Source organism: Hyphomonas sp. CY54-11-8, from assembly GCF_000682735.1.
Lineage (GTDB): Bacteria > Pseudomonadota > Alphaproteobacteria > Caulobacterales > Hyphomonadaceae > Hyphomonas.
The window spans coordinates 1-115,343 of record NZ_AWFD01000036.1 but is presented as its reverse complement, the minus strand read 5'-3'; the positions used below and the strand labels follow the sequence as shown (position 1 = coordinate 115,343).

At 58.2% G+C, this 115,343-nt stretch carries 101 protein-coding genes, 3 tRNA genes, 3 rRNA genes and 2 pseudogenes (1 of these 109 running past the window's edge); 42 read left to right on the top strand and 67 right to left on the bottom strand.

Going from position 1 to position 115,343, the window contains the following annotated elements; translation table 11 throughout:
- On the bottom strand, positions 1-19 hold the 5' end (the start) of the coding sequence (locus tag HY17_RS16590; RefSeq protein WP_034768697.1) for a TIGR04283 family arsenosugar biosynthesis glycosyltransferase. The gene continues 665 nt to the left of window position 1, outside the view; the window shows 19 of its 684 coding nt (coding positions 1-19); it begins with the start codon at positions 17-19; the stop codon falls past the left edge of the window.
- Positions 19-804, bottom strand: coding sequence for a uracil-DNA glycosylase family protein (locus HY17_RS16585; RefSeq protein ID WP_034768689.1), 786 nt, complete (start codon positions 802-804; stop codon positions 19-21). Before HY17_RS16585 ends, HY17_RS16590 begins: the two co-directional genes overlap by 1 nt.
- Before the next feature lie 93 nt (positions 805-897).
- Here HY17_RS16585 and HY17_RS16580 point away from each other — a divergent pair, with 93 nt between their 5' ends.
- The 5 genes from HY17_RS16580 (at position 898) to prfB (ending at position 9,350) form a co-directional block, all read left to right on the top strand.
- On the top strand, positions 898-2,580 hold the full coding sequence (locus HY17_RS16580; protein ID WP_034768687.1) for an electron transfer flavoprotein-ubiquinone oxidoreductase: 1,683 nt from the start codon (positions 898-900) through the stop codon (positions 2,578-2,580).
- A 93-nt stretch (positions 2,581-2,673) separates the two neighbouring features.
- On the top strand, positions 2,674-3,357 hold the full coding sequence (locus tag HY17_RS16575; RefSeq protein ID WP_051600237.1) for an aquaporin: 684 nt from the start codon (positions 2,674-2,676) through the stop codon (positions 3,355-3,357).
- Between the two features lie 116 nt (positions 3,358-3,473).
- Positions 3,474-5,411 (top strand): tetratricopeptide repeat protein, encoded by a 1,938-nt coding sequence (locus HY17_RS16570; protein WP_034768685.1) that lies wholly within the window; start codon positions 3,474-3,476, stop codon positions 5,409-5,411.
- A gap of 87 nt (positions 5,412-5,498) precedes the next feature.
- Positions 5,499-8,159 carry a penicillin-binding protein 1A gene (locus HY17_RS16565; protein ID WP_081813204.1) on the top strand — a complete coding sequence of 887 codons (2,661 nt, stop codon included), beginning with the start codon at positions 5,499-5,501 and terminating at the stop codon, positions 8,157-8,159.
- Positions 8,160-8,239: 80 nt separating this feature from the next.
- A protein-coding gene (prfB, locus tag HY17_RS16560; RefSeq protein ID WP_112072912.1) for a peptide chain release factor 2 occupies positions 8,240-9,350 on the top strand; the annotation gives its coding sequence in 2 pieces (ribosomal slippage) (positions 8,240-8,308 and positions 8,310-9,350; 1,110 coding nt in all).
- Between the two features lie 300 nt (positions 9,351-9,650).
- Here prfB and HY17_RS16555 read toward each other — a convergent pair.
- Complete coding sequence (locus HY17_RS16555; protein ID WP_139068870.1) at positions 9,651-9,935, bottom strand: hypothetical protein; 285 nt, start codon at positions 9,933-9,935, stop codon at positions 9,651-9,653.
- Positions 9,936-10,098: 163 nt separating this feature from the next.
- Here HY17_RS16555 and HY17_RS16550 point away from each other — a divergent pair, with 163 nt between their 5' ends.
- Positions 10,099-10,875: an outer membrane protein gene (locus HY17_RS16550; protein WP_034768679.1), complete on the top strand. Its 777-nt coding sequence runs from the start codon at positions 10,099-10,101 to the stop codon at positions 10,873-10,875.
- Positions 10,876-10,938: 63 nt separating this feature from the next.
- Here HY17_RS16550 and HY17_RS16545 read toward each other — a convergent pair whose 3' ends face one another.
- Positions 10,939-11,952, bottom strand: coding sequence for a DUF4231 domain-containing protein (locus HY17_RS16545; RefSeq protein ID WP_034768677.1), 1,014 nt, complete (start codon positions 11,950-11,952; stop codon positions 10,939-10,941).
- A 65-nt stretch (positions 11,953-12,017) separates the two neighbouring features.
- Positions 12,018-13,535 (bottom strand): SUMF1/EgtB/PvdO family nonheme iron enzyme, encoded by a 1,518-nt coding sequence (locus tag HY17_RS16540; protein ID WP_175354466.1) that lies wholly within the window; start codon positions 13,533-13,535, stop codon positions 12,018-12,020.
- 192 nt (positions 13,536-13,727) lie between these two features.
- Between HY17_RS16540 and HY17_RS16535 the strand changes: the two genes are divergently transcribed.
- On the top strand, positions 13,728-14,717 hold the full coding sequence (locus HY17_RS16535) for a zinc-dependent alcohol dehydrogenase family protein (RefSeq protein ID WP_034768675.1): 990 nt from the start codon (positions 13,728-13,730) through the stop codon (positions 14,715-14,717).
- A 59-nt stretch (positions 14,718-14,776) separates the two neighbouring features.
- Here HY17_RS16535 and HY17_RS16530 read toward each other — a convergent pair whose 3' ends face one another.
- Entirely contained in the window at positions 14,777-15,592 is an 816-nt protein-coding gene (locus HY17_RS16530) for a PhoH family protein (protein WP_034768672.1), read from the bottom strand.
- A gap of 253 nt (positions 15,593-15,845) precedes the next feature.
- Between HY17_RS16530 and HY17_RS16525 the strand changes: the two genes are divergently transcribed.
- The gene (locus HY17_RS16525) at positions 15,846-16,376 is read left to right on the top strand and encodes a gamma carbonic anhydrase family protein (protein WP_034768669.1); all 531 of its coding nucleotides are present in this window, start codon (positions 15,846-15,848) and stop codon (positions 16,374-16,376) included.
- Between the two features lie 30 nt (positions 16,377-16,406).
- Here HY17_RS16525 and HY17_RS16520 read toward each other — a convergent pair whose 3' ends face one another.
- A complete protein-coding gene (locus tag HY17_RS16520; RefSeq protein WP_034768667.1) occupies positions 16,407-17,018 on the bottom strand; it encodes a PilZ domain-containing protein in 612 nt (203 codons plus the stop codon).
- A gap of 130 nt (positions 17,019-17,148) precedes the next feature.
- Between HY17_RS16520 and HY17_RS16515 the strand changes: the two genes are divergently transcribed.
- Positions 17,149-18,789 (top strand): choline dehydrogenase, encoded by a 1,641-nt coding sequence (locus tag HY17_RS16515; protein WP_034768665.1) that lies wholly within the window; start codon positions 17,149-17,151, stop codon positions 18,787-18,789.
- A gap of 3 nt (positions 18,790-18,792) precedes the next feature.
- Here the strand turns inward: HY17_RS16515 and HY17_RS16510 are convergent, their stop codons facing one another.
- Positions 18,793-19,878 carry an alpha/beta fold hydrolase gene (locus tag HY17_RS16510; protein ID WP_139068869.1) on the bottom strand — a complete coding sequence of 362 codons (1,086 nt, stop codon included), beginning with the start codon at positions 19,876-19,878 and terminating at the stop codon, positions 18,793-18,795.
- Between the two features lie 251 nt (positions 19,879-20,129).
- On the opposite strand from HY17_RS16510, the gene HY17_RS16505 reads away from it, so the two are divergent.
- Positions 20,130-22,238 (top strand): phosphocholine-specific phospholipase C, encoded by a 2,109-nt coding sequence (locus tag HY17_RS16505; protein ID WP_034768663.1) that lies wholly within the window; start codon positions 20,130-20,132, stop codon positions 22,236-22,238.
- Here HY17_RS16505 and HY17_RS16500 read toward each other — a convergent pair.
- Entirely contained in the window at positions 22,235-22,786 is a 552-nt protein-coding gene (locus HY17_RS16500) for a PAS domain-containing protein (protein ID WP_034768661.1), read from the bottom strand. The two genes, HY17_RS16505 and HY17_RS16500, sit on opposite strands and share 4 nt — an antisense overlap.
- Before the next feature lie 532 nt (positions 22,787-23,318).
- Here HY17_RS16500 and HY17_RS16495 point away from each other — a divergent pair.
- The 10 genes from HY17_RS16495 (at position 23,319) to HY17_RS20600 (ending at position 33,822) form a co-directional block, all read left to right on the top strand.
- Positions 23,319-25,856 (top strand): TonB-dependent receptor, encoded by a 2,538-nt coding sequence (locus HY17_RS16495; protein ID WP_233348847.1) that lies wholly within the window; start codon positions 23,319-23,321, stop codon positions 25,854-25,856.
- A 196-nt stretch (positions 25,857-26,052) separates the two neighbouring features.
- A complete protein-coding gene (locus HY17_RS16490) occupies positions 26,053-26,694 on the top strand; it encodes a rhomboid family intramembrane serine protease (protein ID WP_034768660.1) in 642 nt (213 codons plus the stop codon).
- 78 nt (positions 26,695-26,772) lie between these two features.
- Positions 26,773-27,207, top strand: coding sequence for a CBS domain-containing protein (locus tag HY17_RS16485; RefSeq protein ID WP_034768659.1), 435 nt, complete (start codon positions 26,773-26,775; stop codon positions 27,205-27,207).
- A gap of 702 nt (positions 27,208-27,909) precedes the next feature.
- Positions 27,910-29,364, top strand: a 16S ribosomal RNA gene (locus tag HY17_RS16475).
- 226 nt (positions 29,365-29,590) lie between these two features.
- A tRNA-Ile gene (locus HY17_RS16470) sits at positions 29,591-29,667 on the top strand.
- Between the two features lie 57 nt (positions 29,668-29,724).
- Positions 29,725-29,800 (top strand) — tRNA-Ala (locus HY17_RS16465).
- Positions 29,801-30,063: 263 nt separating this feature from the next.
- Positions 30,064-32,833: ribosomal RNA gene (locus HY17_RS16460) — 23S ribosomal RNA — on the top strand.
- A 99-nt stretch (positions 32,834-32,932) separates the two neighbouring features.
- Positions 32,933-33,047: ribosomal RNA gene (gene rrf / locus HY17_RS16455) — 5S ribosomal RNA — on the top strand.
- The 16S, 23S and 5S rRNA genes sit together here with 3 tRNA genes alongside, the layout of an rRNA operon.
- Positions 33,048-33,198: 151 nt before the next feature.
- Positions 33,199-33,275 (top strand) — tRNA-Met (locus tag HY17_RS16450).
- Positions 33,276-33,489: 214 nt separating this feature from the next.
- Positions 33,490-33,822, top strand: a complete 333-nt coding sequence (locus HY17_RS20600; RefSeq protein ID WP_034768657.1) for a hypothetical protein — start codon at positions 33,490-33,492, stop codon at positions 33,820-33,822.
- Positions 33,823-33,825: 3 nt separating this feature from the next.
- Here the strand turns inward: HY17_RS20600 and HY17_RS20775 are convergent.
- From HY17_RS20775 to trbB, 12 genes and pseudogenes are all read right to left on the bottom strand, one after another.
- Positions 33,826-34,818: pseudogene (locus tag HY17_RS20775) on the bottom strand (recombinase family protein); the annotation flags it as partial.
- 194 nt (positions 34,819-35,012) lie between these two features.
- Positions 35,013-35,324: a DUF736 domain-containing protein gene (locus HY17_RS16435; protein ID WP_034768655.1), complete on the bottom strand. Its 312-nt coding sequence runs from the start codon at positions 35,322-35,324 to the stop codon at positions 35,013-35,015.
- Positions 35,325-35,326: 2 nt separating this feature from the next.
- Entirely contained in the window at positions 35,327-35,563 is a 237-nt protein-coding gene (locus HY17_RS16430) for a DUF2274 domain-containing protein (protein WP_034768653.1), read from the bottom strand.
- A complete protein-coding gene (locus HY17_RS16425; protein WP_034768649.1) occupies positions 35,563-36,819 on the bottom strand; it encodes a TrbI/VirB10 family protein in 1,257 nt (418 codons plus the stop codon). Before HY17_RS16425 ends, HY17_RS16430 begins: the two co-directional genes overlap by 1 nt.
- A complete protein-coding gene (gene trbG, locus HY17_RS16420) occupies positions 36,816-37,823 on the bottom strand; it encodes a P-type conjugative transfer protein TrbG (RefSeq protein WP_034768647.1) in 1,008 nt (335 codons plus the stop codon). Before trbG ends, HY17_RS16425 begins: the two co-directional genes overlap by 4 nt.
- Entirely contained in the window at positions 37,820-38,518 is a 699-nt protein-coding gene (trbF, locus tag HY17_RS16415; protein WP_034768645.1) for a conjugal transfer protein TrbF, read from the bottom strand. Before trbF ends, trbG begins: the two co-directional genes overlap by 4 nt.
- Before the next feature lie 5 nt (positions 38,519-38,523).
- Complete coding sequence (gene trbL / locus HY17_RS16410; RefSeq protein ID WP_034768643.1) at positions 38,524-39,843, bottom strand: P-type conjugative transfer protein TrbL; 1,320 nt, start codon at positions 39,841-39,843, stop codon at positions 38,524-38,526.
- A 6-nt stretch (positions 39,844-39,849) separates the two neighbouring features.
- Complete coding sequence (gene trbJ, locus HY17_RS16405) at positions 39,850-40,563, bottom strand: P-type conjugative transfer protein TrbJ (RefSeq protein WP_034768641.1); 714 nt, start codon at positions 40,561-40,563, stop codon at positions 39,850-39,852.
- A gap of 11 nt (positions 40,564-40,574) precedes the next feature.
- On the bottom strand, positions 40,575-43,013 hold the full coding sequence (gene trbE, locus HY17_RS16400) for a conjugal transfer protein TrbE (protein ID WP_034768639.1): 2,439 nt from the start codon (positions 43,011-43,013) through the stop codon (positions 40,575-40,577).
- The gene (locus HY17_RS16395; protein WP_034768637.1) at positions 43,007-43,261 is read right to left on the bottom strand and encodes a VirB3 family type IV secretion system protein; all 255 of its coding nucleotides are present in this window, start codon (positions 43,259-43,261) and stop codon (positions 43,007-43,009) included. The genes trbE and HY17_RS16395 overlap by 7 nt, the downstream gene beginning before the upstream one ends.
- On the bottom strand, positions 43,261-43,593 hold the full coding sequence (locus HY17_RS16390) for a TrbC/VirB2 family protein (protein WP_034768635.1): 333 nt from the start codon (positions 43,591-43,593) through the stop codon (positions 43,261-43,263). Before HY17_RS16390 ends, HY17_RS16395 begins: the two co-directional genes overlap by 1 nt.
- A 13-nt stretch (positions 43,594-43,606) precedes the next feature.
- A complete protein-coding gene (gene trbB / locus HY17_RS16385; protein WP_034768633.1) occupies positions 43,607-44,587 on the bottom strand; it encodes a P-type conjugative transfer ATPase TrbB in 981 nt (326 codons plus the stop codon).
- A gap of 201 nt (positions 44,588-44,788) precedes the next feature.
- Here trbB and HY17_RS16380 point away from each other — a divergent pair, with 201 nt between their 5' ends.
- Positions 44,789-45,055, top strand: coding sequence for a hypothetical protein (locus HY17_RS16380; protein ID WP_034768631.1), 267 nt, complete (start codon positions 44,789-44,791; stop codon positions 45,053-45,055).
- 4 nt (positions 45,056-45,059) lie between these two features.
- Here the strand turns inward: HY17_RS16380 and HY17_RS16375 are convergent, their stop codons facing one another.
- Both HY17_RS16375 and traG read right to left on the bottom strand, forming a co-directional pair.
- Entirely contained in the window at positions 45,060-45,437 is a 378-nt protein-coding gene (locus HY17_RS16375; protein WP_034768628.1) for a hypothetical protein, read from the bottom strand.
- A 3-nt stretch (positions 45,438-45,440) separates the two neighbouring features.
- Positions 45,441-47,363, bottom strand: a complete 1,923-nt coding sequence (gene traG, locus HY17_RS16370) for an IncP-type conjugal transfer protein TraG (protein WP_081813203.1) — start codon at positions 47,361-47,363, stop codon at positions 45,441-45,443.
- A 280-nt stretch (positions 47,364-47,643) separates the two neighbouring features.
- Here traG and HY17_RS16365 point away from each other — a divergent pair, with 280 nt between their 5' ends.
- Complete coding sequence (locus HY17_RS16365; RefSeq protein WP_051600234.1) at positions 47,644-49,410, top strand: SIR2 family protein; 1,767 nt, start codon at positions 47,644-47,646, stop codon at positions 49,408-49,410.
- Entirely contained in the window at positions 49,407-50,840 is a 1,434-nt protein-coding gene (locus tag HY17_RS16360; protein ID WP_197020303.1) for a hypothetical protein, read from the top strand. The genes HY17_RS16365 and HY17_RS16360 overlap by 4 nt, the downstream gene beginning before the upstream one ends.
- Positions 50,841-50,893: 53 nt before the next feature.
- Here HY17_RS16360 and HY17_RS16355 read toward each other — a convergent pair whose 3' ends face one another.
- From HY17_RS16355 to HY17_RS16340, 5 genes are all read right to left on the bottom strand, one after another.
- Positions 50,894-51,229, bottom strand: a complete 336-nt coding sequence (locus tag HY17_RS16355; RefSeq protein ID WP_034768626.1) for a hypothetical protein — start codon at positions 51,227-51,229, stop codon at positions 50,894-50,896.
- A 77-nt stretch (positions 51,230-51,306) separates the two neighbouring features.
- Positions 51,307-53,280, bottom strand: coding sequence for a DUF3363 domain-containing protein (locus HY17_RS16350; RefSeq protein WP_034768624.1), 1,974 nt, complete (start codon positions 53,278-53,280; stop codon positions 51,307-51,309).
- Entirely contained in the window at positions 53,241-53,933 is a 693-nt protein-coding gene (locus HY17_RS20055; RefSeq protein WP_197020302.1) for a S26 family signal peptidase, read from the bottom strand. The genes HY17_RS16350 and HY17_RS20055 overlap by 40 nt, the downstream gene beginning before the upstream one ends.
- Positions 53,923-54,177 (bottom strand): AlpA family transcriptional regulator, encoded by a 255-nt coding sequence (locus HY17_RS16345; RefSeq protein ID WP_051600233.1) that lies wholly within the window; start codon positions 54,175-54,177, stop codon positions 53,923-53,925. The genes HY17_RS20055 and HY17_RS16345 overlap by 11 nt, the downstream gene beginning before the upstream one ends.
- 239 nt (positions 54,178-54,416) lie before the next feature.
- Positions 54,417-54,740 carry a DUF736 domain-containing protein gene (locus HY17_RS16340; protein WP_027836414.1) on the bottom strand — a complete coding sequence of 108 codons (324 nt, stop codon included), beginning with the start codon at positions 54,738-54,740 and terminating at the stop codon, positions 54,417-54,419.
- 390 nt (positions 54,741-55,130) lie between these two features.
- Here HY17_RS16340 and HY17_RS16335 point away from each other — a divergent pair, with 390 nt between their 5' ends.
- On the top strand, positions 55,131-55,520 hold the full coding sequence (locus HY17_RS16335; RefSeq protein ID WP_034768621.1) for a VOC family protein: 390 nt from the start codon (positions 55,131-55,133) through the stop codon (positions 55,518-55,520).
- Between the two features lie 78 nt (positions 55,521-55,598).
- On the opposite strand, the gene HY17_RS16330 is transcribed toward HY17_RS16335, so the two are convergent.
- From HY17_RS16330 to HY17_RS16315, 4 genes are read right to left on the bottom strand one after another with little or no spacing between them, the layout of a single operon-like run.
- Positions 55,599-57,623 (bottom strand): ParB/RepB/Spo0J family partition protein, encoded by a 2,025-nt coding sequence (locus HY17_RS16330; RefSeq protein ID WP_051600232.1) that lies wholly within the window; start codon positions 57,621-57,623, stop codon positions 55,599-55,601.
- Positions 57,620-58,093 (bottom strand): hypothetical protein, encoded by a 474-nt coding sequence (locus HY17_RS16325; protein ID WP_034768619.1) that lies wholly within the window; start codon positions 58,091-58,093, stop codon positions 57,620-57,622. Before HY17_RS16325 ends, HY17_RS16330 begins: the two co-directional genes overlap by 4 nt.
- Entirely contained in the window at positions 58,090-58,284 is a 195-nt protein-coding gene (locus HY17_RS16320; RefSeq protein WP_034768617.1) for a hypothetical protein, read from the bottom strand. The genes HY17_RS16325 and HY17_RS16320 overlap by 4 nt, the downstream gene beginning before the upstream one ends.
- Positions 58,285-58,289: 5 nt before the next feature.
- On the bottom strand, positions 58,290-58,853 hold the full coding sequence (locus tag HY17_RS16315) for an antirestriction protein ArdA (RefSeq protein WP_051600231.1): 564 nt from the start codon (positions 58,851-58,853) through the stop codon (positions 58,290-58,292).
- Between the two features lie 287 nt (positions 58,854-59,140).
- Here HY17_RS16315 and HY17_RS16310 point away from each other — a divergent pair, with 287 nt between their 5' ends.
- A complete protein-coding gene (locus HY17_RS16310) occupies positions 59,141-59,572 on the top strand; it encodes a GNAT family acetyltransferase (protein WP_034768615.1) in 432 nt (143 codons plus the stop codon).
- A gap of 231 nt (positions 59,573-59,803) precedes the next feature.
- Here HY17_RS16310 and HY17_RS19690 read toward each other — a convergent pair whose 3' ends face one another.
- The 11 genes from HY17_RS19690 to HY17_RS16245 all read right to left on the bottom strand — a co-directional run bounded on the left by HY17_RS19690 (position 59,804) and on the right by HY17_RS16245 (position 69,294).
- Positions 59,804-60,628, bottom strand: a complete 825-nt coding sequence (locus HY17_RS19690) for a DUF2285 domain-containing protein (protein ID WP_051600230.1) — start codon at positions 60,626-60,628, stop codon at positions 59,804-59,806.
- A gap of 50 nt (positions 60,629-60,678) precedes the next feature.
- The gene (locus HY17_RS20050; protein ID WP_081813207.1) at positions 60,679-61,506 is read right to left on the bottom strand and encodes a DNA -binding domain-containing protein; all 828 of its coding nucleotides are present in this window, start codon (positions 61,504-61,506) and stop codon (positions 60,679-60,681) included.
- Between the two features lie 261 nt (positions 61,507-61,767).
- A complete protein-coding gene (locus tag HY17_RS16290) occupies positions 61,768-62,118 on the bottom strand; it encodes a hypothetical protein (protein ID WP_197020301.1) in 351 nt (116 codons plus the stop codon).
- Between the two features lie 23 nt (positions 62,119-62,141).
- Positions 62,142-63,301 (bottom strand): IS3 family transposase gene (locus HY17_RS20045; RefSeq protein ID WP_233348845.1). Its coding sequence is split into 2 segments (ribosomal slippage): positions 62,142-63,040 and positions 63,040-63,301, totalling 1,161 coding nucleotides; the frame shifts between segments, so codons are not numbered across the junction.
- Positions 63,302-63,370: 69 nt separating this feature from the next.
- Positions 63,371-63,817, bottom strand: a complete 447-nt coding sequence (locus HY17_RS16275) for an NAD(P)H-dependent oxidoreductase subunit E (protein ID WP_197020300.1) — start codon at positions 63,815-63,817, stop codon at positions 63,371-63,373.
- A 104-nt stretch (positions 63,818-63,921) separates the two neighbouring features.
- Complete coding sequence (locus HY17_RS20040; RefSeq protein ID WP_233348844.1) at positions 63,922-64,158, bottom strand: hypothetical protein; 237 nt, start codon at positions 64,156-64,158, stop codon at positions 63,922-63,924.
- Positions 64,159-64,237: 79 nt separating this feature from the next.
- Entirely contained in the window at positions 64,238-64,909 is a 672-nt protein-coding gene (locus HY17_RS16265) for an SDR family NAD(P)-dependent oxidoreductase (RefSeq protein ID WP_034768604.1), read from the bottom strand.
- A 54-nt stretch (positions 64,910-64,963) separates the two neighbouring features.
- Positions 64,964-66,136, bottom strand: a complete 1,173-nt coding sequence (locus tag HY17_RS16260) for a thiolase family protein (RefSeq protein ID WP_034768602.1) — start codon at positions 66,134-66,136, stop codon at positions 64,964-64,966.
- Entirely contained in the window at positions 66,133-67,041 is a 909-nt protein-coding gene (locus HY17_RS16255) for a 3-hydroxyacyl-CoA dehydrogenase (RefSeq protein ID WP_034768600.1), read from the bottom strand. Before HY17_RS16255 ends, HY17_RS16260 begins: the two co-directional genes overlap by 4 nt.
- Positions 67,042-67,090: 49 nt before the next feature.
- On the bottom strand, positions 67,091-67,861 hold the full coding sequence (locus HY17_RS16250) for an enoyl-CoA hydratase/isomerase family protein (protein ID WP_051600228.1): 771 nt from the start codon (positions 67,859-67,861) through the stop codon (positions 67,091-67,093).
- A gap of 128 nt (positions 67,862-67,989) precedes the next feature.
- A complete protein-coding gene (locus HY17_RS16245; protein ID WP_034768596.1) occupies positions 67,990-69,294 on the bottom strand; it encodes an amidohydrolase family protein in 1,305 nt (434 codons plus the stop codon).
- A 190-nt stretch (positions 69,295-69,484) separates the two neighbouring features.
- Between HY17_RS16245 and HY17_RS16240 the strand changes: the two genes are divergently transcribed.
- Together HY17_RS16240 and HY17_RS16235 are read left to right on the top strand one after the other, a co-directional pair.
- Positions 69,485-70,312, top strand: a complete 828-nt coding sequence (locus tag HY17_RS16240; protein ID WP_034768594.1) for an SDR family NAD(P)-dependent oxidoreductase — start codon at positions 69,485-69,487, stop codon at positions 70,310-70,312.
- An 88-nt stretch (positions 70,313-70,400) separates the two neighbouring features.
- Positions 70,401-71,762 (top strand): MFS transporter, encoded by a 1,362-nt coding sequence (locus tag HY17_RS16235; protein WP_197020299.1) that lies wholly within the window; start codon positions 70,401-70,403, stop codon positions 71,760-71,762.
- Here the strand turns inward: HY17_RS16235 and HY17_RS16230 are convergent.
- The 8 genes from HY17_RS16230 to HY17_RS16195 all read right to left on the bottom strand — a co-directional run bounded on the left by HY17_RS16230 (position 71,759) and on the right by HY17_RS16195 (position 80,658).
- Positions 71,759-72,748: an NADPH:quinone oxidoreductase family protein gene (locus HY17_RS16230; protein ID WP_034768593.1), complete on the bottom strand. Its 990-nt coding sequence runs from the start codon at positions 72,746-72,748 to the stop codon at positions 71,759-71,761. The two genes, HY17_RS16235 and HY17_RS16230, sit on opposite strands and share 4 nt — an antisense overlap.
- Positions 72,749-72,756: 8 nt before the next feature.
- Complete coding sequence (locus HY17_RS16225; protein WP_233348843.1) at positions 72,757-73,686, bottom strand: hypothetical protein; 930 nt, start codon at positions 73,684-73,686, stop codon at positions 72,757-72,759.
- Positions 73,687-73,920: 234 nt separating this feature from the next.
- Positions 73,921-74,277: a hypothetical protein gene (locus HY17_RS16220; RefSeq protein WP_034768591.1), complete on the bottom strand. Its 357-nt coding sequence runs from the start codon at positions 74,275-74,277 to the stop codon at positions 73,921-73,923.
- Between the two features lie 41 nt (positions 74,278-74,318).
- Positions 74,319-75,599: a cytochrome P450 gene (locus HY17_RS16215; RefSeq protein WP_034768590.1), complete on the bottom strand. Its 1,281-nt coding sequence runs from the start codon at positions 75,597-75,599 to the stop codon at positions 74,319-74,321.
- A gap of 28 nt (positions 75,600-75,627) precedes the next feature.
- Positions 75,628-77,208, bottom strand: coding sequence for an NAD(P)/FAD-dependent oxidoreductase (locus HY17_RS16210; protein ID WP_034768580.1), 1,581 nt, complete (start codon positions 77,206-77,208; stop codon positions 75,628-75,630).
- A 161-nt stretch (positions 77,209-77,369) separates the two neighbouring features.
- On the bottom strand, positions 77,370-78,065 hold the full coding sequence (locus HY17_RS16205) for a TetR/AcrR family transcriptional regulator (RefSeq protein WP_051600226.1): 696 nt from the start codon (positions 78,063-78,065) through the stop codon (positions 77,370-77,372).
- Positions 78,066-78,179: 114 nt separating this feature from the next.
- The gene (locus HY17_RS16200; protein ID WP_034768578.1) at positions 78,180-79,256 is read right to left on the bottom strand and encodes an amidohydrolase family protein; all 1,077 of its coding nucleotides are present in this window, start codon (positions 79,254-79,256) and stop codon (positions 78,180-78,182) included.
- 103 nt (positions 79,257-79,359) lie between these two features.
- Entirely contained in the window at positions 79,360-80,658 is a 1,299-nt protein-coding gene (locus tag HY17_RS16195; protein ID WP_197020298.1) for a cytochrome P450, read from the bottom strand.
- 269 nt (positions 80,659-80,927) lie between these two features.
- Here HY17_RS16195 and HY17_RS16190 point away from each other — a divergent pair, with 269 nt between their 5' ends.
- Positions 80,928-84,377, top strand: a complete 3,450-nt coding sequence (locus HY17_RS16190) for an indolepyruvate ferredoxin oxidoreductase family protein (protein ID WP_081813200.1) — start codon at positions 80,928-80,930, stop codon at positions 84,375-84,377.
- 25 nt (positions 84,378-84,402) lie between these two features.
- On the top strand, positions 84,403-85,245 hold the full coding sequence (locus HY17_RS16185) for a fumarylacetoacetate hydrolase family protein (protein WP_034768576.1): 843 nt from the start codon (positions 84,403-84,405) through the stop codon (positions 85,243-85,245).
- 12 nt (positions 85,246-85,257) lie between these two features.
- Here the strand turns inward: HY17_RS16185 and HY17_RS16180 are convergent, their stop codons facing one another.
- Positions 85,258-86,241 (bottom strand): lactoylglutathione lyase, encoded by a 984-nt coding sequence (locus HY17_RS16180; protein ID WP_034768837.1) that lies wholly within the window; start codon positions 86,239-86,241, stop codon positions 85,258-85,260.
- Between the two features lie 153 nt (positions 86,242-86,394).
- On the opposite strand from HY17_RS16180, the gene HY17_RS16175 reads away from it, so the two are divergent.
- The 3 genes from HY17_RS16175 to HY17_RS16165 all read left to right on the top strand — a co-directional run bounded on the left by HY17_RS16175 (position 86,395) and on the right by HY17_RS16165 (position 89,199).
- Entirely contained in the window at positions 86,395-86,937 is a 543-nt protein-coding gene (locus HY17_RS16175; RefSeq protein ID WP_051600224.1) for a carboxymuconolactone decarboxylase family protein, read from the top strand.
- Positions 86,938-87,031: 94 nt separating this feature from the next.
- Positions 87,032-88,129, top strand: coding sequence for a hypothetical protein (locus tag HY17_RS16170; protein ID WP_034768574.1), 1,098 nt, complete (start codon positions 87,032-87,034; stop codon positions 88,127-88,129).
- Between the two features lie 11 nt (positions 88,130-88,140).
- Positions 88,141-89,199 carry a phosphotransferase family protein gene (locus HY17_RS16165; RefSeq protein WP_034768572.1) on the top strand — a complete coding sequence of 353 codons (1,059 nt, stop codon included), beginning with the start codon at positions 88,141-88,143 and terminating at the stop codon, positions 89,197-89,199.
- A 93-nt stretch (positions 89,200-89,292) separates the two neighbouring features.
- Here the strand turns inward: HY17_RS16165 and HY17_RS16160 are convergent, their stop codons facing one another.
- Both HY17_RS16160 and HY17_RS16155 read right to left on the bottom strand, forming a co-directional pair.
- Positions 89,293-90,423, bottom strand: a complete 1,131-nt coding sequence (locus tag HY17_RS16160) for an acyl-CoA dehydrogenase family protein (RefSeq protein WP_034768570.1) — start codon at positions 90,421-90,423, stop codon at positions 89,293-89,295.
- Positions 90,424-90,469: 46 nt separating this feature from the next.
- Positions 90,470-91,243, bottom strand: coding sequence for a DUF2889 domain-containing protein (locus HY17_RS16155; RefSeq protein WP_155843652.1), 774 nt, complete (start codon positions 91,241-91,243; stop codon positions 90,470-90,472).
- Positions 91,244-91,327: 84 nt separating this feature from the next.
- Between HY17_RS16155 and HY17_RS16150 the strand changes: the two genes are divergently transcribed.
- Both HY17_RS16150 and HY17_RS16145 read left to right on the top strand, forming a co-directional pair.
- On the top strand, positions 91,328-92,947 hold the full coding sequence (locus tag HY17_RS16150) for an ATP-dependent acyl-CoA ligase (protein WP_034768566.1): 1,620 nt from the start codon (positions 91,328-91,330) through the stop codon (positions 92,945-92,947).
- A gap of 9 nt (positions 92,948-92,956) precedes the next feature.
- The gene (locus HY17_RS16145; RefSeq protein ID WP_034768564.1) at positions 92,957-94,207 is read left to right on the top strand and encodes an NAD(P)/FAD-dependent oxidoreductase; all 1,251 of its coding nucleotides are present in this window, start codon (positions 92,957-92,959) and stop codon (positions 94,205-94,207) included.
- A gap of 71 nt (positions 94,208-94,278) precedes the next feature.
- On the opposite strand, the gene HY17_RS16140 is transcribed toward HY17_RS16145, so the two are convergent.
- Positions 94,279-94,866 carry a 3-phenylpropionate/cinnamic acid dioxygenase subunit beta gene (locus tag HY17_RS16140; RefSeq protein WP_197020297.1) on the bottom strand — a complete coding sequence of 196 codons (588 nt, stop codon included), beginning with the start codon at positions 94,864-94,866 and terminating at the stop codon, positions 94,279-94,281.
- Positions 94,867-94,907: 41 nt separating this feature from the next.
- Entirely contained in the window at positions 94,908-96,329 is a 1,422-nt protein-coding gene (locus HY17_RS16135) for an aromatic ring-hydroxylating dioxygenase subunit alpha (protein WP_034768562.1), read from the bottom strand.
- Positions 96,330-96,463: 134 nt separating this feature from the next.
- Between HY17_RS16135 and HY17_RS16130 the strand changes: the two genes are divergently transcribed.
- From HY17_RS16130 to HY17_RS16115, 4 genes are read left to right on the top strand one after another with little or no spacing between them, the layout of a single operon-like run.
- A complete protein-coding gene (locus tag HY17_RS16130; RefSeq protein ID WP_034768560.1) occupies positions 96,464-96,679 on the top strand; it encodes a ferredoxin in 216 nt (71 codons plus the stop codon).
- 17 nt (positions 96,680-96,696) lie between these two features.
- Entirely contained in the window at positions 96,697-97,455 is a 759-nt protein-coding gene (locus HY17_RS16125) for an SDR family NAD(P)-dependent oxidoreductase (protein ID WP_034768558.1), read from the top strand.
- Between the two features lie 33 nt (positions 97,456-97,488).
- The gene (locus HY17_RS16120; protein WP_034768555.1) at positions 97,489-98,415 is read left to right on the top strand and encodes a VOC family protein; all 927 of its coding nucleotides are present in this window, start codon (positions 97,489-97,491) and stop codon (positions 98,413-98,415) included.
- A 29-nt stretch (positions 98,416-98,444) separates the two neighbouring features.
- Positions 98,445-99,245: an SDR family NAD(P)-dependent oxidoreductase gene (locus HY17_RS16115; RefSeq protein WP_034768554.1), complete on the top strand. Its 801-nt coding sequence runs from the start codon at positions 98,445-98,447 to the stop codon at positions 99,243-99,245.
- 27 nt (positions 99,246-99,272) lie between these two features.
- Here HY17_RS16115 and HY17_RS16110 read toward each other — a convergent pair whose 3' ends face one another.
- From HY17_RS16110 to HY17_RS16100, 3 genes are all read right to left on the bottom strand, one after another.
- On the bottom strand, positions 99,273-99,581 hold the full coding sequence (locus tag HY17_RS16110; protein ID WP_034768552.1) for a YciI family protein: 309 nt from the start codon (positions 99,579-99,581) through the stop codon (positions 99,273-99,275).
- A 4-nt stretch (positions 99,582-99,585) separates the two neighbouring features.
- Positions 99,586-100,434, bottom strand: a complete 849-nt coding sequence (locus HY17_RS16105; RefSeq protein WP_034768550.1) for an SDR family oxidoreductase — start codon at positions 100,432-100,434, stop codon at positions 99,586-99,588.
- Positions 100,435-100,599: 165 nt separating this feature from the next.
- Positions 100,600-101,187 (bottom strand): TetR/AcrR family transcriptional regulator, encoded by a 588-nt coding sequence (locus tag HY17_RS16100; protein ID WP_197020296.1) that lies wholly within the window; start codon positions 101,185-101,187, stop codon positions 100,600-100,602.
- Between the two features lie 201 nt (positions 101,188-101,388).
- On the opposite strand from HY17_RS16100, the gene HY17_RS16095 reads away from it, so the two are divergent.
- Complete coding sequence (locus tag HY17_RS16095) at positions 101,389-102,420, top strand: hypothetical protein (RefSeq protein WP_155843665.1); 1,032 nt, start codon at positions 101,389-101,391, stop codon at positions 102,418-102,420.
- A 322-nt stretch (positions 102,421-102,742) separates the two neighbouring features.
- Here HY17_RS16095 and HY17_RS16090 read toward each other — a convergent pair whose 3' ends face one another.
- The 5 genes from HY17_RS16090 to HY17_RS16070 all read right to left on the bottom strand — a co-directional run bounded on the left by HY17_RS16090 (position 102,743) and on the right by HY17_RS16070 (position 109,681).
- On the bottom strand, positions 102,743-103,612 hold the full coding sequence (locus tag HY17_RS16090) for an SDR family oxidoreductase (protein WP_051600223.1): 870 nt from the start codon (positions 103,610-103,612) through the stop codon (positions 102,743-102,745).
- A gap of 78 nt (positions 103,613-103,690) precedes the next feature.
- The gene (locus tag HY17_RS16085) at positions 103,691-105,961 is read right to left on the bottom strand and encodes a TonB-dependent receptor (protein ID WP_197020295.1); all 2,271 of its coding nucleotides are present in this window, start codon (positions 105,959-105,961) and stop codon (positions 103,691-103,693) included.
- A 155-nt stretch (positions 105,962-106,116) separates the two neighbouring features.
- Positions 106,117-107,364, bottom strand: a complete 1,248-nt coding sequence (locus HY17_RS16080; RefSeq protein WP_034768542.1) for an MFS transporter — start codon at positions 107,362-107,364, stop codon at positions 106,117-106,119.
- Between the two features lie 8 nt (positions 107,365-107,372).
- Positions 107,373-108,377: a fumarylacetoacetate hydrolase family protein gene (locus HY17_RS16075; RefSeq protein WP_034768540.1), complete on the bottom strand. Its 1,005-nt coding sequence runs from the start codon at positions 108,375-108,377 to the stop codon at positions 107,373-107,375.
- Positions 108,374-109,681, bottom strand: coding sequence for an MFS transporter (locus tag HY17_RS16070; protein ID WP_051600222.1), 1,308 nt, complete (start codon positions 109,679-109,681; stop codon positions 108,374-108,376). The genes HY17_RS16075 and HY17_RS16070 overlap by 4 nt, the downstream gene beginning before the upstream one ends.
- A 72-nt stretch (positions 109,682-109,753) precedes the next feature.
- On the opposite strand from HY17_RS16070, the pseudogene HY17_RS20770 reads away from it, so the two are divergent.
- The 3 genes and pseudogenes from HY17_RS20770 to HY17_RS16060 form a co-directional block, all read left to right on the top strand.
- A pseudogene (locus HY17_RS20770) lies at positions 109,754-109,948 on the top strand (zinc ribbon domain-containing protein); the annotation flags it as partial.
- Between the two features lie 15 nt (positions 109,949-109,963).
- Positions 109,964-110,218: a Zn-ribbon domain-containing OB-fold protein gene (locus HY17_RS20590; protein ID WP_304412374.1), complete on the top strand. Its 255-nt coding sequence runs from the start codon at positions 109,964-109,966 to the stop codon at positions 110,216-110,218.
- Complete coding sequence (locus tag HY17_RS16060; protein ID WP_034768536.1) at positions 110,215-111,411, top strand: thiolase family protein; 1,197 nt, start codon at positions 110,215-110,217, stop codon at positions 111,409-111,411. The genes HY17_RS20590 and HY17_RS16060 overlap by 4 nt, the downstream gene beginning before the upstream one ends.
- A 193-nt stretch (positions 111,412-111,604) precedes the next feature.
- Here HY17_RS16060 and HY17_RS16055 read toward each other — a convergent pair whose 3' ends face one another.
- From HY17_RS16055 to HY17_RS16045, 3 genes are all read right to left on the bottom strand, one after another.
- Positions 111,605-112,765: an acyl-CoA dehydrogenase family protein gene (locus HY17_RS16055; protein WP_034768534.1), complete on the bottom strand. Its 1,161-nt coding sequence runs from the start codon at positions 112,763-112,765 to the stop codon at positions 111,605-111,607.
- 157 nt (positions 112,766-112,922) lie between these two features.
- Positions 112,923-114,869, bottom strand: coding sequence for an acetyl/propionyl/methylcrotonyl-CoA carboxylase subunit alpha (locus HY17_RS16050; protein WP_051600221.1), 1,947 nt, complete (start codon positions 114,867-114,869; stop codon positions 112,923-112,925).
- 4 nt (positions 114,870-114,873) lie between these two features.
- Positions 114,874-115,343: carboxyl transferase domain-containing protein (locus tag HY17_RS16045; RefSeq protein WP_034768532.1), on the bottom strand; the 470-nt coding region annotated here is incomplete at its 5' end.

The following is a 115,343-nucleotide window of genomic DNA, read 5'->3' as shown; positions in this document are numbered from 1 at the left end:
TGGAAAGCGGAGCAGGCATCAGCCGCCCAGTTCCCCCAGGCGTTTTTCGACCAGCAGCAAATCCCGCCATGCGCGGGACTTTTCCTGCGGGCGGCGCAACAGGTAGGCCGGGTGCAGAAGCGGGATCAGCGGAACGGAAAAGCCGCCCGCTGTGGTGAACATATGCTCGGAGCCGCGCAGGCGCATGATGCCATCCTGCGTGTCCAGCAGCGCCTTGGCCGGAACACCGCCAGCCGCCACGATCAGCTTCGGCTTCGTCAGTTCTATCATCCGGTCCACAAAGGGCCGGCAGACATCCAGCTCTTCCTGGTCCGGGTTCCGGTTGCCGGGCGGGCGCCAGTAATTGACGTTGGTGATGAAGGCATTGGTCTCGCGGCTACGCTCTATGGCCGCCAGCATGCGGTCCAGCAGCTGCCCGGCCTTGCCCACGAAAGGCAGGCCACGCCGGTCCTCCTCCGCGCCCGGGCCTTCGCCGATGACCATCAGGCTCGCGCCGGGGGCGCCGTCGTAAACCACGGTGGAGTGCGCCGCAGCCTTCAGCGGGCTGCCTTCAAACGATTCGATGGCTGCCTTCAGGGCGTCCAGAGTGTCGCACCCTGCGGCCTGCGAGCGGGCCTCATCGACCCAGTTTGTCGGTTTGCGGCGGCGCGGGCGGACAGGCGCGGATTGCTGCGGTGCAGCAGAAACTACAGTGTCTGCGGCCTTCAGGAGCGCATCGACCCTCGCATGGTCCACCTCCACGCCCATCTCTTCCCACCAGTCGGTGAGGGCATCGATGGCAGTGATTGACGTAGGGGCGGGCATTCAGAAGCTCTGGACCTTCGCGGCAGACATTGTAAGTGCTTAAGTAATTGCAGATATGGGCGGCAACTCTAAGGCCGAAGCGAGGAGAAACCAATGGCGGATGACGCTATGGAACGGGAATCGATGGAGTTCGACCTGGTGATCGTGGGCGGCGGCCCGTCCGGTCTGTCAGCAGCCATCAGGTTCAAACAACTGGCCAATGAGGCAGGCGAAGACCTGTCCGTGGTCGTTCTGGAAAAAGGCGGCGAGATCGGTGCGCACATCCTGTCGGGTGTCGTGATGGATCCGGTCGGCCTCGACAAGCTGATCCCCGATTGGCGCACCCGCGACGACCGTCCGCTGAAAACGGAAGTGACGGCTGACAAATTCCTGTTCCTGGGTCCGGAAGGCGTGGCGGACATGTCCCTGCTGCCGATGCCGGGCTTCATGAAGAACCATGGCAACTTCACCGGTTCGCTGGCGAACGTGACCCGCTGGCTCGGCCAGGAAGCCGAGAATCTCGGCGTCGAAGTGTTCCCGGGCTTTGCCGCCTCTGAAGTTGTTTACGGCGAAGATGGCCGCGTGAAGGGCGTCGTCTCCGGCGTCATGGGCATCGCAGCCGATGGCAGCCACAAGGGCGACTACCAGCCGGGCATGGAACTGCTGGGCAAATATGTCCTGTTCGCCGAAGGTGCCCGCGGCTCGTTGACGAAAGAGCTGATCGCGAAGTTCAATCTCGATGAAGGCCGTGATCCGCAGAAATTCGGCATTGGCCTGAAAGAGCTCTGGTCCGTTCCGGAAGAAAAGTTCCAGGAAGGTTATGTCCAGCACACGATGGGCTGGCCGCTCGACAACTCCACCGGCGGCGGCAGCTTCCTCTATCACTTCCGCGACAATGGCGAGCCGTTCATCTCGGTCGGTTTCGTGGTTCACCTGAACTACGCTAATCCGTACATTTCGCCGTACCAGGAATTCCAGCGCTTCAAGCACCACCCGGCTGTGCTGCCGCATCTCGAAGGTGGCAAGCGCGTAGCCTATGGCGCGCGCGCGATCACTGAGGGTGGCTTCCAGTCCGTTCCGAAGCTGGCCTTCCCGGGCGGCGCGCTGATCGGTTGCGGCGCCGGCTTCGTCAACGTGCCGCGCATCAAGGGCAGCCACAACGCCATCCTGACCGGCATGATGGGCGCTGAAGCCGCCTTCGCTGCCATCAAGGACGGTCGTCAGGGCGACGTGCTGGAAAGCTATGAAGAGGCCTACACCCAGTCTTCGGTCTACAAGGAGCTGAAGGTTGTCCGGAACGTGAAGCCGCTCTGGTCGAAACTCGGCACCGCCATCGGCATCCCGATGGGCGGCATCGAAATGTGGATCTCCAGCCTGCTGGGCGGCTTCTCCTTCTTCGGTACGCTGAAGCACGGCAAGTCCGATGCAAAATCGCTGAAGCCGGCCAAGAACTTCAAGCCGATCGAGTATCCGAAGCCGGATGGCGTGATCAGCTTCGACAAGCTGACCAACGTCTCCTTCACCAACACCTATCATGAGGAAGACCAGCCGGTGCACTTGAAGGTCGCCGACATGGCCCTGCAGAAATCGTCTGAGCACGATGTCTTTGCAGGCCCGTCCGCCCGTTACTGCCCGGCCGGCGTGTATGAGTGGATCGAGGAAGGTGGCGAGCTGAAGTTCCAGATCAACTCGCAGAACTGCATCCACTGCAAGACCTGCGATATCAAGGATCCGAACCAGAACATAAACTGGACGGTTCCGGAGGGCGGCGGCGGCCCCGCATACCCGAACATGTGATTGGACCGTTACCTACGATCGTGTTGCAGCCCGTTCCTGACCAGGAGCGGGCTGTTCCGCTTTTGCACTCCGGATTGAGGATGGCAGGGGGCGATGATGGATGTGACCAGACGATTGCTGGCGGAGTTTCTGGGGTCGGCCTTGCTGGCAGGCGTGGTCATCGGTTCCGGTATTCTCGCCCTTGGGGTCAGCGCCGGGAATGATGGCGTCGCCCTGCTTGGCAACACGGCAGCGACGGCAGCGATCCTGTGGGTGCTTGTTGCCACGCTCGGCCCGGTTTCCGGCGCGCATTTCAATCCGGCCGTGACGCTGGCCTTTGCTGCCCGCCGGGAGATTTCTGCGTCGATGGCGCTGGTTTATGTTGTGGTTCAGGTGGGTGGCTGCGTCGCGGGCGGCCTGCTGGCACATGTCATGTTCGAGCTGCCGCTGATCCAGGTCGCGATGACCGACCGGTCCGGACCGGCCAAAATGTTGTCGGAAGGCGTGGCGACTTTCGCGCTTGTCTTCGCCATTTTCGGTGCGATCCGATACGCGCCAAAAGCGGTTCCGGCGGCGGTCGCGCTGGTGATCGCGGCCGGGTACTGGTGGACAGCGTCCACGAGTTTCGCCAATCCGGCGATCACGATCGCGCGATCCCTGTCAGACACGTTTGCCGGCGTCCGCCCAACTGACGTGCCGGGCTTCCTGATTGCGCAACTTGCCGGGGCGCTGCTGGCCACAAGTGCCTGCGCTGTCCTGTTCGTGCCGGGCACCGATGTCGCAAACCTGGCAGATTAAGCCCCTGTTTATGAACAAGGCAGCAAACCTGCCTTGTTCAACATGTGGCTGCCTTGCTCTTGCCGTACGGGGCTGCTTCACTTGATGTATCAGCTAGGCTGGAGACCGGAGAGCCCATGCGCCTCAAGAATTCTGTCGCGGCAAGTGCGCTTGTCCTGTCGCTTTCCCTGTCCGTATCGCTGGGGGCGTGCGCTGCCGCTCCAGCACCGGCATTGGTCGAGACCATGCCGGAAGATACCGCCATCGCCGAGACCTATGCCGTCCTGTCCGACGCTGCGCGCGCGACCTCGGTTCTGGACGAACGTGGCAAGCCGGTCGGGCCGGATGCCTATGCCGTTCCGTCCGATGCGGTGAAGGCCGGCGACATGGCCGCCTTCATCACGCTGACCCGCGAACTGGACATGGAAGACCGCGATGCCAGCCCGCTATTCGATGCCTTCATCGCGCTGGATGAGGCAGCGGCCGGCCGGATCGAAGAAGCCCGCCAGACACTGGCAGACGCGAGCGAACGGTCCGGTGAGACCGGCGAAACCAGTTTCTACATCTATCTCGATGCCTGGCTGCTCGCCATGGAAGGCAAGGCGGACGAGGCGATCAACCGTCACCGCGGCGCCGCCAGCGGCATGCCGGGCCTGACCGGAGACCTGTCGCTGGCCGCGATGCTGGATGCCCTTGGCCGGCCGGAACAGGCGCTTGCCGTCTATGAGTCGATGACGCCGTCGAAGATCGAGGCGCCCGAGCATGAGTTTGACCCCAAGGGGCTCCTCTATAGCCACATCCGCACGGTGGTTTCCCGCCATGCCCTGCTGCTGCAGCGGCTGGGCCGGATCGAAGAAGCAAAGGCCGTGTACCAGAAGCTGGCCGACGCCGAACCGGAGGAGGCGATCAGCTACGCCGCCGCGATGGACAGTCTGGAGACCGGCAAGAATCTGCGGAACCAGCCTCAGTCCGTGGCCGAGGCCTTCAGCCAGTCGCTGTCCGATGTCTCCCGCTCGCTTCAGGAACAACGTATCATTCGCCGCATCATGATGGGCGGCCGGGTTGACGGCTTCGATGACCAGCGGTCTGCCTTCGATCAGGTGGCGCTGTTGATTTCTCCGAAAAATGAAGACCTGCGCTCCGGCATCATCGACGAGATGTATGCCAGCGCCCTCTATGATGGCGTGGCTCATGTGGCCAACACAGCGCCAGAGGCGACCGCATCCCTTCAGATTGCGGCGGCGCAGGCGAAGCTCATGTCAGGGCAGGAGGATGCCGCCCGCGCAGCAATCGACCGGGCGCTCAGCCTCACGGATGACGATGACAAGCTCCCGACGCTCTATGGCGCGCTCCAGCTGCACTCGCGCATGAATGACGAGAAAGCGTCGCGGAAACTGATCGAGCAAGTGATCGCCATGTCGGACAATCCGGCGGAGAAGGCGGCAGCGCACGGTCTGGCGACGGACATCTTCAATCAGTTCGGCGACTCCCAGCAGGCTGTCGAACATGCCGAACAGGCCCGTGACCTCGACGATACGCACGATCGCCGCGTTGTGCTGGCCGATGCGCTTGGCCGGAACGGCCAGATCAAGGAGGCACTCGCTATCCTCCGGACCGAGCGCCTGTCCCGCCCGAACGATCCGTACATGCTGAACACGCTCGGCTATTTCCTGATCGAGCGGACGGACAAGCTGGAAGAAGGCTTCAAGGTGCTCAGCCGCGCCCGCGCCATGGCAGAGCGCGACCCCTATATCGCGGACTCGCTCGGTTGGGCCTACTTCAAGCTCGGCCATCTCAGCGAGGCCAAGCGCCTGATCGAACTCGCCCGCAAGGAGCTCGAGCCGCACCAGCATTGGGAGATCGAATCCCATCTCGGCGACATCTACTGGTACCTGGATAACAAGGAAGCGGCGGCAGAGGCCTGGCAGACGGCGCTGGACAATCGCCCGCCTGCCGCTGAGAAGGCCGCCTTGATAGACCGGCTGGAGAATGGGCTCAGTGAGCCGGAGCCGGAACGCAAGGCGCTTCCGGATGTGTCGCTGACAGACGGCGAAGTCGACCGGCAGGACATCTGACACCCGCCTCTTTAACGCGCCTGCGGCGCGCCTTACTATCGCCTGAAAAGGCTGCGATTCCGTCTGCAGACGGCAGGGAAAGTATTCATGACTGACGGCAGATACGAAAGCGTCGAAAATCGCTTCGGAATCAATGGGTTTTACCTGCCTGGACCACGCTGGATGTGGATCTGGATGCGGCGGCTGTTCGTGCTCGGCTTCGTTCTGGCCATTATCGGCATCATCGCGCTCTGGCTGTACTTCGCTGCGCTTGGCCGCACTGTGCCATCGATTGCCAAATTGAAACAATACGAGCCGCCGATCACCTCCCGGGTCCACGCTGGGGATGGGACACTGATTGCGGAATTTGCCGATCAGCACCGCGTTTTCGTGCCCTACGAGTCGATCCCCACCCACGTTGTCGAAGCGTTCGTGGCGGCCGAAGACAAGAACTATTTCCATCACAATGGCCTGGATTATGTCGGCATCCTTCGGGCCGGCATCAATTCGGTGAAGAACAAGATCACCGGCAAGGGCGGCCTGCAGGGCGGGTCGACGATCACCCAGCAGGTGGCCAAGAACATGCTGCTGACCCGGGACCAGAACCTGAAGCGCAAGGCAAAGGAAGCTATTGTCGCCCAGCGCATGGAAAAGGAATTCACCAAGGGACAGATCCTCGAACTGTACCTCAACGAAATCTATCTCGGCGGGCGGTCCTATGGTGTCGGTTCGGCGGCGCTGAACTATTTCAACAAATCCCTGCCAGAGCTGGACCTGTCCGAAGCGGCCGTGCTGGCATCGCTGGCCAAGGCGCCATCGGCAGTCAATCCGTATACAAACCCGAAACGCCTTCTGGCCCGCCGGAACTATGTGCTCGGACGTATGGTCGAAGATGGGTACATCACCCAGGAAGAAGCCGATGAGGCGAAGGCGAAGCCGCTCACCACAACGCGCCGCCTGAAGGGGCCGGAATATGTGGCCGCGACGTATTTCGTCCAGGAACTCCGCCGCGACCTGATCAAGTCCTATGGTGAGGAAACGCTGGAGCAGGGCGGCCTTTCGATCCGGTCCACGATCGATACGCATCTGCAGCTCGCCGCGCAGCAGGCGCTGCGCAATGGCCTGATCGCCTATGACCGCCGCCATGGCTGGCGCGGTCCGGTGACCACAATCGATCCCGGCGACGGCGCGCAGGAGGCGCTGAAGGAAGTGAAATTGCCGGGCGGCTATGGCACCTGGGAAGCGGCCATGGTGCAGAAGGTCTCCCGGTCTGGTGCAACACTTCTCCTCACCGATGGCGCGACCATCAAGCTGCCGACCGAAGAGGTTGAATGGGCCAACACGTACAAGCCACAGGGCGGCAAGGCCGGGCTTCAGGTCGGGCAGGTCGTGCTCGCAGAGCTGAAGCGGCAGGTCCTGAATGCCGACGAAACATTGGCGCCGCGATCCGAGGAAGCGGAGTACGATCCGGAAGGCAATGAGATCGACGAGGGCGAGATTGAGCCGATGCTGGTGCCGGTTGGCAATGCCACGCTGCGCCAGGTGCCGGAAGTCGATGGTGCACTGATCGCACTCGACCCGCACACCGGCCGGATCCTGGCCATGCAGGGCGGTTATTCCTTCTTCAAATCCAGCTACAATCGCGTCACCCAGTCCAAGCGCCAGCCGGGTTCGAGCTTCAAGGCGTTCGTCTACGCCGCCGCGCTCGAAAAAGGCTACACGCCGGCAACGCGGATGCTGGATGCGCCCTTTGTTTCCTTTGATGTGTCGACCGGCGATTACTGGCGCCCGTCCAACTATACTGAAGGCCGGTCCTACGGGATGGTCACGCTGCGTATCGCGCTTGAGAAATCGCTGAACCAGGTGACCGCGCGTGTGGCGCAGGATATCGGCATGGAAGCCGTCAGCGATCTGGCCGTCCGGATGGGCGTTTATGACGAGCTGCCGCCATATGCGGCCATGTCTCTCGGCGCGGGCGATGCTTATCTCATCGACATGGCGCGCGGTTATGCCGGGTTCGTCAATGGCGGCAAGAAGATCACGCCGACCCTGCTGGACCGGGTTCAGGACCGTCACGGCCGTACGCTGTTCCGTCATGACGAACGGGCTTGTGAAGGCTGCCAGTCTGAAGAGTGGGACGGCCAGGAGCCGCCGCAACTGGCCGAGGTCGGCGAGCAGGTGCTCGACCCGATTGTCGCTTACCAGATCACGCACATGCTGGAAGGTGTCGTCGAGCGCGGCACCGGCCGCCGGGCCCTTCGTGTCGGTAAGCCGCTGGCCGGCAAGACCGGGACCACCGATGATTATCGCGATGCCATCTTCATGGGCTTCTCGCCTGACCTTGTTGTCGGTGTGCGGGTTGGCTTCGATGACAACCGCACGCTTGGGGAAGGCGAGGCCGGCGGGTCTGTCGCTGCGCCGATCTTCACCGAGTTCATGGAGAAGGCGCTGGCTGACCAGGCCGCTATTCCGTTCCGCATTCCGCCCGGCGTGCGCCTGGTGAAGATCGATGCCCGCACCGGTGAGCTGCCAGGGCCGGACACAAGTGTCATCATTGATGAAGCCTTCCGTCCGGGTACGGAGCCGGGGCTTTCGGCCTTCAATGGCAGTGATGATTGCCTGTCGATTTCCGGTAGCTGCGGCACAGGCAGCAGCTCGGGCAGCGTGTCCGGTTTCGACCCTGAACGCGATGCCGGTGTCGTGCCGGAAGATGATCCGATGCAACCTCAGGAGCAGGTTGTCAGCGGGGATCTCGACGGCACTTACTGACCTTGACGCATTTTGACCCTGCGGGGCGGCTGCGCTATAGGCCCGCCTCGCAGATTTTATTCTTTCGAAAGGCCGAACACATGTCCGCAGAAATCAAGTCCCTGATTGACCAGATCCGCTCCTCGGCCGCTCTGCTACGGAGGCGTCTTTGACTGGGATACAGCCACAAAACGCCTCGATGAACTGACTGCCCTCTCCGAAAAGCCGGACTTCTGGGACGATCCGCAGGCCGCGCAGGCCATGATGCGAGAGCGCCAGAAACTGGCCGAAGGGATTGAAACCGTTCAGGCCCTCGAAAAAGAAGCCGAAGACGCCGGTGAGCTGCTGGAGCTCGCCGAAGGCGACGACGACATGGTTGCCGACCTTGAAGCTTCCCTGAAACGCGCCGCTGACCGGGCCGAGAAGGCGGAATTGGCCGCGCTTCTTTCCGGCGAGGCCGACGGCAATGATGCCTATATCCAGATCAATGCCGGTGAAGGCGGGACGGAGAGCCAGGACTGGGCCTCGATCCTGCGGCGCATGTATGTGCGCTGGGCCGAGAAGCACGGCATGAAGGTTGAGGAGATGGACGAGCGCGAAGGCGAAGAGGCGGGCATCAAATCCGCCACGCTGCAGATCAAGGGTGACAGCGCCTATGGCTGGCTGAAGTCGGAGCAGGGCGTTCACCGCCTCGTCCGCATTTCGCCGTTCGACAGCTCCGCGCGCCGGCACACCTCGTTTGCCTCGGTCACGGTCACGCCGGTGATTGACGACAATATCGAGATCGAGATCGACCCGTCCGATGTGCGCACCGACACTTATCGGGCCTCTGGCGCGGGCGGCCAGCACGTCAACCGGACCGACTCTGCCGTCCGCCTGACGCACGAGCCGACCGGCATCGTGGTCCAGTGCCAGAACGACCGGTCGCAGCACCGCAACCGTGACCAGGCGTGGCAGATGCTGCGCTCCCGCCTCTATGAGCTCGAACTGCAGAAACGCCGCGAAGTCGCCGATGCGAGCTATGCCGGCAAGACCGATATCGGCTTTGGCCACCAGATCCGCTCCTATGTCCTGCAGCCATATCAGATGGTGAAGGATCTCCGGACTGAGGTGGAAACCTCCGACACGCAAGGCGTGCTGGACGGCGACATCGACCGCTTTCTGTCCGCCTCACTCGCTGCTTCTGTGGCGAAGGATGAGGACGAGGCTTAGAGAGATCAGAAATCGATCCGGTGGATCGATTTCTCCGAGAAGGGATGGCTTGGCGTCCGGGCAGCACGCTTGCCCGGAAACGCCTAAGGCGCTTCGGCAAATTTCCTGGTTGAGGACAGGGTCAGCTCGTGTCGGGGGCCGGCCAGCGCTTCGATCAGCGGCGCGGCGAGTACGGGCCCGCGCGTTGGCACGATGATCGGCCCGTGCAGAAAGCCCGGCGTTTCGCCCGCCTGAGTGGGCACGAGAGAGAGAGAAGGTGTATTTCGACTTCGTCTCGCCTTCGGTATTCTTGAAATAGTCTTAGCCGGGGCGTGGTTTCTCCGGCGCGAGCTTCACCTGCAACGCCATCAGGAAGATCAGGCGGCGGAGCACAATACCGATCCGCTTCAGCTCAGCCAGACACCGCCGCTTCATCGTCTTCGAGATCGTGTCCGGCACATCGCGCAACCCGGCCCTGAAACCGGCCATCGCGATGGCGAGGCCGATCGTTTGCCAGGTAAGAGATAAGAAATCGGTGAGATCCGTCATGCCGGGAAGACTGGCACGGGTGCTGGTACCGGGGTTTGGGCGCTCTGTATACATCATATATGCCTTGAAAAAAGACGAAAATTTCGCTGACATGTCTGCGGATTGGGCTGGGCCTATGCCCGTTGATCACGTTCTTGTTATCGGTTCATCTGCGTTGCCAGGAAGCCCGTAGATTCATTACCGGTCAGGCAGGCCGGCCATCAAAAAAAGGGACCACGTTATGCGACTTGGAGTTATTGCCGCAGCATCAGTTATCGGTGCGCTTCTGGCAGCCCCGGGCCATGCACAGGGATTTTATGTGTCAGGTACGGTGGGTGCCGCCATGCAATCAGACAGTGACAATTCAGGCGCGACGAGCGTCGATTTCGTAACCGGCAATGGCGGCGCGCTGCCGGCTGGTACGCCGATCGCGTCCGGCACGCCGGTTGGCTGGAAAACCGAATTTGATAACGGCATGTCGTACTCGGCCGCCGCCGGGTACCAATATTCACCGGCATTCCGCGCAGAGGTTCAGCTCGCCATGTCAAAGGCCGATGTCGATACGCACAAGAGCGTGACACTCGGCGGCGGTTCCATCGATGCCCTCGACGCTGGCGCCCTCACAGGCTCCGCCGATACGCTGGGCGTGACAGTTGCCGATGTCGTGGCCGATGGGCGCGGTGACATCAAGACAACCGCCCTGTTCCTCAATGGCTATTACGATTTCGCCAATGAATCCGGCCTGACCCCTTATGTCGGCGCAGGCATCGGTTATGCGAAGACGGATGTGACCTTCAACCCGTCGGGCGTGGGCATCGTGGACGATGACGACAACGGATTTGCCTACCAGGTCATGGCAGGCGTAACCTACAGCTTCGATGCGCGCTGGGATGTATTCGGTCAGTACACTTACCGCTCAGTTGAGGACGGGAAATACAAGGTCGACCTGTTCCCGGCGAACCTCGAAGTCGAAAACAAATCGAACCTGATCGAAGTCGGCGTCCGCTACAGATTCTGATCAGCAGTTTACGAAATACCGCAGGCCTCCATCATCGGCAGGCCTGCGGCATCATTTTTGATATCAGAGCCGGTAGCTGATACGTTCCCCGGCGCGGCAGAAGGTATCGAGCTCCTGCAGGCAGAGCAGCTCCATATCACGTACGAGATCGAGCAAATTGGTTTCGTCCGCATGGCTCGCAATCTGTTCGATATCACGGACATATTGCTCAAAGCGCGTCTGTGACTGTTCCTCAATCGACGCATTGTCGAGAATGGATACTGTTGCGCCCGCAATGAACAGGGTGACGGCCAGGAAATCGAGCCAGCCGGATGTGGCGGATCCATCCAGTCCGGTGAACAATTTGGTCGACAGCGCAAAGAAGGCAAACGCTGCGGCGCTGAGATAGATCATGTCCTGAGAGGAGTAGAAGATGCGCCGTCGGTTCGCGAAATGGGTCAGCTCGCTCTGGGCGAACCGTTTCTGATACTGGATGCGCAACTCGCCGTAGGCTTCCTTGGTGATCCGGGCGAGGTCCGCATTTGCAGGCTTTTTCGGTGTTCGGGGCAGGGACACGGCTGCAGCGGGCTGGAAGGCACGAAACACCGAATCCCCGCCGTTCAGCTCGTTTTCGATACTGGCAACCTGCCGCGCGGCATACTGGTTCGACAGGATTTCGAGTTCGTTCGCGTCCTGCGCTATGTGACCAAGATGGTAGGCCTGGAATTTCGAACTTCTGAGCCGCTCGACGGCGTAGCGGTTGAGTAGCCACTTTTCCTTCTGGTGCGTCGTGATCAGGTAGATTTGCAGAACGATGCCGAGCCCGGCCAGCAGGGCAGCCAGGGCACTAGCCAACGGTTGTACCGGGTACGGAGGAATGATGATTGCGTCGGCTACCGTATAAATCGAGCTGAATGCGATCAGGACGATCGCCAGGCGTCCGAAACGATGGTAGCGCCGCTTGGCGCGGACGGCCGCTGCTTCATGCTTGTTGAACGCCTCGTCTATTGCCGGGATCTGGAACAGGGTCTGGACCGGAGCGAACACTTCGATCGTTGCGCTGGTGGGGAAGACATCGCGATTGGCTATCTGCATCATAAAATAAACTGTCCCGGAATATCACATGCACGCCCGGTGAGGCGTCGTCTGGCGAAATGTGGATGTCATTCGGCGGACAAGTCGCTGGTCACCACGCGGAAGCCAAAGACCTTATCGCGCACGTTGCGGTCAATCCGGGCCCGGTTTGCGGCCCGGTGGTCGTCCGGGTCGCGTCCCCATGCACCGCCCCGCAATACCCGACGTGCACAATCGCCGTCCCGTTGGGCCGAGCCATCTGTCGGTGCCGTCGTGTAGTTGTTGATGTAGCAGTCTTCGACCCATTCACGCGCATTTCCGAGCATGCCTTTCAGGCCGAACGGGTTTTCGGCCAGCGTGTCGACCGGGACAGGGGCCCGGGAAGGCGCGATGGCGGCATCGAAATAGTCGCCCCACCAATAGGCCGTCGTGGTTCCGCCGCGGGCGGCGTATTCCCATTCCGCTTCGGTCGGCAGCCGGTAGGCCCGGCCCGTCTTGCTGCTGAGCCAGCGGGCATAGGCATTGGCATCGGTCCAGGACACGCCGATGACGGGTTGCCGGCCCTTGCCATAGCCCCGGTCTGACGGCTCGAAGCCATTGCATCCGCCACCCTCGAGACAGGCATCCCACTCATCGAAGGTGATTTCGGTCTGCCCGATGGCGAAGGCGGGCAGCGCCACTTCGTGGAGCGGGTCTTCATTGCCGGTCCGTCCGGCTTCCGTGTCGGGTGAGCCCATCTGGAAGGTGCCGGCCGGAATGGGAATCATTGCGGGGCACGTGTCACAATCGGCAAAGGCTGCCAGCGGATCTTCGACCGGTTTTTCAACAGCGGGCGGCGGTTCCAGCTTCGGGCCCGACATCACCATAGCGGCCACGCCGCCTCCCAACGCCACGACAGCCAAGCCGATGCCGGCAGGGATAAGCCGGTTTGGCTTTGACGCAGGCGTCGGAGCAGGCTGGGGCGGTGAAACGGGCGGCTGTGCGTCCGGCGCGGGAGCTTGTCCCGCTGAGGGACTTGCAATCTTTGCCAATCCGGCGAGCCGGTTGCGGGCGAGGTCAACAAAATGACCATCGGGATACCGGTTGAGATAGGCCTCGTAGTCGGCGGGGTCATCGCTGTCCGCGATGGAGGTCCAGAACGTGTTCTCGATGGTTGCATCGCGCGGGGCGGCGGCTGTTTCGATTGCGGCCGGCGCGGCCTCTGCCTTTACCTCCTGGCGTTCCAGCGCCAAGCGAATGTCGGCAACGAAGCCCTTCCAGTGACTGTCTTCGCGGTCGCCATCCCAGCCGATGAGGTCAGCGCTCTGGGTCAGTTCGAACATGATCGGGCGTTCGGCATCCTGGATCATTGCGGGAATGACGGTCGAGGTACGTTCGCCCAATGTGGCTTCTGCCCGGACCCATTTTGATTTCACGGAAACTTCCGACCAGAGCACAATGACCACGCGGGCATCACGTAGCATGCCTTCTGTGACTTCGTCATAGGTCTGCCCAGCACGGAGGACCTTGTCCCACCAGACCGTAAAGCCTTCCTGCTCCAGCGCTTTTGCGATCTGTTGTGCCTTCGGCCTGTCCGCCCGGCTGTATGATAGGAAAATGTCTGCCACACTCATCCCCAGGGTGCTCTCTGACCGGCACCTCTCTTGCGGGAATGATTAAGCCGTATTTTTGGTAACCAAGCAATGCACTTGTAAATACGGGATTTTTCAATTGAAGGCGGAACAAGTTTTCTTGCGGCGGTGCTTGACGTGCAACATGACGACGACGGACGATGCAGCGGCAATGACGAGGAGCCTCTCATGCGTGCGATGGTGTTCGAGAAAGCCGGTGCGCCGCTCGTCCTGAAGGACGTGCCGGATCCCGTGCCGGGCGAAGGCGAGATCCGGATCAAGGTGACGGCTTGTGCTGTGTGCCGGACGGATTTGCATGTCGTCGATGGAGACCTGAAGAAGCCGAAACTGCCGCTGATTCCGGGACATGAAATCATCGGTGTCGTCGATGCGCTGGGGTCGGGCGCGGCGGGCTTTGCCGTGGGTGACCGGGTCGGCGTGGCGTGGCTCGGGCACACCTGCGGGCGTTGCGTCTATTGCCAGCGCGGGCAGGAAAATCTGTGCGAGGCGGCGGAGTTTACCGGCTACACCCGCGATGGCGGCTTTGCCGAGTATACATTGGCCGACGCGCATTACTGCTTTCCGATCCCGGCTGCCTATTCGGACGAGGCCGCCGCGCCATTGATGTGTGCGGGGCTGATCGGCTACCGCTCCTACCGCATGGCGGGAGAGGGCAGGCGGCTTGGCCTTTATGGCTTCGGCGCAGCAGCGCACATTATCGCGCAGGTGGCCGTACATCAGGGGCGGGAAGTCTTTGCCTTTACCAAGGCCGGCGACGAGAAAGGGCAGGATTTTGCCCGTTCGCTGGGCGCTGTCTGGGCCGGCAGCAGCGAGGAGACGCCGCCGGAGAGACTGGACGCGGCGATCATCTTCGCGCCGGTCGGGGCGCTGGTGCCCGCCGCGCTGAAAGCCGTGGACAAGGGCGGCGCGGTGATCTGCGCCGGTATCCATATGAGTGACATTCCCGCCTTTCCGTATGCGGACCTATGGGAGGAGCGGCGCATACAATCCGTCGCGAACCTCACAAGGCAGGACGGGGTGGAGTTCCTGAAGATCGCGCCGGACGCCATGGTGAAGACCTCGACCCATGCCTATCCGCTGGAGCAGGCGAACCAAGCCCTGGACGATCTGCGCGCCGGGCGCTTTGAAGGTGCAGCCGTGTTACGGATGAACCTTTAAAGAAAAAGCCCGCCGGAGGGCATTCCGGCGGGCTGATCAAGGGTGCGTTGGGCTTTGTTTCAGAGCACGCTGAGCATGTCGGCGACGAGCGGGTGGCGGACGACGTCCTGGCCTTCGAGTTTCACGACCGCAGCGCCTTCCAGCTTCTCCAGCCGCTCGGCTGCGTTGGCGAGGCCAGAGAATTCCGGCAACAGGTCTGACTGGGCCGGGTCGCCGGTGATCACCATGGTGGAGTGCCAGCCAAGGCGGGTGAGCAGCATTTTCAGCTGCGTGTAGGTGCAGTTCTGCGCTTCGTCGATGACGATGAAGGCGTTGTTGAGCGTGCGTCCCCGCATGAAACCGATCGGCGCGATCTCGATCACACCTTCGGCCAGCATGTGTTTCAGCTGTCCGGGCGAGAGCCGGTCGGACAGGGCGTCGTAGAGCGGGCGCAGGTAAGGCGCGAGCTTGTCTTCCATGGCGCCGGGCAGGAAGCCGATCTGCTCGCCCGCCTCGACCGCAGGACGCGACAGGATGATGCGCGAGACCTTGCCCTTCTGCAGCGCCTCGACCGCCTTGCAGATGGCGAGATAGGTCTTGCCCGTGCCCGCCGGGCCGAGGGCGGCGACGAGGGCGTATTCGTCCATCGCCTCCATCAGACGGGCCTGATTCTCGGAGCGGGGTTTGACGTTCTTCTGATAGCGCTGGGCCCGGTCGCCCTCAGGGGCTGTCGCGGCGCGCTTGTATTTCTGATCAGCATCGTCGGGATGCCAGGACCGACCTCCATCAATAGCCTGCAGCCGCGGACCCCTCACACGGCCGGTTTCTTCAAACCAGGCAGAGGTGTTCACTTCCGAAGCGGTTTTCATGCGCTTGGCTGCGTTGCGTTTTCCCATGGGAGGTCTCCTTGCTGCAGGGACTAAAAAAGCCGCTGGCAGGAATGCACAGCGGCTGGCTGGAAACTTGGGGGGAAGGGGAGGCAACACGCCCGATGGGCGGCAGGACCTCAACCCGGTATCTTCCGGGCGGCGGGGTATGACACAGTCTCAGGATGACCGTACTCCACGTCCGAATCTGTTGATGAATAGACACTACCAGAGTTATCAGGTGGTAAACATTAAATCCGCAAGCGAAATGAAGGGATGAGGCATGGCAATTTTCGAGATGGATGGAAATCGACCAGACCTGCCTGCAAACGGCAATTACTGGGTCGCCGAGACGGCCCAGGTGATGGGCAATGTCATCCTGAAGGAAAATGCGTCTGTCTGGTACGGCTCGGTGCTGCGCGGGGATAACGACCCGATCACGATCGGCGAGAATTCCAACATTCAGGACAGCTGCGTTCTGCACACGGATGTCGGCAAGCCGCTGACCATCGGCCGCGATGTGACCGTAGGCCATATGGTCATGCTGCACGGCTGCACGATCGGTGACGAGACTCTGATCGGTATCGGCTCGATCATCCTGAACGGCGCGAAGATCGGCAGGAACTGCATCATCGGGGCAAATTCCCTCATCCCGGAGGGCAAGGAAATTCCCGATAATTCACTCGTGATGGGCGCGCCGGGCAAAGTGGTGAAGCCGGTCTCCGAGCATCAGGTCCAGGTGATCAAGATGTCGGCAGTGCACTATGTCGAGAACTGGAAGCGCCACAAGACGGGCCTGAAACGGATCGACTGATCCAGGCATCCACAGCCCGGACCGGCCGGATCAGAGTGAATCGCGTTCGTCTTTCTGGAGGTAACGCACGGCAAAGCCGTCACGGCCCGTGCGGACGACTTCCGCCGGAATCGTGCCTGCACTGACAATCTCGCCAAGCTTCGGCATGGCGGCGCCCTTGCATTCGAAATTGGCACCGGTCAGCGATATGTCGAGCACGCGGCAATTTAGGATCTGGCCGCTGCGGCGCAGGACCTGTGCCGGCACATCGGCCGCATAACGTGGGGCTTCACGCTCTTCGGACAGGTTCAGCATGTCCTTGTTGAGCAGCCAGGTCAGGCGGTCGGCGATCTTCTCGCGCTTGTGCGAGGCGACATTGAACGACAGGGCAAAGCCCTCGCCAGTATGGCGCACAACGGTGGCGACCACGCGGCCAAGGTCATCGAAATAGCAGACAAGTTCGGCGCCAGGATCGGGCAGGGTCGAAGACTGGACCAGTGCGCCCGAGCAGGAGAGATTGATCGTCGAAAGCGATGCATCGTCACCAATATGAGTGAGGAATCGGCCCGGAAGCTGAATGTCCACACGCTTATGGCGGCGGCGATCGAAATATTCTTCTGGCGTTTCTGACGTCATCAGAGCCTGAGAAGTAGAGAAGGTCATCAATCACTCCTTGAGCTGACCCGTCCTTTCGGACTACTTCTCCCCACGCCCTTTACTTAGCACGCTTTCGTTCACAAAGTGTTGCATCAATCGTCGGAATTCAACCGGCGGACGAGGAAAACAGGATCCCATGGAACGCTATGATTACGTAATCGTTGGTGCAGGAAGCGCCGGATGTACCCTTGCCAACCGGCTGTCGGCTGACCCGGCGGTAAAGGTATGCCTGATTGAAGCGGGGAAGAAAGACAACTCGCTGATGGTGCGCATGCCGGCGGGGGTCGGGAGCCTGATCAAGCAGGAGAATGATTTCAACTGGGGGTTTTGGACCGAGCCGCAAAAACACATGAATGGGCGCAAGCTCTATTGGCCGCGCGGCCGGGGCTGGGGCGGCTCGTCCTCCATCAATGGCATGATCTATATCCGCGGCCACGCCGGTGATTATGACCAGTGGGGCCAGATGGGGCTGAAGGGCTGGGACTATGCGAGCGTCCTGCCCTACTTCAAGAAATCAGAGACCCTGGACAAGGGCGAGGACGCTTTCCATGGCGGCAGCGGCCCGCTGAACGTGTCGTCTTCGCCGATGTCCAGCCCGATCTATCGCGCTTTTATCAAGGCCGGGGAACAGGCGGGCTATGCCAGGACCGATGACTTCAATGGTGCCCAGCAGGAAGGGTTCGGCCCTTACCAGCGCACCATCCACAAGGGCGAACGCTGGAGCGCCTCCTATGCCTACCTGCGCCCGATCGTGGGCGTTCGGGACAATCTGACCGTCATCTCGACCGGCCGGGTGACCCGTGTCCTGTTCGAAGGCACGCGTGCCACGGGTGTGGAAGTGGTGGAAGGCAAGGGCGGCTTGCCGCAATCGATCTTCGCCGATGGCGAGGTGATCGTCTGTGCCGGCGCTGTCCAGTCCCCGCAAATCCTGCAGCTGTCGGGCATCGGCAATGCCGAACATCTGGGCCGGTTCGATATCAAGACTGTGGTCGATTCCAAGGGTGTCGGCCAGAACCTGCAGGACCACCTCGATGTGACGGTCATCCATGAGATGACGCAGCCCATCTCTGCCTATTCGATGCAGAAGGGCCTCAAGAAGCTGGGCGTCGGCCTGCGTTACCTGATGAACCAGACCGGGCCCGGCGCAGACAATTTCCTACAGGCAGGGGCGTTCCTGAAATCGCGTCCTGGCCTCGAAATGCCCGACCTGCAGCTGCACCTCGTCAATGCCATCATGATGGATCACGGCAAGCACGACCCGCAAAAGGATGGCTACACGGTTCACGCCTGTCAGCTGCGCCCGGAAAGCCGGGGCACGGTTTGTCTCGCCTCGAACGACCCGTTCGCCAATCCGTCCATCGACCCGAACCATCTGGCGACGGAAGAAGACCGCCGCGCCATGCGAGAAGCGGTGAAGATGGTGCGCGAAGTCTGTCAGCAGGAGGCGCTGAAGCCGTTCACCGGCTCAGAGATCATGCCCGGCCCGGGCGCCACGTCTGATGAAGACATCGATTCCTTCATCCGCCGTACGGGCGAGACGATCTATCACCCGGTCGGGACGGTCGCGATGGGCGTCAGCGATACCCAGCCGCTGGATGGCGAGCTGAAAGTGAAAGGCGTTGAAGGCCTGCGCGTCGTCGACGCTTCGGTCATGCCGACGCTGATCGGCGGGAACACCAATGCGCCGACGATCATGATCGCCGAAAAAGCCGCCGACCTGATCCTGAAAAAGCCGCTCCTGAAACGTGCGGAATTGCCGGCGATGGCGAGCGCCTAGACCTCAAGGATACTCTGCAAGGAAGGTTGCCAGGTCGTCTTTCCAGAATACCGGGAAAGTATGTGTCCCGTGGCCGCGGGTTTCCGCGGTCGCGGGCACCAGAACGAAGCGCGCATTCGGCATCCGGGCTGCAAGCGCCTCCGGATCGCCGAGACCGGGCGGATTGATGAAATCGTCCGCCGAGTTGATCCAGAGGACGGGCACTCCAATCTCTGACAGGCGCGGCGCGGGGTTGTAGTTCCGCGACGCGTCGAACTGGTAGATCGTGTCATTCGGATCTGCCGGGTTGGAAAGATAACGCTCAATCGTGCTGTGCAGCTGTTCGACCGCTTCTTTGCGGGTCGGCGCGTCTGCCTGAGAACGGTAGGGATTTGAACCAGCGAGGATCAGCGTGTTGGCCCAGATAGCCAGCCCGGTTTCCAGGTCGGCGGCATCGGCATAGTTGCCGTCATTGTAGTGCGGATCCTGCTCGAAGCCGTCGATGATCATCTGGCGGAACATCCGGTTCCGCCCGGCGATTTCGATGGCGTTGCAGGCGAGCGGCACGAGGCGGCGGGCGAAACCCGGATGGGTATCGCCCCAGACAAAGGCGTGCATGCAGCCCATCGATGTGCCGACGATCATTTCCAGCCCACTTACATCGGTGCCCTCGCTGAGCATGCGGTATTGGGCATCGACCATGTCGTCATAGTCATAGCGGGGGAAATTAGCACGCAGGCCGTCGCTCGGCTTGGAACTTTCGCCGTGGCCGAGATTGTCCGGCGAGATGATGTAGAAGCGAGCAAGATCGAGCGGTTGGCCGGGCCCGAACAGTTCGTCACCGAAAGACGGACGCAGCAGGGACTGTCCATTGCCGCCCGTCCCATGAAGCAGCATCACCGCATTGGTGATCTTGCTGTCTTCGTCCCGCTGGGGCGTGCCGAGCGTATAATACGTCATCGTGATCGAGGGCAGGGTTTCGCCCGTGTGGAAGGTGAAGTTGGCGATCTCGACCGTGTGCTTTTCCGCAGCGGCGCGCCAGTCTTCTGCGTTTGCCTGCGCCACACCGCAAAGGGTCATGATGAGTGTGAGGACGAGGAAGTTCCGCATTTGCCGCTCCAATGCCTGCTGCGAGTATTTGGCGAGGGTACTGCGCGCCGTGACGAAGGCAACAGACGGCCGGTGCGGCGGGACGGGCCTGTGTGCGGTCACCTGCCGGCTGGGCTGGTCAGTGGTGTTTAATAAATTTCACAAAATTGTCTGCTGTCGATGAGTTAAATTCATTCTGTTGTCATGCAGCCCGGCTAGACCACCTGGCAAATCAGGGATGGCCATAGCAGCTGACAGGAGAATGCAGGATCATGACGACGGACCGCCGCGAGTTTTTGCGTATGATGGGGGCGGGCGCCGCTGCCGGCGTTGCCACCAATGCCTTTCCTGAAGCGATTGCCCAGGCACTCTCCACACCTGCGGCCAGCGAGACCGGAACCATCCGGGATGTGAAACACATCGTCATCCTGATGCAGGAAAACCGCTCGTTCGATCATTATTTCGGGACGCTGCGCGGCGTGCGCGGATTTGGAGACCGCCACACGGTTCCCCTGGAAAGCGGCAAGCCGGTCTGGTTCCAGTCCGACGGTCAGAAAGAGATCCCGCCTTTCCATCTTGATACGAAGACGACCAATGCCATCGCCCACCCGGGCACGCCGCATTCGTTCGGGGATTCGCAGGCGGCGTGGAACCAGGGCAAGTTCGGATACTGGCCGAAATACAAAAATCCCTTCTCGATGGGATATTTCAAGCGTGAGGACGTACCGTTCCAGTTCGCGCTGGCCGAAGCCTTCACCATTTGCGACGCCTATCACTGCTCGATCACGACCGGCACGGACCCGAACCGGATCGTGTTCTGGTCAGGCTCCAACCATGATCCGGAGCTGCGCGCGCGGGGGATCAACGGGACGGAAGCGGACAGCGAGCCGAACAATCTGCGCTGCTGGATCAAGGGCGCCTTGCCGGAACCGGGCTACACCTATCAGGGCTCCGCCCTGCCATGGCAGACCCTTCCGGATGTGCTGGAAGAGGCCGGCGTCTCCTGGCGTATTTATCAGGACACGAACGATAACTGGACCGGCGCCATGCATGGCGGGCTTGCATTCAAAAGCTTCCGCGAGGCAAAACCCGGCTCGCCGCTTTACGAGAAGGGGATGCGGGACTTCTCGCTTGAGCAGTTTGCGGCCGATGTGGAGGCTGGCACCCTGCCGGAGGTGACCTGGATCCTGCCGCCGAAAGACTGGTCAGAGCATCCGAGCGCGTCGACACCGCTGCAGGGCGCCGAATACACGTCCCGTATCCTGAAAGCCCTGACGGCCAATCCGGAGGTCTGGAGCCGCACCGTCTTCTTCCAGACATTCGATGAGAATGATGGACTGTTCGATCACCTGCCGCCGGCCGCCCCGCCATCCTACACAGTGGACGGCGAACTGGCGGGCAAGTCGACCGTGGATGTGAAGGGCTTCTATTTCTCCGACCCGGAGAAGCGGTTGCTGGAAGAAGACGACACGATCAGCGGTTCCGTCCGTCCCTGGGGGCTTGGTCCGCGTGTACCATTTTATGTCGTTTCGCCATGGAGCCGCGGCGGGTGGGTAAACAGCCAGGTCGCCGATCACACGTCCGTGGGCATGTTCCTCGAGAAACGGTTCGGCGTGACGGTGCCTGCGATCAGTCCCTGGCACCGCGCGGTCTGCAGCGACCTGACTTCCTGTTTCGATTTCCAGACACCGAACGAGCCGGTCTTCCCGGACCTGCCGCCTGCCGAAGGATCGCAGAAAGCCGTGCTGGCACAGATCCATCGCCGGCGCATCGAGCCGCCAGCCGAGCCGCAGTTTCTGTCGCAGGAGCAGGGCACGCGGCTGTCGCGCGCGCTGCCTTATGCGCTGGACGTCACGGCAGAGGCCAATCCGGAAACGATCTCGCTGAAATTTTCCAATACGGGAAAGGCGGGCGCGGTCTTCCACGTTTATGACAAACGCCACCTCGACCGCATTCCGCGCCGTTACACGGTTGAAGCCGGCAAGGCGATTTCGGATGTTTGGGAACTCGGCCAGGACGCCGGTCAGTATGACCTGTGGGTGCTGGGGCCGAACGGTTTCCTGCGCACGTTCCAAGGCGACGCGTCTACGGCGATCGAAACCTCTGCGAAATTGAATTTGCGTACACGGATCGTTACCCTGATGACCAAGAACAAGGGCCGGACGAAGCGGGAACTGTCTTTGTCTGCCGGAGTTTATGACGGCTCTGAGCCGGTCTCCGTGACCGTGGGAGCAGGCAAGACGGTAAAACGGGAATTTGAAACCAGCGGCAGCGGTGCCTGGTACGACATCACGGTGTCCGCGGAAGGGTTCGAACGTCGCCTCGCTGGCCGTATCGAAACGGGCCGCGACAGTATCAGCGACCCGGCGATGGGCGTTTAGCCGTTGGAGGCCACCAGTTTCACGCGCGGCTCGCTCATGCGGGTATCGGGCGGGACCAGCATCGAGACCCGGTGACGCCAGACGGGGCGGCCCTTCAGCATGGGCTCACCGCCGAGCGTCTGGTAGAGGCCGAGCATGCGGTTGCTGTCCGGGCGTTCGGTCTGTTTGGCCAGCGGCATGATGGTGAGTTCCAGCTCGACGCGCTGGCCTGTCATTGTCTCGCCGCGGCCGCGGATGACGCCCGGGGCGCCGTCCAGCTGAACGGCATCGAGGAAGGCCGACATCATCGACTTGTCCGGCCCGGACCAGAGGTTCAGGAAATCATGGTCCACCAGCGGCCGGCCCAGCAGGCCGGTCAGTGATCCGCCAGCCGTGCGGAACAGCCAGGCGCCGTCGCGTTTGTTCTCGAGAACGAAGAGGCGATCAATCAGGCCGGGATGGTCTTCGACCCGTGGCGACTCAAAGGCGGCGGAAGCGTTGTTTGCGTTCATGCGACGCCAGGCGTCCAGCAGGACTCTGGTGTTGGGATGAATGGACCGGTCATTCATGATTGGATGGAACTCCGAATTTTAAGCTAGCCCCCGCGGGCCGGTTCGGGGCTCTCTTCCGCAATAACTGTTCCAGACGCGGCTTTTCCCTCCCGTGGCGAATTCTGGAATGGGTTGGGGCGGGATTTTCCCCTTTGAGGTAAAAAACAGCCATCTCAGGCGAGTGGAGCCCTCGCAAGTTCGCGTGCTGGTGCCGCATGGTTTCCCAAACGTGTCCCTCGACGGGACGACTGAGTGATTCGTGTTGACCGTTCAGCGCGGGGGTGACGGATCGTCAGATAAAATGTTCGACGTACCACCCGAAAAAGAGGGCAAATCCACCTGGTAAACGCCTACAGGCGCGGCGCTTCATTTGCCGTTCGTGGCTTTCCGGCAACGGATTTTCGTTTTGGACACAATTTACGGGCGAAACCCTTGCTGTCGGTAACCTTAAGGATACGAAAGGTGTGCGAGAAAACTCGCAAAGACTGGCGTTTCCTCCACTCACTTCAGCAGTCTTTCAAAAATCAATGTCCAAAGGGAGAGTGACCTCGTGTCTACATCCAATGCCTATTCACGTGCAGGCTTTAAAGCCTTTCTCAGTTTCAGTGTCGGCCTGACGGCTCTGGCAGCCAGCCAGGTTCCGGCCCACGCACAGGAAACGACCGACGAAGATGCGTCACGAACGCTGCAAACCGTCACCATTACCGCGACCAAGCGCGAGCAGACGCTGCAGGACGTGCCGGTGGCTGTCTCCGTTGTCGACAGTTCTGTTATCGAACAGGCGGAAATCGTCGACCTGAACGACCTTCAGTCGATCGTGCCGTCGCTGCGTATCGGACAGTTCCAGTCTTCGGCCAACACCAACTTCATTATCCGCGGCTTCGGCAATGGCGATAACAATGCCGGCATCGAGCCGTCGGTCGGTGTCTTTATCGATGGTGTGTACCGCTCTCGCTCGGCAGCCCAGATTTCCGATCTGCCGAATATCGAGCGCGTGGAGGTCCTGCGTGGCCCGCAGTCGACCCTGTTCGGCAAGAACGCCTCGGCTGGTGTGATCTCGATTGTCACCGAGAAGCCGCAATATGAATGGGGCGGATCGGCCGAAGCGACAGTTGGCAATTACAACATGTTCCGCGTGGCCGGAGATGTCACAGGCCCGCTCGCCGAGAACGTCGCCTTCAGCCTGGGGGCCAACTACAATACGCGTGACGGTTATGCGGATGACCTCAATACGGGCGCCGACATCAACGACCGCAACCGCTGGGGCGTTCGCGGCCAGTTGCTGATCGAGCCGACCGAGGATCTCAGCTTCCGCATCATCGGGGACTTCGACAAGATCGACGAAACCTGCTGCGTGGCTGGCAATATCGTCAACGGCATGACCGGTGCGGCGATCTTTGCGTTGGGCGGCCAGATCGATCCGGAGAACCCGTTCTCTTATGAAGTCTACAACAACCTCGACTCCTCCAATGACGTCGAAAACTCCGGCTTGTCGGTTCAGGCTGACTACGCGCTCGGGTTTGCGGATGTTACCTCGATCACGGCATACCGGTCGTCCAAGCTGAAGACCGACCAGGATTCAGACTTCACCAGCGCTGACCTGCTGGCCCGCAACGCCAACGACACAGACATCGATACCTTCACCCAGGAGATCCGCCTGACATCGACCGGCGATGGGGCCATCGACTGGATGGTCGGCGGTTTCTACTTCGATGAATCCGTCGATATCGAGAACCAGATTCTCTATGGTCAGGACATCCGGGGTTATATCGACTTCCTGTCCCAGGGCCTGCTGACCGGGCTTGAACCGCTGGTCTTCGGCGTGCCGGAGGGCTTCTTCTTCCAGCCGGGGCAGGGGATGATTGAAGCGTATGGTCAGGACAACACGGCATTCTCCCTGTTCGGCACGGTGGACTATCACGTGACCGACCGCCTGACCGCGACGCTGGGCCTGAACTATACGCAGGACAACAAGGACGCGTATGGCACGGTTGTGTCGACGGATACCTTCTCCGCGATCGATCTTGACCCATTGTCGCCATACATCTCCCAGGTGGCCACAGGCGCTTTGCTCCTGCAGGCGGGTGTGGACCCGACCAGCCCGGCTCAGGTCGGCGCGTTCGCGGCGGCTTATCCGGACATCTTTGCGACGATCCAGTCGACGGCAGCGAGCGCAACGTCCCAGTTGCAGCTGCTGCAATTCTTCCCGCAATTCGTGAACTTCCCGAATGCGGTGGAAAGCGGCTCGACCAATGACGACGACACGACCTACACGCTGCGCCTCGCTTATGACGCCACGGACAATATGAACGTGTACGCATCATATGCCACGGGCTTCAAGGCGTCGTCCTGGAACCTGTCGCGTGACAGCCGTCCGACTCCGACGGGGTATTCGAACCTAGTTGCGGCAGGCCTCAACCCACCGAACCTGACAACGGGCACCCGGTTTGCGGGTCCGGAAGAGTCGGAAGTGTTCGAAGTCGGCTTGAAAGGTGCCTGGGACACGTTCGCCATGAACGTGGCTGTGTTCGACCAGAAGATCAAAGGCTTCCAGTCCAACATCTTTACTGGCACGGGCTTCGCGCTTGCGAATGCGGGTGAGCAGTCAACGCAGGGCCTGGAACTCGACGCGACATGGAATGCGACGGAGAACCTGACGCTCGGCTTCGCCGGCACCTTCCTCGATCCGGTCTATGACAGCTTCGAGAACTCCTCGGCGGGAGACATCTCCGGGGCAAAGCCGGCGGCCATCTCGGAAGTGTCCACATCTGTCTCGGCGCTCTATACCTTCAACTTTGAAGGTCTGGATGCATTCGTCCGCGGCGACTGGCAGCATGAAGGTCCGGCGACGTATCGCGATGATCCGGCTGAGCAGGCGATCATCGGCCAGGAACGCAAGTATGATCTCTTCAACGCGTCTCTTGGTTTCACCTCCGAAAGCGGAATCAGCCTGACATTCTGGGGGCGGAATATTTTCGACGAGGAATACATCATGGCGGCGTTCCCGGCCGTGGCGCAGCTCGGTTCGTTCTCCGGATATCCGAACCAGCCGGCGACCTATGGTGTGACCGTTCGCAAGTCCTTCTAAGCGTCACAACAGTCTTCTTATGGAAAGCCCCGCCGTTTGGCGGGGCTTTTTTATTGATGTGCCCGCCGCCGTACCCGCTGGTCATGAAGGCTGTGGCCGACTAGCCTGACCGGGTTGTTGTTCCACAGACAAGGTCCGATTCCTTCCCGTGACGCGTGCATCCAGGACGCCTCCTGTTATAGAAGCCCCGCCCGCGGTGACCGGCCTCGCCGGCCTCATCATCCTGGCGCATGTCGTTCGCGTTTTCTCTCCGTCCAGCTGGCAGGGCTTTATGCTTCCGCTGGGCGTGCTCCAGCCGGACAGGTTTTGGGCGTCGATGGGCGTTGGGGCGCAAGGGGTATTGCCTTACAACTCTCCAATAGAGGCTTTGGTGCCGCTTCTGGCGAGTGCCTTGCTTCATGATGGATGGGCGGGCGCTATCCTGAATGCGGCATTGATCGTGATTTTCGGGCGGCTGGTGCACGCGTCGCTCTCTATCGGCCGGAAAAGCGGGGCGATTCCTTTCCTTGTGGTGTTCGCTGTGTCCGTGGTGGGCGGTTCGTTTTTCCACCTGGTGACCCAATATCCGGCCGGAACGGGCCTTATCGGGGCGTCTGGCGGCGCCAGCGGCCTGTTTGCGGCCTGGGTGCTGATACAGGAGGGGCGGGGCGGGCAGATCCTGTCGAAGAGGTTCCTGACCGTTTTCCTGTTCTTCGCCGTCGTGAATCTGGCGTTGTGGCTGATGGGGCCGTCGCTGTTAGGGGCCGGAATCAGCTGGCAGGCGCATATGGGTGGCTTCCTTGCGGGGGCGATGATGTTCCAGATTTACCGCGCGCAAAGGCCCCGTTCGCGATTCTGATCGCCGGAATGCCGCCTTTATGGTAGGTTTCCGTAACGGCGAGGCCGGCCAGCGGTCCGCACATAACGGAGGACGCGCATGACAATAGACCAGATACTGAATGACAAAGGGCGCGAAATTATCTCGGTGAAGGCTGATTCGACCCTCTCCGAAGCCGCCCGGATCCTGGACGAAAAAAGAATAGGCGCAGTGGTGGCGTTGGGCGACGGTGGAGAGATCGTGGGTGTTCTTTCCGAACGCGACATTGTTCGCCACGTCGCACGCAACGGGGCTTCGGCCCTTAATATCCATGTCGGAGACGCCATGACCCGCGATGTCATCACCATTGAATCGACCACGAAAGTGGATGATGCGATGCAACTGATGACGGATCGGCGAGTCAGACACTTGCCGGTTTTGCGCAATGATCGCCTGATTGGCGTCGTTTCCATTGGCGATCTGGTGAAATGGAAGATCGCCGAGACAGAAGCCGAAGCCGAAGCGATGAAATCCTACATCGCGACACAATACTGATTTTACAAGGCTCTAGCTTTTTAGAGCTCGAATTTCGGCGCTGATGCATGGCCGCTCTGCAGTGAAATCGCATTATTTCTTGCGATTTGCTGCAGAAGGGGGTTGCGGCCTCCCCGTGCCTTGAGTATCTCCCGGCCTCCGCTGAAGACGCCCTCGGGTTTCGGAAGCGGGCCCGCCAAAAAGGCTTCTGGGAAGTGCAAAAAGAGCTTGCAGCTCGGACCGAACAGAAGCTATATAGGCGGTTCCTCAAAACGCTCGGAAATAACGGGCCGGTCACCGGTCAGGGATTTCTTTTGCGCTAAAAATCTGGTGGTTCCACGGTTAAAACCGGAAACTGCAGAAGGCGCAAAAAAGGGTGTTGACGGGGAAAACGGCGGCCCATATAAGCCGCCACTTCCGGACGGGGCCGCAGGCTTCTGAAGGGCTTCGGAACTCCGGTTCCAGCTGTTTGACATCGTAAGAGATTAAGGAAGAGAAACGCAGGCGGCGTGATGGCTTGCGAACCTCGCCAGAGAGCAATCGACGGCAGGTTCATACGATCACGACGGATGCGTTTCTTGAGAGAAAATTCTTTTATCCATCGAATGGGTTTCGGCCTGTTCTTTGTGACAAAGGGTTTCTCGTCAAAAGAACGCAATACTTATGCTTAACAGCTTGAGTAACCGTCCATATTCCAATGGATGGTTTCGTCAGATCAACACTCAACTTGAGAGTTTGATTCTGGCTCAGAACGAACGCTGGCGGCAGGCCTAACACATGCAAGTCGAACGACATAGTGGCAGACGGGTGAGTAACGCGTGGGAACGTACCTTTCGCTACGGAATAGCTCTTGGAAACGAGTGGTAATACCGTATACGCCCTCCGGGGGAAAGATTTATCGGCGAAAGATCGGCCCGCGTTAGATTAGGTAGTTGGTGGGGTAATGGCCTACCAAGCCTACGATCTATAGCTGGTCTGAGAGGATGATCAGCCACACTGGGACTGAGACACGGCCCAGACTCCTACGGGAGGCAGCAGTGGGGAATCTTGCACAATGGGCGAAAGCCTGATGCAGCCATGCCGCGTGAATGATGAAGGCCTTAGGGTTGTAAAATTCTTTCGCCAGGGATGATAATGACAGTACCTGGTAAAGAAGCCCCGGCTAACTTCGTGCCAGCAGCCGCGGTAATACGAAGGGGGCTAGCGTTGTTCGGAATTACTGGGCGTAAAGCGCACGTAGGCGGACTTTTAAGTCAGATGTGAAATCCCGGGGCTCAACCTCGGAACTGCATTTGAAACTGGAAGTCTGGAGTTCAGGAGAGGTTAGCGGAATACCGAGTGTAGAGGTGAAATTCGTAGATATTCGGTGGAACACCAGTGGCGAAGGCGGCTAACTGGACTGATACTGACGCTGAGGTGCGAAAGTGTGGGGAGCAAACAGGATTAGATACCCTGGTAGTCCACACCGTAAACGATGACAGCTAGTTGTTGGCAGGCATGCCTGTCGGTGACGCAGCTAACGCATTAAGCTGTCCGCCTGGGGAGTACGGCCGCAAGGTTAAAACTCAAAGAAATTGACGGGGGCCCGCACAAGCGGTGGAGCATGTGGTTTAATTCGAAGCAACGCGCAGAACCTTACCTACCCTTGACATCCCGATCGCGGTTTCCAGAGATGGATTCCTTCAGTTAGGCTGGATCGGTGACAGGTGCTGCATGGCTGTCGTCAGCTCGTGTCGTGAGATGTTGGGTTAAGTCCCGCAACGAGCGCAACCCTCATCCTTAGTTGCCATCACGTTTGGGTGGGCACTCTAAGGAAACTGCCGGTGGCAAGCCGGAGGAAGGTGGGGATGACGTCAAGTCCTCATGGCCCTTACGGGTAGGGCTACACACGTGCTACAATGGCAGTGACAATGGGATAATCCCAAAAAGCTGTCTCAGTTCAGATTGTCCTCTGCAACTCGAGGGCATGAAGGTGGAATCGCTAGTAATCGTGGATCAGCATGCCACGGTGAATACGTTCCCGGGCCTTGTACACACCGCCCGTCACATCATGGGAATTGGCTCTACCCGAAGACGCTGTGCTAACTTCGGAGGCAGGCGGCCACGGTAGGGTCAGTGACTGGGATGAAGTCGTAACAAGGTAGCCGTAGGGGAACCTGCGGCTGGATCACCTCCTTTCTAAGGATGCATTGGATTGTTTTGCTCACGCGGAACTCCAAGGCTTCTTAAAATTAGCTCCCATCGAGGAGCAAAACATATGCGGCTGTCGCGCCGTCTCCGTTTCTCTTCCTTCGTTCGTTGTTTGGATCTGCATCATGCGGTTCCGAGCACTAAGCGAGCCCCGCGGGCGCTTTATCGCCTGTCTTCGACTTTGACCGCGATGGGCCTGGCCCTGACCAGTCATGGGCCGGTAGCTCAGGTGGTTAGAGCGCACGCCTGATAAGCGTGAGGTCGGAAGTTCAACTCTTCCTCGGCCCACCATCGAAGCCTGCGGCAACGCAGGGCAGGGCATGCGACCTGGCGGGAAGCCGGGGTTACGGGGCCATAGCTCAGTTGGGAGAGCGCCTGATTTGCATTCAGGAGGTCGTCGGTTCGACTCCGTCTGGCTCCACCATCGCCTTCATGGCGCTACAACGATCGAAAGAAGAACGTCCGTTTCCGGAGCAAGCTCCGGGATATTTGTCATCGTAAGGGAAAGATTGATCCGGCAGCCATGCCGCTCGACCCATTGGGTCTGGCCTGGTTGCTTCAGCCGATAAAATGATTGCCGTAAGGTAGTCATCCAAAGGGTCAGTCTGCAAGAAACCAACATGTCTGATCGAGATCCATGTGGTGGGTTCGCGTATGCGTTTTCCACTGCACATGGGTTTCAAAAACGATCAAGCGTCAAAAGGGCATCCGGGGGATGTCTTGGCGGTAAGAGGCGATGAAAGACGTGGCACTCTGCGATAAGCACCGGGGAGGCGAGAGCATCCTTTGATCCGGTGATTTCTGAATGGGGAAACCCACCTCCGAGATGTTGGATAAATATTCCGTTCGCGGGATATGTATCTGACATTTCAATAGCGAGGTATTTTAACCTGAATACATAGGGTTAAAAAGCGAACCCGGGGAATTGAAACATCTAAGTACCCGGAGGAAAGGACATCAATTGAGACTCCGTTAGTAGTGGCGAGCGAACGCGGACCAGGCCTGGTCTGAAATAAGGAGAAGTATCTGGAAAGGTACGCCATAGTGGGTGATAGCCCCGTATCCGTGCAATGAAGACCTTTTAGAGTAGGGCGGGACACGTGAAATCCTGTCTGAACATGGGGGGACCATCCTCCAAGCCTAAGTACTCCTTACCGACCGATAGTGAACAAGTACCGTGAGGGAATGATGAAAAGAACCCCGATGAGGGGAGTGAAACAGATCCTGAAACCGGATGCCTACAAGCTGATGGAGCTCTTCGGAGTGACATCGTACCTTTTGTATAATGGGTCAGCGACTTAGTGTTGCGTGCAAGCTTAAGCCGTTAGGTGTAGGCACAGCGAAAGCGAGTCTGAATAGGGCGACCGAGTACGTAGCATTAGACCCGAAGGCAGATGATCTAGGTATGGGCAGGCTGAAGGTGCGGTAACACGCACTGGAGGGCCGAACCGTTGAGCGTTGAAAAGCTCTCGGATGACCTGTGCCTAGGGGTGAAAGGCCAATCAAATCTGCTGATAGCTGGTTCTCCGCGAAATCTATTTAGGTAGAGCGTCACGATTAGACTCTGGGGGGTAGAGCACTGAATGGGCTAGGGGTCCTCACCGGATTACCAAACCTTCTCAAACTCCGAATACCCAGAAGTTATGCGTGGCAGACACACGGCGGGTGCTAACGTCCGTCGTGAAAAGGGAAACAACCCAGACCGCCAATTAAGGCCCCTAAGTAATAGCTAAGTGCGAAACGATGTGGAGGTGCTGAGACAATCAGGAGGTTGGCTTAGAAGCAGCCATCCTTTAAAGAAAGCGTAACAGCTCACTGATCAAGCGCCTCTGCGCGGAAAATGTAACGGGACTAAAGTTATTCGCCGAAATTGCGGACTCGAAAGAGTGGTAGCGGAGCGTTCCGTAAGCCTGCGAAGGTGAACCGTGAGGTTTGCTGGAGGTATCGGAAGTGAGAATGCTGACATGAGTAGCGACAAAGCGGGTGAGAGACCCGCTCGCCGAAAGACCAAGGGTTCCTGCGTAAAGCTAATCTGCGCAGGGTTAGCCGGCCCCTAAGGTAAGGCCGAAAGGCGTAGCCGATGGGAACCACGTTAATATTCGTGGGCCAAGGGATGAGTGACGGATTTCGAAAGTTGTAGCCCCTTATTGGATTGGGTCTGCAGCCTGGAAGTTCCTGGAAATAGCCTCCCATTAAGACCGTACCCGAAACCGACACAGGTGGTCAGGTAGAGCATACCAAGGCGCTTGAGAGAACTATGTTGAAGGAACTCGGCAAATTACCTCCGTAACTTCGGGAGAAGGAGGCCTCAATCTGGGCAACCAGGTCTGAGGGGCACAAAACTGGGGGTTGCGACTGTTTATCAAAAACACAGGGCTCTGCGAAGCCGCAAGGCGACGTATAGGGTCTGACGCCTGCCCGGTGCCGGAAGGTTAAAAGGAGAGGTGAGAGCCTTGAATTGAAGCCCCGGTGAACGGCGGCCGTAACTATAACGGTCCTAAGGTAGCGAAATTCCTTGTCGGGTAAGTTCCGACCTGCACGAATGGCGTAACGACTTCCCCACTGTCTCCAACATAGACTCAGCGAAATTGAATTCCCCGTGAAGATGCGGGGTACCCGCGGTCAGACGGAAAGACCCCGTGAACCTTTACTACAGCTTCACAGTGGCATTAAAGAACTTATGTGTAGGATAGGTGGGAGGCTTTGAAGCTTTGGCGCCAGCTGGAGTGGAGCCAACCTTGAAATACCACCCTTAATTTCTTTGATGTCTAACCGCGCCCCTGGATGGGGCCGGGACCCTGTGTGGCGGGTAGTTTGACTGGGGCGGTCGCCTCCTAAAGAGTAACGGAGGCGCGCGATGGTAGGCTCAGAGCGGTCGGACATCGCTCGATGAGTGCAATGGCATAAGCCTGCCTGACTGCGAGCTCGACGGAGCGAGCAGAGACGAAAGTCGGTCATAGTGATCCGGTGGTCCCGAATGGAAGGGCCATCGCTCAACGGATAAAAGGTACTCCGGGGATAACAGGCTGATGATGCCCAAGAGTCCATATCGACGGCATCGTTTGGCACCTCGATGTCGGCTCATCACATCCTGGGGCTGGAGCAGGTCCCAAGGGTTCGGCTGTTCGCCGATTAAAGTGGTACGTGAGCTGGGTTCAGAACGTCGCGAGACAGTTTGGTCCCTATCTGCCGTGGGTGTTGGATACTTGAGAGGATTTGTCCCTAGTACGAGAGGACCGGGATGAACACACCTCTGGTGGACCTGTTGTGGCGCCAGCCGCATTGCAGGGTAGCTATGTGTGGACGGGATAACCGCTGAAAGCATCTAAGCGGGAAACCCACCTCAAAACCAGGTATCCCTGAGAGCCGTGCAAGACCAGCACGTCGATAGGCCGGGTGTGGAAGCGCTGCGAGGCGTGAAGCTAACCGGTACTAATTGCTCGATCGGCTTGATCGAGAAACTCGTGTGTAGTTGAAAGCGCATCCGCTTTAACTGCCACCGATCTCAAACAGACATATTGGTTTCTAAGCTTGCAAGCAGTCTGGTTTCCGCCGACCCGGTGGTTATGGCAGGGGCTCCCCACCTGATCCCATCCCGAACTCAGTCGTTAAGTCCCCTTGCGCCAATGGTACTACGTCTTAAGGCGTGGGAGAGTAGGTCGCTGCCGGGTCCGCAGAGCCCAGACAAAGCAAGCATCTTGCAGACATTTCTTTCCTTTACGACGACATCTGCCGCAAGCCGGCAGTTGCTCCGGCCTTAGCCTTTGGCGGGCCGGATTTGCATTTTAGGGGGCAACGCCTAGAGTGCAGCGACAAGTTTGACGCGGGATGGAGCAGCCCGGTAGCTCGTCAGGCTCATAACCTGAAGGTCGTAGGTTCAAATCCTACTCCCGCACCCATCATAAGAGTAGTTTGGCCGTCCTGAGAAATCAGGGCGGCCAAATCGCCTTTTATAACAAGGCTGTATCCGCTCTCATTTTTGCGCGGCTCAAGGCAAATCCGTTGGATTGTCTTCCTCAGGATGGATCGGACCTCGTCAGCATCAGGAGACGGGTCCGAAACCACTTCCACAAGTGAGCCAACAAGTTCGGCATACAGCTCGCCAGCGTTCGGATGAACGCTCACAACGGGCTCGCTCCCCATCGCCGCAAGTTTGGCCTCGTTCTCGATTTTTTCTGCTTCCAGGGCGACCAGCTTTTGCTTGAGGGCAGTGGTCGCGATCCCTTCAGCAATTGCATCGACAATCCGGTCAATGCGCCTGCTAGCTTCAGCGATAGCCTTCTCAAGCTGAAACCGCTCGCTACCAGTCGCCTTTTGTTGGCGAACGAGCTCTGCATGAAACTCGCGTGCGGCCGCTTTCTGCGCATCAGGATGAAGCAAGGCGTTGTTCAGCCCTGCAAGAACGCGTTCTTCAAGCTCTTTGGCAGCTATGGTTCGATTGTTTGAGCAGGTGCCCTTCTCGCGTCTTGTCGAGCACCCGTACCTGTTCTGAGAGACAATCGACATCGGACCGCCGCAGACACTGCATTCGAGGAGTCCCGACAAGAGCCGTGTTGGCCGCTTCGCTCCACCACGTTTACGGGAGTGCCTTTGCTGGCGAAGTTTCACAGCCTGCCAGAGTTCATCATCAACGATCCGAAGGTCCGGAACTTCATTGATGACCCATTCGCTTTCGGGATTAGCCCGCATGCGCTTCTTGCCGGTGAAGGGATCTGTGACCTTGTGCCTGCGGTTCCAGATACGGCGACCGATATATAGTTCGTTGTTCAAGATGCCGTTGCCGGCATGTACCTGTCCGTTGATCGTCGAAGCGCGCCAATCTGGACCGCGCGGCGCTGCGACACCTTCCTGGTTCAACATGGACGCGATGCTTCTCGGAGACTTTCCTTCGACGAACAGCCGCATGATCCGTCTGACGGTCTCGGCTTCGTCTTCATTGATGGTCAGGATGCCATTCTGCTCACCCGGTACGATGTCGTAACCGTAGCAATGCCCTCCGGCCGATCTGCCTGAATTCACAACACCTGTCTGGCCTCGGCGCGTCTTCTTCGCGAGATCGCGCAGGAACATCTCATTCATCACGCCCTTGAAGCCGACATGCATGGAGTCGACTTCGCCTTCAGATAGCGTGACGATTGACACGCCATGAAAGGCGAGAATCTTGTAGATCGTGGCCGTGTCAGCCTGGTCGCGGGAGATGCGGTCGAGGGCTTCGGCGACAACCACATTGAACTGACCGTTCGCGGCGCCTCTTATCAGTTCCTGTATGCCGGGGCGCGTAACCATCGCGCCGCCCGAGATCGCGCGGTCTGAATAGACGACTGTTTCGGTCCAGGATTTCTGTTCAAGATGTTGTCGGCAAAGAGCAATCTGGTCTTCGATTGAACGAATAGACTGAAGATCCGACGAATAGCGGGCGTAGATGGCGGCTTTTAGGGTCATGACCCTTTCCGATATGCCAACCTCGCATGATATCGCGCAAGCGCTTCGGCGAGCTCAATCGCCCAGGATGGGGCTATTTCCCCAGAAAATTCGTCCTCGGGAAGTTCAGACTGTCTCGCGATCGCCTTTGGGAGGCGACCGCGAGGCACAAGTTTGGGGTATTTGCGGTTCACGGTCCGAAAAGCAAAAGCTGACTAGTTCAGCTTCTGCCGGTTCCAGACCAGCACGCCGCTGCCATCCTCTTCCTTCTCGAAGAAGGCAGCCCGCAGCGGCTTATCGAACCCCGGATCATCGAGCTTCACGGCCAGGTATGGTGTCTCGCCATCCTTGCTTTCCTCGCGCCAGGCGGCGCCGAGCTCTGCGCCGCCAGCAAAGATCCGGTAGTCAGGGCCGCCTTCGGCCTTCTCGGCCACCGGGACCATCTGGGCTTTCACATTGATTGTCATGGTCCGGATCGTTCCGGTCCATTTGCCATCCTTCTGGCTGAAGGTGCCGATTGTTGCCATTGCTATTCTCCTTTGCTGGCTCTGGCATGAAGGGCCTTGCGGGCCCGCTTGAACCCGGCATCCGAGCTGAGGAACATGTCCAGCATGGCAGGCACCAGGGTTTCGGGTTTCTCTTCCGCGCCATAGGTTTCGGCATAGATCGCCGCATAGTCGGCAAGCGCAGAAGCAAGATCAGGATCCACTGACACGGTGAGTTTCACCGGCGTTCTGTCGGGAAGTTGTCCGATGCGAAGGCTCATCACCGGCCTCCTTCAGAGTATGGCCGCAGCACGAGATCCCGCGTCACGATCACGCGCACCGGCCAGCCTGGCCGTATACGGATCGTCGGCTGGATGCCGAGATTGCGGTCGACGACGCGCTGGCCTGCCTCGGACACATTGTCCCCGAATCCCCGCCGGATCGCCCGCTCGACATCATCATCGTCCGAGCCAAGTTCGGAACCGATGCCGAGCAGGGTGGCCAGTCCCGCAGCCGCAAACACGCGGTCCCAGTGATGGTCGGTCCGGTCGGAAACGCCTGCATAGCCCTGCGCATCGGCCGCGGGCTCGGAAATTTGCAGCGAGCTGCCATCCGGCAGGATGATCCGGTCCCAGATCAGGAGCGCACGCTCCTGGCCGAACGAGACTTCCGACTGGTATCGCCCGATCAGGCGCGCGCCCTGCGGAATCAGCAGATGCGCGCCGCTGACAGTATCGTAAACCGGCTGCGTCACCTGCGCGATGACATTGCCCGGCAGGTCAGAGTTCAGCCCTGTGACAAGCGAGGCCGGGATCAGCGTGCCCGCCATCACCTGATAGGGCGAGACCGGGGTCTCGACATCATGCGGGTTGTAGATGTCGCCATCCCGCGTCTCAGCTGCGAATGCGATCTTCTCCGCCTGAAGGTTCTGATCGGGCGAGCCTGCAAAACCCGGACTGCCCGCGCCCTGCGCGGCAAGGGCCAGTAGTTCCGAGCCGAGACTGTTCGGCAGGCCACCCGGTGCAGACACAGACCCAGCAAGCGACTGCCGGTTGCCGACATCGAAGAACACCCCCGCCTTGCCGGCTGCATCGGCAAGTTTGGCATCCGCCAACCTCTGCGCACGAATGGCTTCATCCTCGGCAGAGGGCCGGAAGTCGTCTGACGGCGTGACATTCCAGTCAGGCTCAAGGCCCCATTCTTCCTCTTCCGCCACGACAGTGCCGCCAAGATCGCCCGCCATGGGCGCACCGAGCTTCGGCGTGTCGCCCGCCGGTTGCCAGTTGAGATAGGAGTTCGGCAGCTCTGCGAGGCCATCCGGCGCGCGTTTGGTCGCCGTGTTGTAAAGCTCCTGCCGGTCTGCCGGATCGACGGCCTTTGGCGGATCAAGCGCGATGGACGCGGCGGCAAAGAGGCCCAGCACACCAAGGCAGGCGCCTGCCATCAGGACCTTGCGGTTGATCCGCGTCACCGGCCGCGGCCGCGCGCGAAGCTTCAGCTCGTCGGCCTGTTTTGGAAAGGGGGCTGGCTCGCTCATCCCTCGCCTCCGAACAGGCTCGCAAGGCCGGAGCGTTGGACCCGCTTGCGGATTCGCACCACGGTCTGGTCTTTCGCACCGATGCGGAGCTCGGCGGCGCGGAAGAGATGGTCGACGATATAGTAGTTGCCGCGCAGGCGATAATTGACGAGTTCAGCATCGCCGGACGCGCCCAAGATGAAGAGCGGCGGGGCATCCATGGTGGCAAGGCCCGCCGGCATCTGGATGAAGACCTGCCGGCCATCATCGAAGACGCGCACAGGCCGCCAGGCGGGCTTGTCGCCCTCGATAACATAATCGAAATCGAGCCGGTCAACCGCCACGCCCGGCGCAATGGATGCATCCTCGCGAACGGACGCAAGCTTGTTGCGGGAGACCAGTTCAGCCAGTTCATCCGCCGGATAGCGCCAGGAAAGGGCGGCCATATAGGTGCCGTCAACGCTTTCCAGTTCGAGATGATAGGTCCGCCGGTCCGTCGCAATCATCAGATTCGTGGAAAGACCAGCGGCGATCGGTTTGACCAGAACATGCGCGCGGGCCGCGCCGCCGGAGCCCGACGACGTATCCCCGACAATCCAGCGCACCGTATCGCCCGCCGAGACAGAGACCAGCGTCTCTCCCGGTTGCAGCGCAATGTCCGAGACCTGGCCTGGCGCGGCATAAAGCCGGTAGAGCGCGCCTTCGGTGTAGGGATAGACCTGGATCGCGTTCACATAGCCATCGACAGAAGGTTCGATCCGGGCTTCTGTCGTGCCTTTGCGGATGGTCTCGGTCGGCGAGGTGTAGACGCGTGTGACTGTGCGCTTGGCGCCTTCCACGGGCTTCATCTGGCCGGGCAGCGGCAGGACGGTCGGTGTCTCGACAATTTCGATAGGCCGCTCTGGCGCCTCTTCGACGAAGGCCGCTTCGAAAAAGGCCGTATCCTCGATGACGGGCTCCGGCGGAACACTCGCACAGGCCGCGGTCAGGGCGAGGGCGGATACAAGGCTCATTGTACGGATCATTGGTTGTCTCCTGTGACAAGGTCTTCGCCCCAATTGAGGCTGTGGATGTAGAGGCCGAGGGGATTGGCGCGGAGCGTTTCGGCATCGCGGGGCGGGGCGTTGACGATCGTGAAGAGACCCGTGAAGCGTTTGACGCCAGTGAGCGCACCATTCTCATAGGTCTTCTCAAGCCAGCGGGCCTGGAAGGACTTGTCCGACACACGCACGACGCTCACCACATCGACACTGCGCGAGCGCCGACCGATCTCGGCGAAGGGATCATGGTCTCTGGCATAGTCGCTGAGTGTGATCGCCGCCTTGTCCGTCACATAGTCATACGCCGCGAGCCAGTTCTGCCGGACGATGACCGGATCGATTGACAGGCTGCGGACATCGGAAATGAAGTTCGCCAGATGATGCGCGATCTGCGCGTCTGTCGGCTCATATCTCGCAAGCGCTGGCCCGACCGCTTTGACGGCCCCTGTATCGTCGACCTCGACCACATAGGGCGTGACCGTCGATTGCAGGCTGCGCCAGACAAGGGCCGCTGACGAGGCCACCAGCAGTCCGAGCAGTCCCAGCGCCATCAGCCGCCAGTTCTTCGCCTGCACGCGGGCCGAACCGATCCGTTCGTCCCAGACCTGGCCTGCCTTCTGGTAGGGCGTTTCGGGATGCGGGCTTTGCCCGTAATGGGTGGAGGTGCGCCGGAAGGCCATGTGGGTCAGTCCTCTTCGTTTCGGAGTTTCGGATTGTCGCTCGCCATGCCGCGATCGCCGTCCTTCAGGGCATGGACCGTGATCGCACCGGCATGCTGCAGGCGTTGTTCTGTGCGAAGGCGCCGCGCCCAGGCGGGGCTGGCTGAGCCGGTAGACGGCCCGTTGCCGGACGCAGCCGTCATCGTGCCGCCGGTCGCGGCAAAGGCCGCCTCGCTCCCACGCCGATAGGCATTGCCGACAGAGGCGAACGGCCGTCCTGCCATCCGGCGGAGCGTATCTCCGCCAGCTTGCGCGACGCCGGCCAGGCCCGCCGCAGCGCCGCGCCAGCCGGTCTGACCCGACGCCATGCGGCCAAGGTCGTAGGAGGTGCGGGCGCCGCCGGTCATGGATGCGCCGGCTTTCACTGCGCCGGACACACCGCCCAAGGCTGCGCGGCCTCCCGCGACCGTGCCGGTCGTTGCCAGCACAGCGCCCGCACCAACAGCCGCTGTCGTGCCGACCACGGAGCCCGCGCCAAGCTGCGGCGCGCCGGTGACAAGGCCGGAGGCAATGCCGGGCGCGAACACGCCCATCCAGAGAAAGACGATGGAAGCCAGCACCGTGCCCATGACTTCAGCCAGCGTCACATCACCCGGCCCGCCAAAGGCGTCCGTGATCGAGGTGAACAGCGTCGAGCCAATGCCGATCACAATGGCGAGCACCATCAGCTTGATGCCGGACGTGACGACATTGCCGAGCACGCGTTCGGCGAGGAACGAGGTCTTGTTCCAGAGCGCGAAGGGCACGAGCACGAAGCCAGCCAGCGTCGTCAGCTTGAATTCCAGGATGGCAACGAAGAGCTGGACCGCCAGCACGAAGAAGGCGACGAGAATGATCGCCCAGGCGATCAGCATGACGGCGATCATGATGAAATTATGGAAGAAGCGGATCGGCCCCAGCATGTCGCCGATCTCTTCGAGCAATGGCTGCGCCGCCTCGAACCCGACCCCTGCAATATAGCCAGGCCGCATCAGATCCTCGGCGGTCAGCGTCGAGGAGCCCGCCTTCACCCCGAGATCGGCAAAGCTCGCAAAGAGGATGTTTGCCAGGATCGAGAAATTGCCGAGGATGAAGGCGAAGAAGCCGACATAGAGGACCTTCTTGAGCAGCCCCGAGATCACATCGGCATTCTGCGAGAGGGCCCAGAAGAGCCCGGCCAGCGTGATGTCGATCACGATCAGCGTGGTCGTGAGATAAGCGACATCATCAGCGAGCAGGCCGAAGCCTGAATCGATATAGGCAATGAAGGTTTCGAGGAACCGGTCGATGACGCCCATCTCTTCCATGGCGGTCTAGTTCCCGAAGAAGCTTTGAAGGCGCGCGCGGCCACGTTCGGCTTCTTCGAGCTCGCGTGCGCGGTCGAGGGCCTCGGCGCGGTAATGCGCCGCCATCATGGCTTCCATCTGCATCAGCTGCTGGGCCGACATGGCTTCGATCTGGTTGCCAGCCTGCAGGACCTGGAGATTGCCGACAGCGCTCTGACTCTCCTCGACAAGACCGGTCAGCGCCTCGGCATCGCGTTCATTGTCGCGCACCGTCTCGGCAACCATCAGCAGCGTGTGCTTATGGGCCGAGCGCGATTGCTGCCAGCGAATTCGCGCATCCTCGACGAGGACCGCATTGGCCGGCGGCGTCTCGCCATAGGTTTCGGGATAGAGTTCCTCGTATTCTCGTTCGACCTCCTCGACGCCATAACCGATGCCGTCGGCTTCCTCCATCTGTTCGCCGATCCGTCGGATGCGGTCGGCAATGATCGCGCGGGCGACCTCGACGGGGAGCGTCTCAAGATCCCGCGCCATCTTCTCGATCATGTCGATCTCATGGGTGAGCTGGCGGATCTGGTTGTCGATCTGCTGCAGCGCGCGCACCGCCTGAAGGATGTTCTCGGCATGGTTGGTCGGGTCGTAGACAATGCCGCCGCCGAAGAGTTGCGCGGAAGCAGGCGGCGCCATCAGGCCCGTCAGCGGAATGGCAGCAAGGGCGACAGAAGAGAGAAGGGCTTTCATGTGAGGGGCTCCTATTCAGCGGCGATTTGAGGGAGGGGTGCGTCGGGTCGTCCGGTCAGCAGGTCCGCCGCCCAGCCGAGCTGTTTCAGCTCCAGCCAGCCACGGGCGAAGCCCGCCTCAGTCTCGGCTTCGAGTAGGCCATCCATGAGCTTCTGGTCGGCAGGTGATGAGGCGCCGCAGAAGGCGAGAGCGACTTCGCCAAGGCCAAGCTCGAAGAGCCGGCAGCCAAGGGGCGAGGTATAGTAATAATCCCGCTTCGGGATCGCCTTGGCGAGAATGTCGATCTGGCGATCGTTCAGTCCGAACCGCCGATAGATAGCTTGGGCAGTCGGCTCGAGGGCCCGCTCATTCGGCAGGAAGATCCGTGTTGGGCAGGATTCTATCAGGGCCGGTGCGATGGATGCGCCTTCAATGTCGGCAAGCGACTGGGTCGCAAACACAACCGCCACATTCTTTTTGCGCAGCGTCTTCAGCCAGTCGCGCAGCCGCGCGGCAAAGACCGGGTGATCAAGAAACAGCCAGGCCTCATCGAGGATGAGCAGGGTCGGGCGACCATCGAACCGGTCTTCCAGCCGGTGAAAGAGATAGGTGATGACAGGCGCGACAGCAGATGGCGTCTGCATCAGCTCGTCCATCTCGAAGCAGGCAACCGAAGAAAGGTCGAGGGCTTCGGCATCGCTGTCGAGCAGATGCCCGTAGGGACCTTCCAGCGTGTAGGGTTGCAGCGCGGCTTTCAGCGTATCCGATTGCAGTATGAGGCTGAGCCCGGTCAGCGTGCGTTCGGCAACAGGCGCCGAAGCCAGCGACCGTACCGCGTCCCACAAGACGGACTTCAGATCCGGCGTAATCGTCACGCCTTCAGCTTCGATCAGGCCGAGTAGCCAGTCGGCCGCAAAGCTCGCGCCGCGGTCGGTGTCGATGTCCCGAAGCGGTTGCAATGCCGGACGCTCATCGCCCGCCAGCGGCAGCCAGGTACCGTCCATTGCGAGCGTTACCGCACGCGCGGACCGTCCCTTGTCGAAGAGGAACACCTGAGCGTCTTCATAGCGCTGCCATTGCGCGGCGAGCAGCGACAGGAGCACCGACTTGCCGGAGCCTGTCGGCCCGATGATCAGCGTATGGCCGACATCGCCGACATGCAGGTTGAGCCTGAACGGTGTCGTGCCTTCCGTTTGCGCTTCGATCAGTGCGCGATCTGACAGATGGTCATTCCACGCATCGCCGGCCCAGACCGAAGAGATTGGGACCAGATGCGCCAGGTTCAGCGTATGCAGGATCGGTTGGCGGACATTGGCGTAGACATGCCCTGGCAGCGAGCCGAGCCAGGCCTCGACGGCGTTCAGCGTCTCGCGGATCGTCGTGAACCCGCGCCCGTTGATGACGCGCTCGACGGCGCGTGTGCGTTCCTCGACTTCCTCGCGGGAGCAGCCCATCAGCGTCAGCGTCGTCGTGACATAGCCATAGGAGACAAGATCGGAACCGAGTTCCTGCAGCGCCGCATCGGCATCGGCGGCCTTGTTGTCAGCATCATTGTCGAGAAGCGCGGCCTGTTCATTGAATAGCGTCTCCCGGAGGACCGCGCCTACGGACTTACGCTTCGCAAACCAGTGCCGGCGCTTCTTCGCAAGAAGCTTCTCGGCCTCGGCCTTGTCCATCGCGATGTATCGCGTCGTCCAGCGATAGGAAAAGCCGAGCCGGTTGAGCTCGTCCAGCATGCCTGGCAGGGTCGAGGCCGGAAAACCCAACAAGGTCAGCGTTGCAAGGTGTGCCTCGCCGATTCGTGGCTCCAGCCCACCTGCGAAACTCTCATCGGCAAGTACCGCATCGAGAAAGACCGGTAGTTCCGGCACCGACACAGCATGCCGCTTCGACGAGATGCAGGCATGGAGATAGGTGAGCGTCTCTTCATCCGAGAGCGGATGGATTTCATCCAATGCGGTAGCAAGCAGGTCCAGCGTCTGCGCCGAGCGGGTCTGGAAATGCTCCAGCCTCTGGCGCCAGTCCTCGCCGTCCCGCTTCTCAGGCCGCTCGATCAGCGCCTTTTCGGCCCGGCCTGTCGCATCGGCGGGCGGAAGCCAGAGCAGGGTCAGATAACAGGCGCTCTCGAACCGGGCGCCGGTCTCTTCGGCAGCGGCCCGCCGCTCCTGCTCGATCAGCCAGGCAGCGGAACAGTCAAAGGAACTTTCCTGCAGGGCAACCGCTTCTGCTCGCACCGCCTCGAAGAAGAGCGCCCAGCCGGACCCGAACCGGCGGAGGACATTATTGACCCGTGCGGTAACCGCCACGAGTTCGGCTTCCGTCGAGCTTTCCAAGTCGGGGCCGCGGTAGCGGAAGCTTGTCTGGAAGGCGCCGTCCTTGTTGAGGACGACGCCCGGCGCGACGAGGCACGCCCAGGGGAGGTAGTCTGGGAGCCCTGCCGGTTTCGCCGCGTATTCGGAGAGGTTTAGCATGAAAGATGTTCCTTGTGACGGGCAGACCGGATCGCGACGGCGAGAAAGTCGGGGTCAGACCGGGCCATGAGGACGGCCAGCGAGTGTCCCGCCACCCAGACCACGAGCCCCGGTATCCAGAGCCTGAGACCGAGTGCCAAAACCGCCGCGATCGTTCCGATGGCGATAGCGGCCGAGCGCGGCGCGCCAGCCATCAGGATGGGTTCGGCGAGCGAGCGGTGGAGGGGGATCTCGTAGCCGTCGAGCATCAGAGCACCGCACCGCCGCCGAATGAGAAGAAGGTCAGGAAGAAGCTGGTCGCCGCAAAGGCGATGGACAGGCCGAACACGATCTGGATCAGTTTGCGGAACCCACCGGATGTCTCCCCGAACGCGAGCGTCAGGCCGGTCAGCGTGATGATGATCACCGCAACAATCCGGGCGACAGGGCCCTCGATTGATTGCAGGATCTGGTCGAGCGGGCCTTCCCAGGGCATGCCCGTGCCGGCGGCATGGGCCGGCAGTGACAGCACACTCACCGAAGCCAGCAGCGCGCCGGCCTGGAGCGATCGGTTAAGGGCCTTGATCTGGTCGTAGAACATGCGTCGGGTCTCCTTAATTGACGATGTTGAGAAAGGGGGCGGCGAGCGGCTCGGTCCGGTATTCGGAGCCGTCGAAGCCGGTAATCCGGAGCGCCTGCTCAACGCGCCGCGCGCCGCTCGCGCGGGACATGAAGACGATCACATCGACCGCCTCGCCGATCAGAGCATGGGGAAGGGCGGTCGTTGCTTCCTCGACCAACTGTTCGAGGCGCGTGAGTGCGCCGGAGGCGGAGTTTGCATGCAGCGTGGTGATCCCGCCCGGATGGCCGGTATTCCAGGCCTTGAGGAGGTCGAGCGCCTCCCCGCCGCGCACTTCGCCGACAATGATCCGGTCCGGCCGGAGCCGCATGGTCGAGCGCACAAGATCGCGAAGCGTGATGCCAGACCGATGCGCCCTGAGCTGCGTCACATCCTCGGCGGAACAGCGAAGCTCCCGCGTATCTTCCAGGATGACGATCCGGTCGTCTGAAAGAGCAGGTTCGGACAACAAGGCATTGGCAAAGGTCGTCTTGCCGGATGATGTCCCGCCCGCCACGACGATATTGAGCCGGTCCTCCAGCGCCTGCCGAAGCCCCACACAGAGCGCTGGCGTCAGCGCGCCTGTCTCGACATAGGTATCGAGCGCGATGGGCTGGCCTGCCGGTTTGCGGATCGCAAAGCAGGGCGCTTCAGACACCGGCGGCAGAATGCCTTCGAACCGTTCGCCAGAGCCTGGCAGTTCGGCAGAAACAATAGGAGAGGCCCGGTCGCAGGCTTCGCCGACAGAGGACGCCACCAGCCGGATGATCCGCTCGCGTTCGGCGCGGCCAAGCGTCTCGGATGCACGGCACAAACCAAAGCCAGCTTTCTCGACCCAGACCGAGCCGTCAGGATTGGCGAGGATCTCGATTGTATCGGGCGCCGCCAATGCGACCCCAACCGGACCATCGAAAGCCGTGCGGAGCATCGCTGTGCGGCGGGTCTCGGTCTCGCTGGGCTGGGGCAGGGCAGACATAGCAGGGCGTGGTCCTCATCAGTGATGGGACCACCATCGGGGCATAAAATGCTGCCGCACAGTTGGGGCCGGAGGACACGAAAGGCGCCTGCGGGAAGTCCGAGGACGCAGAGGGGCAACTCACAGGAAATCGCGCCGAAGAGATTGATATTAGACCGGAAAGTGAGAAAAGAACAAAAAGCGAACTAAAAGGAGAGGCCTATGGGTCGCTACAAGTCCGTTCTCATGGCCGAAAAGGATGCGCGGGACTTCCCGCATCATGTCGAATTGCCAATCCCGCCCTTCGGCCTCGGTAAGCGCCTCGACATCATCGCCGTCTGGCTCAACACGCATATCGGTCCCGAATGGCGCTCGCATAGCCATCTGGAGAAAGGCGAGCACACGGCCAGCTACATGTTCAGGTCAGTGCAGGATGCCGCGGAGTTCCGGCAGGCACTGAAATCCGGCCAGCTCGACGCAGCTGCCTGAATGATCAGTTCCAGATGTGCGGGTTGGAGCGCTCGACGACGCGCTTGGTCAGCGCTTCGAGCTCGCTTCGCGCGCGCGCTGCATCTGCCGGAGTCTCGAGCGGGTTCTTGCCTGGGCGCTGTCTCAGCCATTCGAAAATGAACTCGATCAGCAGGTCCGTCTGGAAGGCAGTTCCGGTCTCAAGTTTCTCGATCTGGTCTTCGACCCGTTCCAGCCGCTGGATGATCGCGGCATCGGGCCGGTCTTCAGGCGGTGTGAACAATAGGGTCAGCGCCTCATCGATCAGCGTGCCGACGTGGACACCGTGCTCAGCAGAGAACTGCTTCGCCTTGCGATGGTTCGCCTCGGAGACGCGGATATGAAGCCGTGGATTGCGCGCCATCTCCTAAAGCTCCCGTCCGCCATTTTCCTGGACTTGAAGGTAGTAGCGCGTGATCTGGTCCTGAATGCCGCCGCGCTGCTGTGGCGCGTGCTCTTCCTCACTCGCAATATCCTGCGAGATTTCATCCTCATCGCCGATGTCAGGGCCAACCGATCGCGCCAGCCCGCCTGCATTACCGTCCGAGGGCGATGGTCCAGATCGATGATACCCGCCAAATCGCGATGTATCCGCACCGGCAGCGGCAATCGGCAGAGCGCCGACCCGCTCGGTAAAATTTAGATCTTCATAGTATCGGAGCTTTTTCGCGCGGATCGGCGGATGGCTCGCCAGGAAGATCAGAGCATCATCTGCAGGCATCTGCATCACCTCGCCGGGTGTGAGAAGAGGTCGTTGGGTTTCCTGCTGGGAGACCATGACATGACTGAGCCAGGGCGCGAGCCGGTGCCCGGTATAATTCTTCTGGTTTCGCTGCTCCGTCGTGGTGCCGAGCATGTCGGAAATGCGCTTGGCTGTGCGTTCGTCATTCGTCGCGAACGCGATCCGGACATGGCAATTGTCGAGGATTGAATTGTTCTGCCCATAGGCCTTCTCGACCTGGTTCAGAGACTGAGCAATCAGGAAGGCGCGGACTCCATAGCCCGCCATGAAAGCGAGAGAGCTCTCGAAGAAATCAAGCCGTCCCAGTGCTGGAAACTCATCAAGCATCAACAGGGTCTGTCGGCGGTCTTTTCCATCTGGCAGCTCTTCGCAAAGCCGCCGCGCAATCTGATTAAGGATCAACCGCATCAAGGGTTTTGTCCGTGACAGATCAGACGGCGGAACCACCAGATACAACGACGCAGGACTCTCGCCGCGAAACAAATCCTCGATGCGCCAATCCGAACCGGATGTCGCCCGCTGCACCACAGGATCGCGGTAGAGCCCTAGAAATGAAATCGCGGTCGACACGACCGAAGACTTTTCATTCTCAGACTTGTTCAGGAGCTCCCGCGCCGCTTCTGCCACAACCGGATGCGTCAATGGCTGGTCACGGCTCCCGAGATGGTTCGCCTCAAGCATACGCTCCAGCGTGTCATCGATCGGCCGGGCTGGATCAGAGAGCAGTGTCGCCACGCCTGCGAGTGACTTGTCATCTTCGGCGTAAAGGACATGCAGGATGGCGCCAACGAGCAGTGAATGTGCCGTCTTGTCCCAATGGCTACGCCGCTCCAGGGATCCATCCGGATCGACCAGAATGTCTGCCACATTCTGCGCATCCCGGACCTCATGCGTGCCAAGCCGCACTTCTAGCAGGGGATTGAACTTTGAACTCGACAAATCCGTCGGATCGAAACGGACACAGCGAGAGAAGCCCGATCGCCACTTTGAGGTCAGCGCCCAGTTTTCTCCCTTTATGTCATGTACGATCGCGTTTCCGGTCCAGGATAGCAGGGTAGGGATCACCAGCCCGACACCCTTGCCGGACCGGGTCGGCGCGAAGGCCATAACATGTTCTGCGCCAGCGTGCCGGAGATAGCGCCCTTTGAACCGTCCCAGCACCAAACCTGACGAACCAAGCAGACCAGATTGCCGAACATCCCGAACCGATGACCAGCGCGCCGAGCCGTAAGTCGTCGCATTTTTCTCGCGTCTTGCTCGCCAGAGCGACGCGATGATCGCCATCACAATTCCGGCGATGCCGCCCAGCGATGCAATCAAACCCGCGCGAGCAAACACGTTGGGAGCGTACGCATCATAGGCATACCACCACTGGAACAGCCGCCAAGGTTTGTAGATAGGCTGACCCGCAAGCTCGAACCACGGCCCACCTAAACGAGGCTGATGGTCCAGAACACCAGCGGCCCACTGCGTCGCAATCCACACCGAACAGATGATCAGCAAAAGTGTCAGCAGAAACTGGCCAAGAAGGAATTTTGTAGGAGTAATATTTTGGTACCTCCGCTGCCGCGCTCCTCAATGATGCCATTAAGGCTCGGAAAAACGATGGGATTTCGGGGGAGTTATACGTAAGTGAAAACGGCATTAACGCTGCCCCGCTCGTTTCTGAATTCGAACATGCATTGACTATTTATCCGGGCGTGCGGTCATTAAATCGCCTGATTGATTCGTGGCCTCGAATCGCTGAACCTAGAGAATCAAAACGAGATCAAACTTTGAGGTGGGTACCCTTTTTCAGGTACTGTTGAACCTGACAAATGGAACCGCAATGCCTGGGACAGAAAAACAAGAATTGTCAGCGGACCTGACGCTCGATCTTCCAACATTTCTTCGAAAGTTCGAGCAACGCGCTGAGGGCGTCATGTGGTTGCTTGGTGCCGGCGCTTCGAGAGCGTCCAACATCAAAACTGCCGACGACATGATTTGGGACTTCAAGTCGCGACTGTATCGGTCTGCCAAGCAGATACCTGCGAGCGCAATCTCAAATCTCAGCGATACTCGAACGCAGGAAATTCTGCAGAAGTTCTGTGACGATACGGGACGATACCCAAGACTTTGGGACGAGGCGGAATATGCCGAATATTTCGAAGCGACGTATCCTGATGCACAAGATCGTCGTCGTTACATTGACGGAATGATTAGAGGTGCCAAGCCGAGCTATGGTCATATGGCTCTTGCGCATTTGATGAAGCGAGACCGTGCGCGCGTGATCTGGACGACCAATTTCGACCGGGTCATGGAAGATGCGGTCGCGAATGTTTGGGGTACTACGACTGAATTGACTGTTGGAGATTTGGGCGAGCCTGAACGGATTTCGACAGCTTACGCTCAACAAAGGTGGCCCATCTACGCCAAACTCCATGGAGATTTTCAATCTGAGAAACTGAAAAATACTTCCGGAGAGTTGGCTATCCAAGACAAACAAATGCGGGACATCTTGTTGGACACGTGCCGAAATCTTGGATTGGCCGTTTCAGGATATAGCGGGCGGGATTCGTCAATCATGGCTGTGCTGAGAGAAGCAATTAATGGCGGTAAGGGCTTTCCCAATGGGTTGTTTTGGTTTGTGCGTGAGACCGACCATCAGTATCCGGAGCTGGTTGGCTTAATTAGTGATGCCAAGGCTGCGGGCGTCGACGCATGTTTCGTAAAAGCAGAAAGTTTCGACGAGCTTTTTTCTGACATTATCCGCTATTTGCCGGATACCGAAGACCTTACGATCCAGCTTGATGACAAGGGAAAGATAGCACCGAGGAAACTGGATTTGTCGAGCAGATCTCCGTCAGTACCATTTGTTCGAACAAATGCACTTCCGATCACGGACTACCCGAAAACAGTGCGACTCGTAGATTGCGAAATAGGCGGCGCTCGCGAAATTCAGGAGCGCCTCAATGAATTGGACTCGTCGCTAATCGCATCACGAATCAAGAAAGGGGTGTTGGCATTTGGCGATGATGGGGAAATAAGGCGCGTGTTTGGTGATGCAAACCTTCGCTCGTTAGATACACATAGCGTAATAGCGGAGAGGTTAGCGTTCGAGTCTGGCGAACGTTCACTTCTGAGGGATGCACTGTTTAGATCGCTGTCGATGCACAGCGGATTTGAATTGCACAGAGCGGGACATCGCCACTACTTTCGAGCGGATGGCGGTCAACCGAGCTTCGACTTAAGCGCGTTGCAAACCGCAGTACAGCTGCTTAACGGGACTACAAGCGCAGGCTTGCCTTGGAGTGAAGCTTGCCAGTTGCGGCTCGACTATAAGATGGATCGGCTTTGGCTGCTTGTAAGTCCTGTCGTGCTCGTGGATTTCGACGATGGTACGCCAGATGACGCGAAAGCTGACGCAAAGGAGTTTCAACGCGAACGTCGTGTGCGCAGGTACAACCTCCAGAGTAACTCAATTTTGGATGGGTGGATCCAGGCGATATTTGGCACAACCCGGGATGCGGTCACTCTAGGCATTGAAGGTGGGACAGGAATTGGCGCGAGGTTTGAAGTGCTGCCAGTGACCGCGTTCAGCGGGCTCCAATCATGACCAAGTCAGTCAATCCGTTCAATCTCCCCCGCCACAAGAGACTAGCCGAACCCTTGCTAAAATTTGGCAACGCAGATCCTGAAACATTTGGTCTGCATCCACTGCAGGGGCTTCTGGACAACGGTCCCTTTGGAAAGCTCCGCCTCGCCAGTGTTTCCAACCCTATTCGTATTGCTTTTGTCGGCCAGCAGTCCATGCTTGGACGTCTGAGGCATTTGGTCAACGAATTGAACAGCCGCCATCAGCCCAAGGAACGCAAAAACTATCTTCCAGAATATCCCGGTTTCGATCGCATTTTTGAAGTTTCAATCGCAAAAGCTCGCGACGATGCGGCAATCATTTTACCTGATGCTCTAGATAGCCGTGTTGAATCCTCAAGCGCGCCACACAGAGTGCTTGCAGAAGCCCTTACCGGTGCACTGTCGAGCTTAAGGTCTCAGCGTCACGATTTTGATGTCGTTTTCATGGGCGTCCCCGCGAAATGGCACCAGGGATTCGGTGGAACCGATGAAGACGATTTCGACCTGCACGACCACCTAAAAGCATATTCGGCATCAGCAGGTATGCCGCTTCAGATTATCAGAGACGACCGAGCCCTCGACTACTACTGCCGTTGCAGCGTGATGTGGCGGTTGGCGATCGCGACTTACACAAAAGCTGGAGGTGTTCCCTGGGCGCTGGCCAATACCAGGCCGAAAACAGCATACGTGGGTATAGACTACGCTCTCCGGTCGAGCACTGACGCGCCATCCCGTTTTGCCATATGTTGCGCGCAGGTTTTCGATTCAGATGGCGCAGGTCTGGATTTCATAGCTTATGAGGCGGAGGATGTGTCTGTCTTCAGGCGCAATCCGTTCATGCATAAGGAGCAGATGCTGAAGGTAATGGCGCGTAGCCTTTCCATATACCAGTCTTGTCATGCCGGCGATCTTCCACAGCGTGTCGTCGTATTCAAAAATACCGAATTCCGGAAGCCTGAGATTGAAGGTTGTTTAGCCGCGTTCAGGAATGTGCAGGATGTTGAACTGCTACAGGTTCAAGAAAGCCACGGCTGGCAAGGTATGCTGTTTAGTCAGCCGAAGTCCGCAGAGAGACATCCATGCCATCGAGGGCAAATTTTGCCGTTGGGTGATCACGAAGCGTTGCTATGGACGCAAGGGAATATCCCGGAAATGGCCGGAAACCGTGGATATTTTTATAAAGAGGGAAAAGGCATTCCTTCGCCGTTGTTGATTACGAGATTTGCTGGCAGGGGCGACTTCTTCGACGTCTGCGAGGAGGCGCTGGCGCTAACAAAAATGAACTGGAACAATGACGGTCCCTACACGCGTCTTCCAGTGACGCTAGAGTATGCCGATGTGCTTGCCCAAGTGATCAAGCGTATGCCGAAGTTGGAAGCAAAGCCTTACCCGGTACGGTTATTTATGTGAGGGATGAGTGGTCTAACTTGGCCGATCCAGTGAGATCGCCAGAGACCGGATTACTATTTCTCAAAATAGAATAGGAGTTGGTTTGCCTTACTTGTCTCTGGGTCGACGCTAACAACGCGATGAATTTTTTTGCTGTCGAAGCTAGCCCTTAGGATTTCATCCTCTGTAAGACCCACATGGCGGATGAGATGTAACGCCGTCCGATGTCCACTCTTATTAAGTTTTAGGTCTTCTTGACGTACGCGTTTCAAATAGGCTTTGAGCTTTGAAGTTTTCGACCATCGTTCGAGCTTGTAATTCAACCAAGCCAAAAGCGCTCCGAGAAAGGTCAGGATTGCGCAAACATTAGCGACTGTTGAAAGCATTTCCTTTTGGGCACTATCCAACATCTGCAGTCTCGCCCCCTGTGAGTAAACTCAACCAGAAAGCACGAGTTTGTCCACCAGCGCCAGTACAATCGGGATCCTCAGGAAACACCAATTCTGGACCGACCCAACGTCCACTGGATTGAGCTACGCGAACGGCTGAGCGTAACTTTGCGGCCAAGCCAGACTAAATTCCTAGCGGATACTGGAACAAGCGTGTAGCGATCTCGACCAGTAATCACAGCAAATTGGCCTTGAGCCATCTCGACGTGCCGCGAATAGGTCCCGGAAAAGTCTCTCCAGTCCTCCCGAGATACAAACTGCCGCCGTTCGCGAATGCTTTCCGTCCTTGTTGCAGCTTGAAGCTCCTCTTTCCTGAGGCGCTCCGCGACTTCTCGTGTCAGCTGGCCGTTCTGATCCAGCGCGTAGCCTTCGCTTCGCAGCCAAGCCCTCCGGATGTTGAGCGATTTTCGTAGCTCGTCCGCGAATGGACCTGCTGCGCCATCCAACACATCGGCGTCTATCCGATCCAGCCACGTCTCTGCTTGTCGCTCAACAAGCGCTCCAATCGGCAGCCAGGACCTAACATCGACAGCCAGACCTTGCTTTCTTGCATCGGCCTGCAACGCACGCTCCTCGAAATTTCTCGGGACGTTCCAGCTTCCATCGGTATTTCTATCAACTGCACCAAGCCTTCTCAGCGCCTCCAGGCGACGCTTGTGAGCAAGCCTGAATGCCGACGAACTGGATGGATCAGTCGCCTCATGCAATGCCTCAGAATAGACCCCACTATTCCGGTCGGCGATTGCGGCAATCGTCCGGTCGGCAGGCTTCGGCTCGATTGCCTTTCGCCCAACCGAAACAATCCCACCCGGCGTCGGCAATTGAACCGCTTCCTGCTCGGTCATTTCTATTGACCAGACTCGCCCATCGAGCCCTTCGATCAGTGCCGTGGTTCCGTTCCGCAATTCATCGCCCGGCAAAGTGGCAACAAGCCGCCCCAGGATTTCGCCAGCGGAGTTCAAATCACGGGGCAGGGCATGCAGACGCGACGTATCGATCTTCCTGCCTTCAAGGTTGGCCAGCGTTCGGATTATGTCACCACGCCTGCCCAGCACCCGCAGCGTATCCTGCCAACCCTCTTTCAACGTCCACCGGCCGTCTTCCTGCCGTGAGGCGAGATCGAGCGTTTCCAGGAACCGCAAGCGGCGGTTCACGACCGTACTGTCAAACCTCGACACCCCCCCGCGCTCACTCTCTAGCGTGTAACTTCCATCGACCAGCGACCGCGCAATGTCATGATCAACCGCCGTCAGCGCCTCTCGCTCGGTCTCCTTCGACCTCGCCGCCGCCATCTCCCGTAGGCGCCTCTGACCGAGTTCGCGCGTCACCAGCTCCTGCGCCCGCGCCCGGAACCCATGCGTGATGTACTTGCGGTCAATCAGCAGCTCACCATTCCGCGTATTGCCGCCGCGGATCACGATATGGACATGCGGCTGGCCCGTGTCGTGATGGTTGGCCGCGACCCAGTCGAGCCGGCGCCCGAGATCCTTCTCGACCTGGCTCATGAATTCCCGCGTGAACTGCGTCAGATCCTTCATCTGCTCGGCATCTTCCGGGGAGACGATCAGCCGGAACTGTCTCGTGTCTTCCTCAGCCCGATCATTGAATGCTTTCGCATCCGCTTCATCGACGCTCCGGTCATAGAGCTTGCCGCGCTCGCCCTCGCGCCCGACACCTTCGCGGCGGATGTAGGCGACATGCTTTGCAAAACTCGGCGCGCCGGTCGGACCCGCCCACGCAATATGTACCTTAACAATGACGCGCCTGGCCCGCTGGCTGGACCAGTGCCGGGCAAAGGCAGCCTGTACCTTTCCACGCCCTGCATGACGCACCGCTCCCGGTGCCAGAAACTTGCGGTTGCGCGTCCCGAGCCGCCCCTTCGCGACGACGCGTTTCAGCCGCTTCAGCTGGGTCGTTGCATTGCCCTGCGACCTGATCTTTCCGAGGCGCGGAACAAAGTCGAAATCGTCGTTCACGGTTCCAAGCGCGCAGCGGATTGCAAATCCGTGCACCCGCCTTCCGGAGCGGAGTCACATAAAAAAGGATGTGCAGACAATGGGTTAAGTGTCGCCGGGTGACACTCCCTTAATCTTGCCCTCCGGGACCCTGATGCCTTTCCTGACCCGCTTTCCACCGCTTTGTCGTCCGCCTGATACTCAGCCGGCCGATTGCTGTAGGTCCAGATGGGCCTTGCGATACCCAATATGCGCGCGCGAAGCTGCGCGCCGAAGTATCGTCCATCCACCGAACGAGGATGGTCATTCAGCAGAAAGACCTCTCCGGACTGAAGCATCCGGCAGCCCTGCCAGGCGGGCAGGGCGCCGGACCCGGTTGTTTCGAGAGCGTCGGCGACGTGCGATCCGTTGATGAATATCTCCACCCCGCACCGGCAAATCTCATCCCCTTCAAGAGCTGAAACATGCTTCAGAAGCGGCCAGCCGGAGCCGACAATTCCCTCCTGATCGAGCCATTTCCGCACCTCATCTGATGGCTCGAAAGCGACCAGATCACCCTTCGAAACCGGGGTTGACCGGTCGACAAAATAGAGTCCTCTGGGAACACTTTCTGTCCGGTTCCAGACAAAATCCGAGCGGTCAATAACGCTCGCTCCGAGCATCAAACTCAGTCCACATCCCATCGCAAGAAGCGCGTCTCTACGAGTCATCGCGCATCCCCGTACCCATGAACCTGCGGCCATTCGTGTAGGCGATAATGTCCTTGCCGCGATACCAGACCTTTGCACCGATCTTGTGATAGACGGGGCCTGTTCCCAGCGAGCGCATATTGATTAGCGTCTTCGGCTTGAGACCGAGATGATCGGCGGTTTCATCCGTATTCAGCCATTCAGTCGGGGCAGGGAGGTTTGATTTTGGCCGAAGCGCATCTCCATTATTGATAGGTTCTGTCATGGCGTTGCTTCTCCTTTCTCTTACGCAACTCGAAGCCCTGACAGACTGACAGCTCATCCTCAGATTAAGAGTGTCGAACTCGCGCGCAGCGCTCGCGACACCCCTGAAGGCACACAAAAATCCCGCGCCCAAACTGAGCGCTGATTGATCCATCAGCGCTTCCAGTCGAACTGTTCTTGAACAGCAAAAGCCGCCCCGGAGATGTCTCCGGAGCGGTTCGTTGAGAGGACGATTGAACCCTAGTCGCGCGGGTTCCAGAGGATCACGTGCCGGCCTTTCTTGCCCTTGACCGGGGCGAGGTTTGCGAAGATCCGGCGGGGACCGATCTGGGGGTCTGCGAGGGTGAGCGAGACATAATCGCGTCCCGATGCTTTCGCCTTGCGCATCCAGCCGCCGCCGATTTCGGTCGAGGTTTCACCGGCATAGATGCGGTAGTCCGGTTGGCCTTCTTCGGATTTCTCCGCATTCTTCTCGATGCGGATCGCGGCTGAGAGGTTCATCATTGCGAGGGTGCCTTCGAAGCCGGACTTGGTCTCGCTGACATATCCGAGTGCGTTTGCCATGGGGTTCTCCTTTTCGTTCCTTGGCTTGTCTCCGGGGACCCCTTGTCCCCGTCGACGCCGGACCGTGAGGACGCGCTGAGCCGGGCCTGAACCGCTAGCGGGCGTAGCAAAGCGGAGCACCGGACGGGCGGGGAATTTTGCTGCGCGAGGAAGGCGCGAAAGCGCCAGGGAAAATTCTTCGTCCGTCCGGTTTCAGGGCCGGTTCAGCGCGTCCAGGTCATACGGCAAGAGACGGGAACAAGGGGTTTGGAGCAGGATCAGCAGGAATAATCGGAGCCGGACTGGCATAGGCGGGGGGCTTGTCCGCCGCAATCAAATTTGTGCGACGCGAGGTGCTATGCGGTATCATGAGCTTTGCCTCTGATCACCAGCGCGTGTTAGAAGCGTGACATGCATCATATGGTTTCCATTGACGTCCCGAACCTTGAACAGGGAATTCGATTCTATTGCGCGGCATTCGGCTTTGAAGAAATAGCGCGGCCTGTCGAAAGCTACGCTATCCTTGCACGGGGCGATTCCCGGATTGGAGTCATTGAAAAGGCTCCCGGATCAAAACCCGCCAAAGAAACGCAGGATGTCCGGCGCTATGACCGGCACTGGACTCCTGTACACATCGACTTTCACGTGGATAATTTTGAAGAAGTTCTTTCCCTTGCCATTGAGGCAGGCGCGACGTGCGAAGAGAGATTTGATGCTGGAAAACACCCACCTGTAGCGTTTTGTAGTGATCCATTCGGCAATGGCTTTTGTCTGATTGGTACCAAGGTTAACGAGGCCTGAAGGCTGTTTTCAAACAGGAAGCCGCCCGATGGCATGCACCGGGCGGCCCCTTATACTGGCTGAACAGGAGACGAGAGTTCAGGCAGCGTCCTGTTGCGTCTCAGGCGTCTCATCAGAAGTGGCTTCTGCCTCCGCTTCAAACAGGCCCGCGATCCGTGTCCACGCATCGGCAGGCGGTGACCCGGCCCCCTCGACAAGGCGGGTCGGAGGCACCTGCATCCAGCCCGGTCGCCAGTCAGGATTGGCCTCGCAACCTTCGCCGCTGATCCGGTTTGCCAGCACCTGCTTCTGCGCTTTACCCGTTTTGGTGCGGCAGGAGTCTGCGAGCGATGCGGTGGCAATATCCCCGATCATCGCATTGATAGCGCGCTTGTCCTTGGCGAGATCGAAGAAGACATCATCCGGCTTCCAAGCATCCGACAGGTCGGTGCCGCAGACGTGAAGGACCGCCTCGACGATGCCGTTCCCGGCCTCGAGCGTGCGGGCCATGACGTTTGCTAGCACCTGCATCACTTCCTCGTCAGACATGGCGAGCAGCGCCGAGAATATCTCGCACAAACGGTAGTCATCGCCATTCCGGCGAAGGGTCGGACTTACGTTCAACGCCTTGAGCAGGGCGTCGGTTTGTGCGGTCGCTTCGGCCAGCGCAGCGACAGATTTCGAGCTTTCCACGCTCGCCTGTGTCTCATCCTTGCGGGCACGAAGCTCGAACGGGCGGACATCCCAGAGGGCGCTCCCAGCCATCCCATGTGCGACCATCAGGCGGAGCGCAATGGCGGGCGAGGCAGTAAGGTTCGCCTGCGCGGCGGCATGGCGATGGAGCAGGATATATTCCGCGAGCGGGCCGGACATTTCAGGGCGGATTGCTGCCGGAACAGCGTCGCCGCAGCCCTTCGCGGACTGCTGCCGCTTGCGGGCCTCGGCGGAGGTCAGCTGTCCCTCATGGAACAGAACCGTGCCGTCATGGCGGGTTTCGATGAAGACTTTCCCGCCATCTTCTTTGGCGCACTGGACATGATCCCAACGATGGAAGTACGCCCCGCGTTCAAGGCAGATGACATCGCTCCAGCCGTCTTCCTTGTAGGCTTCGATCCGTTCGGCTATCGCGGCAGATTGTGCTTCCCAGAACTGGTCCACATCAGCAAATACGCCGTGTTCGCCAAACAGGTCAGCCGTCACCTGTCCCTCATAGGTCTCAAGATCGAACAGCGCCTTGTCGGTCGTGATCGTGGTGCCACCCGTGATCCAAGCCTTGCAGGACCGGCCCATCGGGGCGCGTTCGGATTCGCTCTCGTAGAGGCGAAGCCATTCGGCCTGTTGGTCTGGCGTGGCGAGCGTCAGCGCGCGGATTGTTTCGCGGTCCAGCTCGTCCTCGGCGTAGAGTTTGCGGATCGGATCGGCGAGCGAAGCAAGCGCGAGCACACGGCGCACCAGAAGCTCTGTCACGCCAAAGAAGGAGGCGATATCCTCCACTGCCTTGCCTTCATCGTGCAGGCGCTTGAATGCTTCATATTGCTCCATTTCGGTCGCAGGCAGGCGTCCGACATTCTCGATGACGGAGGCGGCAATCGCCGAGGCTGAATCCTTCTCGGTCATGATTGCGCAGGGAACCAACGGCGTCTCGCCCGTCTCCTTGGCAATCTCTTTCAGCGCAAAGAAGCGGCGGCGTCCGGCGATCACGCCATAATATTTGCCCTCTCGGCGGACCAGCAGGGTCTGGCGCAAACCGCTCTCGCGGATGGACGGCAATATGTCGGACACGTCCGGCTTCTTCCTTCCATGCCGCATGTTGAGTTTTGATATCCGAAGCTCGTCGAGCGGGATGTGTTTGAGGTTGGGCTGTGCCATGGAGGTCTCCTTTTCTGGCGGGTAAAGCGAGAGACCCAGCGCCCATGCCGGGTCTCTCCAGTGGATTTTCGTGAAGGGAAAGCCGTCGCCGTCACGGCAGGGTTCGGGGTCGGTTTCGCCCCAGTCATAGTCGCGGATCGTGATCAGCGGCGCGCGACCCTCGACCCAGATTTCGGCGACCTGGGCCTCGGCAATGACCAGCGTCATCCGGGGCCGTGGGCCAAGTAAGTCAGTGAGGGAGCGGGCAGCGCTCATGTCGCGGCCCAGCCCGTCACGGTCGCCGCTAGCCGCGAGGCAGCTGCGCGGCCTGCGCCCAGAGCCTCCGGCAGAAGCTCATTCGCTACAGTGGTGAGATAACTATTGTCCGTGCCGGGATAATTGCACTCAACGCCCCAGAGGCTCGCGGCGTGGCTATCCATCTCAATGCCGTCGCGCTCGACGGAGAGCACGATGCCGCAATAGAACCACTCACCCTTGCGCCACGCTTCCATAACGGCTTCGGCCTTGGCCTGCGCCTCAGCGAAGCGCTGACGAAAGCCATTCCCCGGCCCGATAAAGCCCGGCGCATCCTTGTAGAGCGAAGGCCAGAATCCGTTCTGCCGTTGGTCCGGCGCATCGGGGCAATCATGGGCGACAATCTGGGCCGTGATGGTGAAGCCCTCGGCCTCACAGCGGATTGTATCGCCTTCGCAAGCGAAGCTATCGAAGCGCTCGGCAAAGCTCATGACGCCCTCCGAAGCTCGAAGCCCTCACGGTCGCAGAGTGCGCGCAGCTCGCGCGCCTCTGCCTCGTCGATTTCGTCACCGGACTGGTGATAGATCGTACCTTGTGCGAACCCTTGCGCGGTCTTGACGACATGCGCCCAGCGATAGGGGCCACGGCCATCTTCGCGTGGTCGAACCTGAAATCTTGCCATGGCGCTCACCGCGTCCAGAAGACGTGAACGTCTTCGAACCCAGTCTCGAACACCATGATGTCGCCATTGAGCTCCATGTCGCGGGCGAGCGCTGACCAGTCGATATAGTATTCGAGGGCTGCGGGGATTTCGGTGCCCGTGTCGCGGTGCAGTTCCTCGGCGAAGTCTGCCCGGCTGGCATAAGTGCCTGCATAATCGTCGAAGGCCGCCTCGGCCCGCTCAAGGTCATCGCCGAAATGGCGATGGACCAGCGCGCCGAGCCTGCCATGTTCGGCAATGAACTCGGCCAGATTGCAGACCGTCTCGAAGCTTGCATATTCGGAAAGCTGCGCGCCTTCGAAGCCTTCATAGTCATGAATCGCCCATTCCTCGGCGTCCGGTAGCGGCGAGTCCACCAGCATGGCGCGAACTTCGTTCATCACCTCGTCCGGCGTGGTGGCCTCGATCCAGCACCCGTGCAGGCAGCCATTATTGTAGGCGGCAAGGCAGGCGACATAGATGCGGGGGCGGTCTGCTGGTGTGGGTGCAGCGTCTGCCGCAAGGGGGGCTGAAGGCTCAGGTGTAGTCATGGCGTCAGTCTCGTCTCCCCGCCCAAATGTCCCTCCCGCATCAGGCGGGGGTGGGCGGCGAGAAGGCCGGCAGGCCGGACCCGTTAGCCGGTTGCGCAAGGCGGAAAGGTAGGATGCTCCAAGCGCTCCGAGACGCCTTTCAAACCCGCCCGCCTTGCGCAAGCGGCGGGTCCGGGCAGACCGGTCGTCCGCCCACCTCCGTCTGATAGGGGGACTGTCCTGGACGCCGGGGGGACGAATACAGGCAGGGGCGCGCCAACCGCACCGAATCCCGCAAGACAGGCTGTATGAGCCTTCATATCCGCACCTATCGCGAGCAGGACCGGGACGCTGTGATTGCGCTCTGGGAGCGCTGTGGCCTGACGCGGCCGTGGAACGACCCTGCGGCCGATATCGAACTGTGTGTACGGAGCCGCGAAGCGAGCCTGATGGTGGGCTACAAGGAAGATGAATTGATCGCATCCGTCATGGTCGGCCATGACGGACACAGGGGCTGGATCTATTATCTCGCCGTTCAGCCTGGCCATCAGGGCCACGGTCATGGGCGTGAAATGATGACTGAGGCTGAGCTCTGGCTCACAAGCCGCGGGATCCCGAAAGTCCAGCTCATGGTGCGCACGGGCAATCAGAGTGCCGAAGCCTTCTACGGCGCGCTCGGCTATGAAGCTCAGGATGTGACCGTGTTCGGTAAATGGCTGAACGACACGAGCACCTCCTGAGCCAGCGTCCTCATGATACTCATGGAGGCCGAGCAGCCTGCGACCCCTCTGCTTGTCAGTGGGAAGCGCAGGCTGGCGCGATCACCGGCGAGACACCCGCATGCCGCTGGACTGCCCGGAAGGGCAGGCCAGGGGTCCGGAGACGAGCCGGGCCGCTGGCGCTAAGCCGCCAGCGAAGCAGCCCCCTCGCTCCCGCGAGGGGTGATCGCCGGATCAAGGACAGATACCTTATCAGGTCTGTGCGGTCAGGAGATCCCTGTAGCCGCCATCGCGCAGCTCACGGCCTCGCGCGAGGGCGCGGCGCATTTCATCTTTCATGGCGCGGCTGGCGCTTTGCCAGGCCTCATTCGCGCGATCTTCGCCATAGATGATGGCGGCGGTTTCGAAATAGGTAAGACCGGCCTCATGCGCATCAAGCGCGATGAGCGCGTTGCGAAACGCAAGCGATGATCGGGTCCAGGTTTCGCTGAAGCTCGGATCTTCCTTGCCGAGAATGCGCTGTGCGCGGCCGATGACTTTGAGCGTTTCGTCCATGCTCGAGATATTGTCGATTATCAGTTTCATGCGGACCGGCTCAACGCTGAGCAGTGAAAGCCCGGAACAGGCAACCTGAATACTGTGGCCATGCCCACGGATCATCAGATATTCCCGGCCAACGCGGTCTGTGAGGTGGGTCACTTCACACACATTGATCGTCTGATCGAATATATCGTCCCGTTCGCTCTGATGACGCGGTACGACCTGCATGGTCAGGGCGCGGGCGTAAAGTGCAGGGATCCAGAAGACGTCGGCGTCATAGCCATTCGCATCTATGTCGGGGAAAAAGACCAGGCCAAATTTCTCAGCGTCGATCTGGTCGCATAGTGGCCGAAGCAGCCGGATGCCGTGACAGGCTGGCTTTTCAGAAATGTGGGACTGGTCGGTCGACAGGGCCGCTTGCCGGAATTCCGCGTTTCGGCGCAGAAACTCCCAGGCCCAGCGGCTACGAGACAGCCGACAGGTGTATTCATAGTCGTCCAGGGATATCTGGACGTATTCTGCGTCGGTGAGTGCCATGACTGCATCCTCCGCCAGCAGGTGCTGCAAGCAGGGTGCCAGTTTCAACTTCAGGCTAATTCAAGCGCATTCTGTACAGGACCGAGCAGGGACGCATAGCCACCATCGCGGAGCTCGCGACCGCGAGCTAGGGCGCGCTTCATTTCGTCCTTCATGGCGCGGCTCGGACTGTCCCAGGCCTCCCTAGCTCTCGCTTCCCCATAAGTGAACGCCGCCGTATCGAAGTACGACTTGCCAGCATCGTGGCAGTCCAGAGCGACTAAGGCATTGCGGAGTGCGAGGGAGTGCCGCGTCCATTCTGGAATCTCGGCTTCAGCTTGCGGGTCATAGACGCGCTGGGCTCGCTGCAGCGTTTTAAGCTTGGCCTGGAATTCATCGAGGCTGTCGATCACGAAGCTCAGCTTCACAGGCTCGCGCGCCAGTAGCGACATTCCGGTGCAGAGTACCTGGATAACGCACCCATTACCTTTCAGCAACAGATGTTCTCGTCCTGCCATATCGGTAAAGTGAGTGATACGGCAGATACCAACCGTGCGATCATAGATCTCGCAGACCTCATTCTGACCGCGTGGTGTGATGTGAGTATGAACCCGCCGGGGGTAGAGGCCGCCGGACCAGAAGACGTCGGCCTCGAGGCCATCGGCATTAGCATCCGGAAAGAATGCGAGACCCCAGCGTTCCGCCAATGTTTGTGCTGTTCGTGGCCGGACGAGCGTTATCTGATGGCACGCCGGCATGAAGCTCAGATCATCTGGTTGCCGCTGCTGCCAATCGAGCCGGAACTTTTCATTTCGCCTTAGGAACTCCCACGCCCATCGGCTGTCGGAGAGGAGCCAGCAATAGTCGTAGGCGCTGATATGATCAGGTAGTTTGCTCAAGGAAATAAGTATACAGTTTAGCCCATGTGCTGGCATCGCAAGGTTTATGCCAGAACACGTCTGTACACAGAGGACAAAAGTTAAATAAAGCGCTGGCCGTCCGAGCCACCATCAGCTGGCGGCAGCAACCACTCAAATGATGAAGCAAAGTTCGAGAGGCAGACTAATTGCTCGACCGGCGGGAGGGGGCATTCTCCCGCTTCCTGAGACAAATTTTCGATGCTTACGAAATTTGCCAGGAGACCAATCGATCCTCTACCGTCAGAGTGTCAGAATTCTTTTGCACATCGCCTGGTGGCGTCGCACCTGCTGGAAGGCATCCCGCGTATCGTATGCGTGTCCTTCCCATTCGGAAACAATAGTGCCGTTGAAGCCTCCGTCCCGGAACAGTGGCAGAATTGTCTCGTAGTCGATTGCCTCTTCCACGCCGGTGTCGTCCACGCCGTAAAACTTGCCGTGAATGTGAATGGTGCGATCAACCATCGCTGCCCAGCTTTCGGCGGGATTGTTGGCCAGAATGAAAAAGGCGAGGCTCGCAGCTTGGACATGAACGGGGGCATGGCCATTGCTGAGCGCCCACTCCTTGAGCCGGTTCGCCTTTTCGTGACTCATGCCGTCTTCGAGCCAGACGTCCTTTAGCTTGTCGAGCAGACTTTCGGCTGCCCCAGCTTTGCGCGCCGCCACAAGCATAGATTCCGGGATACGCTTGGCCGTGCCACCAAAATCCGGTATCCGAGCGACGAGTGCGGACGGGCAGTGTTATAGTGCTGGCGCCAGGTCTCGATCAGGATCTGCGCCTCGCGGAGATCGTAGAAGATTTCCCTCGCCAGCAGTTCGTCGCGGAGCTTGGAGTTGAAGCTCTCGCAGTAGCCGTTTTCCCAGGGGCTTCCCGGTTCGATGTAGAGCGTCTTCACGCCGATGCGCTGAAGCCAGTCCCGAAGCGATGTCGCGATGAACTCGGGGCCGTTATCGGAACGTATATGCTCAGGCGCTCCATGCCGGACGAACAGCTCACCCAACGTGTCGAGGACATCCCGCGAGTTGAGCTTACGCTTGACCCTTATGGTGAGACACTCCCGTGTATACTCATCGATCACGCACAGCATACGGAACACCCGGCCATCATGCGTCCGGTCCTGCACGAAGTCATAGGACCAGACATGCCCCTTGTGCGCCGGCCGGAGCCGCACGCAAGAGCCGTCGTTCAGCCAGAGACGGCCACGTTTTGGTTGTTTCATCGGCACTTTCAGCCCCTCTCGCCGCCAGATGCGATAGACCCGCTTCTGGTTCACATGCCAGCCCTCGTTCCTCAGGAGCGCCGTGATCCGGCGATAGCCATGCCGGCCGAACTGTTCGGCCAGGCGGATGATCGCACGCGTCAGGGCGTCCTCGTCATCGCGGTGGATGAGGTCCTTGCGCTGGGTCGAGCGGTGCTGGCCGATCACACGGCAGGCCCGGCGTTCGGAGACGCCAAGAACCTTCACCACATGACCGACCGCATCGCGCTTGCGGGAGGGGCTCAGAACTTTCCCTGGGCAACCTCTTTTAGGATCTGGTTGTCGAGGGTGAGATCGGAGACCGCCCGGCGCAGACGCTGGTTCTCCTTCTCCAATTCCTTCATCCGCTTGGCCTGGTCGACCTGCAGGCCGCCATACTCCTTGCGCCTGCGATAGTAGGTCTGTTCCGTCACCCCGATCGCACGCACGGCCTGTCCCGTCGTCTCGCCACGGGAAAGGCGAACCTCCACCTCCCGCAGTTTCGCAATGACTTCTTCAGGTTTGGCTCTCTTGCCCATTCCTCAGCTCCATAATCGAAGCCGGGACTAACTCAAATAACGGACCACTTTTTCGGGTGCAGACCATTCTCATTTCCGGCCGCCGATCAGGTTTTCGAGTTTAGTTGCATCAAGCCGTGCGCAAACCATTCCTTCGTTTGTGAGTGCGGCCGGCCCAGCCGAGCACAAGCCAAGGCAATAGACCGGCTCGATGGCATCAAGAAATTCATTCCCAACTTGGGCAAGCAGCGCGTTCAGGCCACGCGCCTGGCAGGCTTCGGAGTGACAAACCTTGACGCGGTTCTTTTTATCAGGCTGCAGGCGGAAGTCATGGTAGAAGGTGACGACGCCGTAGATTTCGGCCCGCGTCAAATTCAGGTGTTCAGCAATTTCGCGCATTGCGTCTTCGCTGATATGGCCAAATCGGCGCTGAACATCGTGAAGTATCGGGAGAAGATCTCTCTGCCGGTTCCGATGACGGTCAAGAATTTCTTTCATGGTGCTCATCGACTTCACCTCGGAATTGATTGCGATCATTGTAGTGCGCCGTACTGTTATATCCCGCCAGCTAGTGTTGGCTATCCGGTGTGGTGACCTCCAGACCGTCAAGATCGTCCCAAACAATGTTCTGGCAGGATGGCCTAAACATTCTTAGCGAAATCGAGCCTGGACTGTTCCATGTCTACCGGCCGGTCAACCTTTTCCATGAATGCTTCATCGACATTGACGTGGCAGGTTGCGCAGGCACAGCCACCGGGTACCGACTGCGAGCCGGTCGCGTTGATCAGTGCGCCACAGGAAAGAGTGTCACCATATTCAATTTCGACCTGACGACGAAAGCTGACGGTTTCGAGATTCTGAAGGATCCGAAGTCTCAAGAAACTCACTTCAATCCATTCGTCTGAAAACACCCGGGTGGGCACAATCGATCTCAGCTCGGGCCATCTTTTTTCCAAACTAGACACGCCCGACAACTGGTAAAAGTGCGCCGGTAACTCCACTCGCCTTCGGAGATAGGAGAAAGCCGATTGCCTCGGCGATTTCTTGAGGTCGAACCCAGGAAGCGAAATCGGCGTCGGGCATGTCTTTTCGATTAGCTGGCGTATCAATGATGGATGGAAGGATAGCGTTTACGCGAATTCGATCTGCCTTGAGTTCTTCAGACAGCGCCTCTGTAAGCTTCGCAACGGCAGCTTTAGAGGCAGTATAAGGTCCCATTCCTGTGCCAGCCCTCAACGCGGCGAATGCACCGATATTCACGATGGATCCTCGCCCGGGTTTAAGCCTGGGCAAAACGGCACGGGTCATATTCAATGTGGTCTGAAAATTCATGGCGTGCATTTTGGCCCAAGTCTCCGTGTCTGCATCGCGCGTTGGGATCCAGACAAAGCCACCGGCAATGTTCACCAGACCGTCGATCTCTTCGTCTGGGGAAATGTGTCGAGCAATGGCGGCCTCAACCGCTTCGGTCTTTGTCAGGTCGACGCCAACGATGATCGATTTGAGCCCCTTAAGATCATTCCCTGGAGCCACAAGATCCACCCCAATAACCTGCTGCTTCTGCGTCGTGAGGTGTTTGCACACCGCACCGCCTAGAACACCTGCAGCGCCCGTCACAATTACTGTCATTGAATACTCCTGTTCGACAGCGACCTTTGACTCCCGTTGGCGGTCGGGCCGAGCTTAAACTCGCTCAATGATGCAGGCAGTGCCCATTCCGCCATTGCAGCAGAAAGTTTGCATTCCGAATGTCAGGTCTCGTCTTTCGAGCTCATGCAGCAAGGTGGTCATGACGCGGGCCCCGGATGCTCCCAAGGGATGGCCGAGCGCGATCGCGCCGCCATTCACGTTCAGTTTTTCATGAGAAATGCCGAATTCTCTCATCCACATGATCGGAACCGAGGCAAACGCTTCATTCACTTCGAACAGATCAATGTCCTCAAGCGTAAGGCTTGCCTTCTCGAGAACGGAGCGTGTAGCATTTAGTGGCCCGGTGAGCACGAGTTTTGGGTCGGAGCCGACAGATGTGAACGCCCTGATGCGGGCGCGGGGCGTCAATCCGTGAGTCTGAATTGCTATCTCCGAGGCAATCAGAATGCCGGCCGCACCGTCGGAAATCTGGGAGGAATTGCCGGCGGTGATCCTTCCGTCTTCCCGGAAACTGGTTTTCAGGGACGCGAGTTTTTCCACGCTCGTGTCGACACGGATCGTTTCGTCGACCTTGAGCCGGGAAAGCCCTGTCAGGTCTGCGTCTTTTTCGGCCCACTGGGCGAGGTCTACCGGAACGATTTCGCGATCAAACCATCCGTTTGCGGCCGCCGCGCCAGCGCGCTTCTGGCTTTCGACAGAAAACGCATCGAGCTCGTGTCTGCTGATTGCCCATTTGTCCGCAATCCGCTCGGCCGCTTCGCCCTGATTCACGATGTCGTACTGGTCGAGAATCTTGAAGCCGATGGCATCGCCATGAAGGTCTCGGTTTGAGCCCATGGGTACCCGGGTCATATTCTCAACGCCACCTGCGACCATCAGGTTGCCGCTTCCGGCCGCAATGAAGCCCGCTGCGATGTGGACCGCGACTTCTGCAGAGCCGCATTTGCGATCAATGGTCAGGCCCGGCACAGATGCGGGCCAAGCCGCCGATAGAAGAGCGGTTCTCGCCACATTGGCTGATTGCTCTCCGATTTGCGTGACATTGCCGAAGATGACATCATCGATCCTGCCAGCGTCAATGCCTGTCTCGGACACCAGGCTCTGAAGCACCACGGCTCCGAGATGATCGCCTCGCACTGACGAGAAGCTTCCTCTCCGGCGCCCGGACGGGGTTCGTTTGGCGTCCACAATATATGCGGGCGTCATGGAAGCATGCTCCCCTTGAGGCCGGATCCTGATACTTTCTGTCCGTTCTCATACTTGTACACGCCGTGCCCGACCTTCCGGCCAAAGCGGCCGGCGGCGACCATCTTGATGATAAGCGGACAGGGACGGAACTTGTCGCCGAGAGTTGAGTGTAGGTACCGAAGCGCCGACAGACGCGTGTCCCATCCTGTCAGATCTCCGAGTTCGAGGGGGCCCATGGGGTGGTTGAGGCCGAGCTTGAGCGCTGTGTCGATGTCTTCAGCGGAGGCTGTACCTTCCTGCAGCATCCACATGGCCTCATTGCCGAGCATGGCAGACATCCGGCTCGTTGTCAGACCAGGCGCTTCATTGACAAGTATCGACGACTTGCTGATCGCATCTGAAAAAGCCCGCGTTCTGGAAATGGTTTCTTGAGAGGTCGAAATCCCGACGACAATCTCCACCAGTTTCATGATGTGAACGGGATTGAAAAAATGCATTCCGATAACGCGCGAAGGGTCTGATGTCGCGGTGCCGATTTCTGTCACTGACAAGGCAGAAGTGTTGGTGGCAAGCGGAGCATCCGGCCGGACGACTTTCTCTGCCTCACAGATTATGGATTGTTTGAGATCAAGCTTTTCCGCAACCGTTTCAATGAACAGGGCTGCATCCTTCGCCGCATTGGTAAGGCCGTCATGCAGTGAGATGTTTTCGAGCGCCTTTTGCGCCGTCGCTTCGTCAAGTTTGCCGCGTTTAACGCCGCCTGCCAGGTTCTTCTCGATATTGTCCCGGGCTTTTTCCAGGGCCGACTTTGAAATGTCGAAAAGGTGGGTCTTGTATCCGGCCTGCGCGAAGACATGCGCTATCCCGGTTCCCATGAGGCCGGCTCCTGCAACGGTGACCGTCGTGCCCGCGGTGTCAGTCATTTGATGTATTCCTCTCCTATTCCGTAGCCATCGATTGTCCTTGCAGGAATCAACTGAAATTCGGCTTTCGTTTTTCCTTGAATGCGAGGGCGGCTTCCCTGCGTTCGTCCGAATCCATGAGTAGGGCGAAAAGGTCCCGTTCCAGACCGAGGCCGGCCTTCAATGGAAGTTCGCCGCCCGAGCGTACGGTTTCTTTGACATAGGCGAGTGCCGTTGGCGGTTTTTCGGCAAGTTTTGCCGCCAGCGTCAGCGCGTCCGTGCGAAGGCTCTCTTGGTCTTCGCTGAGTCTCGTGACCAGACCGATCCGGTAGGCCTCTTCAGCTGAGATCCGGTCTCCGGTCATCAGGATATCGAGGGCGCGGCCGGCGCCGACAATGCGTGGCAGTCTTTGCGTGCCTCCCCCGCCGGGGATCAGTCCGAGATTGACTTCGGGCAAGGCAAAAATGGCGTCTTTCGATGCAATTCGAATATCGCAGGCGAGCGCGATCTCGATTCCGCCTCCGAAGCAGTATCCATGCAGGGCCGCGACTAGAGGTTTGGATACGGTGTCAAAGGATTCGATCCAGGCTGAGGCTTTCTGCCGTTTCCTGAAATCGATGGCACTTTCCTTTTCACGGAACTCCTTGATATCGGCTCCGACACAAAACCCGCGGGTTCCGCTTCCAGCGACGATAATCGCCCGAACATCCGGATCACTATCAAGGTCTCGCAAGGCCCTAGGCACGCCGGTCCGCATCGCATCGTTGATTGCGTTCATCTGATCCGGCCGGCGAAGTTCCAGAAGTGCGACCCCATCAAATCGCTCAATGCCTATTGTCATGTTCGAACCTGTTCTTCGGCTGTTCAAGGGGAAGAGGCCGGACGCGGCATGTTTGTCGCTCGTACCCTGTGGGAATCCGGCGCAAGGACTGCGCCGGGTTCCTCTCGTTTGCTCGTGGTACGAAAGTCCTAGAGTGCCGACTCTGCACTTGCTGCCGCAAACATCCTGTTGATATCACCAGAGGTGACGATCCGCTCTCCCTGACCTTCAGGCTTGGCGCCGCCAAGGCTTCGCGGTTCGATGATAACGTGCGCAGCTTTCCGACGCAGGGCACCGACCGTGCATTCCGCCCGTTCAAAAATGCTGAACGGATCATAGGAATACTCGCGCATGGTGTTCAGGTGAGTGACCTTGTTGATCTGCTCGTCTGTCAGGTGACTTACACTATCCCAAGCCGACTCTGGCGAATACGGCCAGGTACAGTCAGAGTGCGGATAGTCACACTCCCAACAAACCATATCTTCGTTCATGTATTCGAGATTATGCAGGCCAAACTTGTCCTCGATGAAACAGGTAATGATGTGACGTTTGAACACGTCACTCGGCTTTTCACCGTCAAAGCTGGCATGGGTCCAGGCTTCGTGGTGCGCCGTAGTGAAATCCGCGCGCTCCAACAGATAGGGAATCCAGCCGATGCTGCCTTCGGATAGGGCCATGCGCAGGTCCGGATATTTCTTCCACATCGGTCCCCAGATCCAGTCGGCCGCCGAATTGGCGATCGAAATCGGCATCGAAGTGATCCATGCGTCAATCGGCGATTCATCAGATGCGTGCGGCGCGTGTGTCCCGGTGCCGATATGGCAGTTGATCACGACCTTGTTGTCGGCGCAGACCTTCCAGAGCGGATCCCAGTATTCATTGTGGATGGACGGATAATCCAGCATGGCTGGATTGTCCGGGAAGGTGATGGCGTGAACACCATTTTTCACATGACGCTTCACTTCAGCAACGGCGGCCTGAATATCCCACATGGGCACCATAATCATCGGAATGAAGCGGCCCGGTGCGGCGCCGCACCAGTCCTCGACATGCCAGTCATTATAAGCTTGCAGCGCAGCGAGTGAGAGCTCGCGGTTGGGGTGGGCCTGAAATTTCTGGCCTGCGAAGCCAGGAAACGTCGGAAAACAGAGGGACCCGAGAATGCCATTGGCATTCATATCGTCCACGCGGTCCTTCACATTGTGTGTGCCTGACCGCATGTGGTCGTAGCTCAGAGGTTCCATTCCGTATTCTTCTTTTGGACGCCCCACGACTGAATTGAGCCCCATATAGCCCCAGGCCTTGCCGTCGAAGACCCAGACATCCCGGCCATCAATATTCTTGTTCTGGGGAGCCTGGCCTTTGAATTTTGCCGGCATGTGCCGGTCAAAGGCGCCTCGTGGCTCGATCGCATGATCGTCCACGCTCACAAGAATCATGTCTTCCATATTCATGTCTGTCTCCTCCAGAGGATTTTGTCCGGGTCCCTCGTCACGTTCACAATCGGATACTCAAAAACCTGTTGCGATCCGCGTGAGATGTCATATAGTTTTTTATACAAAAAAGCATATAGTGTTCAATACATATTTTCTGCTAACTTGTCAAAATCAGGTTTGATGGGTGCGGAAGACAGGGAGGAATATTATGGCGAACAGCCTTCTGGGGCGCGTGGCAGTTATAACCGGCGGGGCGGGCGGTATTGGCCGAGCATCAGCGCTAGCTCTTGGTGACATGGGCGCCAAGGTCGTGATTGCCGACATCAGTATTGATGCTGCGCGGAAGGTCGCAGAAGGCCTGAACTCCGACGGTCTTGAAGCGCACGCCGTACAGGTTGACGTGGTCGACGAGGCTTCGGTCAAGGCGATGGTCGATGAAGCGAAGGATGTTTTCGGCAGGGTCGATATTCTTTACGCGAATGCGGCCGCCCTTGATCTTGAAATGCAGCAGCACGACCGCGACGTTATCTCGATGGATCCTGAGATCTGGGACCGGGCGATGGCGGTCAATCTCAAGGGCGCGATGTTGTGCTGCAAGCATGTGCTCCCGGACATGCTGGAACGCAAAGCTGGAAGTATCGTGCTGGCTTCCTCGGGCATGGGCTTTCAGGGCGAAATTACCCGTTCGGCCTATGCAGCGTCGAAAGCTGCCCTGATGATGCTCGCCAAGTCGCTGGCTGCACAATATGGCAAGCGCGGTGTACGGGCGAATGCCGTCCAGATTGGCTATTTGCCGCCGCAGGACGCCTCCAAATCAACTCTGCCGGAAGTCGTCGATATTCTGGTGAGGCACAATCTCGTGCCCTACAAGCTCGAGCCCAGGCACATTGCTGATGTTGTCGCGTTTTTGGCAAGCGATGCCGCCTCTGCAATCACGGGACAAACGATCGTCGCCGATGGTGGTTTTTCCGCGCATACGCCGACCATGAACGACATGATCAACTTCATGTCCCGGTCCGGTCTCAACGAGATGTAAGCCCCGCAGGTGACGACAGACAATTTCTTCCAACATTGAGAACCTTGCCGAATGCCCGATTCGCGATGCACCCTGCCTGGAGATAGGCATGCGTGATCCCAAGATCAGTCAACAGCAATCCATGGAACCGAACGAGGCCTATCCATCCCAAGCCTATGGCTGGTTCGTCGTTGCCGTGCTGTTTGCCGTCACGCTGTTTTCCCAGCTCGACCGTCAATTGCCCGCGCTGCTCGTACAGCCTATTCGCGCCGAATTCGGTATTTCGGATACCGGATTTAGTTTTCTGCAGGGCTACGCGTTTGCCCTTGTTTATACATTGGCGGGCATACCGCTTGGTCGCCTGGTTGATCGCACGCACCGGCGCAACCTGATCGTATTTGGCCTGATTGTCTGGAGTGCGATGACGATCGCGTCCGGCTTCGCCGGCAGCTTCAGGGATCTGTTGATTTGTCGGGTCGGGGTCGGCATCGGCGAAGCCGTACTTGCACCGGCGGCCTATTCCATCATTTCGGACTATGTCGCGCCGGACAGGCGGGGGCGCGCGCTCGGTGTCTACTATGTCTCGTTAGCGATTGGTTCAGGCGCATCGCTTCTGCTCGGCGGGCTCATCTTCAAACTGGTTGATCCTTCCGGCGTCTTTTTGCCGGGGATTGGGCACATGGACCAATGGCGCGTCGCGTTCCTGGTTGCCGGTGCCCCCGGGTTTGTTCTTGTTGCGACGCTCCTGGCGGTCAAGGAACCGAAGCGGCGCGATGATGCGGCCCTTGAAATGAGAGCGAAGCAAGGATCAATCGCGGAGTTTGTCTCCTATCTGCGCCGAAACATTTCAACATATGCACGTGTACTGGTTTACCCGGCCACAATTGCCGTTGTCGGCTATGGTGCCTTGGCCTGGGCGCCGGCCCTGTTCGAACGCCGGTTCGACATGCAGCGCGTCGAGATCGGATTCACACTCGGTATGATGATTGCTGTGTCGGGCCTGATCGGAACCTTGATCAGCGCCTTTCTGTCTGATCGTTGGAGAGCCAGGAACGTCAAGGCCGCTCGCCTTCGTGTGACGCTGGTCGGCTGGGTTATCCTGTTGCCGATGGCTGCGCTGTGGCCGCTCGGGCCAACACCGCAAACGACACTTCTGATGCTTGGCTGTCTCGTCGGCGGAGCAGCGATTGCGCAGGCGGCTGCTCCCGCGGTGGTTCAGGAGATTACGCCAAACCGTATGCGCGGCCAGGCAATTGCGATTTATCTTCTGATTGGCGGACTGTTCGGCATTGGTCTGGGTCCGACAATTGTGGCGCTGGCGACAGACTTTGTCTTCAAGAGCGATGAGGCACTGCCCTATGCCTTGTCATTGGCCTGCACGCCCATCGCAGCGATTGGATTTGTCCTGTGCCTGACCGGCCTTGGACCTTATCAGCGAACGCTCGATGCATTCCGTGGTTCGGCAAGCTAGTCCATATTGAGAACAATGCGTCCGGTGCATGAGCCGGATGCGGCCAGGTTCATGGCAGCGGCGAAATCGGAAAGCGCGAACTGTCTGCCTATATGCGGCTTGATGCCATGTTGCTGGTGTAGGTCGAACAACCGAGCGATGTTTCGAGCTGCCGCGTCCGGCTCAAACAGCATGAATTGGCGGATATCGACACCGACAAGGGAGATGCCTTTGACAAGAGCAAGGTTGGTCGGGATTTTCGGAATCGATCCGCCCGCAAAACCGATAACCAGATGGCGACCGCGCCAGCCGAGAGAACGGAAGGCGGGTTCTGTTGCCTCACCGCCGACTGGATCGACGACAATGTCCAGCGCCTTGCCGTCGAGCACATGTTTCAGGTCGTCTCGCCAGGTCGCGGACCGGGAGTCGAGAACATGATCGGCACCAGCCGTTCGGACGAGCGCACGTTTTTCTTCTGTAGAGGCCGAAGCAACGACGTGTGCCCCGAGCGCCTTGGCTATCTGCACGGCAGCATGACCCACCCCACCAGCAGCCCCAAGCACCAGCACGGTGTCGCCCGGCTTGAGACCTGCTCGATCCACAAGTGCGAGGTAGGCGGTGGTGAAACTGACCTTGAATGTTGCGCCCTCCTCGAAACTCAACGTGTCTGGATAGGGAATCAGTTCTTCGGCTCGTGCAATTGATGCAGTGGCAAAGGCGCCGCCGCCCATTCGGCTCGTAAACACGCGGTCGCCGGGCGCTAGTCCTGTCACGCCTTCGCCGACGGCTTCGACTTCGCCTGCGCATTCGGCCCCCGGAATGAAGGGTGTCGGAGGTTTCACCTGATAGCGACCGCTGGCAACCAGGACATCGACAAAATTGACAGCCGCTGCCCTGATGCGGAACCGGACATTTCCTGGTCCCGGCATACCCGGATCGAAGGAAACGAGATCATAGTCTTCCGGGGCGCCCAGAGCGTCACCGCGAACCGCAACATGGTCAGTCATCGTTTGCCTTATGTTCGGGTGTTCACAACTGCATCCACATCAGATACCGGGCTGGCATAGTCATGTGTCCAATGCAGGCCCGGGCCGAACGATGGCAGGATTCCAGGCCCGGCGCGACAGACATGCGTGACCGCTTGCAGGCAAGGGGCGATGGTCGCGTGATAGCTCGGTTCGGATTTCATCGAACCAACGTCATAGAAAGGGGCTTCGCTTTCCAGTGAGGTCTTCAAGTCGATGCTGGCCCTGATTGAAGGGCGCCCTTCGATCTCGATCTGGTAATACTGCCCCGGCCGAACGGTTTGAGGCAGCATGACATCATCCATCAGCCAGTTGTACTCAACAGCGAAGAATGGTGCTGATGGTTTACTGGAAATGTATCCCTCGATCCGGTGCGCAATGCGGGCCACCTGGCCGGCCCGGATAGGCAAGGCAGTGGCGAGATCATGCGGCGCTCTGATGTATTCATGAACGAGCCGGATATCATCAAACGGTCGCCCGAGAACTTTTTCAGCTGTCGCGCCGATTGATCGCAGAAAATTCTCAGCAACTCTAGCCGGCAGCTCCTTGGACTCTGCCTGTTCCGGAGTGTCCCCGAACCCGACCATTTTGAGCGAATCGGGATTGGCGGATCCGCAATTCCAATATTCCTGCATGGTAATCGACTGAATGTCGGTACAAAGACCGGTCAGTGACATCAAAACCCTGTCGCTGACAACATCCGGATCAATCCCAGTGGCATGAAAGACCGATTGTCCCTTTCGGCACGCCGCGTGCAGTTTTTCGGTGAAGGCCTCTTCGCGAAACAGATGGGCGTTCTGGTACGGCAAAGGCGTAATGACATTATGGCCGTTTGCGAGCAATTCGAGGATTTCCTCGTCCGTGTGATAGGTGCCGCGATCATGCGCGGTGTAGATGATGCAATCGGCGTGTTCGCCCATCAGGCGCTTGCGGTCCGTGGTTGCAAGCAGTCCGATGTCGGGCAGTCCGAGCAGGGCGCCAACATCAACACCTTGCTTGCGGTCTGAATACGCGCCGACCCCGACCAGTTCAAATGCCGGGTTCTGGAGGATTTCCCAGATTGCTATACTGCCAAGCTTTCCTGGCCCCCAGACCATGACTTTGAGTCGTTGCGTCATGACTTAGTGGCCTTCCTGCCGAGCGGAGCGCGGCATCTATTGTTTTACGAAATATCTTATGGCGAGATCTTCGCCATTGAATGAATAGACTTCAATCGTTTCGATGGTCATATCGCGAGATGGCATGTGGTTGCGGTTGTGGCAGGCGACTTCGTTGCCGTTCGCAATCAGCACACATTCCTCGATGTTCACGATTGCGTTGGTATTCGTCCACATCTGCTCAAGCACCGCCCATCCATCCGTCGGGGGAGTCCGGCCAACATATTCGATTGTCAGCTTGCCCGGCGCAATTGATTTGTAGGCGGCCAGAAAGGCCTCTTTGTCCCCGTTGTTCCAGGCGCTCACCTGCGCATGAATGAAGCTGGTATAGGGGTCGTTATCCGGAGCGCTCATGGCATGTGTCCCGTTTACGTTGGTGTGTGGTGTTTGATCGCTCAGTCCCAGATGACATACACATCGCCTGCGCCTCGCAGGTGACCGCCCTTGATTTCCGGCGCCGGTTTGTCGGGGTCGAGACGGATATTGGGAAGCAGGTCGAAGACTGCGTTGATCGCAGCTTCGAGTTCCAGCTTGGCGATGAACTGGCCGATACACATGTGAGGACCGAAGCCAAATGTGAAACTCATCGGTGTCTTGCGGTCCGGGTCAAATTCATCTGGTCGTTCCATCACCGCTTCGTCGCGATTGGCTGAGGCCACGATGCACTGAACCATTGAGCCCGCGGGAATCTTGACCCCGCCGATCTCCGTGTCCACGGCGGCTTGGCGTACCTTGACCGTGGCGACAGGTTCGAACCGGATCGCTTCATTGATGATTGCAGGAATGAGGCTGCGTTCATTTCGGGCGCGGTCAAGGAGTTCGGGCCGCTGGAGGAGAAGTGTCATGGTCGAGCTAAAGGTGCGCGACGTCGTTTCGCCGCCGGCTGCCACCAGCGACCGAAGGAAGGTTGCAATCTCGTGATCGGTCAGTTGCTCGCCTTCATGGGCCGCGCGGACGAGCTGGGAAATGAGGTCATTGTTATCAGAGCCTTCAGCCCGACGCTGGGCCACCTGGTCGACAACAAGATCCAGCAATCCTCCTGAGACCGCGTTGGCTTCCTCGCGTGCCTTCTCGGCTTCGGCTGGGTCGAGCTTCTGCCCGGCCAGGATCTTCAGACCCATCGCCGCATAGTCATAAAACTTGCCTGTCGCCTCCTGCGGAAAGCCCATCAACTGGTAGATGATACGGACCGGATAATAGAGGCCGAAATTCATCAGATTGGCCTTCTTGTCGTCGACAATATGGTTCAGGAAGTCCTCGCGCGCGCAACGATCCATTTCCGCTTTGAACTTGTTCACATTTGCCGGCATGAAGACAGGCTGGAGAAGTGAGCGGGTCTTCTTGTGCTCTTCACCGTCCATGGCCAGGATGATGAGACCGTCGCCGCCGAAAAACGACCCGAGCCCATCCCGGATGAAACCGCTGGTGAACGTTTTAGCGTCTGCAAGGACCTTGCGATTGTCTTCATATTTGAACACGGCAAAGGTCTCGAACTTCTGACGAACGTCAGCATGCGTGGGCACCTTCAGCCAGCGCATGAAATCGCCTTTCATGACGGGCTCTGTCTGGCGCTTCTCCTTGCAGATCTCGTAGATGTCGACATCCATACCGCGATAGTTTGCGGACAGGTCCCTGTATGCTCTTTCGAGGGCATCTGAATGGTCGGCAAAGGGCATGATATGGATCTCCGTGGAGGCAGTTTGATTAGTGTTTCTTGAGGTGGCGGATGGCGCGGTTCGCCGCGATTGTACCGGGAACGCCCGAGACACCCCCTCCGCCCGGACCGCCGGCAGAGCCGAAAATTAGGCCGGATACTGGTAGGTCGCCGGCAAGGCCCGCTGCCGGACGCATTGAACCGGATCGCAGTAGGGTCACATCGGTATGCACGAAGCTGCCACCAGGCACGTTCAGGCGTCGCTCAAGTTCGTCGGCAGATTCAATCCGTATACCAATAACTTTTGAATCGATGTCCGGAAAAATGCTGCGTGCCCAGTCCATGCAAACCTCTGCCGATTTCGGTCGGGCAATGGCCCAGCCATCCCTCGGGCGAGCGGGCCAGGCGACGGGGTAGAAATAGAGGACGTCTTGCCCATCGGGAGCCTGGCTTGGGTCGGCGCCGGTTGTTGTCGTGAACCAGCTGTAGGGCTTGGATGGCAACTCGCCCCGGCTTGCCGCTTGGAAATTCCCGACCGCATCGTCGATGGTCCCGATCATAACTGTCGGCACACGAAGATCGATTCCATCCTTGCGCTCTTTCTGGTGGTGTTCCCATTTAACCCGGCCGTTCAGAGCGAGGTCCATGCGGAAAGGCGAGGAACCGTGAGCCGCCCGCGGAGCGTGACGCACCCGAGTCATGAGCTGAGGGTCCATTTCCCCCTCAGTGACAAGGTTCATGGTAACGAGAGGGTGGCAGGCACCAATGACCACCTTGCCCGAATAGATTTTGCCATCCGTTGTGCGGGCACCGCGAACGGTCTTACCTTCCGAGATGATTTCCTCGACCTTGGCATCCTTGATGATCGTCCCGCCAAGTTCTTCGAAGCGCGAAGCGAGCGCGTTCGACAATTGCTGCATACCGCCTTCGACCCGCCCAAATCCGGTTGAATGCAGAATGGCGAACAACAGAAAGCCGAGCGAGCTGGAATCCCTGTCGATCGGGCCAGCGCCGCCGGCAAACCCGGCGACAGCAGAACGGACAGCAATATGCTCAAAATACTCCTCGGCAACTTGGGCAGCTGAACCGGTCAAAAACGCCATCAGGTCACCTTTCAGCTTCCTGTTCTTCAGTGCGTTGCGGGCGGCGGTATAAACCGTCTTGAACCCCATCCGGGTCGGATCCGCTTTCATGATGGGGCCGACGATGCTGGCCAGCGCACCGAGGGTTTGTACGAAGCGGAAATAGGATTGGGCGTCTTTTTCCGAGTATTTTCGAATTTCGTCAGCCGTCCGTTGCACGTCACGGAAAAAGCAGAGCGATGATCCATCGGTGTGCAGGTAGGCGTAGGCCGGATCGCACTCAATCATCCTGAAGCCATGACGCTCGAGTTCCAGATCCTGAGGGATCGTCCCACCGCGAAGGGATGCCAGCTCGATTGCGCAAGGATGAATCAAATGTTGGGGCGCTTCCGGAATGGCATATTCCGATGATGCCATACCGCCGATCTTGTGACGTGCTTCGAGGATTACAGGTTTGTATCCTTCGCGGGCCAGAAAGCAGCCCGCAACGAGGCCGTTATGGCCGCCGCCTACGATGACCGCATCATATGACCCTGACGACGTATTCATTGTTCCTCCCGCCAATTTGACACTGGCTGTTATCTGAACTCGCGCGCGCTGTTCTGGAGGGCTACCGTATGGAATTCGTCGCCAATGCCAACGTGACGACGGGCTGTTTCGTTTGACTCGGGGTCAAACCCACCGGCACCGAAACGGCAAATCGCTAACGACTATTCCTTTTTGGGTGCCGTGCGAATAAGGCGTGCAAGGCGTCTTAGCTCCTGCGCCATATTCTTTCGATCCCGGTCGATCGGCACAAGTGTCGCGCTGAGGGCAAACCGGACGAAAAGCTCCGAGACGAGCTCTCGATCGATTTCCGCCCCAAGCTCACTTTCCCAGCTGTCATAGACAGGCTCGAGCGCGCGGGACAGTCGGTTCTTGAAATGAGAAAAATTCTCTCTGAAATATCTGAGGATGAATTCAGGCTCGGTATCGAGCAGCCGGGATGAACTCCGTGTGCCCGGATTGTCCAACGCAAAGTCGAGAAACTTCTGGAATCGCTCGATCGGGTCTTCGAGCCCCTCCACAGATGCATAAACGCCCGCATCCGTCTGATCGCGTAGATAGCGGGTTGCTGAATCCATAAGGTCTTCTTTGGATTCAAAATAGCGATAGAAGGTGCCGCGCGAAATCTCTGCCTCGTTGCAGACAGACCGGATTGTCAGTTTTTCGCTTCCGCCTTCGCGCAGTAGCTTGAACGTCGCTTGAAGAATATGCTCGACGGTTCGTTCCGATCGTGGGTCAGGCCGCGTCGGTTGGTCTTTGACGACATTTCTAACGCGAGCCTTGATTTCAGTATGATCGTCGGCGTTGGCTGCCGAAAAGCTGCCGCGTCCCGCATCGTCGTCAGATAAAGCGTCTGTCATAACTCAGGAAGCCTCATGAGTAGCCTGATGGCTTGAAATTGGAGGTATTCGGCTTGATATTAAAGCGGAAACTGGACCTTACGTGCAAGAATTCATAGTTTGCCCATGCATCTGTCATGCCGCTTCGACCTGACGTGCCCGGCCCATCTTGCTGACATCTATCCGCAGAAGCTCGGCAGCATTCTTCCAGCGGATCTTCTCCAGGTCTTCACTGGAAATCTTGAGGCCATCAGTTAGATCGTGCCGGACGGCGTCGGATCCACCAAAATTCGAGCCGTAGAGAAGCCGGTCGGCGCCGATCAGTTCAAGGACAGCCTGCCGCATGACCGGTTCATGCAATTCAAGGTCAAAATAAAAATTTGGCAGATAGTCCACCATGTCTTTCTTATTGTGATAGGTATCCAGATTGCGGTTCGTCGCGTTCAGCCGGCCCAGTTGGTAGGGCACGTATCCGCCGCCATGCGTGATGTACACTTTCAGGTTCGGAAATCTGTCGAAAACGCCGCCATTGATCATGTACCAGAAGCATTTGGTTTCGTCATACTGCATACCGACAATCGCAGTCGTTTCGTACCGGTCGGTATTGGCATCCTCGCCCCAGGTCACCGACTGATTGTAACCGTGGATGAACATCGGCAGATCGACATCACACAACGCTTCCCAAACAGGGTCCATGGCCGGGTCGTCAAACTCGAGGCCGCCGAAATTCGAGCCGCCGGCCACCAGGCCCTTCATGTCGAGTTCTGTGCAGGCTCGCCGGATCTCGGCAGCCGCAGCCACGGGATTCTGGAGCGGCGCCGTGCACCATCCGAACAGGCGATCAGGTTGCTGATCGCAATATTCTCGCGTGACGTCGTTGACCTTCCGCGCATACGGAATGGCAAATTCTTCTTCCGCCCAATACATGTAGCAATGCGACGGCACTGAAACGACCTGAGCGTCCTGTCCGGCTGCATCCATTTTCGCGAGGCGGTTTTCGGCATTGGCCCAGCCGGCAAAATACTCCTCAACTGACGGCGCCTTGCCAGCCTTGACCAACGCTCTGCGTTCCGGAGAGCCGAGCGTCAGAATCCAGTGACCAACCCGCAGTTTAACGTCTCCGTCCGGGTGCTTCTCGAAGAACGGTCCCCAGTGCGGATGCTGATTGTAGTAACCGGGCAGGGGCGCGTGCGCGTGAAGGTCGATAAGCATGATGATCTCCGTGACGAGGATAAGCGAAATTGATTAAGCGTATCGTGGCCCAATCGATAAAATTAGTCAATAAAGGCATAAGTGTTCAATAAATAGTTTGAACCTATGACCAGACGACATCGACACGCTCGGGTCCCCTGAGCTGCAGGCCCACCGCCTTGGGAGGTGGCTGGTTCGGATCGAGCCGCAGTCCCGGAAGGTGTTCGAGCAAGCTGTTGATCGCCGCGATGATTTCGGCTTTCGCTACGAACAATCCGATGCACATGTGCGGGCCGAATCCGAATCCGAAGGACGGTTTTTGCGGTCTGAAAGGATCGAAGAGGTTGGCATTCTCGAATACGTCCTCATCGCGGTTTGCAGATGAGACGATACAGGACACCATCGCACCCTTTTCGATGGTGACATCCCGGATTGTAACCTCCTCGGCGGCTTCCCGGACCTTGAAAGTTGCGGTCGGTTCGAAGCGAACAGCTTCATCAACAACTTTGGCTATCACCGACTGATCCTGTCTGGCTCGATCCAAAAGGTCAGGGTCGCCCAGCAGGCAGCTTATCGCAGTCCCGAATGTTCGCGTTGTCGTTTCGGCAGCTGCCGGCAGCAGGCCGCGCACGAATGTCGCAATCTGATTGTCAGTCAGACGGTTACCATCCTCTTCGGCGGCAATCAGCAGGCTGATCAAATCACTGCCGCTTTCGTCCATTGCACGCCTCTGTTCGATAATCGGAAGCGTCGCATCATAGATAGCCTTTGCAGCATGCATCGCTTTTTCGCGTGCTTGGGACGCTTTTGAAGGATCGACTTGCGGACCCGCCAGTATGTCGAGCCCCCAGGCAGCATATTGGGAAATGGCGTCCGGGTCGTTGTCCGGATATCCAATAAGGGAATAGATGACTCTTATTGGGAACCAGAGTCCAAAGTCAGCGATGAGGTCAGCGGATTTCTCGGGGCGGGCGGCAAGTGGCAGGACGAATTCGTCACGAATGATCGGATCGATACGTTCGGCCTTCAGCTGATTTACGACGCTGGGCGAAAACACTGGTGTCAGGAGTGCGCGCGCCGCCTTGTGTTCTTCGCCGTCCATTCCAGTGAGAATGAAATTGTCCATGAAGGCGCCCAGACCCTCAGCAATGAAGCCGCTCGTGAAACGGCGCGCATCGCGCAGTACAGCCATTACGTCATTGTGCTTGAACAGGGTGTAGACTGGCCGGCTCTCATCGGGACGAGCGATTGAGGGCACTCCCATCTCGGCCATGAAGTCACCCCGATAAACGGGGGCCTCTCGTCGCATCCTTGCATAAATCGGGTGTGGGTCCTCGACCGTGCCGCGGTAGTTTTGACTAACGCCCGCATAGGCTTTTGCCACGTCCTCCTGCGGCAACTCCATCGTCGGTATGTCCGCCATTTTTCTTCCTCCATTATTGAACAGAACTATTCGTCATGTTCATCGCCAGCAAACCTTTTCCGGCGTGGACAGTCCATTGCCCCTGCCATCACCACCATATAAATGGACATAAATCCAATATATGTCGAAAAAAGCATGGATTCACCAGCCCATTGCGTGCTAGGGGTTATTTATTACACGAATAAATCAAAAGTGTATAAAAAACTGTCTGCAAGGTCGGCCTGGGGAGAGAAATCGCCGAGGCACTCCAGTGTGATGAAGGAGATGACATGCCGTATTCAGGATCAAGCGCTGATCTTAGGTCTGAGCGTTTTGAGAGCCACGACGTGTCCATCCTGACATCAGGGGTCGATTCCCTTGTCCGCATGCTCCTTGAGCGCGCCCGGCTCGACCAGGCAAAGGGCTGGCGGACAGGCGGATTTGTGTCTGGCTACAGAGGCTCGCCGCTCGCAACGTTCGACATGAAACTTGAAAATGAGGCCCAACGTCTCTCGCGGGCAGGCATCGAAGTCCTTCCCGCCATCAATGAAGACCTCGGCGCGACGGCTGTGTGGGGATCTCAGCAAGTCGGACTGTTCAGCGGGGCGCAGGTCGAGGGTGTCTTCGGCCTCTGGTACGGAAAGGCGCCCGGCGTCGACCGCTCAGGCGATGCCTTCAAGCACGCCAACTATGCGGGCGTCTCCCGCAAGGGCGGGGTCCTTGCCATCGCCGGCGACGACCACGGCGCAAAATCCTCATCACTTCCGGCGCAGAGTGAGTACAATTTCATCGATGCCGAAATTCCGGTCCTTGCGCCGTCAACCATTCGCGAAGTCCTCGAATATGGCGTGAAGGCATTTGACCTGTCGCGCTATAGCGGGCTTTGGTCCGCGATGACGGTGGTTGCCGAACTGATGGACTCCACGGCGAACCTAACGGTGGATGCAGGCATGTTCGCAACGAACTATCCGGACTATCCGTTCAGCGGCGACCCGGATCTCTGGATTCGCGAAAAAGACACCCCCCTACAGCAAGAAGAAAGAGTTCGCCTGAAGCGGCTGCCCGCTGCCCTTGCTTTTGCCCGCGCCAATTCCTTTGACCAGACGCTCCTCGAAGCCCCTCATGCGAGATTTTGTCTTGTTACGCAGGGCAAGGCATATCGGGATGTCACGCAGGCGTTAAGCGATCTCGGGATCACGGCGGACGTGGCCAAATCGCTTGGCCTTCGGATCTACAAGCCGGGCCTCGTCTGGCCGTTGGAGCCCCAGCGCGCGCTTGATGCCATCCGGGGAACGCAATCCGTTCTAGTGGTGGAAGAACGCAGGAGCCTAGTCGAAAGCCAGCTGCGTAAAGTCGGTTACGGCCTCAAGGACAGCCAGCGACCAGCCCTTCTCGGAAAGTTCGACGATGAGGGGCGGCCCCTGATCAGCGAGTTCGGGGAGTTGTCGGCAGATGATGTCGCGCGCGCAATCGGCAAATGGCTGCCTGAATCATTACATACAGAGCAGATGCGTTCTCATCTGGCTCGTATCAAGGTTGCGCCTTCGAATACGCCCGCACTGGCGTCGCGTGCGCCATTCTATTGTCCAGGTTGTCCGCATAACAGCTCGACGGTTGTGCCGGAGGGCAGCCGGGCCAGCGCAGGTATCGGTTGTCATTACCTGGTTCAGTACATGCCACGGCAGACCTCGACCTTTACCCAGATGGGGGCTGAAGGCATCACTTGGGTCGGCCAGGCTCCGTTCACGAGCGAAAAGCACATCTTCACGAATCTGGGGGATGGTACATATTTCCATTCTGGCATCCTCGCGATCCGGCAAGCCGTCGCCGCCAAGGTGAACATTACCTATAAAGTCCTGTTCAACGATGCCGTCGCTATGACGGGTGGGCAGTCCGTTGATGGCCCGCTCAGCCCGGCGGCGATGGCAGCCCAGATCGCAGCAGAAGGCGTTTCGGAACTCGTTGTCGTGAGTGACGACCCCGCAAGCCACGAGACCGCCACCGGATTTCCGTCAGGCGTCAACTTTTACGATCGCAGCGAACTCGATACGGTTCAGAAGCGCCTTCGGGACGTGCCCGGGACTACGGTGATTATCTATGTCCAGACGTGCGCAACCGAACTCCGTCGCAAGCGAAAGCGTGGGCTGACCGCCGACCCAAGCAAGAAGATATTCATCAATGAGCGCGTCTGCGAAGGTTGTGGCGATTGCTCTGCCAAATCCAACTGCATGGCCGTCGAGCCGGTCGAAACCGATTTTGGACAGAAGCGTCGAATCGACCAGTCTGCCTGCAATGTTGATGCTGCGTGCACAGATGGCTTCTGCCCGAGCTTTGTAACACTCGAAGGTGCGGAACTTGCTCCGCCCAAAAAGAAAGACGCCACGCCTTCTGCTGACCTCGCCGCGCCAAGCCTTACCAAGCTGACAGGAGACTCCGTGTTCAACCTCGTCCTTGCAGGTGTTGGCGGGCAGGGCATCACCTCTCTCAGTGCCATGCTATGCATGGCAGGGCACTTTGAGGGCCTTGCTGTAAATGCTGTCGATGCCCTTGGTATGGCGCAAAAAGGCGGCGGTGTTTATTCCCATATCCGCATGTCTCCATCTCCGGAAGCTGTTGTAAGCGCGCGCGTTGGATCAGGTGGGGCAGACACAGTTCTGACGAATGACATTGTCCTTGCACACAGCGAAACAATTCTGCCTCTTATGTCTGCAGACAAGACGCGTGTTGTCGCAAATCACCGGATCCTGCCCACGGCAGACATGATTGGGGCGCGGGATGCTCGGCATGAACGGGCGTCCATGCAGAGACAGATTGAAACGAATTCCTCAAGCTTCACGGTGCTTGACGCTGATCGAGTAGTTCGCGAGGAACTCGGGGATCCGATTTTCGCGAACATGTGCCTGTTGGGATCAGCCTGGCAGAGAGGCCATATACCGATCGGGCTTGCGAGCATAGTTCGCGCGATGGAGGAGGTTGGTGTCAAGGTCAAGCAGAACCGGCGTGCCTTTGAGCTTGGGCGTCAGATGGCGCTGGATGAAGGCTGGGCGAGCGTGAAAACGATTTCCAGGAAACCTCTGTCGATCGACGAACTCATCGACAAGCGAACCGCTGAGCTGGTAGCCTATCAGGATCGGGCCTACGCCGAGCGTTTCCGGGCCGCGTTGCGTCCGTTGCAGACGGCAAATGCACAAGCAGAAGGTGACTTCGTCCGGATTGCAGCTGAGAATCTCTTCAAGCTGATGGCATACAAGGATGAGTACGAAGTGGCTCGCCTGTATGCGAGCGATGAATATCGGCAGACGCTTCGGTCGAATTTCTCCGGTCGTTACAAGGTCCGCCTACATATGGCGCCGCCTTTGATTGCGCGAAAAAAAGAAGATGGAACGCTCCAGAAAATGAAGCTTCCTTCCTTCTTTTTCAAGCTTATGCCACTTCTTGCCGCCGGAAAACGTCTGCGGGGCAGTTGGGCAGATCCTTTCGGCTGGACCGAGGAGCGTAAAATGGAACGGGCCCTGCGGGACGAATACATTGAGCAAATCGCTCGCCTTGCCGGAAACCTCAGCCAGGTCAACGAGGATGCCGCCAGAAGATTGCTAGCTGCACCCCGCCTCATCCGAGGTTATGGCCATATCAAGGCTGCTTCGGTTGAAGATTACAAAGTGGAAGTCCGAGAGGCGGAAACTGGGCTCGTCTCTCAGTGCGGCACACCAAAGAAGACGCGGTTGATCGCGCGCGGATAAAATTGGTCAGGGAGAATAACAGTCCATGCAGTTAGCGAGAGTCAGCAACGGCCGTGAAGAGTTCTGGTGCCGGCGCGAAGAGACCGGTACCTCGGTTCGCCGGATCGGGGCGTCATTCCGGGACTGGGCGCCGGCGATTACGTCTGGAGACGGTCTGGATGCCTTGCAGCTGACAGGTACACCGCTCGCAACCGATGAATTGCGTTTCCTGCCGCCCTTCGATCCTTGGGCTCGGGTTGTTGTAGCCGGAGCGAACTATTCCAAGCACCTGACCGAGTTCGGCGTTCCTCAGGTTCAGTCGCCTTTTGCCTTCCTGAAAGCGAACGGCGCGCTGATCGGAGCGCATGACGATATTCGCTATCCGCCGCTGACCGAAAAACTCGATTATGAAGTTGAACTTGTCGCGGTCATTGGAACTGATCGGGTTGACCTCAACAATCCATATAAGAGTGTTCTCGGGTGGACAGTCGGCAACGATGTCAGTGCACGCGACCTACAAAGATCCGGGCCGAAAGGGATTGGCATGGATCTCTTCGCTGCGAAAAGCCAGGACCGATCAACGCCGGTCGGACCTTGGATTGTGACGCGCGACGAGTTTCCGGCTGATGCCACGCCGGTCTGCCGTATGATGACGCGCGTGAATGGTGAGATCCGCCAGAATGCCAGTACGGGCGACATGACGTTCAAGGTCGACGAAATCATCCGGTTCGTTCAGCAACGATCAAGTTTCGGTATTGGCGATCTCCTCTTCACGGGCACGCCGGATGGAGTCGCTGACGGATCGGGAAAGTTTCTTAAAGCGGGGGATGTTGTGGAGGCTGAAATTGAAGGTGTCGGCCTCCTTCGCAACACCGTTTCGAAGGACTGATTGTCAGTCTGTTTATTGATTGGGCGAGACGTACTCTTCGAATTCAAACATCTGACCACGGAGTTCTGACGGGTCGACTTTGATCAGCGGGCGCCCTTCCGTGGCCTCAACGCCTTCAACCCATTCGAATGCGACGCCTTTTGCCTTGAGTTGTTCAGCGCGCGCCTTGAGATCGGTGACGGCGATGCGGATATAATAAAGGCCAGGCCCCCAATTGTGGAGGTACAGCCCAGGCGCGCTGTCCCATTGTGTCGGCTCGATGACGTCAAGAGTTGCGCTCTGCTTGGATCTGAAACCGAACCTGGCAAGTTTATAGCCATCGCGCTTGAAGTGCTTGACGGGGGCGCTTGGCTCAAGGTCGATGTTTTCCGCACAGCGGGCAAGCGTCCAGTCGAGGTCGCGGACCAGGAATCCTCTTCGTGTGACGCGAACCATATCGCCGGGCGCCAAGCCTACCGGTTCGGGACAGGGGTCGGCAAACGTTTCGGGCGGGAACATGGGAGCTTCGGTGGGAATGATTTCGATGCACAAGCCGCCATCCACGTCTGGCTTGTAGACCGGGTCTTCCGGTGTGGCCCCGAACCAAAGCCGGTCGAATGGCATTTCCTTTGTACGCTGAGCGAGCCGGAATCTGAGCTTGCGCTTGTGGAGACGGTCGATCAGCCCGCCAAGTTCCGAGTTTAGGCAAGTCAGCACGACGGCATGGGTGACCATGGGGCGATGCCGGCCCTGGAAATCCTTCAGGCTCTCAAGAAAATCATGGAAAAGCGGATCACCCGGATTGGGCTTGTCGAGATGCCATTGCGGTTCAATCCGCGTGGGGGACATTGCCAGTGATTTGTTAACACGCAGGAAGTGAGCGATGTAGGGGTGATTGTCGAAGGCTTGGCGCCAGTTCTTGTGCTGGTGGATACCGAGCTTGTCGGTCAATAGATCGGCCATTCCGTCCGGGTCTGGCAGCATCATGTCGCCGCTGAGCAGCAGATCGTATTGCATGTTGGGTTCCTCCTTTAGCTCGAGCATCTGATATCCGCCCTGATGTCAGGTGCGTGCTCACAAGCTTTTTATTGAACAATAACGAGAAAAGTGTCAATAATTTCGACGCCGCAAATGCGAACAGTCCGGAACAGGCTGTTGGGAGGACAAGCAATGCGTCAGGCGAATGACTTGAAAGACGGCGATCCCAGGATCCGACCCTTGCCAGAGGAACGTTTGCCGGCCGATCTCAAGGAGAAAGTCTACCGCCTGGAAGATCTTGGAATTCTTAGCTCAACAGTTCCCGCGCGGATCTGGGCACATCGTCCTGTGCAGGCAACGAACTGGCTCTCCCTGATAGAGAGCTTTTACAGCGAAAGTGTTCTGACCGAGCGCCTGCGCGAACTCATCCGTTTGCGTATTGCCGCGATAACCAATTGTGAAGCGTGCAAATTGGCCAGGAAAAGCGACACCGTTTCGGCAGAGGATGTTGCCTGCATTGCCGCCGGCGACGAACGCTTCAATCGCGCCGAGCACGCTGCCATGGACTTCGCCGCACGGCTCGCCGGGGACCATGACACGATTACCGACAAGACATTCGAACAACTCAGGACATATTTCAGCGACGAGCAGATTGTCGAGATCAATATGTTCGCCGCGCTCATGCTGGCTGGCGGGCGTATGACCCATGCCCAGAAAGCTTATTCGGGATCCTGAAGGCGGTCGGTGGAACGTTCCATGACCCACTACGAGCCGAAGCGCTGTCAAAGCCAAACCGGAATGAACACGAACGATACACTTGGAGGATGACGTGCTCAGCAAATATGATGAAATGCTCTGCCATCAGACACCGACCACATTCGACCATGTTGTCGATACGGGCGACAATTGGCGGGAAAATGTCTGGTGTTGCGCGCATGACCGGAGCGGGCAGTTCTTCCTGAGCTCCCATTTCGGTGTTTCAACAAACCGCAATGTGATGGATGCGTCAGGCCTGTTGATGGTCGATGGCAAGCGCCAGCACAATCTTCGCGCGTCCCGGGTGTTCCGACCGGTCACCGATGAGGTCCGTGTCGGGCCCTTGTCCTACCAGATCATTGAAGGGATGAAGCGGGTGACTTGGGCGCTTGAGGAAAACGAGCAGGGTCATAGCTGGGAAGTCGAGTTTGAGGCAGCCATGCCGCCGCAAGAGGAAATTCCACAATTTGCCCGAAATCGCGGCCGTGTGATTGAGAGTATTTCGCGCTATGCGCAGACCGGACGGGCCAAGGGTTGGCTCAAGGTGGACGGGAAAGTGCATGATATCCGGTCTGACGAATGGTACGCGCACCGGGACCATTCGTGGGGCGTACGCTGGCAACACAATCTCTATGCAGAAGCTCAAGGCTTTCAGCCCCCTGAACCCTTGCTCGGATTTCTGGGTGACTGGCACATCTTCCAGTTCGAGGACTGGGCGGTCTGTTCGAGCCTTCGAGAAGATCACAATGGCGAGGTTCTCGATTTCACAGGCAGCCTAGTGCGGTCTGCCGGCGGCCACGATGACGAAGTCCGGCTCGTCGGCGAGGAACATGATTTCAGATTGGTTGAGGGCACCCGTCTCCTGGCTGGCGCAACGATCACGGCAATAGCCGAAGATGGCACTCGGCGAACCATCGAGATCAGGCCAATCACGCTGATCTATCTGCAGGCGGCCGGCTACTGGCCATACAAGGGATTCAGGCTGGGCCGCTGGATGGGTGAGAACTGGTCGGACGGGGAGATACTCGACACCTCGGACCCGACTGCGATGCGTGATGTTTCGGCGGCGCCGACCTTTGTTGTCGAGTGCCGTTGCGGCGATCAGGCAGGCTACGGAATGATCCAGTTCGGGATCCATGGGCAGCACCCGAAATATGCGCCCGCAAGGTAAAGACATTCGCGATGACAATTGACATGGAGACTGCCCGCCACCGCCTGACCGGCTGGTTTGGAGCCCGAATCCCCGGCGCGCAAAAACTCGAGGTTTCGGCTCTGACCGCACCGGGAGCAGGCGCGTCGAACGAGACCTATTTTGTAAGTGTTGCCTACCAGCAGGGTTGTGAGCTGATCTCCAGGGAGCTGGTTATTCGCTGGCCGCCTTCCGGATTCCACGTCTTTCCGCCCGAGTCCTACGATATGCAGCAGCAGTATGAATTGCTGAAGCGCCTCCAGCAGACATCGGTGCCAAGTCCAGCCGTGTTTGGTGTCGAAACCGATCAGGCCGTCCTCGGCATGCCCTTCTACGTTATGGAAAGAGTGTCTGGCTGGATACCGGGGGATTTCCCCCCCTATCACAGCGCCGGGCGTTTGTTCGAATCCAGCGAAGCCGAGCGTGAAAAAGTCTGGTGGAGCGGTTTGAAGACTGTCGCCCAAGTTCATGCTGTTGATGCGGCTGGAACCGGTCTCGATATGCTTGGCGTTCCGGAACAAACGGGATTCATGGAAGGACAGATCAGGCTTTACGACGCCGTTCTGGCCCAGAATCACGATCCGGTTCCCGATACGTTAGTGGCAGCGCGGCGGTGGTTGATCGAAAATGCGTTTACACCGCCCTGCCAATGCCTGTGCTGGGGCGATGCCCGTATCGGAAATATGATATTTGATGATGATCTGTCCGTCGTAGCGGCGCTCGACTGGGAAATGGCAGCAATCGGCGATCCGATCGCCGACCTGGCATGGTTTATCCATGTCGACTGGGCGGCGAGCGAAGGACGCCCCAGATCCCCGACACCGCGTTTGAAGGGATTCCCAGATCGTGAGGCGACGATTGCTAAATATGAAGCCTTGACCGGAAGGACGGTCGAGAACTTCAACTACTACGACGTTCTCGCGGCTTATCGGCTAGCGGTTGTCTATACCCGAATTGAGCAGGATCAGAATTATCTCGACCGGTCTGGAAACACCAAGGGCATGCTCACCATCACGCATTTCGAAAAGCTTGACAGTCTTATTGGGCTTTGACCAGAGCCGCATCTCGGCAGGGCAGTGTGCCGGGCGAAAAAGTTCGCCCGGCACACGTGTTAAGGCTTATTGTCAGGCAGCCGAATGGCCGTCCTAGAAAGTCCGGGCAATGATTTCCTTCATGATTTCGGACGTGCCGCCATAGATTCGCGCTACGCGCGCATCTACCCAGGCTCTTGAGACCTTGTATTCGCTCATGAAGCCGTATCCGCCATGCAGCTGCAGGAACTGGTCGAGCAGTTCCCCCTGCATCTCCGCGCCAAGGAGTTTCGCCATGGCTGCGACATCTGGCGTAAGCTCATCGCGCAGCAGCTGACCCAGGCAGTCATCCACAAAGGATCGCAGCATGGTGGCCTTTGCCTTGCAATGTGCCAGCGTGAACCGGGTATTCTGGTATTCTGCCAGAGGTTGTCCAAAGGCTTTCCTGTTCTTCACATAGTCTAGAGTTTCCTCGAATAGCGCATCGACCGATGCTGCGGCGCGAATGGCAATGATGAGACGCTCCTTTGCCAGCTGTTGCGTCAGGCAGAAGAAACCTTTCTGAGGATCGCCCAGCATTTCTGTCTTAGGTACACGGACATTGTCGTAGAAGAGTTCGCTGGTGTCCTGACCCTTGAGGCCGATTTTTTCGAGTTTCCGTCCCTTTGAACAGCCCTCCCGCTCATGGTCCACGATGAACAGCGTGATTTCCCGGCCGCTCGGCGTGGGATCCAGCTTGGTTGCAACGATGGCGACGTCTGAATTCGCGCCGTTTGAGATGAATGTCTTCTGACCGGTGATGAGAACATCTTCGCTATCAGGCTTGGCCGTCGTTCTGATGGCGCGCAGGTCTGAACCGGTACCGGGTTCGGTGAGAGCAAGGGCGCAGATTTTCTCCCCGCTGGCCATTTTAGGTAACCAGTTCTGTTTCTGCTCCTCTGTACCATAAGCCAGAACGTAGGGGGCCGATATGTCGGAATGGGTTGTAAACCCGACGGCCGTTGCATTGGCGCGCGCCAGTTCCTCGATGAGAATGGAAGCGTGCCCGAAGTCACCGCCCGGACCGCCATATTCCTCGGGAATGGTCAGGCATAGCAGACCCTGCTCGCCTGCTTTGAGCCATATTTCCTTGGGAACGATGCCATTCGTTTCCCACTCGGCATGAAAGGGCACGATTTCCTTGTCGACAAATCGACGGACCTGGTCTCGAAACATTTCATGGTCATCACGATAGACGGTACGCATTCTTGGGTCTCCTCATTCGCCGGTGTCGGGTTGTTTGTCGTGTCGTTCAATTTGTGTTTGCGGGATCCATCCATGCGCGATCGGTTGCGCACAGTGCTGAATGGGTGTGCGAAAAATCGAGGGTCGAGCCAACGATCCGTCGCGCGTCGCGATGGCGTTCGGGTTGCTGTGAGTAGCAGTGTCCCGTCGCTGCTGCGTGGCGGGTCGCATCAAGGTTCTTCTGGCGCCCGATCGAGATCATCGCGCATCGGCGGGCAACGAGCGCAGCTTCGCTCATGACCGGATCAAGTTCCTCAATTACCCAACCTGCAAATCCGGCTTTGAGGCTCCGGCCTGAAAAGGGGGGTGGGGACAGAATAGTATCGCCACCCACCTGCCAATGCAGGCGTCGGGCGCCGTCCAAGGTCAGTTTGACCATATAGGCGTCGTTGGTCCGGTCAGAGACGTGAATGTCGTATTCTTTTAATGTCGCTCCGGTAGCGAGCATTGCACTGGAGAGGCCTGCAAGGTCCAGCATATGCGTGCATTGAAGCCGGGCGTCGATCTGCCGGTAGACTTCATGGGCAGTCGCGCTGATGGGTTTGCCAATCAGTCCCTTCAAGGCATTGCTGGCTGCTGGACATGTTGAGTAGGGAAATCGCAGGGCTTCCGCCGAGGTCCCTGTGATGTGGCCATCTCTCGCCATGATCTCCACCCGAAAATGATGAAAATCATCCTCGAGTACGGCCCTGGCGCGCGCGGCACCATCCGGTTCATGGCGCGCAGAAATGATAATTTTTCGGAAAAAGCCCTGCACCCGACAAGAATCCTTGCGTTTCAAACAAACTAAATATTATACACATAAGGCAAAAATGTATAGAATAATGCAAGGGTGAGCTGAAAATCAGCCGTGAAAGGGAGACAGATGGCAAATTCAGGTTGGAGCTTGGGTGAGCGTGACACGGTCATCGACGCGCTGCAGCGTGCCGTTGCCAAGACACCCGACAAGGTTCTCGCTGATTTCGAAGGTGAGACGTATTCCTATCTGGAAGTTGAAAGCCGGGCGACGCGCTTTGCGCATATGCTTGCGGGTCTCGGCATCAATCCGGGCGAGACCGTAGTCTCGATGCTCGACAACAACATCGATGCGATCGTCTGCTGGCTCGCAGCGAACAAGATCGGCGCGGTCTTCGTCCCGGTAAATACAGCGCTCAAAGGCGGATTTCTGCGCCACCAAGTCAGTGATGCCGGTGCAAAACTCGTCGTCTGCGAACAGGATTACGTCGACCGGTTCGCCGAGATATCCACCTCACTTCCCGAGGTTCAGTACCTGCTTCATCGTGGAGACTGGAAAGGCGCCAAAATGGCTGGTTTGAAAGTCGAGCCGCTCGATCGCCATCGCGGGTCCGACACCTCAGCCATCGAATTCCGGCCCATGCCGTCGGACCTGTCGGCTCTCATCTACACTTCCGGGACAACCGGTCCGTCCAAGGGCTGCATGTTGAGCTACAACTATATGTGCAATCTTGCTCGTCAGCAGACTCGGGCCGCGCCAATCACAGACAAGGATATTCTGTGGACGCCGCTACCCCTGTTCCACGCGAATGCGCTTTGTACCAGTTTCATCTCCGTCGTTCTTGCCAATGCTACTGTCGCTTACACACCTCGGTTTTCGGTTTCGAAATTCTGGCCAGAAATTGAGCGCAGTGGCGCAACCGCGATTTCGATCCTAGGTGCGATGGGAAATCTTCTGGCGCAGGCACCTGAGAATGACGCCCAGAAAAAATGCTTTGGCCAGATCCATACTGTAAAAGGAAACCCGTTCAGCGAAGAGATGAAATCCATCTGGCGGGACCGCTTTGGTGCCAAGCAGGTCGGGTCAAACGGGTATGGTCTGACGGAAGCAGCCGTTGTGACATCGCTATCGGCCGGGGAATATGCGGCACCCGGATCTTCGGGAAAACGCGTGCCTGAATTTGATGTGCGGATCGTTGATGAAAACGACGTCGAGCTGCCAGTGGGCGAGGCGGGCGAAATCATTGTTCGTCCCCTGCAGCCTGACATCATGTTCCAAGGGTATTGGAAACGACCGGAAGAGACTTTGAAGCTGATGAAAGATCTCTGGTTTCACACCGGCGATATTGGCAAGTTTGATGAGGACGGCTTTTTCTATTTTGTCGATCGTAAGAAAGACTATCTGCGCCGCCGAGGGGAAAACATTTCAAGCTTCGAGTTGGAACATACCTTCCTCACCCATCCGGACATCGAGCAGGTCGCGGTACATGCCGTTCCGTCCGAGGTTATCGAGGACGACGTCAAGCTAACGGCCATTCTCAAACCCGGCGCGACCCTTTCCGAAGAAGAACTGTGCCGATGGTCAATCGACAAGATGCCCTACTACGCCGTGCCACGGTACATCGAGTTTCGAGACGACATGCCGCGTAATCCGCAAGGGCGGGTTCTGAAGTACATCCTGCGCGAGGAAGGGGTCACTGCGAGTACATGGGATATCGAGTCTTCCGATATCCAGCTGGTCAAGCGATAGGAGGACACAATGACGGAGGATATTTTGCCTGATCCGTCTTATCGCGTGGTGATCATCGGTGGCGGGCATGCCGGCGGACTGGTCGCCGCGCAGCTCAAACAATTCAGCTTCCCCGGACAGATTACCATTGTCGGCGAAGAGCGGCACGCGCCTTATCAAAGACCGCCTTTGTCCAAGTCATGGCTTGTGTCTGATGCGACCGAAGCATCCGTGCTCCTCAAACCGGAAGATTGGTATGAGAAAAATGGGATTGATCTGCGCATCGGGCAGGTCGCAAGAAAAATTGACCGGACAAAGTGCGAGGTTGAACTCGAAGACGGAGAAACGCTTTCCTATGACTCACTGATCCTTGCGACAGGCGCACGCGCCCGAGTTCTCCCGATTGAAGGTGCCGAGAGCCAGAACGTCTTTTCCGTTCGTACGCCGGAAGATTCTCTGGCCCTCAGACGGGCGCTCGGCCCGGGCAAGACATTTGTATTGATTGGCGCCGGGTACATAGGTCTTGAGGTGGCAGCGGCCATTCAGAAGACCGGCGGTCGCGCGATCGTCATCGAACGCGAGGCGCGCGTGCTCGCAAGGGTGGCCAGTCCGACATTCGCCGCCTTCATTACCAAACGCCACGTCGAAGAAGGCGTGCAATTCGAGACCGGTGCGCACGTTTCGGCGGTCGACGCATCAGATGGGTTGGCAAAGGCAGTCGTCATGTCTGACGGCACCCGTATTGCTTGCGATGGCATTGTGGTGGGTGTCGGGGTCCTGGCCAATGATGAGCTTGCGCGGGCGGCCGGTCTTGATTGCGATCAGGGCGTATTCGTCGATGAGAATTCACGGACGGCCGACTCTTGCATCTTCGCTATCGGAGATGTTTCACGCCGGCCCGTGGTTGGATATGATCTCGTTCAGCGGCTGGAAAGCGTTCCAAGCGCAATCGAGCAAGCAAGGCAGGTAGCCATGCAGATATGTGGCAAGGACCCGGCAGCCTCTGACATACCCTGGTTCTGGTCAGACCAGTACGACATGAAGCTTCAGATAGCAGGGCTCTGGGCAGGCTGCGACCAACAGGTCGTGCGCAAGAGCGCAGCGTTGGACCGGTTCATGGTCTTTCACCTGACGGGAAACTGTGTTCGCGCCGTCGAAAGCTGCGGCTCAGTTCAGGATTTTATGGCCGCCAGGAAACTCATTGCGCGCGGGCAAACTGTTGACGCGTCGGCGTTAGCGAATTCCGAAACGGATTTAAAGACGCTAATGACTGCCGGTTGAAGTCGGCCAAAGAATCAACGGCCGCACCCTGAGGATGCGGCCGGCATGTTCAAATTCGATCTGAACAAACGTTAGAGGAAAATTCCAAGGTTGGGTGTCCCGAGAACGGCCTGATCGAGAATGACCTCGCGTCTGGCCAGCTTCCATTTTCCGTTCTCGCGGCGCAAAACATCATGACGCTTGCACGGGATAAGGTCGAACGCATCGGAATCAAACCGGCTGCGTGTCAGAAGCATGTAGCTGTCCACGCGATATTCGTTTGAATTGCTGGTGATGTATGCACGAATGTTAGACACTAGGCGTCTGCACCGGGATGGCGGGTCTTCCCCCCACGCACTATTTGTGTCGGTGAGGCGCATCAGGCGCAGGCGCATGGATGGATAGTCGTCATGCATGTGCTGTACAGTACGGATGACCGATTTGTCGGTTTCCCGCGATGGGCGGGTATGGCGCAACGGAACATTGTATTCAAGATCTTCTGCGAGAGTCTCCAGCCACTCTGAAAATCTGAGATCATCCAGCAGTTCGGCTTCGTCATACAGGTGCATGACGATTTCATTGTAGATGTCCGAACCCACTGGCAGGCGCTGGGTGCTGTCAACCGGCGGAACGGGCGTTGGTTCGAGTAGCTTGAGTTCGGCGAGCATGGCTTGGTTCATTGTCGTGTGTCCTGAAAGAGTATGTCGTTGCGCAGTCTGAATCAGTCAGGCGCCGTCATTAGTTCATGATAGTAACGCCACCACGCCCACTGCGTGTCATCCTTGGTGAACCCTTCACCGACATGACCCGGGCCAGGCCAGTTTTCTGGACCCTTGTTGTCGTAGCAGGCCTGATATTTCAGCGTGATGTCCTTGGAGACAGCACCTTTTGCAGCAAGTGTCTGGTGCGGCCAGGTGTCAGAATCGTCCTGTTCAACAAGGCCCGACGTGCCGAGCATTTGGATCGACAGGCGCAACATCTTGGCTTTCAGTTCGGGCGGCGTGTCCCGTTCGGCAAAGATGTAGTTGGTGAATTCCAGCTTGTCCGGGCCTTTCGGAACGTAGACGTGCAACGCCATTGCGCCGACGATCGTGCCGTCAGGCTGGGGAAGGTAGATGAATTCAAACAGGCCATTCGGGAAGAACCCGCCCACTTGGGGAGGTCGCCAGGCCATGATTTCGAGTTGCTCCTTGGAGAATCGTCTCAACAATTCCGGTACCATCTCGCGCGTAATGCCTGGAGGCGGTAGTGCGGTGAGCTTTTCCTCCACTGTAAGCGTGTCCGGGTCTTTCCCGGTGAGACGCGCGATCTTTCTGTCCAGTTCGATGCACCGCAGCGCATGGCCATGATCGGTCCACACCTCACAGCCATACATTTCGGGCGATAGGTCACCTCCTTTGCCTTCGGCGTCCGGCTTCTTCGCGTACGGACCGACTTCGGCGAGCCAGCGATGGAGTGTCAGCGTGTGAAATCCATCGGCCGCGGACTGTTCGCAAGCCGTTTTCCAGTTGGCGCGAATGTTGAAGCGCTGCGGCGGCCCGAGCAATTCCATGCCGGAATCGGTACGGTCGAACAGCGTGTCGAAGTACCATTTCGCATCGCCCATGAATTCTTCGAAACTCGGGCCATCCTGATCAAATGTTGCGAAGATGAGCCCTCCCCAGATGGCTACACGTGCTTTTCTAAGGCCAAGTTCTTCCTTGCTCCGCATCGTGCCGTGCATGCATTCGCTGGCGATCGGAGACCCGATGAAGTCCCCGTTCGGCTTGAAGGCCCAGCCGTGATAAATGCAGACATGGCTGCTGGCATTGCCCGACTCAAGGGTTGTGATCCGCATGCCGCGGTGTGGACACACATTCAGAGAGACGTGAATGTCACCCTTGGCATCCTTGGCCACTATGACCGAATCTGAACCCATATCGCGCTGAATGAAGTCGCCCTTGTTCGGGATTTCGCTTTCGTGACCGACAAGTAGCCAGCAGCGCGCGAAGATCTTCTTCATCTCAATTTCGTAGAGATCGGGGTCCGAAAGCACGCGCATTTTCACTTCGCGCATGTCCATGTCGATGAGATCGCTCAGATGCGTGCCATCCCGCAGCACAGGGTCACTCTGCAGCTTATCTGGGTGGAGCGTGTCAGCCATTGTTTCTTCCCTTCGATCACGCGGGTCTAAATGAATTCCGCCATTGAATTTTGAACAACTATGGCGTTTATGTATGAAAAATGCAATGCCAATCTTAAACCCAACCCAGAATGTCAGGCGATTCAGGAGGAAGAATGTCCAGCGAGAAGAAGTACCGGATCGAAATCGACCGTTCGCTCTGTTGCGGATACGGCGTGTGCAAGGAAATCTGTCCGTCAGTTTATGATTTGGACGAGGGTGGACTGGTCGTACTCAAATCTGAAACCGTAACCGGCGATCAGGCCGTCTCGGCGCAGGAAGGGGCTGACGCCTGTCCGCAGGCCGTCATCACCCTGACGGAAATCGACTAAGCGGGATCGCCAACAGCATGACCGACTTCCTGACTGGCAGAACAGTGCTGATCTCCGGCACCGGCGGCGGACTTGGCCGGGCGGCAGCCTTGCGGTTTGCCAGGGCTGGCGCTCAGGTTTTCGGCTCAGACATTGATACCCGGTCGAACGAAGAAACTCTGCGTTTGGTCGAAGCGGTGTCGGGAAAAATGATTGCCGATACCGTCGATGTCGGCGACGAACATGCGGTGTCCGAATGGGTCAGAACGAGCGTCGAACGTTCCGGGCGCCTGGATGTTCTGGTCAACAATGCATCGGCAGCCCGGTTTGCCCGCATGGACCAGATAACCGTTGAGGACTGGCGCTACACACTCCGCAACGAACTTGATTCAGTCTTCCTGCCCACGCTTGCCGCCTGGCCTCAACTGATCCGGAATGGAGGCGTGATCATCAATGTGGCGTCTGTTGCAGGACATCGGGGATCGAAGGCATCAGGCAATAGTGCGCATGCGGCGACCAAAGGAGCGATCCTTGCTCTGACTAAGCAGTGGGCTCTCGAAGGTGCGCGCCATGGTGTACGGGCTGTAAGCATTTCGCCCGGCTTCATTCTAACGCCGGGTACTTCATTCGTTATGGAGCAGCCCGGCATGGAAGCCGCGCTCACTCAGGCCATTCCCGCCGGTCGGCCGGGAGTCCCGGATGACATAGTTGGAATGATGGTCTTTGTCGCTTCTGACGAAGCTTTGTATTTGTCCGGCACGGATATCGTCATCGATGGTGCGATGACCGCAGGCTGACATAAGGCATATTGAAACAAGGAGGAAACGGAAATGGATTTATGCGGCATTGGCTATATCGGTTTTGAAACGCCCGCTATCGAAGCCTGGCGGGATTATGGTCCGTCTGTCATGGGATTTGGGATTGGCAAGAATCCGGAAAACGATCCGGACTCCTTGTATCTGCGGATGGACGATCGCCGTTGGCGGCTGGCTTTCCATCCCGGTGAAATCGACCGGGTTGCCTATTTTGGATGGGAAGCCGTCGGGCGCGAAGCTTTTGAAGGCTGCAAGGCCAAGCTGGACGAAGACAGTGTAGCCTACACCGCAGGCGATGACGATCTCAAGACCAGGCGCGGTGTGAGGGAGCTCATCTCCTTCAAGGATCCGGCAGGGTTCCGTCATGAGATTTTCTACGGCCATAAATGGAATCCGGGCACCTTTGTGCCAGGCCGTCCACACACAGGTTTCGAGACCGAAGAACGTGGCTTCGGACATGCAGTTGTCATGGTACCGGACTTCTCCAGGGAACTGGAAGATTTCTTCCTGAAGACTATGGGGATGAGCTGGTATGGCTGGGGTGCCGGCAAGGGGCGCACAGGGTTCTTCCGGACAAAACTGAACAACAAGACCAGCCATGATATCGGTATTGGTCATGCCCCGGGTAAGATGGGTATTCAGCATATCGGGCTGACGGTGAAGTCAATCCGCGACGTCGGAGAGACATTCGACCTGGTGAAGCAACGACAGCTGCAGATGCAAATGACGCTCGGGCAACATACCCAGGATCCGCACATGTCATTCTATCACTTCGGACCTTCAGGGTTTGCGGTAGAAACCATTGTCGAATTTGAACCCTGGCCGGGTGATACGTATACCGAGCTCAATCCTGAGAAACTGAGCGTGTGGGGCCATGAACTCGTGGGGCCAATTATTGGACCAAGTGTAAAAACGCCTGAGGAACTTCTGAAGTTCGATTAGAAGCTGTCGTGACAGCAGGAGCAAACAAATTGCAACACCTGACAAACAAGGCTGCTCTGATCACAGGCGGCGGCGCCGGGATCGGACGGGGCATAGCGCAACGCTTTGCCAAGGAGGGCGCGCGTCTCGTCATAGCCGAGATAAATAGCGCCAAGGGGGAAGAGGCGGTTGCTGAACTCTGCGCGGCCGGAGCCGAGGCGCATTTTATTCATACCGATGTTCGCGAGAAGACCCAGGTGGAAGCGGCCGTTGCTCATACAATCAATACACTCGGCGGTATTGATATTCTGGTGAACAATGCATTCGCCCTGTCGCCGAACGTGACTCTTGAAAAGAAGAGTGACGCCATGCTTGAGTCTACACTCAAATCCGGAGGGTGGGCGGCCTGGTGGGCCATGAGGGCCAGTCTTGAAAGTATGAAGGCCAGGGGAGGGGGAAAGATCATCAACTTCTTCTCGATCGATGCGGAAGTCGGTGCCTGGTTTCACGCTGATTACAACATGTCGAAGATGGCGATTCTCGGTCTGACACGAAGTGCGGCTGCCGAATGGGGGCGGTTCAACATCAACGTAAATGCCATCGCGCCGGCAGCCATGGGCGAGGTGTTCCACAAACTTGTCGAGGAAAATCCCGGTTTTGCAGAAGCGGCTGCTCAGAGAAAGCCGCTCGGCCGGAATGGTGAGCCGGAAGCCGATGTTGCGCCGGTCGTGGTGTTTCTGGCCTCATCCATGTCGGACTTCGTCACCGGTGAGTTGATCCATGTCGATGGCGGGCTGCATCTTCCGGGCTACAATTCGAAACCGGCCGATCTTGCCGGTCTTGATGAATAGAAAGGCCGGCGCGAGGTCGATGGTGTCCTACCAGACCTTGCCGCCGATCCATTCGCCGATGCCGGCACGAAACACCTTGATTTCCGTGTCAGCGTAGACGCCAGCCGACTCAAACGGATCCTGGTCTGCGAAGGCGCGAGCATCTTCGAGATTGTCTGCCTTGATGATCATGGCGCTGCCTTCTGCCGGGCCATCGGGATCGGTGCGCAGTGCGCCCCCGACGAGGAACCGGTGTGCATTGTCCTCCGAGAATTTGAGGTGTGCTGCCATCGTAGCCTTGCGACATTCCACGCTGCCGGGAGCATCACGCCGGATGATGAGGAAATAGTCTGCCATCGTGTCACCCGTTTTCCTGTTCTCGGCGTTTGCCTTCTTCGTGAAGCTCTAGCTTCAATTTGGGATAATAGTTGATCTGGCCCTGCATCCCGCCAGCGACATCGATCGAGGCGGCGCTGACAAAGCTCGCTAGGTCGCTGGCGAGGAACAGCACGATATTGGCCACTTCTTCCGGTGTCCCAAAACGACCGAGCGGAACGGGTTTCAAGACTGTCTCAATGAACTCCTCGCGAGTGATGGTCTGCGGCATTTCCTTGTAGTGGCGGTCCCACTGTCCGGTATCGATCCAGCCCATATTGAGGGAGTTGACGAGAATATTGTGCGGCGCCAGTGCCTGGCCGAGAGAGCGGGACAGGGCAATGCCGGCTGCACGGTTTGCGACTGTCGTGAACCCGCCGGGCGGCGCCTGAGTTCCGTTCAATGCATTGATATTGATGATACGGCCCCATTTCTGGGCTTGCATGTGAGGGGCGCATGCCTGGACGAAGCGGAAATGCGCAACCTGGAGAAAGTTCGCATGCTCAAGCATGTCTTCCGGCTCAAGCGTCTGTAGATTGCCGATCCGGCCCTGACCCGCATTGTTGACCAGTACATCGACACCGCCCCATTGACCCGCGACTTCGGAAACGAAGGCCCTGACTTCAGCACTGTTTCCAACATCGACAGGGCGTGCAATGACATCCTTGGCACCGAGTTCACGCAGCGCTTTCCCCTTTGACGAGATTACAGTCTCGGTCCGAGAGCAGATGGCAACCGAGGCGCCTTCACGTGCAAACGCTTCGGCAATTGCTGCGCCGATGCCGCGCGAGGCCCCGGTAACGATGACCCGTTTGCCTGAGAGATCGATATTCATTGGACAATCCGAAATTCGTTTCGTTCAGAAACAGAGCTGAGGTGCTCTTGATTTGGGACCGGACCGCATCAGGGAGTGAAACCGGAAATACACCGCCGATATCGCGTTCTGGTCATCAGCAGGAAGTTATACAAAAGTCGAAATAATGTCCAATAAATTCGACAGCTAATCCTTGGCTATGCGGATGGAATTGAGCAGGAAGTCAATCGCGAAGCTTCGCCATAGACCGGCCCCTTCTTCTGATCGCGTATCAAAGCCAAGTAGACTCGAAAGCATGTAGCTGTTGTAGAATCCGCCAAGCGTTACAAGGATCGCAAGGCCAGAAAACAGGTTCGGATCAATGTTCGATTTGAATTTGCCTGTATCGATACCGCGTTGAATGAGCGCTGCCATCTTTTCGTTCAGGGCTGGCGCCAGGGCGGCGAACCTGCCGTCTTCGGGGCCGACTTCATTGTGAAAGGCTATCGCCTCCTGTGCGAGCGCCGGAAGATAGGGGTCGTTCTTATACTGATCAAAAGCCAGTTCCAGGATGGCCCTCAGCGCAAAGGCCGGATCTCCACTCTGAAATTCATGGTTGCCGAGTGCGGACAGGATCGTTTCAGACTGCTGGTTGAGCACGGCTGAAAACAGATCATTTTTGCTCTGGTAGTAGTGATAGAGAAGTTGCTTGGTGACACCGGCATCTTCGGCAATCCCTGTCATGGTCGCGCGCTTCAGACCCGTAACTGCGAAGACCTTGCGGGCCGAGGCCATGATCCTGTCGAGCGTTTCAATCTTTGTGGACATTTTTCCGGCGATTCTTCAGCGAGTATTCAAGGCAAGGTCATCCACTCCGTTTGACTTGGAGTCAAACGATGCAAGCTCCTCTTCGCTTGGATCAGCGTGAACCGGGCGTATGGTCGTTCAACAAAGAGTGCAAGCGTCAGATTTGGAACAATCGGGAGGAGGATGGGCGTGATTGAATACGATACGATACCAGAGCGTGGTAATTTCAGCTACCAGACCCTCGCCGGACCGCATAAGGTTACGGGCAAAGCCCTGAACAATACGCGGGGTTTTTTTGGCCTCACCTATTCGAAAACCTCAGTATTTGGATGCCTCTACACCGATGATGAGGAGACATTTGCGACAGTTCGTTCCCTGCTGGGACCGGATGGCACACCTAATCCGGTGACCTTTCTGTTTCTGTCCACACTGATCGATGGCGAGAACATCCGTATCGACAAGGAAACGGCAGCCAAACAGGCCATGACACTAAGACCCGTAACAGCCCTCAATGGCGATACGGCGAGTTGGCAGAGCCAGCCCGACGATCAGGGAAATCCATGGAAAATCGAGGCGTCAGGCAAAGCTTTTTCCTGGAAGGAAGAAGGACTGTTCGATCTTTCTGGCAAGCTGCTCGGCAATGGTATGCAATGGTACCTGCCGGGGGTGGAGTGGGGGACATTCTACGTTTCACAAGTCTACAACGTCGCGGGGGTATGCCAGGGCCGCCCGGTCAAAGGCTGCTTGGCCGTCGACCAGATCTACATGGCCGAGGGCGGAGCCATCCACCACAAGAAGGATCTGATCGTTAACAACAACATGCATGTCCTTTGGTGGACATTCGCCAACATCTACAAGGATGGGTCTTATGATCTTGGGTCAATCATGGTGGGTCACGATAATCTCGGTTACGCGATCCTGACCGATGAGTCTGGCAAGGTTCGTTCAACAACAAATATCGAGGGCGAAGTGGTCCATAAACCGGGCAGCTATTTTGCCGAGTCTGCGAAAGTCATCATCGACGGCAATGAAGAATGGGTCTTCTATCCGGACAAGAAGGATGAAATGACAGATTTTGTGGGGGGCTTTCCGATCACGGCTCAACAGTGTGGGCAGTGGCGACGGGTTGGCGACACGCGCGAACTCGACCACTGGCTTGGTTGGGGAGAATCCGATCGGCGCAATGGAACCGCCCGGAACGTCAAAGGCAGCGACCTTTAGATCACCGACAGGGCGCTTCACTCAGGACTCGAGTTCAACCCTCAATCCGTACGGTCTGCCGACCGTCCTTGAGCGGAGTGACGTGGTAGAATCGCTCGGTGATCATGTGATCGGGTCCTGACCAGATGGCCGGATCTTACAATTGCAGTAGCGGTAAGACTCGAACCAGTTCGTCAACACGCCCGCGAAATTAGCTGGGCCCTTGAATTTCGAACCGTCCGGAACGAGAGGGTGGTAGGCTGTTTCGCTGGCAAAACGCTGCAGCATGCGATCAAAGCTAGGGTTATCTGCCTCATAAAGGCATCTAGGAGGCGGCACACGCTCATTTCCATGATCGACCCGATTTCAAGGAGGCGAGAAGCGTAGGGTCCGGGGATAGATCGCCGAAAAAGAAATCGATGATGTCGGTATTTCGGGCCACGCGTGTTCGGCGTGCTTGCGGAGAGGTGAGTGGATCCATGGAGTCAGGCGAAACGTCGAAGACTTGGGTTGGTCCGTTGGACAAATTGTCCATGACCCAGTGCGCGAGCATGTGGGGCTCAGCGAGATTGACGGCGTCTAGCGCTACGCTACGTGCTGTGAGAAGATTGCGAAGTTTAGGGGTGTCCGTTGTTCCGATCACGAAGTAGGTGGCATCCACGCCGGTATGCTGGAGTTCTGCCCAAAGTGACTCGACCAGGTTCAGGGCATAAGCCTTTGTAGCGCTGTATACACTGATCCGGCCCGCGCCATTGAGGGCGGAATCCGATCCGATGACGGCAAGGCCGCCGCGATCTCTGTCAATGAAATGCTTTGAGAATAGTCTTACTAAATGCGTGAGCAGCAGCACGTTGCGGGAGATCAACGCATCAATTGCATCTGGATCGGCATCTACGAGCCTTGCGCCGAGCGTGTCTCCGCCCGCGTTCAGGAAAACCGAGCCGATATCAAATTCCCCGATCAAGCCGACCAGTGTGTTCCTGGCGTTCGGTGATGTCAGATCGAGGGCCAACGCCTTTACGTCAACTTGATGGTCGTTTTGCAATTGCCGGGCCAGTGCGTCCAGCTTTTGCGCCCGCCTCGCCACGAGAATGCAGTTCAAGCCGCGTTGAGCCGCGACCTCTGCAAGTGCGGCCCCAATGCCGTCAGATGCGCCGACAATCAGCGCCCATTTGCCATAGCGTTCCTTGAACAGACTTTCACGATCGGACATGGGTGTTCTCTGAAAGTAAGAAGCGCGTCCCTACGGTGGAGGATAGGGACGCGCTCAACAGGTGCCGACAATGAGATCCTAGAAGCGGACAGTCGCTTCGGCACCCCAAACAGCCGGCGTTCCGCGATAGGCGGAGGTGTAGCCAAGGGAGTTGTTCAGATCGAGGATGTAGGTGTTGTATTCCTCGTCGGTGACGTTCTTTCCGAACACTGCAAATTCCCAGTTATTGTCGAACTGGAGCGCGGCCCGGAGGTTGAGCAGTCCATACCCCTTCTGGACATCCCGGTCGAGATCGACCGTGTCAAAGTAGATGTCGCCCTTGTAGCCATAATCAGCATGGAGGACGAGGTCGCCGAAGCTGAGCGGAGCGGTTGCTGTTGCGTAGATATTGTAGGTGTAGTCCGCCGTATAGGTGAAGGGCTCACCGCTGCGATCGCGGCCGCCGTCTTCAAATACGTCGTACTGCGGGTCCAGCCAGCCGACCGAGCCACCAAATGTGAAATAGTCATTGGCAACAATGTCGATTTCAGCCTCGAAGCCGGGAACTTTTGCTTCAGCTGCATTCGTGGTGGTAGCTGTCGGGGCCCCGTTCACGACGACAACGGCGGTTCGCTGCACATTCTTGTAGTCCATGTAGAATGCGGCAAGGTTTGCCCGCAAGCGGTGGTCGAAGAATTCACTCTTCAAACCGACTTCGTAATTCGTTACTTCTTCCGGCTCGTAGGCTGGTGAGAAGATGCGGTGCACGAAACCGCCGGCACGTGTCGCCCGGCTTGTCTTGGCATAGGCAAAGATGTCGTTGTTGACCCGATAGTTCAGGCCGAGATTGTACGACAGGTAGTCATAGTCGACGCTTCGCGTAATGGCACAGTCACCTGGTGCGTCGAGTTCCGCAACAGGCAAGGTGCAGGTCGCACCACCTGGCGAAAAAATGCTCATGACCAGATTGCGTTCATCCTGAGTGTACCTGAGACCTGCAGTCAGGGAGAGCGTGTCAGACAGCGTATAGTCACCCTCTGCATACACAGCGATTGAGTTGTTTTCGACTTCGCCCCCCGTCACGGCTGTCGAGCTCGTTGTCAGATCGTCATTGTGCTCAGTGAAATAGAAGGCACCGGCGATCCAGTTGATGTCGCCCAGAGTGCCGACCAGCTGGAATTCCTGTGTGAATTGCTCGTCCTGGTGGTTGTCCTGTTCAAACTCAATGCCGGTTGGGATGACGATTCCAGGCACAGGCAGGGGGGGTGATGGAAGGACAATCGCCGGACCAGCAATTTGCGGGTTAGGCGTTCCGTCCACATCGGCCAGAACCCTGTTCCGGACACTGCGCAGCGCGGTGATCGACTTAAGCCGAACGCCGCCGAGGTCCCAGTTCAGGGTTGCGGCGACGCCGTCCGCTTCAATGTTGGCGAACGTTTCTGTCGAGGTATAGTTGGTGTAGAAATCGGTCGGAATGTACTGGGCGTAACCGAGAAACGCACCAGACAGGCCGGCTGGGTTCACGTCGACCAAGGCTGCGATCGGGCCATTACCGTCACGTTCATAAGTGTCAGCAGACAACGTCAAGTCCCAGTTGGCCCCCTCGGGCGCGATGCGAAGTACACCTCGCAGGAAGTTGGAATCAAGATCGGCCAGCTCGCGGCCATTATAGGCGCTTTGTCCGTAACCAGAATGTTCGCCATGCTTAAAGCTGACGCGTGCTGCGATGTTGTCGCCGGCAATGGGAATATTGAGGTGCCCGAGAACTTCCCTGGTGTCGTACTCACCAAGGCGAGCTGTCAGACGACCGCCAAATTCGTCAGTTGGCGTCGGCGTTGTGATGTTGAGCGCACCGCCCGTCGTGTTGCGTCCGAACAGGGTTCCTTGCGGACCGCGCAGGACTTCGACGCGTTCCACGTCGACCAACTCGAGCAATCCGAGCGAGGATCGCGCGGAATAGACGCCGTCGACATAAATCCCGACTGCCGGGTCAGAGGCAGACGTGTTTTCAACGCCGGCCATACCGCGGATCGACACACTCGCACCGGAATCGCCGTTCACGGGCTCAATGGTCACATTGGGCGCGCTGTATTGAAGTGCGTTCACATCTGTTATCTGCCGGGTCTCAAGTGCGTCTGCTCCGAGTGCTGTCACCGCAACCGCGGTTGTTTGGAGATTGGTCTCGACGCGCCGCGCCGTGACGCTCACTGTTCCAAGCCGTTTGCTGCCCTCAGCCTCGGTTTCAGGCGCAGCTGTTTCTTCTTCCTGAGCAATCGCGGCAGGAACCACCAACGCATGAACCATGATCAGACCGCCTGCCAGAGCGGACGCAGTCAGTAGACGCACTTTTGATGTCTTTTCAGATTTCATGAAATCCTCCCAAAAACTCTGCATGCATGTTCATGCTAGATTTTGCACACATTTCGGGAAAGTGTACTAAATGTCAACAAGATATTTTCGCGGCCCAGGAATCCGCTGTCGTCATTGCGTAACTGGACTTTCCGCGTTTGCGTCGACGCTGAGTTTCAGACTTCAAAATCCTTGGGCGCTCGCCCTAGGGTCAGCATCAAAAGCCCGCCCATCGCAAAGCAAATCGTGCTGTAGACTTGTGTCGTGGTGTAGGTACCGGAATGGGCAACAAGGGCCGCGACAAGCAGGGGCGCTGCCGCAGCTGCGGCGGTAACCAGTCCAAGGTGGAAGCCGAACAGGCGCCCATAGTCACGCAGTCCAAAATGCCGTGAGACCAGGAAGGCAGCGATGTCGAACTCGGCGCCGGCACCAAATCCGATCAGGAAGGATCCAAGGATCAGAGCGGGCGTATACGTCCCGCCGCCGAGGATCAGAGCGCATCCTACAGCCGGAACGAGTATGGCAGCCGCTGCTACGCCGGCAGGCCAAACCCGATCAAGGAGGTATCCGACGACGATCCGGCCCGAGATCAGCGCGGCGCCAAAGGAACTGAATATCGATGCCGCCTCGATGGGCTCGAAACCGCGATCCTGAAGAAGAGGCACCGTGCTCGTGACCATGGCGATAACAGCCGAAACGACAAGTGAAAGCGCAATATTCAAGGTCCAGAATTTTCTCGATGCCATGGCGCGTCCATAGCGCCACCCAGGCTGATTGGCGGGAATTGGCGCTTCAGCAATTTTGCCACCGGATCTGTTAGCCTGCTTGTCAATCCAAATATAGGAGAGCGGAAAGGCGAGGGCGATGTTCAGGGCACCCATGATCCAAAAGACCGCTCGCCAATCGAGTGTTTTGATAGCCGTGGCCATCACAGGCGGCAGGACCGCCGCTGAGAGGCCCGTGCCCGATAGCCCGATGGCGAGCGCAAGGCCGCGATTCTTTTTGAACCAGATTGCAATCAGTTCTGTCCAGGTAACTGTCAGCGTGCCCGCGCCGGCGACCGGAAGCAGTGCAATCAGCAGGTAAAATGTCCAGATCGACCCGGTTATCGGCACAAGCAAGGTCAGGGCGAAATAGGTGGCCGTGATAAGGATCAAGGAAGTAAGGGTCACCGTCCTGATGCCAAATCTCATGTTGGCTCGCCCTGCGATCTGCAAGCCCACAATTGCGCCGAGATATAGAGCCGTGACGGAGGTTTGCACTTCAGCGCGCGTCCAGCCGAATGCTTCCTCGAGCGGAACGACGAGCGTCCCGAAGCTGTAAAGTAAGGCTGCGTTTGCGCTGATCGCAACACCGATCACACCGAGGATCAGGATCCGCCAGGCGAGTTTGAATTCTCCGAGATCAAGCGCTGCGTTGTGCATCTGGCGTCTCAGGCGACCGGGCTAGCAGCTTTGGCTATACGGTTCCGCAGCACACCAAGCTTTTCGACTTCAAGCTCGACAATGTCACCGGGTCTTAGACGTTTCATGTGTTCGACGGCTGATCCGTTTCCGACGGTTCCGGACCCCAGGAATTCGCCTGGATGAAGGGTTTCGGATCGGCTGAGGAATGCAATCACATCTTCGAAACGCCAAAGCATGTCACCTGTATTGCCGCGTCCCCATTCCTCTCCGTTTACGCGTGCGATCATCGTCAGGTTATAGGGATCGGGCACCTCATCGGCAGTTACGAGACAGGGCCCGAGAGGATTGCCGGTGTCGAAGTCCTTGGATTTCGCTGGCCCTAATTGCCCAGACATTTCAAGGACCTGGGCATCCCTTGCCGAGAAATCATTGAAGATGGAATAACCGAAAATATGCTTTGATGCGTTTTCGCGTGCGACGTCCTTTGCGTGCCCCTTTATGTAGCAGCCCCATTCGAGTTCGAAATCCATCGCCTTGGAATAGGACGGCCAGATCACGTCATCGTCACTGCCGTGGGCAGCAAATCGATTAGCCTTGTAATAAATCGGCTGGCGGCGAACCGTTTCCATGACCCGGTCTTGGTCTGCGGTGTTTGCAAGTTCCCGTTCGGCGGCCACCGGATCGTGCTTGAGGGCCATAGCCCGATATTTCCGGGCAGCTGCGAAGCTCTGTTCGAGATGCAGTTCGAAGCAGCTGAAGTCCCGCATTTGAGGCGGTGGCTGAATGGGCGCCCGCAGTCTGACTTCTTCCCGCGGGACCATGGAACTTTTCGGCGCGCGGCGAATCGTGTCGGTGGCCATGTCGAATGCGTTGTCGCCGCCCTCGATTATAGCTAAGACATTCAGGAGTGCATGAGGGGTGCTTCTGAACACTTGTTCGTGTGCGTCGGCCAGATCGACAATCATCGTGTCGTCCTCGACGAAAGCGCCGCTTCTGGTTTGTCCGGAGCGTTCAAAGGTCACTAGTCTCATCGAAAATTCTCCACGGTGTCTGAATGGGCTGAAGTGCGGGCGGGTTTTGAAGCGTACCGGAATGCCAGATAGTAATGCAGGGCCACCCACAGGCTGACGACGCAAAGGCCCGACAATCCGTATCGAATGGAGTTGGTTCCGCCGAACGCATCACTCACAACTCCAACGATAAAGGGACCGAAGCCGTAGCCGATCAAGTTTGCACAGACCTGAAGCGAGGACACCGCAAGGCCGCGCATTCCGGGATCCACCGTACTGACGATGAAGGCATAGGAAGGGGCCGAATACATCCGGCTCGCGACTTCGAATGCCGCAAACGCCGCCACTGCGATATACAGGCTCGAAGTCAATGCGAAAACGGCAACGCATAGTGCGGTCCCAATACTGGTTAGCATCGGACCAACCGGTATGAGGCGTGTGCCCCCCAATTTGTACAGCCGGTCACCAAGCCATCCACCGAGCAGCGACCCGGCTCCGCCGAACACTGCAATACAGGCTCCAATGACCAGTCCAGCATTCGCAATTGGCAAGTGCTGAACCCGTATGAGGTAGGAGCCTGCCCAGACCAGCACGCCCGATAGAACGGCTGCTTTCAAAGCGGTCGCAACGAAGGCATTGGCAAACGCGGGGTTGGATACGGTAAAGACAAATGCGTCCCGTAGAGAAGGTGGGTGATCAGAGGCGGTTGAGGTGGCCGGATCAGAGCTGCCCCGAACCGGTTCTTGAATTGTGAGCAGGAGGATAATCGCCAGAACCAGTCCTGGCGCGCCGGCGACAAGAAATGCCGCGCGCCAGCCATATTGTGCAGCGACCAGTCCACCGAGTGCGAAGCTCAGGGCCGTGCCGATCGCTGTGCTCAGCCAAAAGATGCTGATGGCCGTTGAGCGACGCTTTTCCGGAAAAAAATCGCTGATGAGGGATATGGCTGTTGGGGCTCCGCCCGCCTCAGCGGCGCCGACTGCAGCTCTCACCAATAGCAATTGTATGTAGTTCTGGGTGAATCCGCAAAGCGCAGTAAATCCGCTCCACACGACCACCAGTCCGGCCAGGAGGTTGCGGCGGTTCACACGGTCGATCAGGTATCCCAGCGGCAAACCGGCAACGGCGTAAAGCACCGCGTAGATAAGCCCACCTAATATACCGATCTGACTGTCACTGAGATTGAGTTCTGTCTTGATCGGTTCAATCACGATCGACATCACGGATCGGTCGATCGAGTGGCAGACATATATCAGGGTAAGCACTGCAAGAGCGCGCCAGGCAGACCCCGGAATTCTGGCGCTATCCGCCTCGTCGCTTCGCATTCAAACCTCCCCGCAAGCGCCCCTATATTTTATACACTTTTTGCATTTCTGTTTTGCGCGGCTCGTGGCAGTATGACAAGAGGAAGTTTTGCGCCGTCAGACTCGGAGGAGGACAATTCTGTGAGTGCCGAAGCTAAATTTGCCCGAAAGCTTCCTCAGCTAACCGCTGAAAACACCCCCTTCTGGCAAGGTGGTCGCGACGGACATTTGCTAATCTACAAATGCCGATCTTGTTCTGACCTGTTTCACCCGCCCCAGCCCGTCTGTCCCTCATGCCAGGGCATGGATGTTTCGTCAGAACCAGTGTCGGGGCGCGGGCGGGTCGTCAGTTTCACGATCAATCACCAGGCCTGGGCACCGGGCCTCGTTGTTCCTTTTGTCATTGCGATCGTCGAACTGGTCGAGCAGACCGGATTGAGATTTCTATCCAATATTGTGAACTGTGACCCCGACGATGTGTTGATCGGCATGGAGGTTGTGGTCGTATTCGAACAGATTGAGGATGTCTGGCTGCCCCTGTTCGAGGCTGCGCAATGAACTTCGATCGATTCTATGAAAAGGATGTTGCGATTACTGGCATTGGTCAGTCCGAAGTTGGACGACCATCCCAGAAAACCGCGTCACAGCTGACAGCCGATGCATGTCTCGAAGCGATCCGGGATGCAGGGCTGAACCCAACAGACATTGACGGGATTGCGTGCTGGCCCGGCGATCACAACAATGCAGGAGACAGTTTTTCTCCCATTGGTTCGCATGCCGCTGCGACCATGCTGGGACTGAAAGTAAACTGGTATGGCGGTGGCTATGAAGGGCCGGGGCCTCTGGCTGGTATCATCAATGGTGCGATGGCGATTGCGACCGGCCTATGCCGGCACGTCCTTGTGTTCAGGACCATCACGGAATCGAGTGCAAGGCTCGTGTCAAAAAGCGCATCGGCGCTCACCAACAAGACTCAAGGGCGCGATGGAAGCTACATGTGGCGATGGTACACACCATTTAATGTGTACTCCGCAATCAACCTGATAGCGATCTTCGCGCAGCGACATTTCCATGAGTACGGAACGACCAGTGAACAGCTTGCGCAGATTGCGCTGACGTGCCGAGCAAATGCGGCTTTGAACCCGAAGGCGGTCTTTCGCGACCCGATGACACTGGGCGACTATATGTCATCCAGGATGATCTCGACACCGCTTCGCATGTTTGACTGCGACGTTCATTGCGACGCCTCGACAGCCATCGTCCTGTCACGGAGTGATATCGCAAGAGATCAGCCAAACCCGCCGATACGCATCGAGGCCATCGGTTCGGCACTCAATGTGCCGTATTCGTGGGACCAGCTGCCGCTCACGGAAATGGCAACGCGGGGCGTTGGGGAAATGATGTGGGCCCGGACGGACCTGACACCGGAGGATGTCGATACGGCCCAGCTCTATGACGGGTTCAGCATTCTGACACTCATCTGGCTCGAGAATCTTGGCTTTTGTGAGCGCGGTGAAGGCGGCCGTTTCATCGAAGGTGGCGCGCGTATTTCCCGCGAGGGCACGCTTCCGATCAACACGAATGGCGGACAATTGTCCGGGGGGCGGACACATGGATTGGGGTATGTTCATGAGGCATGTAGCCAGTTGTGGAAGCGCGCCGGACAGCGGCAGCTGAAAAAGGCGGATATTGCCGTTGCAGCGGCCGGAGGCGGACCGCTTGGTGGTTCGCTCCTGCTCGTCCGAGACTGAGGTCTGCCGGCATCGGTGTTCAGTGCGGGTTAAATTGTATGTCGGTCTATTAGGGTACGGATCATAATGCGATCGCTGCAAATGAACCCTCAGAAACGGAGGTATTCTGTGTCGATGTGCTAGGTTTCTCCGTCGGGCCGCGCCCTGATTTCCCGCGCCCGGGGCCTCTGGCCATGCGTCAATGGCCTGCCGGTCAGCTGCGCTGATTGAATCTCCGTCCGACCATGGCTGCGGCAATGTTGGTCTTTTGGACATCTGTTGTGCCGCCGGCGATGCCCCAGGCAAAGCTGTCGCGCACACGCTGCTCCATCCTGTACTCCTTTGAATACCCATATCCGCCCATGATCTGAAGTCCGTTTGCCGCAACTTCACGCACCATTTCGTTGGAAAAGCATTTCGCCACGCTTGATTCAAAAACAGATGGCAGGCCTTTGCTCGCGCTGACTGCCGCGCGGTAGATCAACAGCCGAGCCGCCTCAACTTTCATGGCCATGTCCGCGAGCTTCATCTGGATCGCCTGGAACTCGACAATCGGTTTTCCAAATTGCTTTCGCTCCTGGGCATATTCTGTCGCGTCTTCGAGCGCAGCTGCCGCAATGCCCAGTCCCATGGTTGCGTTTCCACACCGTTCCAGGCTGAAGGCGCTCATCAGTTTTGCGAAGCCGCCGGCCGGTACAATCATATTGTCGAGTGGGACCCGCACATCGTCAAGAAAGATATCAGCAGACGGAATACCACGAAATCCCATTAGTTCTTCCGGGCGTCCGAAACTGATGCCATCGCGCTCTTTCTCGACGAGAACAGCGCCGATGCCCTTGGCGCCAGGTGTGTCCTCAAGGCGGCAATAGACGATGTAGATGTCAGAATGGGCGCCGCCCGAGCACCAGCGTTTCTGCCCCGAAATAACAATCTCGTTGCCTTCGATGCGTCCACGAGTTGTCAGGTCCGTCAGGGCTGTGCCGGCATTTGGTTCTGACATCGATACCGCAACGATCTTCTCCCCCTTGATTACGTCTGGAATGATGCGGGCCTTCAACGTGTCGGAGGCAAAGTGCTGGACCGTGCGCACAGGACCCGTCAGACTTTCGAAAATCGGCCAGGCGACAGCCGGAGAGACCATGGCAAATTGCTCCAGAACGAGCAGCGCTTCGAGGTGGCCGAGGCCGAGGCCACCATATTCGGTCGGCAGGTTGACCCCCAAGAAACCCATTTCGCCGTACTTGCGGCGCATGGCATCGGGCAGGGGCATCGCCTTTTCTTCCATGTCTCGCGAGAGATCCATCAACTCGGCGCGTGCAAATTTGCGCGCCATATCCTGGAGGTCCCTTTGGTCTTCTGTTAGTTGAAAATCCATTGTCTGCCCCTGTTGTTCTCAATCCAAGCTGGTCCGCCCCCATTTGCGCATTTCCGTTAAAAATTGAGCACAAATGACGTAAGTGTATAAAAAATCAATATTTCGTTCGGCTTTGTGGGTCAATCGTTTGTTGGATCTTGCCGCGCGCCGGAACTCCTCAAGGACTCGCCCGGCCGTCAAATGGCTTTCCCGCCTTTACGCTTCTTCGTCCAGCTGCACTGATTTTCATCAGCAACTTGCCTTCGAGCACCTGGTCATCTTGTTTTATCGAGAGCGCGGTGACTTCGCCGTCAAAAGGCGCGCGAAGCACATGCTCCATCTTCATGGCTTCGACAGTCACCAGCGCCTGGTCCGCTTTAACGAATTCACCTTCTGAAACGGCGACGGCAATGATCCGGCCAGGCATGGGCGAAAGAACGCTGCCATCTGATGCACCAGATCCTGCCATGTCCGTGTCGTGCCGAGGGAGCGACACATTAAATGCCCAACCTCGCTCAACAAGCAGAACACCGTCTTCGAGCGGCAAGAGGGTGATTGGCTTCGCGTCGACCAATTGCACTGTGGCGGTTCGGTTTTCGCCATCGACTGAAATCTGGGTTTCAAGATCAACGGGTCCGTTAAGGCGGAATCCGGTCAACCGGTCCCAGGGGCCAAGAACAGGGTTTCCGCTGCCGTGCGGCTTTCGCATTTCGCCAAGCATTTGGGTTGCCGCCGCAAGGCCTTGAGTTGAAGGCTCTGGACGACTTACCAACTGATCCAGATACTCACCGATATAGCCCGTGGTTGCGCCGCCAGCTGCAAAGGTTTCGTCGCGCAGTAGCCGGGACAGGAAGGCTGCATTGTTGTGAACCGGATAGGTGGCAACGCCATCACATGCCCTGGCAAGGGCTGTGCGGGCTTCGTCCCGGGTACCACCAGTGCAGATCAATTTTGCAATCATCGGATCATAGAAGGGAGAAACCTCGCCACCCTGGCTGACACCGCTCTCGATCCGTGCTGACCCGTGCGGCAGGGACAAGACACGAAGCGGACCGGTTGAGGGCAGAAATCCTGTGACCGGGTTTTCCGCATAGAGCCGCGCTTCCATCGACCAGCCCTTGATCTGGAGGTCCGATTGAGCGACCGGGATCGGCTCGCCGGATGCAACGCGCAGCTGCCATTCGACGAGGTCCACACCCGTTACCTCTTCAGTCACAGGATGTTCTACCTGCAGGCGTGTATTCATTTCCATGAACCAGATCCGGTCAGCGCTCAGCGACCCGGATCCGTCGGCGATGAACTCGACCGTACCAGCGCCAACATAGTTCACCGCGCGGGCGGCGTTGACGGCAGCTGTGCAGACGGCCTCACGCGTCTCCTCATTCATGCCGGGGGCCGGAGCTTCTTCAATGATCTTCTGGTGTCTGCGCTGAAGCGTGCAGTCGCGTTCGAAAAGATGGACGACATTGCCGTGAGTGTCGCCAAAGACCTGAACTTCGATATGGCGTGGATTGGTGATCCACTTTTCGAGAAGTACGGTCTGATCGCCAAACGACGCCTTGGCTTCGCGCTGGCAGGATGCAAGGGCCTCTTCAAAGTCCTTGGCCTGATCGACCTTTCGCATGCCCTTTCCGCCGCCGCCTGCAACAGCTTTGATCAGAACGGGATACCCAATCCGGGATGCCTGCTGTTTCAGGTGTTTGGGAGACTGATCTTCACCGATATAGCCCGGTGTCGTAGGGACGCCGGCGTCCTGCATGAGTTTCTTGGCAGCATCTTTCAGGCCCATAGCCCGTATGCTGTCCGGATGGGGGCCAACCCAAACGAGCCCGGCCTCTATGACCTGTGCTGCGAAACCGGCGTTCTCGGATAGAAATCCGTACCCCGGATGAATCGCCTCTGCACCGACCTGCTGTGCGGCCGCGATCATGTGGTCGCCGACAAGATAGCTTTCTGCAGCCGGGGAGGGCCCAATGTGAAGAGCCTCGTCGGCCAGGGTCACATGCGGCGCCATTGAGTCGGCATCTGAATAGACAGCGATGGTCCGGATGCCGAGTCGTCTGGCGGTTCGAATAACTCGGCAAGCAATCTCACCGCGATTGGCAACAAGCAGGGATTTGATCATGGCTCTACATCCTGAACACGCCAAACTGTGCCCGTTCGGCAATGGGAACGTTCAACGTTGCGGAAAATGCGAGGCCGAGAACATGACGGGTTTGGGCAGGATCAATGATGCCGTCGTCCCAGAGGCGGGCGCTTGCATACCAGGGATTGCCTTCGGTTTCGTATTTTTCCCGGATCGGGGCTTTGAACGCTTCGGCTTCTTCGGGCGTCCAGCTATCGGAATCGCGGTGGACCGTGGCGAGGACGCTGGCAGCCTGTTCGCCCCCCATCACCGAGATCCGGCTATTCGGCCACGTAAACAGAAATCTGGGCTGATAGGCCCGCCCGCACATGCCGTAATTGCCAGCACCGAAACTGCCGCCGATCACAACGGTGATCTTTGGTACTTGTGCAGTTGCCACAGCGGTTACGAGCTTCGCGCCGTGTTTGGCGATGCCTTCGGCTTCATATTTTCCCCCCACCATGAACCCGGAAA

What these genes read in the sequence shown, in the direction of transcription:
- HY17_RS16585 (WP_034768689.1), bottom strand. Translation starts at nt 804, where the DNA reads ATGCCCGCCCCTACGTCAATCACTGCCATCGATGCCCTCACCGACTGG.
- HY17_RS16580 (WP_034768687.1), top strand. Translation starts at nt 898, where the DNA reads ATGGCGGATGACGCTATGGAACGGGAATCGATGGAGTTCGACCTGGTG.
- HY17_RS16575 (WP_051600237.1), top strand. Translation starts at nt 2,674, where the DNA reads ATGATGGATGTGACCAGACGATTGCTGGCGGAGTTTCTGGGGTCGGCC.
- HY17_RS16570 (WP_034768685.1), top strand. Translation starts at nt 3,474, where the DNA reads ATGCGCCTCAAGAATTCTGTCGCGGCAAGTGCGCTTGTCCTGTCGCTT.
- HY17_RS16565 (WP_081813204.1), top strand. Translation starts at nt 5,499, where the DNA reads ATGACTGACGGCAGATACGAAAGCGTCGAAAATCGCTTCGGAATCAAT.
- HY17_RS16555 (WP_139068870.1), bottom strand. Translation starts at nt 9,935, where the DNA reads ATGATGTATACAGAGCGCCCAAACCCCGGTACCAGCACCCGTGCCAGT.
- HY17_RS16550 (WP_034768679.1), top strand. Translation starts at nt 10,099, where the DNA reads ATGCGACTTGGAGTTATTGCCGCAGCATCAGTTATCGGTGCGCTTCTG.
- HY17_RS16545 (WP_034768677.1), bottom strand. Translation starts at nt 11,952, where the DNA reads ATGATGCAGATAGCCAATCGCGATGTCTTCCCCACCAGCGCAACGATC.
- HY17_RS16535 (WP_034768675.1), top strand. Translation starts at nt 13,728, where the DNA reads ATGCGTGCGATGGTGTTCGAGAAAGCCGGTGCGCCGCTCGTCCTGAAG.
- HY17_RS16530 (WP_034768672.1), bottom strand. Translation starts at nt 15,592, where the DNA reads ATGGGAAAACGCAACGCAGCCAAGCGCATGAAAACCGCTTCGGAAGTG.
- HY17_RS16525 (WP_034768669.1), top strand. Translation starts at nt 15,846, where the DNA reads ATGGCAATTTTCGAGATGGATGGAAATCGACCAGACCTGCCTGCAAAC.
- HY17_RS16520 (WP_034768667.1), bottom strand. Translation starts at nt 17,018, where the DNA reads ATGACCTTCTCTACTTCTCAGGCTCTGATGACGTCAGAAACGCCAGAA.
- HY17_RS16515 (WP_034768665.1), top strand. Translation starts at nt 17,149, where the DNA reads ATGGAACGCTATGATTACGTAATCGTTGGTGCAGGAAGCGCCGGATGT.
- HY17_RS16510 (WP_139068869.1), bottom strand. Translation starts at nt 19,878, where the DNA reads ATGCGGAACTTCCTCGTCCTCACACTCATCATGACCCTTTGCGGTGTG.
- HY17_RS16505 (WP_034768663.1), top strand. Translation starts at nt 20,130, where the DNA reads ATGACGACGGACCGCCGCGAGTTTTTGCGTATGATGGGGGCGGGCGCC.
- HY17_RS16500 (WP_034768661.1), bottom strand. Translation starts at nt 22,786, where the DNA reads ATGAATGACCGGTCCATTCATCCCAACACCAGAGTCCTGCTGGACGCC.
- HY17_RS16485 (WP_034768659.1), top strand. Translation starts at nt 26,773, where the DNA reads ATGACAATAGACCAGATACTGAATGACAAAGGGCGCGAAATTATCTCG.
- HY17_RS20600 (WP_034768657.1), top strand. Translation starts at nt 33,490, where the DNA reads ATGAACGCTCACAACGGGCTCGCTCCCCATCGCCGCAAGTTTGGCCTC.
- HY17_RS16435 (WP_034768655.1), bottom strand. Translation starts at nt 35,324, where the DNA reads ATGGCAACAATCGGCACCTTCAGCCAGAAGGATGGCAAATGGACCGGA.
- HY17_RS16430 (WP_034768653.1), bottom strand. Translation starts at nt 35,563, where the DNA reads ATGAGCCTTCGCATCGGACAACTTCCCGACAGAACGCCGGTGAAACTC.
- HY17_RS16425 (WP_034768649.1), bottom strand. Translation starts at nt 36,819, where the DNA reads ATGAGCGAGCCAGCCCCCTTTCCAAAACAGGCCGACGAGCTGAAGCTT.
- trbG (WP_034768647.1), bottom strand. Translation starts at nt 37,823, where the DNA reads ATGATCCGTACAATGAGCCTTGTATCCGCCCTCGCCCTGACCGCGGCC.
- trbF (WP_034768645.1), bottom strand. Translation starts at nt 38,518, where the DNA reads ATGGCCTTCCGGCGCACCTCCACCCATTACGGGCAAAGCCCGCATCCC.
- trbL (WP_034768643.1), bottom strand. Translation starts at nt 39,843, where the DNA reads ATGGAAGAGATGGGCGTCATCGACCGGTTCCTCGAAACCTTCATTGCC.
- trbJ (WP_034768641.1), bottom strand. Translation starts at nt 40,563, where the DNA reads ATGAAAGCCCTTCTCTCTTCTGTCGCCCTTGCTGCCATTCCGCTGACG.
- trbE (WP_034768639.1), bottom strand. Translation starts at nt 43,013, where the DNA reads ATGCTAAACCTCTCCGAATACGCGGCGAAACCGGCAGGGCTCCCAGAC.
- HY17_RS16395 (WP_034768637.1), bottom strand. Translation starts at nt 43,261, where the DNA reads ATGCTCGACGGCTACGAGATCCCCCTCCACCGCTCGCTCGCCGAACCC.
- HY17_RS16390 (WP_034768635.1), bottom strand. Translation starts at nt 43,593, where the DNA reads ATGTTCTACGACCAGATCAAGGCCCTTAACCGATCGCTCCAGGCCGGC.
- trbB (WP_034768633.1), bottom strand. Translation starts at nt 44,587, where the DNA reads ATGTCTGCCCTGCCCCAGCCCAGCGAGACCGAGACCCGCCGCACAGCG.
- HY17_RS16380 (WP_034768631.1), top strand. Translation starts at nt 44,789, where the DNA reads ATGGGTCGCTACAAGTCCGTTCTCATGGCCGAAAAGGATGCGCGGGAC.
- HY17_RS16375 (WP_034768628.1), bottom strand. Translation starts at nt 45,437, where the DNA reads ATGGCGCGCAATCCACGGCTTCATATCCGCGTCTCCGAGGCGAACCAT.
- HY17_RS16365 (WP_051600234.1), top strand. Translation starts at nt 47,644, where the DNA reads ATGCCTGGGACAGAAAAACAAGAATTGTCAGCGGACCTGACGCTCGAT.
- HY17_RS16360 (WP_197020303.1), top strand. Translation starts at nt 49,407, where the DNA reads ATGACCAAGTCAGTCAATCCGTTCAATCTCCCCCGCCACAAGAGACTA.
- HY17_RS16355 (WP_034768626.1), bottom strand. Translation starts at nt 51,229, where the DNA reads ATGTTGGATAGTGCCCAAAAGGAAATGCTTTCAACAGTCGCTAATGTT.
- HY17_RS20055 (WP_197020302.1), bottom strand. Translation starts at nt 53,933, where the DNA reads ATGACTCGTAGAGACGCGCTTCTTGCGATGGGATGTGGACTGAGTTTG.
- HY17_RS16345 (WP_051600233.1), bottom strand. Translation starts at nt 54,177, where the DNA reads ATGACAGAACCTATCAATAATGGAGATGCGCTTCGGCCAAAATCAAAC.
- HY17_RS16340 (WP_027836414.1), bottom strand. Translation starts at nt 54,740, where the DNA reads ATGGCAAACGCACTCGGATATGTCAGCGAGACCAAGTCCGGCTTCGAA.
- HY17_RS16335 (WP_034768621.1), top strand. Translation starts at nt 55,131, where the DNA reads ATGCATCATATGGTTTCCATTGACGTCCCGAACCTTGAACAGGGAATT.
- HY17_RS16330 (WP_051600232.1), bottom strand. Translation starts at nt 57,623, where the DNA reads ATGAGCGCTGCCCGCTCCCTCACTGACTTACTTGGCCCACGGCCCCGG.
- HY17_RS16325 (WP_034768619.1), bottom strand. Translation starts at nt 58,093, where the DNA reads ATGAGCTTTGCCGAGCGCTTCGATAGCTTCGCTTGCGAAGGCGATACA.
- HY17_RS16320 (WP_034768617.1), bottom strand. Translation starts at nt 58,284, where the DNA reads ATGGCAAGATTTCAGGTTCGACCACGCGAAGATGGCCGTGGCCCCTAT.
- HY17_RS16315 (WP_051600231.1), bottom strand. Translation starts at nt 58,853, where the DNA reads ATGACTACACCTGAGCCTTCAGCCCCCCTTGCGGCAGACGCTGCACCC.
- HY17_RS16310 (WP_034768615.1), top strand. Translation starts at nt 59,141, where the DNA reads ATGAGCCTTCATATCCGCACCTATCGCGAGCAGGACCGGGACGCTGTG.
- HY17_RS19690 (WP_051600230.1), bottom strand. Translation starts at nt 60,628, where the DNA reads ATGGCACTCACCGACGCAGAATACGTCCAGATATCCCTGGACGACTAT.
- HY17_RS16290 (WP_197020301.1), bottom strand. Translation starts at nt 62,118, where the DNA reads ATGAGTCACGAAAAGGCGAACCGGCTCAAGGAGTGGGCGCTCAGCAAT.
- HY17_RS16275 (WP_197020300.1), bottom strand. Translation starts at nt 63,817, where the DNA reads ATGATCGCAATCAATTCCGAGGTGAAGTCGATGAGCACCATGAAAGAA.
- HY17_RS16265 (WP_034768604.1), bottom strand. Translation starts at nt 64,909, where the DNA reads ATGACAGTAATTGTGACGGGCGCTGCAGGTGTTCTAGGCGGTGCGGTG.
- HY17_RS16260 (WP_034768602.1), bottom strand. Translation starts at nt 66,136, where the DNA reads ATGACGCCCGCATATATTGTGGACGCCAAACGAACCCCGTCCGGGCGC.
- HY17_RS16255 (WP_034768600.1), bottom strand. Translation starts at nt 67,041, where the DNA reads ATGACTGACACCGCGGGCACGACGGTCACCGTTGCAGGAGCCGGCCTC.
- HY17_RS16250 (WP_051600228.1), bottom strand. Translation starts at nt 67,861, where the DNA reads ATGACAATAGGCATTGAGCGATTTGATGGGGTCGCACTTCTGGAACTT.
- HY17_RS16245 (WP_034768596.1), bottom strand. Translation starts at nt 69,294, where the DNA reads ATGAATATGGAAGACATGATTCTTGTGAGCGTGGACGATCATGCGATC.
- HY17_RS16240 (WP_034768594.1), top strand. Translation starts at nt 69,485, where the DNA reads ATGGCGAACAGCCTTCTGGGGCGCGTGGCAGTTATAACCGGCGGGGCG.
- HY17_RS16235 (WP_197020299.1), top strand. Translation starts at nt 70,401, where the DNA reads ATGCGTGATCCCAAGATCAGTCAACAGCAATCCATGGAACCGAACGAG.
- HY17_RS16230 (WP_034768593.1), bottom strand. Translation starts at nt 72,748, where the DNA reads ATGACTGACCATGTTGCGGTTCGCGGTGACGCTCTGGGCGCCCCGGAA.
- HY17_RS16225 (WP_233348843.1), bottom strand. Translation starts at nt 73,686, where the DNA reads ATGGGCGAACACGCCGATTGCATCATCTACACCGCGCATGATCGCGGC.
- HY17_RS16220 (WP_034768591.1), bottom strand. Translation starts at nt 74,277, where the DNA reads ATGAGCGCTCCGGATAACGACCCCTATACCAGCTTCATTCATGCGCAG.
- HY17_RS16215 (WP_034768590.1), bottom strand. Translation starts at nt 75,599, where the DNA reads ATGCCCTTTGCCGACCATTCAGATGCCCTCGAAAGAGCATACAGGGAC.
- HY17_RS16210 (WP_034768580.1), bottom strand. Translation starts at nt 77,208, where the DNA reads ATGAATACGTCGTCAGGGTCATATGATGCGGTCATCGTAGGCGGCGGC.
- HY17_RS16205 (WP_051600226.1), bottom strand. Translation starts at nt 78,065, where the DNA reads ATGACAGACGCTTTATCTGACGACGATGCGGGACGCGGCAGCTTTTCG.
- HY17_RS16200 (WP_034768578.1), bottom strand. Translation starts at nt 79,256, where the DNA reads ATGCTTATCGACCTTCACGCGCACGCGCCCCTGCCCGGTTACTACAAT.
- HY17_RS16195 (WP_197020298.1), bottom strand. Translation starts at nt 80,658, where the DNA reads ATGGCGGACATACCGACGATGGAGTTGCCGCAGGAGGACGTGGCAAAA.
- HY17_RS16190 (WP_081813200.1), top strand. Translation starts at nt 80,928, where the DNA reads ATGCCGTATTCAGGATCAAGCGCTGATCTTAGGTCTGAGCGTTTTGAG.
- HY17_RS16185 (WP_034768576.1), top strand. Translation starts at nt 84,403, where the DNA reads ATGCAGTTAGCGAGAGTCAGCAACGGCCGTGAAGAGTTCTGGTGCCGG.
- HY17_RS16180 (WP_034768837.1), bottom strand. Translation starts at nt 86,241, where the DNA reads ATGCAATACGATCTGCTGCTCAGCGGCGACATGATGCTGCCAGACCCG.
- HY17_RS16175 (WP_051600224.1), top strand. Translation starts at nt 86,395, where the DNA reads ATGCGTCAGGCGAATGACTTGAAAGACGGCGATCCCAGGATCCGACCC.
- HY17_RS16165 (WP_034768572.1), top strand. Translation starts at nt 88,141, where the DNA reads ATGACAATTGACATGGAGACTGCCCGCCACCGCCTGACCGGCTGGTTT.
- HY17_RS16160 (WP_034768570.1), bottom strand. Translation starts at nt 90,423, where the DNA reads ATGCGTACCGTCTATCGTGATGACCATGAAATGTTTCGAGACCAGGTC.
- HY17_RS16150 (WP_034768566.1), top strand. Translation starts at nt 91,328, where the DNA reads ATGGCAAATTCAGGTTGGAGCTTGGGTGAGCGTGACACGGTCATCGAC.
- HY17_RS16145 (WP_034768564.1), top strand. Translation starts at nt 92,957, where the DNA reads ATGACGGAGGATATTTTGCCTGATCCGTCTTATCGCGTGGTGATCATC.
- HY17_RS16140 (WP_197020297.1), bottom strand. Translation starts at nt 94,866, where the DNA reads ATGAACCAAGCCATGCTCGCCGAACTCAAGCTACTCGAACCAACGCCC.
- HY17_RS16135 (WP_034768562.1), bottom strand. Translation starts at nt 96,329, where the DNA reads ATGGCTGACACGCTCCACCCAGATAAGCTGCAGAGTGACCCTGTGCTG.
- HY17_RS16130 (WP_034768560.1), top strand. Translation starts at nt 96,464, where the DNA reads ATGTCCAGCGAGAAGAAGTACCGGATCGAAATCGACCGTTCGCTCTGT.
- HY17_RS16125 (WP_034768558.1), top strand. Translation starts at nt 96,697, where the DNA reads ATGACCGACTTCCTGACTGGCAGAACAGTGCTGATCTCCGGCACCGGC.
- HY17_RS16120 (WP_034768555.1), top strand. Translation starts at nt 97,489, where the DNA reads ATGGATTTATGCGGCATTGGCTATATCGGTTTTGAAACGCCCGCTATC.
- HY17_RS16110 (WP_034768552.1), bottom strand. Translation starts at nt 99,581, where the DNA reads ATGGCAGACTATTTCCTCATCATCCGGCGTGATGCTCCCGGCAGCGTG.
- HY17_RS16105 (WP_034768550.1), bottom strand. Translation starts at nt 100,434, where the DNA reads ATGAATATCGATCTCTCAGGCAAACGGGTCATCGTTACCGGGGCCTCG.
- HY17_RS16100 (WP_197020296.1), bottom strand. Translation starts at nt 101,187, where the DNA reads ATGGCCTCGGCCCGCAAGGTCTTCGCAGTTACGGGTCTGAAGCGCGCG.
- HY17_RS16090 (WP_051600223.1), bottom strand. Translation starts at nt 103,612, where the DNA reads ATGTCCGATCGTGAAAGTCTGTTCAAGGAACGCTATGGCAAATGGGCG.
- HY17_RS16085 (WP_197020295.1), bottom strand. Translation starts at nt 105,961, where the DNA reads ATGAAATCTGAAAAGACATCAAAAGTGCGTCTACTGACTGCGTCCGCT.
- HY17_RS16080 (WP_034768542.1), bottom strand. Translation starts at nt 107,364, where the DNA reads ATGCACAACGCAGCGCTTGATCTCGGAGAATTCAAACTCGCCTGGCGG.
- HY17_RS16075 (WP_034768540.1), bottom strand. Translation starts at nt 108,377, where the DNA reads ATGAGACTAGTGACCTTTGAACGCTCCGGACAAACCAGAAGCGGCGCT.
- HY17_RS16070 (WP_051600222.1), bottom strand. Translation starts at nt 109,681, where the DNA reads ATGCGAAGCGACGAGGCGGATAGCGCCAGAATTCCGGGGTCTGCCTGG.
- HY17_RS20590 (WP_304412374.1), top strand. Translation starts at nt 109,964, where the DNA reads ATGGATGTTTCGTCAGAACCAGTGTCGGGGCGCGGGCGGGTCGTCAGT.
- HY17_RS16060 (WP_034768536.1), top strand. Translation starts at nt 110,215, where the DNA reads ATGAACTTCGATCGATTCTATGAAAAGGATGTTGCGATTACTGGCATT.
- HY17_RS16055 (WP_034768534.1), bottom strand. Translation starts at nt 112,765, where the DNA reads ATGGATTTTCAACTAACAGAAGACCAAAGGGACCTCCAGGATATGGCG.
- HY17_RS16050 (WP_051600221.1), bottom strand. Translation starts at nt 114,869, where the DNA reads ATGATCAAATCCCTGCTTGTTGCCAATCGCGGTGAGATTGCTTGCCGA.